We start from the raw sequence: 115343 nt of genomic DNA, 5'->3' as shown, positions 1-115343 counted from the left end.
GGTAGATCCAGTTGTTAGTTGGGCCGGCATCAGATTCATTTTCGCAAGCGATGTAGGTACGTCCTTCAACGCGCGCAACATCTGACGGGTCTGAACGGAAATGGAAGCAGTTTTCACGTGCTTTGAGGTCTGTGGCAAGACCTTCGTTAACCATTCCTGCCATAATTGTATCGTATTCGTTTTTTGAGCCGTCGCAGAGATATACATCATCAGGTGTACAAAGCTGTACGGAATCTGCGATGAACTCGTTTAATTTTGAGTTGTTCAAAGCCGCCAGCTTCTCATACTGCTCCGGCCTCATACAACCCTTAAGATATTCCAGGTCATTTCCCATAAATAGAAATCCTTCTGTAAAGAAATTGCTAAAGTGTTTTTCAAGACACACCGATACCGCATCGGATTCAACCGTTCAAAGATTGTAAGAAACCGAAAGAGGTTGTCAAACTATATATTTTCTCCAGCAAAAGATATCGAAAAATATAACTTGGAGGCTGCGGGAAAACAGCTCAGAACTGTGTCAATAATGTAAAAGGCGGAGGGATACGCTTAGCTAATCCTTGAAATAGGGGCTAGGCCTTCCTCCAAAAAGGTGGAATAGCAATATAAGCTTTTGACTCAGCTATTGCCCATCTTCAAGCAAATTCCACTTACTTGGCGAAGCAAAAAAAGGTTGAATAGAACAGCAGCACAAAATGCATACTGGTATAAAAGAAACTGTTCAGTAAAATAGAAAGCTTGCGATTATCCTATCTCTTTCTGATTTTTATATTGTCGAATTCAGCTTCACTGTCTATAACACGGACGCCTGCAAAGCCGCTTGAATAGTCGCTGTCTTTAACCTCAATCTGCTTTTCATTATTAACGAAAAACTTGATATCTTCACCCTTCGCCATAACTTTCAGGTGATAGTTTTCACCCTGCTTCAGGCTGATCTTTTTTCGAGCGAGCTCTTGCCAGTTTTTTCCGTCCATCCTGCCGAGAATTGCCATATTATTCTGGGGGATTATGCCGGCAAAATAACCTTTCATAGCATCGTAACCCACAGCGGGATGATTAACCCTGAAAATCAGGCCGGCATCTCTTCCGCCTTTCACCACCTTCACTTTTGCGTAATATACAAAATCATCCCAGAGCATATCCCGCATTACAGCCTTCTCTCCGCTTCGGTAGTTGTTGGCTATGCCCCAGCCCGGATTGATCCCGAGAACTAATTTTTCGCTTCGCACTGCGATAAACCGATTGTAGCCGTAGTAAACCCAGTTGTCCCAGCGGCCTGAGCTGAATGAATCTGTAAAATGGCTTGCCAATTCGGGCATTATCTCGCCTGAAGGCTTTCGGAGCACTGTGCCTGGGGGAGTGGGTTTGCCGAAGTCTGGAGAGCCGTCTGGATTCCAGCCGAATTTTTCAATCCGCACATTTCGCTGCCAGCCATGCCTCTTGGAAATCTTTGAATGATACATCATCCAGTCCTCGGTGTCGTCGGGGGATTTTGTAAAGCAGCAGTGTCCTGTTCCGTACACTTCATCAGTACCCTGAAAGACAGGCTTATCTTTCTTCTTCCAGTTGTCCGGATTCATCGGATCCTGCCCTTTTTTGATAGATAGCTGAGCGAGTTTGTATGTTGGCTCCCAAGAACCGCTGCAGGAATATATAACGTAAATCTTATCCTTATTTTTCAGGATTTGTGCGCCCTCGTTCAGGCCTTTTTTCTGCGGGTCATTCGACACCCTCTCCCAAACATAAGTGTCGTTTTCGGCCATCTTCACGCGATTTGTCGCTGCTGTCCACGGGTTTTTCATCTCCGCAATATAAAGAGACTGGATATCATCATCATATCCTTTCCAGCCTGACCATATCAAATACAGCTTTCCGTTCATTTCAAGCGGAGTGGCATCTATAGCCCAGCGGTTGTTTTTCTTTGTTTCTATCTCATCGCCGGTGTAAACAACTCCCATATCCTCATATTCGCCCTGCGGGTCTTGAGTTTTGCTTCTGAGAACTCCGGTTCGATGGTCGATGTTTTTCCCGCTGTCCGCGGCATAATAGATATACCATTTACCCTGCAGGTAATGCAGCTCCGGCGCCCATACTTCGCTTGTGTTCCAGCCGGTGTCCGGTGCCTTCCAGACTACCCTTTTAACCCCTTTGTCTGTAAGCTTGCGGGATTTCCAAATTGCGATTCCCTTATCTCCCTCAGACTGACAGAAATAATAAAACCCATCGGTATGCTTATAAACAAAAGGGTCTGCCCCTTCATAAATCGGATTCACAAAGGTTTTGCGGAAGTCATCTGCGAAGATATTAAATGATATGAATAAAGTAAATGCGAAAACTGCAAACTTGTGTAAGAAATTGTGTTTCATAAAAGTCCTAAATACTTGCTGGTTTATTGTTTTTATTAGTACATTAAAAAGCCCCGTCTGTTCAAATGGCGGGGCTTTATATGTTAGTTTTGTGAAAATTATATACTCTTGAATTTGCCCCTCGCAGAGGCCTTGATGATCCTGTTTTGAGTCCAGTGTTCCCTATACCACGATGATGCCGGGAAGTCGTCGTTGAGCTCAATCATTTTAGCTCTCATCATTTCCCTGAATCTCTGAACTTCATTCTTATGAGCAGGGTCGTTTACAAGATTGTTCTGTTGATAAGGGTCTTTCTTATTGTCGTAGAACACTTCCTTTCTCGGAAGATTGTCTCTTCCTCCGCCCCTGAATACACCGTAAGTGTATTTAGGGCTTCTCATTGCACGCCATTCGTGCCCGTTTTCCCATACTGCGCAGGCACCAGTGTTCATAAGGAATGCAGCTTCCGGTTCTTCGGGGCATTTTTTCCCGAGTGCGGCATTGGCAAGGCTCACACCCTCCACCTCGTCGGGGATCTCGGTTTTGAGCCCGGCAAGGTCGAGAACGGTAGGCATAATGTCAACTGTATTCATACAAACATCAGTATCAACAGGCTTTGTTTGGCATTTCCAGTAAACCAGGAACGGAACGCGTGCAGCCTCTTCGTAGAATATATTCTTCTTCATACGTCCGTGTCCGCCGAACATCTCGCCGTGGTCGCTTGTGAATACAACAATGGTATTTTCAAGCAGCCCCTGATCTTTCAGAGAGCTCATAATCCTGCCGATGTTCCAGTCGAGGTTGGCTGTCATAGCATAATAGCAGCGCATCCAGTTCTGCAGCTTTTCGGGGTTTTGGTCAACATTAGACCAGCCGTCTCCGTATGGGTCTTTCTTCTGAGAATAGTTCTTTGGCGGGTCAAACTCGACATCCTTATACATATCCATATATTCATCCGGAACGTTGTTTGGCCGCCATGGGTCGTGAGGAGTTCCGTAGGATACGGTGAGGTAGAATGGCTTTCTGCTGCCGGACTGCTTTTTGATGTAGTCGATAGCCATATCCGTTTGAGCGTCCGGCTCGAATTTATTATTCTCGTAATGAATCTTTTCCTTGGATTCAGTATGGTAATATGCGGCGCCGCCGTAGTAGTCGTGGTGGAAGTTGTAGGCAGCCCAATAGCCGTCGAAGCCGAGCCTGTGTTTGCCGCGGGGGACAAATGAATTGTCAGGATTGTAATGGTCTCCAAGCTCGTTGGCATACAAGTGCCATTTGCCGATATATCCTGTGTTGTAGCCGGCGTCTGTGGCTGCGTGGCCAATACATCTGTGGTTTGGGTTCATCCGGAGCTCATTTATCACCATACCGGTTGAGGAGGTGTATTTGCCTGTGAAAAGGGAAGCCCTGTAAGCCGAGCAAACCGGCATACTTGAGACAGCCTGACGGTAATTAGCTCCTTCTCTTGCAATTTTATCTATATTTGGGGTATGCGCTTTATCATCGCCGGCATATCCGCAGGAAGCGTATCGCAGCTGGTCTGCGAAAAGAAAAACAATATTCGGCCTGTTCTCCGGCATTGCATATCCGAAGTTAGCAGCAGCTGCTGCTGCAACAGTCGCAGAGGTTCGCTGAAGAAATTTTCTCCTCGATATCTTATTCATCTATATTCCTTTCAGTTTTGACAGATTCTTGTTTAACAAGTAAATACCGCCAGCAATGAAATTTTTACAAATTTTTCATCATAATTTTTTATTGAATGAATCTGTCAATCGTTGAAAGCTAATTTATCTATGAATATGAACTTTTAAAGGAGTTTTTACTCTCTGTTTGAGGTTAGAAATTTCTTCCTCCCACTGCTTCTGGTTTTCAATGCCCTGATTCTGCCAGCCGAAGCCGGTGTAGTAAACTATCGGTTCACTGGTCGGCTCGGTGATTATAAATGCATGGCTCTTGTCCGGCTGGTCAACCCTGATTTCCATAGCTTTTTCAGGCTCAGGTTTTGCAAGCACAGCTCCGGTGCCAAGATAATTGCCGTCTATAATTTCCGAGCATATTATGCTTTTATCGCCAAGTTCAGCTGAGGCCTTTCCGTCGTGGGTGGTAATCCCTACAGCATACTGATGAGAGCCTGCATCCTCGCCTGAGAAGGAGCTTTCAACCTTGGTAAACCAAGAATTCAAATCAATTGTAAACCTTTTAACTTCCTTCAGTTCTTTTCCGTTCCTCTTCCACGATTCATCGTAGGTAAGCTCGAAAATTGTGCGTATCGGCCCGTTTGCAATTCGTTTGTATTCGTCGTAAACGCTTGAATGAACCCTGCTATCGTTTTCCCAGAGCGAGAGCCCGCCGCAGCCGGCTGATGAGCCCACGTGGTAGGGGTCGTACCCTTCGCCGAAATATGAGTGGTATGTTCGTCCGTGCCGGGCGGTGAAATAGCGATTGTTTGTTGTTGGATATTCAACGCCTTTGAGCCAGCAGTCGAAGCCGCTGTTTGCGCCTTCTTTAGCGAGCTTCAGCCCATAAGCCCGAAAACCGATCAGATCATTCTCCCACATATAATCATCTTTCCTCTCAGGGACGTATCTGGAGTAGGTTCTCCGGTTTGGAAGGGTGATTTTGGCGTCTTCAATGATGAAGTATTTTTTGGTTTCACCGGCTTCAAGACTCGCCTGAAAGAGGAATTCATCCATATCCCCGTCGAGGTCATTATCCACGAGCTGAGTTTGAGAGATTTTATAGTTTTCCGCTGAAATAACGCCCGCTTCGCTGAGGTCTATTCCGCTTAATTTATCCGGATCGATAGAAACAGTTCCATAGCTCACATCAACATTGGCATAATTGGAAACCCGAAGCTCTTTAGCATCAGAAAGCTTATCCTCAATTGCAAGCTTATAAACCTCAGAGCCGGCAAGCAGGAATGCGCCAACTCCATAAACTTCAGTCTGCTCTTCGGTGATGTTTCTCGGGTCTGCCCCTATCGGCTGGGTGTATCCGAGCATACCGTCTGAGTGAACATTGCTGGCGAGAGAATTCCAGCCTTTCATTACATGCGGGAGGTACTCTTCTCTCTCGAGAAGTCCGCGGTTAATGCCCCAAGCAAGGGCGTAGATATAGAAGCCTGAGCCGCTGGATTCGGGCTTGCTGTATGTTTCAGGGTCTAGAAGGCTTGAGTGCCAGAGGCCGTCGGGCTGCTGGATTGATGCAATTTTCCCTGCCATACGTTTGTATATTTTCTGGAAATAGCCTATCTGAGGGTGGTCTTTGCCGAGGTATTCCATGGTGCGCACAAGGCCGCCCATTACCCAGCCGTTACCGCGAGACCAGAAAACCTTCTCGCCGTTTTTCTCCCTCTTGTCGAAGTAGCGTGCGTCTCGGTAGTAAAGATTTTCCTTCTCATCAAAGAGCTTTTCGGTGGTATATTTCCACTCCTCAATCATAAAATCTGCGTACTTCTTATCGCCTGTAATATCCGCCATCTTCGCCCACACGGGCGGAGCCATAAACAGCGCATCGCACCAGCTCCATCTCTCCTGAGTTTTCCCGCTGAACGGAACTATTTCAACATCTGAGCGATTCTCGAGGATCCAGTCCAGCCTTTGACGGGTTTTCTCAACCATCTTCTTCTCACGGTATTTCTCGTAAAGCTTGAGATACATCTGGCATACGGTAAAATCATCTGCGTGATACTTTCTCCGGTGAGGAGCCCAGTTGTTATTCTCGCCCATTTTCATCAGGTAGTCGAAATATTTGTCAGCAGCAGCCATTTCCGCCCATTCGGCCATCCCGGCGAAAAGAGCTCCGTGAGTCCAGTCGGCGGTGTGATGGCGGGATGGGTTTTTAATCTGCCAGTCTGCAACGCGTTTCATATAGTTTCGAACGGACCTGGCAGAGGGCTTTTCAGCCGAGAGGTTTCTTTCGTCTCTTAAAACATCAATCTTTACAGCTGCATCATACTTAGTGTAATGTTGATAGTAATGTATCTGCTCCCACATAACGGTCGGCCCGTCTTCGGGGTGATTTCGAATAACGTACGGGCGAACATTTCCGTAAACTGAATCCTCAGTAATCGCTTCAGCCTTCCAGGTCTCGCCCATATCCTTAGTTTGGTAACGGAATATCTCGAGATTTCCATCCGCCGGCTTTGAGAGATATACTGCATTGGGGTTTGAATGGTCGAGAACTATGCCCGGCGAATAATGCGGCTCTCTCTCTTTCTTTCCCTTAGGCGTCTGGGGGAACCACTTTCCTGCATCGCAGATTTTATTGTCAATCCATTTGCTCCCGTCCCAGCGGGCATAATGGTATCTGTGGTCTGTCTCCTTGGGCATACGGGTATAAACAATTACGGGATTCCCTCTGCTGTCCAGAGCTATATCCCAATCCCAGGCTCTGCCGTTTTGTTTATCGGCCTTGTAAACAACGCTCGCCTTCGATTTTTCAATCGGAAGGTTATCCATAGAGCCGATTTCCTCATCCTTGGCGTTGTAGAAATCCCCCGCCCTGTAATACATATAATAAATGCTGTTCTCCGGCCACTGCCTTGGATGGCCGTCGGTAAAAACGAAGTGGATTTCGTCTTTACCGTTTGAGGCTATTTTAGTGTACGGACGGACATTGCGTCCGCTTTCCGGATGGGGGCCGCTTTTGAAGAGCTGCTCGGGGCTGCTCCATGTTTTTACGTTATAAACATCATCATTGTAAGAAACTGTAGGCTCGTAGTTTATGCCCCGCCAGAACATATACACCCTGTTATCCTCCTCTGAGAGCATATAGGGGTTCGGGTATGTTATTCCTCTGTTATCAGGGTGGTTGAAGTTTTTGATCTCCTGCTCAACATCCCAAACGCTAATATCCTCAGGCCTGTGAGTTACCCGCATATACATGGGGCCGCCGCCGTGCTTTGTGTAGAACATGGCAATCTTCCCGGAAGGAGTAATAAGCACTGAGGGGTTGTTGTGGTCGTCTTTCTGAAATTTCGGGTGCAGATTGTAAGTGTCGGTAATTCCGGATTCAATGTTGTATTTGCCGGCAAATATCGAGCCGTCTCCAGACACCCAGCCTGTATAGACATTGCCGTTATAACTTACTCCGCGGGGATCGCCGAACCAGCACCAGCTGCCGCTGCCGCTTACGCTTACATAATCCTGAGAGCTTGCTGCAGCACACAGCCCTGAAAAAATAACAAACAAAAAGATAGTTAGCTGTCTCATTTATTGCACCCTTAAAAAATGTAATTTATTAACTGCCTCGGAAGCATTCCGCTCCCGAGTTTCATCCTCTCTGAAATGCACTGACTTTATGATACAGATTTATACCTGCGGCATAGCAAATCGGCAATTTATCCATATATGAACTTTGTTGTTACATATTGAATATTTTAGCAGGTGATTTTTATTTGTCAAAAGAGAAAAACGCAGAAAAAAAAGCAGCCGCCTGTTAAAGCAGCTGCCTTTGTATCTAACTGTTATTAAGACTCAGCCTTTATGCCGAGGGTTTGGCATGGGCATCTTTGCATCCACCTCTTTTCGCCAGTCAACGAGCATTTTATGGAGCTCTTTAACTTTGCCGGGCATCTTATCAGCGAGGTCATTTTTCTCGCCGATATCTTCTTTTAGATTGAAAAGCTCGAGCTTGCCGCTCTCGAACCATTCGATGAGTTTGTAGTCGCCGCAGCGAACCGCTGAGGAAGGCGAGCCGCCCTGATTTCCGTAATGGGGGTAATGCCAGAAGATAGCTTTGCGGTCGAGCTTTTTCTCCCCCTTGAGAAGAGGCGCAAAGCTAACTCCGTCAACGTGCTGCCGGGGCTGAAGCGGCAGGCCTGCTATATCGAGAAGCGTGGGGTAGAAGTCTGTGCTGGTAACAGGATAATCGCATACGCTTCCGGGCTTTGTAACTCCCGGCCATACCACAAACATCGGCTCTCTGATTCCGCCTTCATACATCCATCCCTTTCCGCATTTGAGCGGGAGATTGCAGGTTGGGCGTCCTTCGGAGGTGGAGAGCCCGCCGTTATCGCTCATAAACACGAAAACGGTATCTTCGTAGAGCCCTTCTTGCTTGAGAGCCTCCACAACCTTGCCCACAGAATTATCCATCGCCTCAATCATGCCTGCATATACTTCGTGTTCCTGAACGCCTCTGACTCTTCTACCGCTCTGTGTAATCCATTCATTGGAAATGCCCATATTCTTCTTCTTTTCTTTGTATTTCTTCTTGAGCACCTGCTTTGTCTGAAGGGGCGTATGGACAGAATACATTGAAAAATAAAGGAGGAAGGGGTTGCCTTTCTGGTCTTTGTGAACGAGCTCTGCTGCCTCTTTTCTCAGCCTTTCAGGGAGGTATTCGCCCTTAGGAGCCGGAAGGTCGTTCACCTTTGTGTATGGAGCGAAATAGCTTCCCGGATTTCCTGAATGGCCTCCGCCGACGTTTACATCAAACCCTTGGTCTTCCGGCCAGAAGCCCTCAGGGCCGAGATGCCATTTACCGAGGAAGTATGTGTTGTAGCCGTTTTCATCAAACGCCTCTGCCATTGTCTTTTCTTCAAGCGGAAGACGCTCTTTGTACTGTGCGGGCAGAAGAGGCTTGTTTCTTGTCCAGTGCCTCTGAACGTTGTATGGCTGGGGAGCGCCGAACCAGTCTGTGGTATTGAGCCTTGCCGGATACTTCCCGGACATAATGCTCGCCCTTGTAGGTGAGCATACCGGGCAGGCGGCATAGGCATCAGTGAATTTCATTCCTCTTTTGCAGAGGGCATCTATGTGAGGTGTCTCGTAATACTCGCTTCCGAAACAGCTCAAGTCTGTCCAGCCGAGGTCGTCTATCAGGAAGAAAACAATATTAGGCTTTTTGGCAGGCTTTGCGAATAAGTGCCCGCTTCCAAGGCCGGCAAGTGAAACCGCTGCAAGGCCTGCAGATTTGAAAAACGTACGTCTTTCCATTGTGTTTATCCTTTATTTGAGCATTATTATTTTTGTTTATAACCCGGATTCAGCTGCGGCATCTCAGCATCAACTTCTTTGAACCAATTTAACAGCTTATTAAACAATCTGTCAGTGATTTCGGGCTTTTTATCTGCAATGTTGTTTTTTTCTCCAATATCTTCTCTGAGATTGAACAATTCCTTCCGGTTGTCTTCATACCACAAGATCAGCTTCCACTTGCCGTCTCGAATTACAGAGGAAGGCCTGCATCCCTGAGGGCTGTAATGCGGGTAGTGCCAGAACAGAGGACCTCGGTCCATTTTTTTGTCTTTCAAAAGCGGCACTAAAGATTTTCCGTCTTTATGCTGGTCGGGTTTCAGGGGCAGCCCGGCCATTTCCAGCATCGTCGGATAAAAATCATTGCTTATCACCGGTTCGCTGCATACACTTCCCTGTTTTGCAACGCCCGGCCATTTGATTATCATCGGTTCACGAATACCGCCTTCATACGTCCAGCCCTTGCCTCCTCGCAGAGGGATATTAGAGGTAGGATGCCATTTAGCTGTGGAAAGTCCTCCATTGTCCGACATAAAGAAGACGATGGTGTTATCCTCAATGTTCAGCTCTTTCAATTTGTTAAGCACTTTACCGCATGCCATATCCATCGCTTCAACCATTCCTGCGTACACAGCATGATCATGCGTTAGACGTACATGACGGTTGTTGTCGCGAACATATTCCGTTTTCAGGCCGAGTTCTTTGCGTTTCTTTTCATACTTCTCCTTCAAATCCTCACGAGCCATCAAGGGCGTATGAACGGAATAGAAAGACAGATATGCCAAAAACGGCTTATCTTTATTATCTTTGATAAATTGGACGGTTTCATCAGCAAGGCGGTTTGGCAGGTGCTCGCCTTCCGGCCCGTCTTCCAGTCTGGGATTGTCGTAAGGCGGGAAATATCCATCCCCTTTAGGAGCTCCAACTTCCCATCCGCCTTTATTGATGTCGAAACCCTGATTTTCCGGCCAGAATTTTTCCTTTGCCCCCAGATGCCATTTGCCGGCAAAAAACGTAGAATAGCCCCCCTGCTTCAAGGCTTCTGCAACTGTTACTTCATCTAAAGGTAGAAATTCCTTAAATGACGCTGTTCGCAGCGGCTTATTAACCGCCCATCTGTAATTCTCTATCGGCACTTCTCCGCCGGGCGCGGCAAACCATTCGGTAGTGTTGAGCCTTGCCGGATATTTTCCTGTCATTATGCTGGCTCTTGTGGGAGAACATACCGGAGCAGCGGCATAGGCATCAGTAAACTTCATCCCCTTTTCACAGAGAGCGTCTATGTTTGGGGTTTCGTAGAAATCGCTTCCAAAACAGTTTAAGTCTGTCCATCCAAGGTCGTCTGCGATTATGAATAGGATATTAGGCTTTTTGGCAGGTTCAGCGAATAATTGTCCGCTGCCAAAACCTGCAAGTGAAACTGCCGCTACGCTGGCAGATTTGAAAAATTCGCGTCTTTTCATTGTGATGCTCCTTACAAAAACATTAATTTTAGCAAAATCTTCGCAATTTAAAACGCACATTTGGATAAAAAAACCGTAAATTCTTGCAAAATAAGCCGTTTATTTGATTTAATTTTAAAAAAAATCAATGGATTTTCAGGCAAATCCATATTTCATTCTGAAACCTCAAAAAAATAATTCTTTCGATAGTTCTAATTATATATCCTGAGAGCACCAAAAAAAATGGCAAATTACGTAAAATAGTTGGTTATATACGACACGCCTTTGCTGTGCTGCTCCATTTTTCTCATTAGGCTGAAAATATTAAGACGTGTGCGACAATTTTTTATTCGAAATTCGCTAAAACCACCACGCCGGTGTTTTTATATTTTGTATTAGCGTAAATTTTAAGTAAAATACAAGTCGTTAATTTTATGCCATTGAATTTATGATAGATATATCAAAACAAATCACCTATTGGAAAGACAGCAGTCTTGAAGATATGGATGCTGCAAAAACTTTAGTTCAACAAAAAAAATAAGGCAGGGTTTGTTTTTTGCTCATTTATCGGTTGAAAAAATACTAAGAGCTCATTACTGCAAACTTTATAATGATATTCCTCCAAGAATTCATAATTTAGTGAGGCTGGTAAATTTATTAGATATAACTGTGCAGAATGAAACGCTTGAGCTTCTATCTGAAATAAATTCTTTTCATAGAAGGAAGATACCCAAATTTTCATTTACCCGCTTACTCAGAGCAGCAGGCAATTAATTATTTAACTAAAATTGAAAGAGTCCTGCAATGCTGGACAGAAGAATTATAGACAGCATAAAAAAGTATCTCAGAGCCCTTTCAGAGGCTGGAATTGAGGCAGACTTTGCAGTTTTGTACGGCTCGCAGGCAAGGGGCGATTCAGGGAAATGGAGCGATATTGATCTTCTGGTTGTTTCGGAAGAATTCGACAATAATCTCACTCGCGAAAAAGTGAACAAATTATGGCATATCGCAGCCTTCACCGACTGCAGAATAGAACCTCTGCCCTGCGGGAGGGAACAATGGGAAATGGACGATTCAAACCTTATAATAGAAATAGCCCGTAACGAAGGAATGAAAGTAGCGGTTTAAATCGTTCAAAACAGAACCAGAGCAGTAAACAGAATCTCGGCAAACTTTTTAATTTCATTTAAATTTGATTAAATTCTAAAATCGGCCGAATAAGTATTGACTTTTCACAATAATATCACTTTAATACCACGGGATTTAAAATGCGTGAAATGTGCGTTTGCGCATTTTTTTTATTATATTAAGCTCGAGATTAAATAAGGAGAATTCTGTGAATCTCATAGGCGAAGGATTTATCTTTATGCTCGTCGGGATGGGGATGGTATTCATCTTCCTTGTCCTGATGATTTTAGTGATGAACGTATCAGCAGGTATAATCAGCCGATTCTTCCCGGAAAAGGCTGCTGAAGAGAGCTCTGCTGGAAGCGGCAGCGAAAAATCGAAACTGGCAGCTGTAATTGCTATAGCAAAGTCAAGGCAATAACTTAAGAAAGGTACAGGAAAGCAATAAAATGGCGAAAAAAAACATTGAAGTTATGATCACGGCATTCCGCGACGGCTTCCAGAGCTGTTACGGAGCGCGAGTATTAACAGAGGATTTCCTGCCGGCAGTCGCCGCTGCAAAAGAGGCAGGAATCACGCACTTTGAGGCAGGCGGGGGAGCACGCTTTCAGTCTCTTTTCTTTTACTGCAACGAAAGTGCTTTTGATATGATGGACAGGTTCCGCGAAACAGCAGGACCTGATGCAAACCTTCAAACTCTCGCTAGAGGGGTAAACGTTGTGGGGCTTGAATCACAGAGCAGGGATGTAATCAATGCCCATGCAAAGCTCTTCAAGAAACACGGGATTACAACAATCAGAAACTTTGATGCTCTGAATGATGTAAACAATCTGACCTATTCCGGCCAGTGCATTCACGACGCGGGGCTCAAGCACGAAGTGGTTGTTAGTATGATGGAACTGCCCCCGGGATGCAGCGGCGCTCATACGCCGGAATTCTACGAGGGAGTTTTGAAGAAGATTCTCGATGCAGGCATTCCGTTTGATTCTGTATGCTTCAAGGATGCATCCGGAACTTCAACGCCTGCAAAGGTGTATGACACGATGAAACTTGCAAGGAAGATGCTTCCCGAGGAGATATCTCTTCGCATGCACACCCACGAAACGGCCGGCAACGGCGTAATGTGCTACAGGGCAGCCCTCGACGGGGGTGCAGATGCTCTGGATCTGTCAATGTCTCCGGTATCCGGCGGAACAGCTCAGACAGATGCCCTTGTAATGTGGCATGCACTTCGCGGAACAGATTACGAGCTCGGCTTTGATGCAGAAAAGGTTCGCGAGGCTGAAAGAGTATTCAAAGACTGCATGAAAGACTACTTCTTCCCGCCTGAGGCAGGCAGGGTTGAGCCGGTTATCCCTTGGTCCCCAATGCCTGGCGGAGCGCTTACGGCAAACACCCAGATGCTTCGTGATAACGGTCTTATGGACAGGTATCCCGAGATCATCGAGGCCATGAGCGAGACAGTTCGCAAAGGCGGCTTCGGAACATCAGTTACGCCGGTATCACAGTTCTACTTCCAGCAGGCATTCAACAATGTAATGTTCGGGCCTTGGGAGAAGATAGCAGACGGCTACGGCAAGATGGTTCTGGGCTACTTCGGGAAAACCCCCTGCGAGCCTGATCCAGAGGTAATCAAGAAGGCCTCAGAGCAGCTCAATCTGGAGCCAACTGAAGAATTGCCCGTTGACATTAACGACCGCGATTCGAGCAAGGGACTTGAGCAGGCGCGCAAAACCTGCGAGGCAGAAGGCATCGAGCCGACAGAAGAAAACGTGTTTATCGTTGCTACATGCAAAGACAAAGGCGTTACCTTCCTAAAGGGCGAGGCAAAGCTGAATATCAGAAAGAATGAGCCCAAAAAAGATGCCGGCGCAGAAGATAAAGACGGAGCAAAGGCATACTGCGTAAACCTCGAGGGCAAGCAGTACAACGTTACTGTGAAAGGCTCTCAGGCAGTGGTAAACGGCAAGACATACAATTTCGACTGCTCAGAAGGCGAGGTTGATCAGGAAAACTTCAAACGCTCCTCGAATGCAACCGCCCAGACGGACAATGTAAATGCGAAGCTTCCGGGCAACGTTGTGAAGATTCTCGTTTCCGAGGGCGACGATGTTGATGAGGGGCAGACCCTTATGATTCTCGAAGCAATGAAGATGGAAACGGAAGTTAAATCCCACGTCGTCGGAACTGTTGAAGAGATTGCTGTATCGGTAGGCGACAGCGTTAAGGCAGACCAGTTACTCGTGAAGATAAGTATGTAAGGGGTGGTCCGTGAATAAATTACTTAACGAAAATAAAAAGACCGGCCTCAGGGCTTTTATATTTGTGATTGCAGCGGGGCTTATCACCGCCGGCTTTGCTTTCGCAGATAACGCCCTTAAACAGGCCGAAGATACGGCTCAGAAAGAAGCTGGGAATGTGCTGAAGGCAGCTGAAGCAGAAAACGAACCAGCAGAGCCGGCGGAAAATCAGCAGTCCGGCGGCTTCGGCGAGAAACTCGGGCTTCTCTGGAAGCAGACAGGGATCTACAGATTCTTCAACCCTGCAACAGATGAAGAAAAGGCTCAGGAAAGAGCGGCCGCAATGGAGAGAAAGTCTCAGGCAGAAAGCGCAGAACAGCAGGGAAGCTTCTGCGGAGAAGGCCTGGGCAGATTCCTTATGATTATCGTTGGGCTGGTTCTTATATTCCTTGCGATAAACAAGGGCTTTGAGCCCCTGCTTCTTCTGCCGATAGGCTTCGGGTGCATACTTGCCAACATTCCCGTTGCGGGGATTGCAGAGCCCGGACTTCCCGGGAATCCGGACGGCTTTCTGTACATAATTTACAGCATGGGCGTTAAGAACGGTCTGTTCCCGCTTATCATCTTTATGGGAGTGGGCGCGATGACTGATTTCGGCCCGCTGATAGCGAATCCGAAAATGGCAATACTCGGCGCAGCAGCTCAGTTCGGCATTTTCTCTACCCTTCTGATGGCGCTTGCGATTACACCTCTTGGCTTCAGCCTCTCGGATGCTTCTGCTATCGGAATTATAGGCGGTGCAGACGGGCCTACTGCGATATTCCTCTCCGGCCGGCTGGCACCTGACCTTCTCGGGGCGATTGCCGTGGCGGCGTATTCATATATGGCGCTTGTGCCGGTGATTCAGCCTCCGATTATGCGGGCTCTTACGAGCAAATCAGAACGTATGATCGAGATGAAGCAGCTAAGACACGTTACAAAGCTTGAGAAGATAGTTTTCCCGATTTTGGTTCTGGCTCTGTGCGTACTGCTTCTGCCTTCGGCGTGCCCGCTGATTGGTGCTCTTATGTTCGGTAATCTGTGCAAGGAATCAGGCGTTGTAAACAGGCTGTCTGATACGATGCAGAATTCTCTTATCAATATTGTAACGATAATGCTCGGTCTCGCTGTAGGCTCAAAGCTTGCATACGACAAATTCCTTACCATCCAGACGGTGGGAATCCTCGTGCTGGGCGTTGTTGCCTTCTGCATCGGAACAGCTTCAGGTCTGCTTATCGCAAGGCTTTACAACAAATTCGCAAAAGACAAAATCAATCCTCTCATCGGTGCTGCGGGCGTTTCTGCTGTACCGATGGCTGCGAGAGTTGCCAACAAGGTTGGTGTGGAAGAGAATCCGCACAACTTCCTGCTTATGCACGCTATGGGGCCAAACGTATCAGGCGTTATCGGCTCGGCTGTAGCAGCGGGTGTGCTTCTGGCTCTCTGCGGCGGATAATCACACTGCTTTGCAGAAAAAATAACGGGCGGCTGTCTTATGGCAGCCGCTTTTTTTATCTCATATTTGCAGAGCTTAAGCATCGGGCGAATTTGCTCTGCAGATAAACTAAAGACTTTAAAATTGTTTTAATTACAGAAATGTATTGCAGATTGAGCGAATGATTTTACCATACAGGTGTTTGGAGAAAAATTTTCCGGCAGAAATCACCCGCCGGCAAACTAAAGCTTCATAATATAGTAGAAAATAATATAATGAATGCAGCACGAAATTTCGTGAGCAATTTTAGATTTAGAAAACGTTTGGAGAATTTATGAGTGAAGAAAAAAACATTCACGTTGACTCAGACTGGAAAGAACAAGTAAAGCAAGAGAAAGAAAAGCTTCAGCAGGAAGAAGAAAATCAAGAGCAGGGCGAGCAGGATCAAAACCAGATGCCTGAAGCGAGCTTCGAGGTGCTTGTAAACCTTTTGGCCACTCAGGCGGCCTACGGACTTGGTCTTGTGCCTGATGAGAAGGGCAATCCTGTAATGAATCTTCCGGTATCAAAGCTGCATATAGACCTTATCAGCGTACTTGAAGAGAAATGCGGAGAGAACCTCAGCGAAGAGGAAAAGAAGCATATCGACGAAACTCTCAGCCAGCTGCGGATGTCTTATGTTTATATGACAAACGCTCAGCAGCAGGGACAAGGCGAACAGGGCGAGGGCGAAAGCAATATTCAAACTGAATAGCCCGCAAGGTTCAAACTGAGAAAATAAAAGGCAGGGAACTGAAAACCCTGCCTTTTTTGATTTCGCTTATTTCGTGTGCTGATGAACGCAGAACTAATAGCTTATATCAGCGGGTACTCTCTCGGCCACGATGTTTTGCATATATTTCTCTGCCTCAGCTTTTATATCGCTGTAATAATGGCTTGCGGCATTTGCTGTATCATCAACATCTGAACACTGCCATTTGCCTGTAAGCTTAATCTCTTGGTCTATAGTGTACAGAGACGGGATTTCTTCGAGCCCGCCTGCACCTTCGTTATTTGCGATTCTGATGCTTACCTTATTCCATTTAGCTGAAAGCAGAGCACCTTCGGGCACGGAATAAACCCTTCTGATGTCCCAAGCCTGCTGTCCTCGTCCGATGCTGCCCACCTTCAGCCCGTTGATGTAAGTATCATCGACATCATCAATTTTTCCTGCGAAAATCCAAACCTTCCTGCCCTGCCAGTCTGCCGGCACTTTAACATAGGTTGTTATCCAGAGCGCCTCTCCTGAGGGCACATCGATATTTGTTATGTTTTTCAGGGTTTTCCGCGGCGGCTTGGCCGGCTTTTCCGGAGCTGGCAGATTAGGCCATTTCTGCCAGTCTTTTCCGTCCCAAGCATATTCTCCCGGGCGCGCACCATCAGCAGAATCTTCCATTTCAAGCTCTCTGAAATCCTCGAATCTGTGGAAAGTGAGATAATTTGCATTATGCTGATTGTCCGCTCCGCTGTAGGCATCCTCGAAGGCCGTCCTTGAAACAGCAAGAATATCCTCATCCTCAATCAGCCAGTCTATATACTGGAAACCGTGCTTTTTATCGTCTTTGTGATACAGCAGAACGCACCTCATCTGCCAATCTCTTAAATTTTCAGACTTTAGCAGAGCAGCTGCATTTCGCACCCTCTCATTGTTCTTTGATTTATGGGTGTTGGCAGGAAGGACAGCATTTGAAATGGTCCAGTAGCTGTCGGTTTCTCTGTCGTAGCGGATGGTGAATTTCTTCCCGCCTCCCGGCATATTTATAAATCCGCTTTCGGGGTTGAAGGTGAGTTTTCTGCCGTTCCAGCCGCATTCGGTTATTGCGGCCCTGCCGAGCCTGCGGTCGTCGGTATCCACGCGGAGGATGTTGTAGATTTCGTTATCCGGCCCGGCTACTGCATTGCCTTCCAGCCAGCCGTGAAAATTTCCCCCAAGCCAGTCCTTATCAGCTCCGATACGATTGCTCACTCTCCAATTTGAGGCATCGAGCAGGTCAGAGCCGTTTGGAGCCGAGAGCATAAACGCCCTGAAATGGTCGCCCCAGCCGCCGATTCCCATAGCGTCCTCAAAACCGCGCCAGATCCGGCCGTGAGAATATATTATAGGCACAGGGGCAGTATGATACTTGCCGCCGGTGAGGATCAGGCCGGATTTTTCGTCTTCGGGAGTAGTCCAGCTTTCGCCTCCGTCATCTGAACGGAGGATAACTGCATCCCCGTGAGGCCGGCTTGTGCCCATCATATAGAGCGAGCCGCTGTGGAGAAAGATATTCGCCCAATAGCAAGGCGCCTCTGATATCTTCTGCCATGTTTTGCCCTGATTTTCTGAGCGAAAAACCAGAGTATTCGGGTTCGCCTTCGGGCCGAAATTATCGCATTTAGCCACATAATCGCCGTTTTCAAGGACAGCTATCCCTGGCGAGCCTACATAAACGCCGGACTCGGCCTTCTTATGGTGCACTGCTGTGCCGGGAACTGCCAAGACTGCTGCGGATACAGCAGAGTATATCAATAACAATGCTGTTTTTTTCATTTTTTAACCTTTCTGTGAATTAGCCTCACTACCATCCCATAGGTAGCTGATTTTTTGTTAAATTTCTTCAAAAATAAGGTTCATAAGCTATACTCCTGTGAAAAAAATAAAACACAGAAGATAGCCTATGAAAACAACTAAACATAATTTTACCGTATTAAACCAAATTTGCAACCTGATTCCGTCGTTTTTGGTAACAAAATTAGCCAAAAAACACGGAATTGACAAGCAGGCTCGTTCATTTTCACCATGGTCGCATATTGTATCGATGCTGCATCTGCATCTTGCTCATAGTCTTTCACTTAATGATGTTGCCGATACTTTGCGAAATCACTGTGGGGTATTGACAACCATTCGTAAAGCCTCGCCGCCAAGCAGAAACGGACTTTCTCATGCTAATAGAACTCGCGACCCTGCCATGGCAGAAGATTTATTCTGGCAAGTGCTGTCCCATATCAAAAGCAAGTTTCCAAGTTTCGGATACGGTCATAGATATTCTGGACTGCCAAGACGATTCAAAAGAGCCATTTTCGCAGTTGATTCTACCACCATTCAACTGGTGGCTAATTGTATTGACTGGGCAAAGCATAGAAGGCGTAAGGCAGCGGCTAAGTGTCATATGCAATTGAATTTGCAGACCTTCCTTCCTAATTTTGCCATAGTAAAAGAGGCTTCAACACACGATTCAACCGAAGCCTACAATCTATGCTCCAACCTTAAAGATGGCGAGATTGCCGTCTTTGACAAGGCTTATGTGGATTTTGAGCACCTCTATGAGCTTGATAATAGAGGCGTTTTCTGGGTTACAAGAGCCAAAGAGAATATGAGATATAATGTAATCTGCAATAACACGTCGTCTAAGGGCAATATCATCGCAGATTATATAATTGAGCTTGAAACGCCCAAGAGCAAAGAAGCGTACCCGCAGCAATTGCGCCTTGTCGTAGCCGATGTAGAGATAGACGGTAAGATAAGAACGATGTCTTTTATAACCAACAATACCGTTTGGGCGCCAAGCAGTATCTGTGATTTATATAAATCTCGCTGGGGTATCGAGGTGTTTTTTAAGCAAATCAAGCAGACATTGCAGTTATCAGACTTTCTCGGTCATAGTCAAAACGCCATTTTATGGCAGGTATGGATGGCGCTATTGGCTTATATTCTGATACGGTTTATAAGTTATATCGGAGAATGGAAAGGTAGTTTTAGCCGTTTGTTCACATTACTTCGGGGCGTATTATTCAGCCGACTTGATGCATTTAGCGTAATGGAAGCCTGTGGGACAGCACGCGGCTCACCCCGTATGATAAGCAGCCCGCAAAGGGCTTATTTGCCCGGTTTTGAGCCTTGATAATGATTTACACAGGACGATGTAAAGAGAACAAACGGCAGAAAATAGCTACAAAAGCGGCAAACAGAAACATAGCCAAAAAAGTTGCAAACTGGGGGTAAGAAAAAACTCAACAAAAACCCCATTTTAAGAGCAATAAAGAGCTTGCTATGGGAATTCTATGCGCCTATGGGATTGCTGTGAATTAGCCTCTAATATTCTAATCAAGCCTGTTTCACTGTTAAGCAAAACCTCGCTTAGGATTTTTTAGTAATTTTCGCCCATATGAGGAGTTAGCTGGTCAACCACTTTACCCCTTTTCCTCTCTGTCCGTCGGCAGGCCTGAAGATAAAGCTGCTCCTGACTCCTGATGCGTTTTTCGCCTTTTTTAGGCCTGTTTTTCTTATAGCTTCCGTCCGGCAGGAGAGTCCAGCTGCTTACGTTATCGGCAAGATGAGTATTAAGGAAGCTTTTCAAACGCTTTTTGCAGTTTGCCGAGTCTATCGGGACAAGCAGTTCCACGCGCTTATCGAGATTCCTTGTCATCCAGTCTGCGCTTGAGATGAAAATATTCTCGTTTCCTCCATGGTAGAAGCAGTAAATCCTTGCGTGCTCGAGAAATCTGTCAACGATACTGGTAACTGTGATATTCTCGCTTAGCCCTTCCACCCCTGGCTTGAGGCAGCAAATGCCTCGAACATTAAGTTTAATTTCCACGCCCGCCTGAGAGGCTGCGTAGAGCTTTTCAATGAGATTTTTATCAACCAGAGAGTTCATCTTTGCTGTAATCTCAGCCTTCTGGCTGTTTTTAGCCCGCTCTGTTTCGGCCTCTATCATTTGAGTGATTTTTTTTCTGAGAGTAATTGGAGACATATAGAGCCTTCTCAGATTCTGGGGCTGGGAATAGCCGCTCACTGAGTTGAAAAAGGCTGTGGCATCAAAGCCTAGGGCTTCATTGCAGGTCATATAGCTTATATCGCTATACAGCTTTGCTGTTTTGTCGTTGTAGTTGCCTGTGCCGTAATGAACGTATCGAACTACGCCAGCTTCCTCCCTTCGAACCACAACGCAAACCTTAGAATGCGTTTTCAGCCCCTTCACCCCGTAAATCACCTGCACTCCGGAGTTCTCGAGCATCCTCGCCCATTCAATATTCGAGCGTTCATCGAATCTCGCCTTCAGCTCGAGAAGCGCAGTAACATATTTGCCGTTTTCCGCTGCCCTTTTAAGCGCAGCTACCATCGGGCTTTTTGAGCTTGTTCTGTATATCACGAGCTTTATTGAAAGAACTGAAGGATCGCCGGCAGCCTCTTCAACAAAGCGGATTACAGGATCGAAAGATTCGTACGGATGATACAGAAGTATGTCTTTTTTCTGTATCTGTTCGAATATTCCTGCCGACGGGTCTATCTGGTCTGATGGCTGGGGCTGCCAAGGCTCGTTTTTGAGCGATTCGAAACCCTCGATTGAAGTCATATCCATAAACGCCTTAAGGTTTAGAGGCCCGTCCAGACGGAAAGTCCATCTCTTACCGCATTCGAGCAGCTCTCGCAGAAATTCACCCCCCTTCTCGGACATACCGCTTTCTATTTCGAGCCTGATGCAGTCGCTGCTTTTTCTCTCTTCAAGCACTTCCTCCATGCCCGTAAGCAGGTCCGGGGCTTCGTCCTCCTGCAGCTCGATATCAGCGTTTCTCGTTGGTCGGAAAGAGCAGCATTCTAGAACTCTGCATCCCTCAAACCAATTTGAGATATGCGCTTTTACAGCATCCTCGAGGAGGATAAACTCGCATCTGCCCGCCTCTGAAGGAAGGATAATAAAGCGTTTGGTTTCAAACCCCAGCGGCATCACAGCATATTTGTCCCTGTCCTTTTTGTCTCCCTGTATGCGGGCTAAAATATGCAGCTCGAGGTTATGGATTAAGGGCTTAACAGCTCCCAGCTCTACAGCAGAAGGAGTAAGCACTGGGGCGAGCTCTCTGGAAACATAATCACTCAGGAAGCTTTTCTGTTCAGGACTGAGTTCATTGTATCTTTTGCGATTAAAGCCCTTTTCCGCAAGAGCAGGCTCAAGGGTTTTGCTGTAATGGGTGTACTGCTCTCTGTACATTTGATTAACCCGCTTGTTAATCGCTTTGAGCTGGGCGTAAGGTGTCATGCCTGAGGGGTCTTTTCTGCGTTTGCCCTTTTTCCGCATATACATAAGCCCGCCCACGCGAACCATAATAAACTCATCAAGATTTGATGCTGTAATCGCAATGAATTTCAGCCTCTCCAGAAGAGGATTATTCTTGTCGAATGCCTGATAAAGCACCCTGAAATTAAATTCTATCCAGCTCAGCTCTCTGTTAGTGCAGGCAATGTCTTTTCTCATAAATCAGCTCCTTCAGCCTTTGCTTAATTCAGCAGGCAGTGAATTTCACTTTATGGCCGTAAACCCTTTCAAACCATTCAGACTTCTCGCTGACCACGACTTTCTCAGCGGCTATATCTCTATTAGTTGAAATCTTGAATAAAAGTTCGCTGTTTGTTCGTTCTATAGATATATCTTCAGCCTTGAACTGCCTGCTGTAGTCCAGAGAATCAGCCACGCGAAGTATAGAGCCGAGTTTTTTTACAGTGAGTCTTGTATCCTTATCCAGCGAAACATACTTCTCATGTGAGGCCTTCGGCAAAGACCGGCGGTGATACCTTGCAACAAGGGCAGCGATTGAGGTGTCTCTATCGCTCAGGCCGAATATGTCGCTGTTTTCAATTAGATACTGACTGTGTTTGTGATGGCTTCTGTTGCTGATATATTTGCCGATATCGTGCAGAAGAGCCGCCACCACAAGTATTCCTTCATAATGGCGGGAGAGTTTATGCTCAAATTTCATTTCTCTGAAAAGCCTCAGAGATATATCCTTCACAAAATCAGCGTGCTCACGGGTATAGCCGTATTTCTCGCCCACCGTTCTGACTGAATATTCCACCTGCTCCATAAAGCTTCTTGTCCAGGCCCCTCCGTTAGCAAGCTCATACAAAAGCCCGTCGCGCAGGGTGGAAGTGCCCACGAGGATCGAACGTATATGCAGTTCGCCTGCGAGGCAGGCAAGTATCTTCAGGGCCGGGGCGAGTGTTTCGGCATCTGCAAAAGACATATTGTACTTTTGAACGAGGCTTTCTTCGTTTTGATTTATAACAGACTCAACAAGCCTGTTTAGAGATGAAAGATTTATCGAAGAGATAGACTCGCCATCCCATTTTTTATTGAGCATCGAGGCGGCGAACCTTGCATCACCGCCCAGAGCAAGCAGCTTCTGATTTGCAGTCCTGCCGAGATATTCGTGAATCTGGCGTACGGTTTTTGAAATCTCCGCTTCGTATATCTCGAGAGTTTCGTTGGGGCCGGCAGCAACATTTTCCACCCTCTCCCGGAGCCGGAATGACCCGAGCCGGTAGGTCTGGGAGAACGAAACCCGTCCTCTATCCATCCCTATAAGCTCAAGCGACCCGCCGCCAACCTCTACAACAAGCACTTTATTATCTGCAAGCACAGGTTCACTGCTAAAGGCCTTTTGAAGGCCGAAGAATGTAAGGCGGTTTACATCTGCCCCGTCTATTACATCAACCTTTATACCAACTGCCATATAAACGCGGTCAACGAATGTTTCGCTGTTTTTTGCCTCACGCACTGCGCTTGTAGCTACGGCCTTGATTCTCTCAGGGCTGTCGATGCCGTATTCTGCAAGCACCCGCTTGAATCCCCGGAGAACGGAAACGCAGATCTCTGCGGTTTCAATGCTGATCAGGCCTTTCTTGAAGGTGTCTCTGCCGAGGTTGGTATCTTTGCTGAGAGTTTCAATCTGGCGGATGCCGTCTGGTTTGATCTCCGCAATCACCATCCTGATGGAAGTTGAACCTATATCTATAACCGCCCTTGTTTCAGGCAGATTTTTTCCTTCAAAATCATTCATTTGGCTTACCTCTTTCAGCTGGTTGAATAATCAGAATTTCAGCTGCTTTATTATGCGCAATCTGTTTTTATAACATTAGCAAAGATGGTTTTCAAGTTAGGATTTTTCAATTACGCGCGTAACTGATTCAGTCTTCCCTGAAGCGGTGTCTATCACTGCAATCACTCCGGAGAGCCTCAAATCTTCTGATGCCACATCGAAGGGAAAATTCACCTGAGTGCGCATTGACTTTATAACGTTTTCAATATCACGGCCTATGATTGAATGAAACGGGCCTGTCATGCCGATATCAGTGATAAAGCCCGTCCCTTTAGGGAGAATTCTCTCATCAGCGGTTTGCACGTGCGTATGAGTTCCAAATACAAAGCTCACCTTTCCGTCGAGGTAATGGGCTAAGGCAGCCTTTTCGCTGGTCGCTTCCCCGTGCACTTCCGCTACTATGATATCCGCCTGTTTTCTGAGCCTTCCGAGGATATTATCGCAATGCTCAAACGGGCAGTTCGCAGGCTGCATAAAGACCCTTCCGATAAGGGAGATAACTCCCACTGATGCCCCCTTTGCTGTATTGAAAATCACCTCAGAACATCCCGGGGCAGACCGGCTCAGGTTTGCGGGCCTTATTATATCGCGGTTCTCTTCAAGTATGGGAACGATTTCCCGCCTTTTGTAGGCATGGTCTCCGAGGGTGATTATATCAACTCCGCAGGCCCTGACAGACTTGTAGAGTTTTGGAGTGATGCCGGAGCCGGCTGCGCTGTTTTCCGCATTCGCTATTACGCAGTCTATCCCGTGCGCACTTTTCAGCCCGGGGAGAACCTTTTCAAGAACCTCCCTGCCCGGCCTTCCGACAATATCCCCAATGCAAAGTATATTAAGCTTCAAACTGCTTTATCTCCAGAACTGACTTGGATTTATAAAATTATAAGGATACACATAAGCTTATTTTTTGCAACAAACTAATATTTCAGAGCAAATCATACCCCCTCCGTACAGCCGCTTTTATCACGGACAAATTGATTTCTCGGCTGTGCTGAGTATACTTCGAGGCTTATGAATAAAAATAAACTTTACATAGTCAGCTTCGGCTGCCAGATGAACAAACTGGACACAAGCCTTGTAGAAGCGGAATTCACGAAAGAGGGATTCGAGCTAACTAATAACCAAAATGAGGCGGACGTAATACTTATGAACACCTGTTCGGTGCGAGAGCATGCCGAACAGCGGGTTCTCTCCCGCCTCGGATATGCAAAACACCTCAAACGCAGCGGTCGCAAGGTTGTTGTGGGTGTAATCGGGTGCATGGCTCAGAGACTCGGCAGCTCCCTTCTCGAGAGGGACGAAGTGGATATTGTTTGCGGGCCCGGGCAGATTCCGGAGCTCAAAGCGATGGTGCTGAAAAAGCTGGAAGACCGAAAAGGCGGGATTCTTAACGTTTCGGCTCATATCAGAAAATCACCCTCTCCTCAAAACTCAAATATGCTTGATGAGTTTGAGCTTGAGAACTCGCCAAACCTGACTGAACACAAAAACAAGGCGTTTGTGCGGGTAATGAGGGGCTGCAACAACTTCTGCAGCTACTGCATCGTGCCTTTTGTACGCGGGCCGGAAATATCCAGAAGCCCCGAGAAAATCCTCCAGCAGATACGCAGGCTCGCAGATTCGGGCGTCAGGCAGATTACCCTGCTCGGGCAGACCGTAAACTCCTACAGGCATAAAGAAAACGGGACCGAATACCGCCTGCATAATCTGCTTGAGAAAACCGCCGAGATCGACGGGATTGAATGGATCAGCTTTGTTACCAACTATCCGTATATGGATTATACCGCCCCGCTTTTCAAGGCGGTCGCAGATATCGACAAGGTTTGCCCGTATCTGCATCTGCCCGCCCAGAGCGGGTCTGAGCGTATCCTGAAGGCTATGAATCGAAAATACTCTGCGGAAGATTACATCCGCCTGATAGATGAGGCCCGAGAATACGTTCCGGATATTGCTGTTGCGGGGGATTTTATCGTGGGCTTCCCCGGGGAAACCGATGAGGATTTCCGCGATACAGAGAAGCTCGTTGAGCGGATCCGATACAAGAACATCTTCGCGTTCAAATATTCACCGCGGCCCGGGACAAGCACCGAGAAGCGTCTTGAGGATAACGTGCCCGACAAGGTAAAGCGGGAGAGGAATATTAAACTGCTCGCCCTTCAGGAATCTATCAGCAGCGAGGACAACAAAAAATTCGAGGGCGAAGTATTTCGGGTATTCGTGGAAGGAAAGAGCAGCAAAGGCCATCTCAACAGCGCAGAAAATCAAATCCACCCCCAGCTTATCGGAAGAACTGCCGGGGATTATATAGTTGTGTTTAACGGCCCAGAAGAGCTTGCAGGAAAATTTGCAGACGTTAGTATAGAGAAAACCTCCGCACTCACGCTTTTCGGAACGCTCTTAGAGAGACGAAGCTAAATCCCAGCTTGGAGGGTTATTTTGAGAGCTCGAAGAATCCCTTGCCCACGGGGACAAGGGTAACATCGGCGCAGTTTCTGATTTTTATCGGCTCAAGAGCTGGCAGAGGCCTGTCTGAGGGATATATGATATTTCGCACAATACTAACATCCTTAATCCCGCTCACGGATACGCCGCAGTCTGAATCCATCGTAATCTGATTGCTGTCTATTGTTACCGCCCCGCCGGCGGGCTTGAGCTCGCCCTTTCCGAGCCGGCTTACAGAAATCGGACAGTATAGAATCTCGGAGAAGGTGTTGTTTCTTATTACAATATCTTCGGGTATCGGGCCTTCAGCGAATTTGAATGAATTGAAGCTGTGCACTCCCATAGCTGTTCTGCTGAAATCGCAGTTTCTTATGCGTGCCGGGGTTCTGGCCACAATCCCCACCTTCATCTGATTGCGGAAGGTGCAGTTTGTAACTATTGCAGGATCCTCAGTTTGAACAAAAAAGCTTGGTCTAAGCCCCTCATTCTTTATTGCTTCTATATCAATGTTCTCCGGCGGACGGGCAAGCGTTATAATCCGCTCTCTGTTTGCAGTGAATTTCACCTGCTCAATTTTTATGCGGTCTGTAATTTCGGCCTTGAGCGGATCGAAGAGAAGAGCTGTCTGCCCCTTTTTCACCGGCGCGTCGTACCAGATGATATTGCCGTATCGAACCTTATATACTGCCGGGGAAAGCTGCTTTAGAACTTCATAAGCCATAGACGAAATATTTACCGAATCATCCAGAAGGGCCTCAAAATGGCAGCTCTCAATACGAACTGCGTCGCAGTCTTTTATGTGCATACCGTCAGATAGTGAAGCGGCAAGCCTTTCTGTACGCGGCTTTTTGAGAATCTGAACCCGTTCCATCTGCACTTTCCGGCAGCCGGTGAGGCGGTATGTCATTGAAGGGCTTATATAATGGCGAATATTGCTAAACTTCAGGTTCTCGCATTCGGCCGCTTGAAACACACCTGAAGGGGTTGTCTGGAAAACCCTGCTTCCGCGAATCTTTTTTGTATCAAAACGCTTTTCTCTTTGCTTCTTGGAAAGCTCAGGTGCAGCGAAAACAAAATTCATCCCCTCCTGCACTTCTGATATTCTGCCCTTGTGTTCGGGCTTTGCCTTTAGTTTTATAATGGTATCTGAGAGCTTTTCCACCGAGCTGAGGTAGAACCATTTATGCGTATATTTTATCTCTTCCAGCAAAGCGCAGTGTCTAAGGTTTTCTTCAGCAGTTATCGGGCTGAAGCCTTCGGCGGTTTTCCCGAGCAGAACGCCGTCTTCGGGGAATGCCTTTACAATCCTTCCCTGAATAAAAGGCAGACGGGAATAGTCTATCTTGAGGTTTCGGATTTCGATGCTGCTGCAGCCTGCGAGATAAATAAAATTATTCCCCGGGCTGAGCATCACAGTGCTCTGGTTTCCCTCTATGATTAAATTAGAAATGTCCTTAAGCTTCAAACAGCACCAGCTGTCTTCCCTCGGCGGGAAAGCGTAGGTTTTTCCGGAGAGCTCAATAATCGATTCTCCGGGCAAATTCTGAGCCTCGGCAATCGCCTTTTCAAAGGAGGCATATATATCATTGTCATTTTCACTTAGAAAATCATCGATTCTCAGCGTGTGCCCTAAAGCGGTGCATACGAAAATCAGAGCAGACAAAAAGATTTTTATAAAGCCCGGTTTGTTATTCAATTAACACCTGTTAAAACAAAAATACTCGCAATAAAGCCCTGTCCGGCAGGAGATGCTCTTCTACGCTCTTTTTATACTCCCGAGGAGTGAATCCTGTTTCACGCTTGAAAAGACGTGATATATGGGCTTCGCTGGTGAAGCCAACGAGCTTTGCAATATCGGAGATGGGATAGCCGTCTTCTATCATATTTTTGATAAGCTCAACCCTCGACTTGCCGATCTGCTGATTAACAGAACAGCCCATATTACTTCTGAACCTGTTGGAAAGCGTCCAGCGGGAAACCCCAGCAAAACTCGCTACATCTGTAACCTGTATGCTCCTTGAGATGTTGGAGTGAATATACTGTAATGCCTTGGCTACAACATCATCCTCCACGTTTATTATATTAGTGGATTCTCTCGTGATAACCCTTAGCGGAGAATGGTATATCCGCTGGCCTTTCATAGGCTCGCCTCTGAGGAGTCTGTCGAGAAGAACTGCCATTTTCAGCCCTGCTTTAGTGAGATCAAGCTGAATGCTTGAGAGCTGCGGGCAGGCAAGCGAGCATAGAGTCATATCATTGCCTGTCCCGAGAACCGAAACCTGAGTGGGCACGTCTATGCCGTTTTTTCTGCATATCGAGAGAATCTGCTTTGCCCGGCAGTCGTTACAGGCATAAAAGGCTGCAGGTTTAGGAACAGAGACAACCCATTTTCGCAGATGTTCGAATCTCGCATCCCAGCTGTGATCGCAGCTTGAGGGATAATCATATATAAAAAGGTCATAACTTGTCTTGCGTATTTGCCTCAAAAAGCTTTCGCCCCTTTGTTCAGAAAAAGATTCTGCTTCGCAGCCGCTATAGGCGAAATTCCTGAAGCCCCTTGCAAGAAAATGCTCTGCGGCCATCTTGCCGGTGAGTTCAGTATTCGAAACAACTGCCGGTATTTCAGGCCGGTTTTTGTCTTCTCCGCCAAAAAGAATAATAGGCAGATTAATATATTGAAGTAATCTGTTATGGAGCGGATTTCTGGATATCACAGCATCAACTCTGTGCTTGAGGATATCAATTCTTAGTTTGTTCCAGTCTATACCATCATAACAAATGCTCGAAAGATCCTGTCTGCCTAAAAAGAACCAGTTTCCAAAAATCCTTGCAGCTCTGCCAAGCCCAAGCAGCAGCATTTTATCTTTTTGCTGGTGGGTCTTGAATAACAGGAGGATTCTTTTTTCATTTACATCATAATCCTTCATCTTTCCCCCTACAATTTCCGATGGACTTATATTATCCAGAAAAATTGCTTGCGGTCAAGCTAAATATGAGAATTAGAGCACTTTTTTAATTTCATTTTTCGAGACTACCTTTGCCCATTTATAAACGAAAATGCAGCACTTAGGCGCTTTTGAAAACCAAAACAGCATTTTCCGGCATTTATAAGAAAGTAATTTTACGAAAAAACCAAATAAATTTTTATGCGTAATACTAAGAAATAAAAAAAACTTACAGAATTGACAGATTACTGTTATAATTAGTTCAGGTATATATAATGCTTGAATGCATTAAAACCTGAAACATTAAAAGAAAGGGTATTAGCAATGGATGAAAACCAAAACTTAGACAATCAAAACAACGAAACTCAGCAAAGTGAGCAGGGTCAGGGTTCAGAAAACCAAAGCCGAGTTCACAAATTCTGGCCTCTTGCCTTGATTGTTATCATTGCAGGTGTTGCAATATTGATCCAGAAAACGCCCTGCTGCGGCATAGCAGGCCAAAACGGACAGTCAGGCGACGGAGCCGAGGGGATCAAACAGGCACAGGTAAGCAGTTCGCTGACAGGGATAATTCCCGAAAGCAGGCTGGCTATGAAGAGTTTTTACGGGGCTGAGGCTTCAGAGATGTCGGTCGAAAACCTTCAAGGGGAGAAAGTGGAGCTGGCAGAGATGAAGGATAAAGATGTAATGGTTGTGTTCTGGGCAACTTGGTGTCCGCCTTGCAGGGAGGAAATCCCTGAGCTGAAAAAGCTTAGAAACAAGTACAGCTCTGATGAGCTTGAAATCATCGCAATAAGCTTTGAAAACCAGAATAAAGTAAAAGAATTTGCTGAAGAGAAAGGCATTAACTATACGGTTGCAGCAAGCTCTCAGAGTGAGCTTCCATCTCCTTTCAAAGATATAAGGGCGTATCCAACAATTATGTTTATAGATAAGCAAGGCAAGTTTAAGGCTGTAGTTGAAGGCGGAATAGGCCTTGAAACTATGGAAAAAATTATTTCGCTGTAATATCACAAAAGCAAAAAGGAGAAAATTATGGACAGACATCTCATTCTCGGCGTTCACGTAACAGAGAGGCTCAAACACGCTCAGGCAATTCAGGAGGTTCTGACAAACTACGGAGACACAATCAAAACCAGAATAGGTTTGCACGATGTGAACGGAGAAATCAGCTCCCCTAACGGTGTGCTTCTGCTTGAATGCATCGATAAGCAGGACCGCTTCAGCTCGCTGAAGAACGACCTGAGCAGTATCGAAGGCGTTGAAATCAAAGAAATTGTTTTTGACCATTAATTTGAAATAACAATATATTTTTCGGCCGCAGGGAGCACGTTAAAGCGATTCTCTGCGGTCTTTTAATTTACCATGAGCTGTATATGAAAAAAGATCTTAAATCATACACCCTGCCCCATCTGCGTGAGCTTATTGTCGAACAAAACGGCAAAAAATTTCACGCGGACTATATATTCAATTTTGTGCACGAGAAACATCATTGTAAGCTTGAGGATATCACTCCTGTGCCGGCGAAGCTTAGAAATAAGCTTTTAGATGAGGGCTTTTTCATAAGTTCTTTGGAAATCCTCAAAAAACAGAAAGACCCGGACGGCACTGAAAAATTTCTTTTTTCCGCCCGAGACGGGAGCAAATTTGAATCAGTCGTGCTGGACGATAACGGCAGAAAAACAGTGTGCATATCCTCGCAGGCCGGCTGCCGAATGGGCTGCGATTTCTGCGCTACAGCAGGTATAGGCTTCAAGAGAAACCTTTCCTCCGGCGAAATAGCTGAGCAGGTTTACGCAGCAAAGCGAATCGCTGAGAAAATCAGCAATGTGGTGTTTATGGGTATGGGCGAGCCGTTCGATAATTACGAAAATGCGGTAAATGCCGCCTTTATACTCAACGAAAGCAAAGGGCTCGGCCTTGGGGCAAGACATATAACTTTAAGCACGTGCGGACTCATCAGCAAGATTGAAGATTTTTCTCAATTAGACAAACAGTTCAGGCTTGCTGTAAGCATACACGCAGGCTGCGATGAAACCAGAAACAAGCTTATGCCTATAAACCAAACCAATCCGCTTGATAAACTGTTTGAAACGATTGAGAACTACTGCCGGAAGACAGGGCGAAGGGTAACGCTTGAATACTGCCTTATCGACGGGCTCAATGACAGCAGAGAAGAAGCTGTTAAGTTTTTAAAATCAGCTCAGCGCCTTAAATGCAACGTTAATCTCATAGAATTCAATCCCGCTGGGAACTTGGGATTTGCTCCACCTAAAACGAAAAAGACCAACGCATTTGCAGATATCCTTCGAGAAAAAGGGATTGAAACCCACATTCGATATCGCAGAGGAAGAAATATCAAGGCCGCCTGCGGGGAGCTCGGAGCTGAATTGGAAAAAAATAAATAATCTGCTAAAAATTTTCTAATGGACTGCTAACACTTCTCTAACAAAATTCGAAATAATCTTAAATAAATCATTTTTTTAAGTTGCAAATAAGAAAGGATATTTATGAAAAATACAGCATTACTCGCTGCACTGCTGTTATCTGCTGCAGTTTTGCCGGCCAAAACTCTCCATATCGACGGTTCAACTACAGTAGGCCCGATTGGAGATTCATTTGCAGAATTTTTCCAGAACGTCCTCCATCCAGAGATGGAAATTACTGTTAAAAAGACCGGCTCTGGAGATGGAGCGGCCTCGCTTTCAGAAAATCGCTGCGATATAGCAATGACAAGCCGTTTTTTGAAGGAAAAAGAGTTCAAGAAGGCTATATCTAACGAAGTTTACCCGGTGGCTCACGTTATAGCAATGGATGGGGTTTGTTTGGTAGTGCATCCTTCCAATCCAGTAAGCAAGCTCAACAGCGATAAGATAAGGGATATCTATTCGGGCAAAATAACAAACTGGAGCGAACTTGGAGGCCCGAACAGAGAGATAATCGCTATCAGCCGCGACACATCTTCGGGCACCTACGAAACCTTCCACGGTATGGTAATGGAAGGGGAAAAAATGGCATCTACGGTAGAATACGTGAATTCCAACCCCCAGGCCCACGCAAGAGTTAAAACCACTCCCGGGGCTGTAGGATATGTAGGTTTGGGATTTGTTGACAAGTACGTTCGGGCTATTGATGTTGACGGCATAGAGCCCACAAGAAGGACAATCGCCAAGGGGATTTACCCAATCAGCCGGGCGCTTTTCTTCTTTACAAACAAGTATCCCCAGCCGGGGAGCCTTGTTCATGAATTCTGCACATTCTACCTGACAGAAGACGGACAGGAAATTATCGAATCCAAAGGCTTTGTACCTGTTACAGATTACTAAAAAATCGGTAATATTCGTTTTTCAAGGGGGCTGATTCAGCCTCCTTTTTTATGCGCTGATATTTAGTTTATTCAATTCGGTTGTAAGATTGTAACTGCATAGTATAATATCAGTTATGTTTACTGAAGGTTATATACATTCTATACAGTCTATGGGAACTCTCGACGGCCCGGGAACAAGATGCGTGGTGTTTTTTCAGGGCTGCAGCAAACGCTGCATTTACTGCCACAACCCCGATTCTTGGAAAATAAATGCCGGAGAGAAGACCAAAAGCACCGAGATAATCAAGCTCGTCGAGAGATACCGCCCATACTACGGCGAAAAAGGGGGGATCACCCTTTCCGGCGGTGAACCTCTGCTTCAGCCGGAATTTGCCGCTGAGATCTTCCAGATGTGCCGAGAAAAAGGCATTCATACAGCTTTGGACACCGCAGGTGCGAAACCGGAGGAGAAAACAAAAAAAGTGCTTCAGCTTACCGATCTTGTTCTTCTGGATATAAAACACTCCAGCAAAGAAAAATTCAGACAGATAACTGGCGAAGGGCCTGAAGAGATGTTTGAATTTCTCGATTACGTAACAAACGCAGGAATAGAGATGTGGGTAAGGCAGGTTATAGTCCCTGAAATTAACGATTCGAACGAAGATATGCATCAGCTTGCAGAACTGCTTAAGGGCAGGGCTAATCTCAAAAAGGTGGAATTGCTGCCTTATCACAGTATGGGCAGAGAAAAATGGGGGAAATTAGGCTTAGACTACCCTCTTGAAAACACAAAACCGCTTGAAAAATCTGAGATTAAAGGTTTAATTGAATTTTTGCGCAGTCGAAACCTGCCGGCCTGCTGAGGGGAAAAACTGCGATTAACTGTAAAAACGAAAAAAATCTTGGAACGCACAGCCATTAAAACTATACTGTAAACTGTTGCGTTAAACGCTTTAAAGGTAATTAATTAATATGCCGCATTTGTTTTGGCATAAAAACTTAGACTTCTGCCTTAATTTTGGGGATTTTCCCAATAATTGTTTTGGCGTATTGGGACTGTCTTTCGAAGAAGACTGGCTCTTAGTTTCTGCAATTGCGGGGATTATGCTTCTTGCAGGTTATTTTACTGCTCTTTTTTACTTTAGGAGTAAAATAAACAACAAACACAGGACATATCTCGAAGCCGTAAAAAAAAGTGATAATATTTTTATACTCTGGCGTCCCGTCCGCAATCACCTTGGAATCATAGAAGATTTTAAAGTTTCAGATCTCAACAAGTTTACGAGCAAACTCCTTACCGGCGAAGAGGATATTGCCGAGCTGCCTCTGGGCGAGCATAATGAGCTGCGTGAGCTGATATTTGAGAGCTTAGTTGAGACAGTGGAAAACAAACGGGAATTCAAAAGCTCTTACAGACTTGAGAATCTCAATAAGTTCCTCAGGCTCTGCACTTTCAAAACACAAGACGGAGCAGCCGTGAGCATCGGTTCAGACCAGACCGAAGCCTTTAACGCAAAGCGTGAGAAACTTAAAGACGTAAAGCAGATCGAATTTATATGCGAGCTCTCGCAGATGCTTGCAGCTGCGGGCACAGAGAACTACAGGGAAGTTATCCGCAGCGTGCTCAGAAAAATAACTGAGTACGCCGGATTCGAACGGGGAATGCTTTTCCTTATTGACAAATCTGGAGACAGCTTCAGCGCTGAATACCAATGGGCGGTCGAAAAGGCGGAAGTTGAGCTTGATGACTTCAGCAGCATACCTGCACAAAGCATTCCGATGTTCGTAGAGGTTTTGAAAGAAAAAGGCTCTATCTTCATAAGTTCACTGGATGATATATCTGAAGAATCCGGAGGGGAAAGGACATTCCTCAAGAAAAAGCTCGCTGAATCATCGCTGTTTACAGGCATATTTGAAAATGAAGAACTTACCGGCTTTATAACTCTGGACAGCATAAATTATCCTCCGAAATTCAATCAAAATCTCCTTCGTGTTCTCAGAGTTACCGGTGAGGTGCTCAACAATACTGTAAAACGAATCAGCGCAACGTTCAGACAGTTTTCCGAGGAGAACCGTTTCAAGAAGCTCTTCCAGAATATGCCCTCCGGTTTTGCCCTTTACCGTACAGAATATAATGACGGGGAGTTTGAAGACTTTTACCTTATTGAAGCAAACCAGCAGTTTGAAAATCTCTGCATTAAACCGGCTTACAGGGACAGCAGGATAGGCGTGCTCTGCCCCGAGGAACGGGATTGGATTGATAATTACAGGGTAGCCGCTGAAGAGGGGTCAAAGATTTTTTTTGAGGCATTCTCTGAAACTTCAGACAGATATTTTGAGATAACAGCGGCAAGCCCAGAAGAAGGCTTCCTTGCAACTATTGTTTCAGACAGAACTGAAAAGGTTCGGTCTAAGAAAGAATTAGAGATGAGGATAGACTTCGAGAAATCGCTCTCCGATTCGCTTGAAAATATCGCAAAGCTCAATAACGACAACATTGACTATATGCTCAAAGACCTCTTCCGCTCTTTATGCTCCTACACCGGAGCTGACCGCTGCACGCTCGAATACAGAAAATCTGACGAGCTCTTTTCAGACATTTACAGCTATGAACACGTTCACGGCCAGCTCACCCTGAGCTCTACAAACTTCGTGGAGATGCCCGAAAGCCTTACACCAAAGTTTGAAGATAATATTCTCAATCTTCAAAACGTTTCATTAAACGATCAGGAAAGAGAATATCTGAATAAATTCTGCGAAACAAAACCCGAAAACTCAATCTGCTTCAGGAGCTTTGTGGGCTCGGGCGTTTGCAGCGTGTTTCTCAGCAAAAATGACAGCTCGGACTGGGGCGAAAACTGCGAAAGTATGCTGAAGATATGTTCCGAGCCTCTTGTTAATGCTTTAGTCCGGATATATGCAGAAAACAGCATCAAGGAAAATGAAGAATTTTTCCGTGAGATCTTCGAGCAGGCTCCTGCGGGTATCTTGATGCTAAACTTCGACAGGGAAATCCTCTCTGTAAACAGAAACTGCCTCTCGATTCTGGAGGTCAAAAACGAGTCAGAAATTACAGGAGATTTTTTTGAAAAATACATCGCCATACCTGAGGACAGACTCGAAGATATAAGAAATCATAAAGCAACCGATTTTATAACCAAAACACAACACTCGGAGGAAGCCGCAGAAAGCTCCGGGCAATCTGAAAAAACTCTTAAAGTAAGGGTAACTCCGCAAAAAAACGCCTCAGAAAGTATTTTAAAACGTGCGTATATCGTTATAATAGATGATATAACGGAATCTATTAAAGATCGGGAAAAGATTGAGCAGGCAAATATTGAACTTAGGCAGACCAATGAAGATTTGAAACAGTTTGCCTATGTAACCTCACACGACCTTCAGGAGCCTGTGAGAACAATCACCTGCTATCTTGACCTGCTTGATTCCGAACTGGAAGAAAAAGATGTAAACGGCGAGGCAAAAGAATACCTGAAATTTGCAAGAAACGGCAGCCTGAAGATATACAGCGTTATAAATGACCTTCTGCAGTTTTCAAAGGCGGGCTTCAAAGATCTCAATCTCGAACAGGCCAATCTCAAAGAGCTTGCTGAAGAGGCTGCTGGAGACCTTAAAGGCCTCATTGACGAAACTGAAGCAGAGATCAGCATTGATGATTTGCCGACGCTGAAATGCGACAGATTGCAGATATACAGGGTGTTTATGAACCTTATAAGCAATGCTGTACGTTTTAATAAAGCTGGTCAGAAGCCAAAAGTGGAAATTTATGCCGAATCTATTGACGGAATCTGGCGTATTTGCGTCAAGGATAACGGCATCGGCATAGAGGAAAGTATGCGTAAAGAGATCTTTACCATTTTCAAACGGCTGCACGAGAAACCCGAGGCTCGCGGAACGGGTGTTGGGCTGGCTATCTGCAAGAAAATTATTGATAGACATCGGGGCGCAATCTGGGTTGAATCTGAGTTAGGCAAGGGGTCAACGTTTTGTTTTACCTTCCCAAGCTGAAAATAACAGAAATAATCATAATCCTGATTTCTGTATTGTTTTTTGCCGACGGGCTTCGTGCTCAAGCAGAAAATGTTCTTGTGATTCAGTCCTATTCGCCTGAATACCCATGGACCAAACAAATCCAGAGCGGTATCACCGAAGAGGTCAGAAAAGTCTGTCCTGAGGCGCACATTTATTCTGAGTATCTGGATGCCAAGAGGGTTAGTTCGGAAAAATATTTTTCTGAATTCTTCGAAATGCTCAAAACAAAATATCAGAACGTAAGCGATGTTGACCTGATTATATCATGCGACAATGCCGCCTTCAGACTCCTGAAAAAGAACGATGAAACATTCTACCCTGCCACCCCGCTGATAGCCTGCGGAATAAACTGGAATCAAACCAATCTGCTGGAAAACTGGAACAGGCCGGTAAGGGTGTTTACAGAGCATCCGATGGTGATTGAAACCGTTGAAGTGGTTCAAAAGCTATTCCCAAAACGAAAGCTTGCCTTTGTATGCGAGGACAACACCATTTCCGGAAGGCTCTCTATAGAGCTTTTTGAAAATCACAGACCAGAATTTCCCGAAGGAATTGAAATAGAATACTTCACAAACGGAACTTTCAAGCAAATCTGCGGGAAGCTTAGAAAAAAAAGAGATCAGTACGCCATACTTCTTATGAACTATCAGAGAGATGATCAGGGCAGATACTACGACACAAAAAGTCTCGTGCAGATCATTTCAAAGCTGAATATGCCTGTATTCGTATTAAACTACACGTATATGGAAGGTGCAGTTATCGGCGGCTATCCCACAGAGCCTTTTCAAGAAGGAGCCATTGCGGGAGAATTTGCAGGAAGAGTGCTCAATGGGAAGGCCGCGCTGGCCGGGCAGTCAGTGGTTGACAAGCCGCACAACAGACTGCATATAAATCTTGACAACCTCCAGAAATTTGGGAAAGACTGCCAGCCAATAAAAAATCTCAACCCTGTTATTTCAAAGAAACCGCTTACTGCCGAGAGCCTGATAAATATTATAGGCTGGTATTCACTGATAACAGTGCTTCTTATTGTGATAATAGCAATCCTCGCAATAAACTTTACGAAAAGACGCAAAGCCGAAAAGAAACTGCACTCAGCAAACAGGTATCTTGATACGCTTGTAAGAAACGTTCCCGGTGCAATAATACGCTGCGACAAAGACTTCAGATGCATTGACTACAACGAATACGCAGCGGAACTTCTCGGCTTCAGCAAAAAAGAAAAGCTCAAAGGCAGAGACTTCTGCGATGTAACTGCGGCAATAAACTTAACCGACGCCTTCGATTCAATCAAAAGAGCAATCGATTCGGACAAGGAATTCCGTGAGATATTCCAATTCCCGGGAAGCAGCAGATACTACGATATCAGAGTAACTCAGCTCAGCAGCGAAAACAGCGCTCAAAATGAAATTTTATGCTTTATATACGACATCTCCCGGGAAGTTAAGATGCGTCTTGAAATCGAAGAGAAAAAACAGGAGCTCGAAAGATCCAACAGCGACCTCGAACAGTTTGCTTATATAGCTTCTCACGACCTTCAGGAGCCGGTGAGAATGGTTACCTGCTATTTAGACCTTCTCGAATCTGAGATGGAATCATCCAATCAGGAAATCTGGAAATACATAAAATATGCAAAGGATGGTTCTGAAAGGATAAATTCCCTTATAAAAGACCTTCTCAGCTATTCGCGTGCGGGGTCTAATGAATACGAATTCAAGGCTTGGAATCTCTCTGAGGTTGCAGAAGAATCTAAAAACAGCCTGAAACCGAGAATCGACGAGCTTGAGGCAAAAGTGAAAATTGAACAGCTGCCGATGGTCCGCTGCGACCGTACACAGATGTACAGGCTTTTCACTAATCTGCTCAGCAATGCCCTGAAATACCACAAAAAGGACACTGCACCTGAGGTGTTTGTAAGCTCAGAGATGAAAGACAACTACTGGCAGATTAATGTTGCAGATAACGGCTTAGGGATAAGCGAGGAGTACAGAAATAAAATATTCGAGACATTTAAGCGTCTCAACTCCCGGTCAGAATACGAAGGTACTGGCATCGGTCTGGCTATATGCAAGAAAATTGTTCAGAAACACAGCGGGAATATCTGGGTTGAACCCAACGACCGAGGCGGGTCAACATTCTGCTTTACCATACCAATAATTTAATGCAGTGTTTTTATGTCTGAGAGCAAAACACTTTTTGATTGTTCAGATGGCAGCAGAGAAGAGGCGATTACCTCTGAGATAGTATTCGACCACAATCTCGACCGCTCGTTCAGCTATATCGTCCCTGAAGAGCTTGGAGAAATCAAGCCAGGCCAGCGAGTAAAGGCGCCTTTCGGCAAGGGCAATAAGAAGCTTAATGGCTTCTGCATCAGCTCAGAAAAGACTTCAAACACAAAGGGGCTCAAAAGGCTCAGCAAAATAATCGACAGCTCCCCCCTGCTTACTCCCGAGCTCCTTGAACTCGCCAATTGGCTGAGTTTGTATTACGTATGCCCTTTGGGGCAGGTGCTCTCAGCAATGCTTCCGGCAGGAGTTAAGAAGGGGCAGGGCTTCGTTCAAAAACGATTTATAAAACTAAACTGCAGCAATATTCACGAAGCGAGAAAAATATATGAAAAACTGAGAGAAGGGTCTAAGCAGAAAAGTTTAGTAAGGATTTTAATTATTGAACATGCCTTTGTTGCCAGCGGCGGGATAGAGAGCTCAGAGCTGGTAAAACAGGCAGAAACAACCTCGCAAACGCTTAAGAATCTTATTAATACCGGTGCAGCGGTATCCGAGAAGAGAGCGGTTTTGAAATCAGTTCAAGAACAGACTGTTGTGGAAGAGCCGGATATCACCCTCAACAGCTCTCAGGAAAAATCGATCGAGCAAATCAATCAAAAAATTGATGAATCAGCCTTCGGCGTCTTTGTACTGCACGGTGTAACGGGCAGCGGGAAAACTGAGGTTTACATAAGGGCTCTTGCGAATGCCGTGGAGCAGGGGAAAAAGGGGATTATACTTCTTCCAGAGATAGCCCTTACAAGCCAGACTATACTGAGATTTCAGAAGAGATTCAAACGGCTCGCTGTACTGCATTCAGGGCTCACTGAAGCCCAGCGGGCAAGTCAGTGGCATAAGATCAAGCTGGGCAGAGCGGATGTAATTATCGGGGCGAGGTCTGCTGTTTTTGCTCCCTGCAGTAACCTCGGGGTTGTGATCGTTGATGAAGAGCATGAATCTTCATACAAGCAGGATACCGCCCCGCGATACAATGCACGTGATACTGCTGTAAAGCGCGCTCAGATAGAAAACGCAGCCTGCATACTCGGCTCTGCTACGCCCTCGTTTGAATCATACTTCAACTGCAAGAGAAAAGAACATTTCAAACTGCTAAACCTCCCGGAAAGGGTTGAGAAAAGGCCAATGCCGCAGATGCAGGAAGTTGATATGTCCGGCAGACGCAGCTTTATGTCTGAGTTTATGATTGGCGAGAAGCTCAAAGAAGCCCTTGAAAGCTCCCTCGGCTCGGGCGAGCAGGCTATTCTGCTCTTAAACCGCAGGGGCTACAGCAATTTTATATACTGCCCTGAGTGCGGACATACAATCCACTGCAGAAACTGCGATGCGAGCCTGAAATTCCACCTTTCAGAAGTGCTTAATCAAAACAGCACGGAAGGGCTCTACAACACCAGCGGTCTTGCTTTGTGCCATTACTGCGGCAGCAGGACGCTCGTTCCGAAGAGATGCCCAATTTGCACCAGACAGCTTACAATGCGGGGCTCGGGCTCGCAGAAACTTCAAATGGAGCTTGCCGATAAATTCCCCAAGGCTAAAATCGCAAGAATAGACACCGACTCAATGAAAGGCAAAGACTACAGGGAACTCATAGAGGCGTTTTCAAAACACGAGTACGACATCCTCGCGGGCACTCAAATGCTCGCTAAGGGACTGCACTTCCCCAACGTTACGCTTGTGGGCATTGTGAATGCAGATACATCCACCAGTTCCTCAGATTTCCGCTCTGCCGAGAAAACCTTCCAGCTTATAAGCCAAGTAGCAGGGAGAACCGGCAGAGGCAGCAAACCAGGGAAGGTGATAATCCAAACCGCTAAACCAGACAGTCCGGCAGTGAAGTTCGCAAAACTGCACGATTATGACGGCTTTTACAAGAATCAGATCCCCATGCGGGAAATGCTGGGGCTTCCCCCCTTCCGGAAACAGGCGCTGGTTCAGGTGCGAAATGAAAAAAAGACAAGAGCGGAAGAAGATGCCGAAGAGGCAGCAGAAATCCTCAGCTCGATTATCAAAACAAACGGGATTGACATAAGGCTCAAAGGCCCTTTCGAGCCTGCTATTGGCAGAATTGGACGAGAATTCAGGATGAACATACTGCTCAACGCAGCAAGCCCCTTTGTTATGATGAGCTTTCTGACCAAGGCACGATTCTCAGAGATTAGGAGGGTGAGGTCTAAATTATTTTTCGACATAGACCCGCTTTTCTAAATTATTTTTCACAAAATCATATTTTCTCTCATACAAGTATAAAACTGACAAAAGAGGTAATTCAAGCAATTTAGGAGCTTTTTATGACTGCAAAATTCAGTATCCGCAAAGTTTTTTATACACTTATTATGCTAGCACCTGCCATTCCCGCAGAGGCTCTGGATGCCTCAACTTTTTTCAAATCTAATGATTTGATTTTTCCTGACCAAATCCAGAATACCGGTGAGCTCACGGCCGCTGTTAACTGCGGGAATAATGCCGATTCAGCAGTCATAGCAGGAATCAGCTTCTCCACCGAAACAGGAAATATATCCTCAGGCGGCGGGGATTTTGAAAATTTCAGCAAATACACAGCCAGTCTTTCAGACCCTTCGGATTCAGATGCCTTGAATTTCATCTCTACAGGCATCAGATCCGGCTGGAACGGATTTATAGAGATAGCACTCACCGATTTGGAGCCCGGAGAGAGCTACAGGCTTCAGGCGATAACAGGGCCTTCATGGAGCTGGTGCGGACAGGAGATGATATTCCCCGTGGATGAGGACCTCAGCGGTGAGCTGGACAGCACATTTCTCAACGGAAACACCGGCGCAACAGCAGATTTGATCGGCGGGATATGGCGATGCAGAAAGGAAAAGGAAACCCTGCGCATTAACTTTGGCGATCACGACGGGTCCAGCGGGCAGCTTCTCGGCTACGTTCTGCATAAGGTTAGCTCTGCGGATACAGGCCTTCCGCTTACGATGTATTCTCAGCAGGGCCTTTACGGGGATTCCTGCGAAATCGGCACATTCGATATCTTCAGCGGGTCAGATATCCCCAACGGCTTAGATAATCAGGCCGCTTCAATACTTCTGAAGCAGGGATATCAGGCCGTTCTCGGTGTAAACGTAAACGGAACGGGCGGGAGCCGCTGCTACAGCGCCTACGACAGAGATCTGATTGTAAACCTTCCTCCAGAACTTGCAGGAGATGTTTCGTTTGTGCGTGTGCTGGCGTTGAATTTCCTCGGGAAAAAAGGGGTATGCACCGGACGGGATTCACCGGTAAACCAGCAGTGGTTCTACAACTGGGGCTCGGGAAGCAGCTCCTCGCCTGAGTATGAATTCGTTCCGATGAGCTGGGGGAAAAACGGGGCGGATGAGATGTCTGATATTGACTATTATATATCAAAACCTTATGTAACTCATCTTCTGGGCTTTAATGAAGTGGACAACTGCGAAGACCAGTCCGGACAGTGGTATAATATGTGCGACCAGACAGTGTCTATTCAGTATTTCAGCAACCTCCAGATGGCAGGGCTCAGGCTCGGGTCTCCTTCTTGCAGGGAGAATGCCGTTTTTACGTGGCTGCCTTACTTTGCTGATCTGGCAGAACAGCAGGATATCCGGATGGATTTTATCGGCGTGCACTGGTACGACTGGGGCAGCAATCCCGAAAATAACACAAACCCGAATCCGGCGAATGTTTTCCGTCGGTTCAAGAATTATTTAAACCGCGTTCATACATTATACAAAAAACCAATATGGATAACAGAATTCAACGCCAACAAATTCAGGCAGAGGCCGATTCAGGATGGTTTTCTGGAGCTTGCACTTCCTTATCTCGAAAAGATAGGTTATGTTGAAAGGTACTCGTATTTCGAGCCGAACGGTGGGTTCGGCACCTTTATGGAGGACGGGGAGCTCACCTCCACCGGCCTTATCTACCGCAATCAGCCTACAAGACCCAATCAGGCAGACAACAGCCTGCCTCTTGGCTGGGATGCCCGCGATATAGGCTCTCCTTCAGAAAACGGGAAATGCTATTATTCAGAAGGCATATACACCGTTTGCGGAGGCGGAGATGATATATGGGGCTCATCAGACAATTTCCATTACGCAAGCTTTGTCGGCGAGGCAGACGGATTTATAACCGCAAAGGTTGAGAGTATGGTAAATACAAGCGACTGGGCAAAGGCAGGACTGATGGTTCGCCAGAGCCTCAGCAGCGATTCCAAACACGCAATGATAGCGTGCACTGCCGGTCAGGGAGCGAGCTTCCAGTATCGAGAGCAGCAGGCCGGTGAGAGCGACAGCGTTAAAGACGCCTCAGGCGGCTCTTCAGGATGGCTGAGGCTGGAAAAAGCAGGCAGCCTTCTAACCGGATACTACTCCTCCAACGGCTCAGACTGGCGAGAGGTGGGCTCGAGAACCATAGATATTACAGGCGGGTTCAGGGCAGGACTGTGCGTTACAGCACATAACGACAGCAAACTCTCAGACGTAATCTTCTCCAATGTTCACAGCAGCTGGAACAAAACTGTTTGCGATATAAACAGCGATCTGGAGATCAGCCTTGCGGATTTATCGCTGTTTATCTCAGAATGGCTCGCCGGCTCAAGCAGCGAAACGAAAACAAGGTGCGATTTCAATATGGACTCATCAGTAGATATGATGGATTTATCTGTATTCGCTGAGAACTGGAAATAAGAAGCTTGCGAAAAGCAGAGGGCTGCCTGCCCGGAGATATTTGCGAGGCTCAGAAAAATGAAAATGAACAATCATCAGGGGCTGGGTGTAAAGCTTTTTAAAATGATAATTGTTATTGAAAGGGTACTGAAATGAGAAAAAAGATTTTATTCGTACTTCCGGCCTTGGCTGCGGCGCTTATGTTTTATTCGCCAGCAGGTGCGCACTGCCAAATTCCCTGCGGGATCTACGATGATGATATGCGTATGAAAATGATGGCAGAGCATATCACAACAATCGAAAAATCGATGCGGCTGATTAAAGAGCTGTCTGAGGAAGAAGAAAAGAATTACAACCAGATTGTAAGATGGGTGAATAACAAGGAACAGCACGCCCAGCAGCTCTCGGAAATTATCACCTACTACTATATGGCGCAGCGCATTAAGCCAGCAGAAAAGAGCGATGAAAAGGCGTTCGATAAATATCAGACCCAGCTCACCCTCCTGCACAAGATGCTTGTGGAAGCGATGAAAACAAAGCAGACTACAGACTTCGAGCATATTGAAAACTTAAGAGAGCTGCTTCACGATTTCGGCCACGCCTACGGCGGCCAAAACGGCCACGCTCACGGGGGACATAACGGGCACGAAGGACATGAGCACTGAAAAAGACTCCTCTTTTCTGATGAGTAATAATATCGAGACTGTTCTCCTGCAAGCTGCAGGACAAAGGTATTTCGTGGGTGTTATAATATAATGTGAAGCTTATTTTAAGGATTTACTTTTAAAGACTTTTGAGTAAAATTTGTTTCTACTAACAATAACACTTTTAAGAAAAAGTTTAACCCCGATTTCTCACTTAGGGGGTAAAAAGTGCGTTTTTACCCCCGTCAGAGGGGTTGGTCTGTCGCCAAAGATGTGTTATTTTTTCAGTTTCCCGCTGTATATTTTCGGAGGTTTTTGCGGCGGCAGTTCTATCTTCAATTTCTGCAGCAGCAGCTTGTGTTCGTCTTCCGGTTCTGTATATCTCTGCATAAGCAGAGTTCTGCTGTCTTGCGTTTCAAATGAAACATCCAGCATCTGGATCCGAGACATTGCTGCTAATGCCGCCTGAGCAGTCATCCCGCAGGCGCTTGCCCTGAGCTTATGCCTCAGTGTTACTTGCAAACAATAGCTCATAAACGCTACAAACACATGAGCCTCAACCCTGTCTTGCTTATGGTGATAGACAGGACGAATTCCCAGATCGCTCTTGAGCTCCCTGAATGCCTGCTCAACGTTGCACTGAAGCATATATTCCTTCCACAGGGCTGCACCATCCTTGCCAGACTGGTTTGTACGCAAAAAGTATGTGCCGTCGCGGTATATCATTTCTTTATATTTGCTCGCTTCAAACTTATAATCAAACTCGCCCTTCTCAATCCTTTCCTTATTTCGGGGAATCGTAAGAGTTACACACTTACGGCAGCTGCCCGCCTGATGTTTGAGTTTGCCGAGCCTTTGCATAAAAACATCTCGGCTGCGGCATTTCTTTAACTTCTCCAGTCCTTCTAAGTAATTACGGAGCTTTCTTTTACGCATAGCCCGTTCTTTAGCCATTCTCTCTTTGCTTCGAGCAAGAATATAGCATTCGTCATCTTTGGCTATATGCTTTATGCGAACGCTTCCATTTACATCAAACCAGCTTTTCACAGAAAGCTCTTCTTGGAATTCATCCAGCAGCTTACGGGGCGTTCCGACAAGATAATCAATCCCGTTATCACGCATATACTCCAGCACAGCTTCTGTTGGAATACCTCTGTCCATCAGCCATAACCTGCCTGCCTTGCCGTATTTCGACTCTATCTTGTTTAACAAGGGTTTAAGCGTTGTTCTCTCTGAGGTGTTGCCGGCGAGTATCTCATAATTGATCGGAAATCCCTCAGGGGTAACTACCAAAGCGATAAGAATCTGCCTGCAATCGCCTCTGCGGTCTTTGCTGTGGCCGAATTTTGCCTTGGGATTGCTTTTGCATAATCCCTCAAAATAAGTACTGGTTATATCGTAAAGCAGAATGTCATATTCCAGATTGAACATCATCTGCCATGTGTCTTTCAAATAAGAACAAAGCTCTTCTTTATACGGCAATATCCTGTCCAGACAACGGTAAAGCCGGTTTTTTTCGGCAACATCAAATTCACAGCCCAGCAATACATCCATTGCGGTCTGAGTGAACCAGTGCCGGTGGACATAAAACTCCGCTCCGGGCTTGATAAGACGGTTTACTGTCAGCAATTTTACAACTTTTGAATAGTCAACCGGCGATTTGGCAGTGTCTATCCTCTCCGACCAGAAGGTGTCTAATCCCAGCATATCCCATATCTCGCAGCCGAGCCAGCAGTCCCCGAATGTTCTGGGGTTGTTAAGCTTCATCTTTGAGAGCTTTACCGGAATCGTATCTATGTCGTGATGTGTGTGATTGTCCTGATCAAAAGCGAATAATGACTTGCGGACAGGCTTGTTGTCCTCGTTGATTATCTCAATGGATCTCTGCCAAGACTTCTTCTGAGAATCAGAGATTTCACCAAGATACAGCACCATCTTCTCAACATAACGCCCGCGAGAAACCTTACGCTTCTCCGCTATGCTGTAATAGGAATTGATCTTACCATTCTTCTTTCGCTTGTGCTTCTTCAAGTACATAACAATATTATTGCTGATGAAAAATCACTTGCAATAGGGCAGGTCTGTACCAGAGACTAAAGAGACTTTAAAACGCCGATTACAACGCAGAATCAAAGAAAAAATTTTGATTTTTCACGATTTTGAACGCTAAGTGAGAAATCGGGGTTAACTCTCTTTTTCTTAAACAAAAAAACGGCTGCTTATTTAAAAAAGGCTCTCATAAGAGAGCCTTTTTGTTATTTGGAATAATACTAAAAAATCACTTCTAATTTCGAAGAACGCAATATCTTAAGCATCCAAAGAAATTTTAAAAAGCAATGAACTCTTATTCGCCCGGTACGCCCCAGACTTCCAATTCGGTTATGAAGATAAAGTCCGAATCGTAGCCTGCTGTTCTGTCGTAGTTATCACGGAAAACAAGCTTTACGTATCTAACATCCTTACTGCCGGCATTCACTGTACGTTTTGAGGCTTTTTTGAACTCGAATGTTTTGGAGGCAAGCTTTTTGAGATTGCCTTTGTCCTTACCTGCATACACATCCACATCTTTGGTTGACCCGAAATTCGGAACGCCGAAAACGATCTTGTCAACTTTACACACATCTTCAAGGTCGAGCAGGATATGCTTTGGAAATTCTTCTGATCTTCCCGAAGCCATACAAGAGCCCCTTTTGCCTTCCCAGCTTCCGTCTGTAAGGCCGGAATCCCAGTTCCAGGGATTTCTGTCAGAGCATTTCCAGCTTCCGTAAGGGGCAAGATTTACTCCCTCAGGGGGGATAAGCTCGTCGAGATTGGTAGTAAACGGCCCGGCAGGCAATCCAGCAGCGTTTTCGAGATTGGGCTCGGCGGTTTTGTGCCAAGCAAAACGCACCGCATCCGGTTTTGAAACCTCCCCGCTTGATACAACCACCTTATCACCTCTTATAACAGCCTTTGCCTTGTAAAATTTGCCGTCTTCCCAGGCAATTTCGAAATGAGTAAGCGGTTTGCCGTTTCGGGATTTGAGGCTGCCGTAGGTATGGGTGAAGCTCAAAACCGCTTTGCCGTTTTCAACTTCCATTGATTCAAACTGCGGGCTGTATGCCTTCAAATCTTCAAAACCGTAGTCTCTGCTGAGAGCGAGCCCTGCGAGCCTCTCGCCTACAGGTCTTTTTTGCGGGGGATGAATATCGTTTATTGTTGCAAAATCATTCACTATCACCATCGCAGTGTTTTTTGTAATTTTCTGTGCATACTCCTGCCCCGCCTGCAGGCGAGGGAGCATTGAAGGGTCTTCATCTCCATACTGATACGGCGCTATCTGAACATAATAGAACGGGAGGGTATAATCGTCCCATACCTTACGCCATCCTTCTACAAGGGCCTTCTTTTTCCAAGCATAGAGCATACCGTCAGCCCTGTTTGCCTCGCCCTGATACCATATAAAGCCCTTTATCGCAAGGCCTTCGATGGGGTGAATCATTGCGTTGTATATTCCGACATCGCCTTTATTGCCCATTCCCGGCATTTCAGGGAATTCCGGCCCGGGAGAAACGAAGCCGCCTTCTGCAAGCGTTTCTTCAGCTCTATCGAGCCATTTTTTACGGCTTGCGAAATAATTTTTCATTCTCTTTTTATACTCCGGCGTTCCGGGTGTACCTTCTATTATGCTCTTTTTGAGCATAGAGAGCCTTTGGATTCCTTCATACCCGCAAAGCGGTGTCCACGGCTCTATGCGAGAACCGCCCCAAGCGGTATGTATCAGACCAATAGGGACATTCAGCTCATCGTAAAGTTTTTTGCCGAAGTAATATCCGGTTGCGCTGAACTCAGAGGTTCTGGGATCAGAAGAAACTGCCTTGAACCATTCAGCATCTACATCTTTTTCAGGTGTCCGTGAGAGGGTGTGGGGGATGTGGAACATCTTCACCTTTGGTAGGTCTATCTTTTCGGCAAGATTGTACTTATCGGGATAACTGCTGGAGCTGGTATCCATATTGGACTGCCCAGAGCACACCCAAACCTCGCCGCAGGAGACATCGTTGATAATATGCTGGTCTTTCTGGGTTTTTATGGTTATTGAATAGCCCTGCCCCGCCTTCGGCGGGAGAAACCTGAATTCCCATCTGCCGCTGTTATCCGGTTTGTGGACCATTTTGCCGGGAATCCAGCTTGAGCTGAATTCAACCTTCTGCCCTTCTTCGCAGGTTCCCCAGATAACATTTTCCTTTCCCCGCTGAAGAATCATACCGTCTGAGAAAATTGCAGGCATCCAAATATCAGAAAACGCCGCTGAAACGCCAACAAAGAAAAGTATTAAACAAACTTTGAAAGTCTTCATAAAAACCTCCGGATATTAATAAATTTCAGTTTCTTTTAGATTAATATAATAACCGGCTGATGAATAATGAAAAGTTAAATTTCAGAAAAAGAAGAAATGTTTTAATACCTTTTAACAGTTTTTCTAACATTATGCTAATTTTTCGCTCACCGTGTTTTAACATTTTCTCAGTAAAATTTAATTTTATATATGTATCTTTTGCATAAAATAGCTTTGAGGAAAAATACAAGCAGGAAAATCCTCCTGCATATAGGATAGAGATTCGCTTGCAGAGGATGCAAGCTAAAAACCTGTTTTTTATGAATCTTTTGGGATGAACGTGCAGAATAACAAGAAAAACAAAAACGAATTCGACCTGCCGCTGCTGCTTACCCCCGGGCAGGACATTGCCGGCTATGCGGGAAGGCATATAGGCAGAGCCGTTCTTTTCAGCATCACTGCTTTTTCTGTGGTTGCTGTACTTCTGATTCTGTTTTTCGTGATGAAGCAGGCTTGGCCTTTTATAGTCAGCGGCAAGTGGACAGAGTTTCTTTCGAGCGATCAATGGTATCCTCAGGCTGAAGATGCAGAGTTTGGAGCCCTTGCGATAGTAACCGGCTCTTTCTACGTAACGCTGATTGCGATGCTCATAGCTTCTCCAATTGGTCTTCTGAGTGCGGTTTTTTTAAGCGATATAGCACCTTTCCGGCTTCGGCAGATTGTTAAGCCTGTTATTGAAATTTTAGCTGCAATCCCTTCAGTTGCATACGGCTTCTTTGCTGTGCTTGTGCTTGCACCTTGGCTTCAGGATCATTTCGGCTTTTCCACTGGCACAAACGCTCTGAACGCAGGCATCATACTGGCTGTTATGGCTCTTCCTACGATAATCAGCGTTGCAGAAGACGCCCTGTCTTCTATAGGCAGAGATATCCGAGAGGCATCTTACGGGCTTGGAGCAACAAGAGCTGAAACTATGATGAAAGTTGTTCTTCCAGCTGCACACAGCGGGATAATAGCCGCATTTATACTGGGAGTGATGAGGGCTGTAGGCGAGACAATGGTAGTATGGATGGCATCGGGGAATGCCAATCAGTTCCCGAGCCCTTGGTGGGATGTATCTGCAAGCGTTAGAACGATGACCGCAACAATCGCTGGAGAAATGGGGGAAACACCTGAAGGCTCAGAACACAGATTCGCTCTGTTTGCCCTCGGCGTTCTTCTGCTGATATTCACTATGCTGCTCAATCTGCTCAGCGAGATATTCACCTCGAGCTTCAAGAGAACTATGGGAGGTAAACGCTGATGAGAGAGAAATTAAGGCATATCAAGGATAAGCTTTTTACATTATCAGCGAACGTTTCTGTAATTCTGCTTGTCCTGGCTTTGATTGTTGTTTTGGGGCCAATGCTCGCCAAAGGCTTTACGGCAGTTGTATTTGAAGGCACAAGCGAATTCCGAAGGCTTCAGCTTGAAGAGCATTCAAGAGGCAGCAAAGAAGAGGTGCTTGCTGAGATAAATCAGGGGCAGAAGGAAAGACGGAAGCTCCATCAGATGATTGAAGATTTCAATGTTGGCATAGACACTTCTGAGATGTATGACAGTGCCAGAGATGTCTATCGAAAATACAGCAGAAATCTTAGAAGCCTGGATTTGCCTTACGATGAATACAGCGGCAAGAGAAGAAAGGCAAGAGAAGTTCGGGATCTGTTTCTCGATGCGATTGAGAGCGAAGATTCAGAAAAGGTGAACAGCTTTTTAGAAAAGGTTTTTGCTGAGCAGGATAATAAAGACTTTCAAGGCACTGCGTTTGAGAAAATATTCACACTTGCTGAGCGTTTTCAGCAAACAAGCAAAAAAATAGACTTCTCCAAGAGAGACCAGTACAAGGAAGATCTTGTGCGTATTAAGGAGCTTATAAAAGAGCTCTTCGGACCTGCCCCGGGCGCAGAAAAACCTGCCCTTATTATGGAACAGTATGGGGCTACTCGCTGGGATATGGCTCAAAAAGTTATTGATGAGATAATTCACAAAACCAAGTGGGTGGAACAGGAAGGCACAGCAGCCCTTGCGAAGAAGAAGGTTGATCGCAGAAAGACATTCGAAGGAACAGAATTCGAGGCATTCTTTGATGTACTTCCTGGAAAGGCAAAAGAAATCCTGAAGCCCAAAACAACCTTCTACTGGCAGTATTTCATAGACGACAGCACACCCGGACATTATTTCGGCGGCGTCGGTCCGGAGATAATCGGTACTCTAACGCTTACTCTTCTTGCTATGGCGATGTCTATCCCGCTTGGAATCACAGCAGCAGCGTATCTTGTGGAATGTGCAGGCGAGAATATAGTTGTTAAGATCATAAGGGGCTTTATCAACACCCTTGCAGGCGTTCCCAGTATTGTTTTCGGTCTTTTCGGCATGGCGTTTTTTGTGATGTACCTTCTGCCTTTATTCGGCAAACAACCTCAGGCCTGCATTTTAACGGCATCAATGACTCTTGCTGTACTTGTGCTTCCAGTGATAATCAGGGCGAGCGAAGAGGCAATAAGGGCAGTGCCCAGGACATACAAAGAGGCTTCGCTGGCTTTAGGAGCGGGCAACTTTTCTACATTTATCTTTGTTACCATGCCTGCGGCAATGCCCGGCATTCTCACCGGAATTATTCTTAGTTTATCGAGGGCTGCCGGCGAAACAGCCCCAATACTTTTCACAGGTGCTGTAGCTCTCGGGCCTATTCCAGACAGCATATTCTCGCCCACAAGAACTCTATCATACGGCAGCTACGATATAGCAGTGGGAGACAGGCTTGCAATGCAGGTGCCACACAAGCAGTACGGGATGGTGGCAACGCTTATCCTGCTTGTACTGATACTAAACATCATAGCAATATGCATTCGTTCAAGGATGAGTGCGAAGCTAAAAGGACAAAAATAGCAGGTTATATATGGCAAATAAAAAGGAAAGCATAATACGGGCGAAAAACTTCTACTTCTACTACGGCAGTCACGCTGGCGTGAGGGATATCACACTGGATATATTCCCGAGGAAAGTAACAGCGATAATCGGCCCGAGCGGTTGCGGGAAAAGCACCTTCCTGCGGAGCATCAACCGTATGAACGATCTGATACCGAACTGCTCAACGAAGGGCGAGCTCACGGTAAACGGTCAGCAAATCTACGACAACAAGATCAATCTCGTAAACCTGCGAAGACAGATAGGGATGGTTTTCCAAACGCCCAATCCGTTTGCCAAGAGCATATATGACAACATCGCATACGGGCCGAGACTCAAGGGCGTCCAGAAGAAAAGCAGCCTTGATGAGATAGTGGAAACTTCTCTCAAGCAGGCTGCGCTTTGGGGCGAGGTTAAAGATGATCTTGCCAAAAGCGCACTTGCCCTTTCAGGCGGTCAGCAGCAGAGGCTCTGCATTGCAAGGACAATTGCAAATAAGCCGAAGGTGATTCTGATGGACGAGCCCTGCTCGGCGCTGGATCCGATCGCCACAGGCAAAATAGAAGACCTTGTTGAGGAGCTCAAAGACTACTACACGATAATAATGGTAACCCACAGTATGCAGCAGGCGGCAAGAGTTAGCCAGCTTACTGCTTTTTTCTGCATGGGGGATTTGATAGAGTACGACAATACCAACAAGATATTCACAAACCCGCAGGAAAAATCCACAGAGGATTATATAACCGGCCGGTTTGGATAATTATTGAACCAAAGCTTATTAGAGAGTATAATAGACTCGGAAGTTCAGTATTAGGTAAAAGGATTTGAAAATGAACGCCAAAGAATGCGTATGGAAAGTTCGTTCTGTAAAAAGCTACCCTGAAGCGAAGAATCATATATTCGTCGGAAAGCCCTCAGAGATTAACAGCACTTATGTTCTGCTTAAATGCAAAACCTTTCATTTCGGGAAAAATGTAAATACCGTAAGGGACATTCAAGTCGGCAAAGTTGAGTATCGCATAATGCCGTGGAGCAGGATAGAGATAGTAAACGTGCTTGATAAAGACTTCGAATACAAATCCGCCCAGCTTTCCATGGGGGAAAAAGGGCAGATAAACCTCACAGACGGCTCGAAAGAAGTTCTAATTTACACATCCAACGACAGCAGGGTATTTTGATTTATCGCCTCAGCGTTTAGGCAGCAGGACAGGAGTGTAAGATGTCTTTACATCTGAAAAGAGAAATAGAAAAATTAAAAACCAAGGTTTTGAAGCTTGGGTCTCTGGTAGAAGAAGCTGTACAGCAGGCTACTATAGCAATGAAAAACAGGGACTTAAAGCTTGCAAAGATGGTTATCAGAAAAGATATAATGATCGATGAGATGGAGGTTGATTTTGAAGAGGAATGTTTGAAGGTTCTTGCACTTCATCAGCCTGTAGCGATAGATCTCAGGTTCATTGTATCAGTTTTGAAGATAAACAACGACCTTGAAAGAATTGGCGATCTTGCTGTTAAAATCGCCGAGCGGGTTCCCTGCATTGCCGAGAATTTTCAGGTAAGCGTTGAGCCGGATTATGTGGATATGGCTCAGAAAGTGCAGCTAATGCTGCAAAAAAGCCTCGATGCCCTCGTTGAGATGGATCAGACCCTCGCAAAGCAGGTGAGGGGTATGGACGATGAGATCGACCGGCTTAATATCGAAATCTCAGAACAAATTCGAAAAGGGATTACCGAAATAGACAGCGATTTTGAGAATTATATGCAGCTGCTGAACATACCAAAGAGCCTCGAGAGGATTGCAGACCATGCAGCCAACATCGCAGAAGATGTTATATATATGATTGAAGGCAAGATAGTTCGCCATACTACGGAGCAGGAAGAAGAATAAGGCAATAGAGTAAAACTGGGGAGCATCTTACGCCTTTTTCAGCGGTTTTGCCGGCCTTCCGCCGCGATGTTCGCTCAGCTGCCAAGCATAATCTTAGAGATCAGGCGGGATTTCCTGATGATCTGCCCAAACACAAACGAACCGATTCCCGAAACGGCATAGATAATAATCAGCATAAGCCAGCTGTATTCTTCAGAGATGCCCGCTCTGGAGAGGATTACGCCGCAGAACATCCCTGCGATAAGGTGATAGAGGTAAACGTCGTAAGAGAATCTGCCCAGCTTTGAAAAAAATGCCTTAATCATACCGGCTCTGTTTGCTATGCAGGAGGACAGATAGAACATTCCGAGCATACCTGCAAAGCAGAATACAAGTTTAATCAGCCTCAATGCTGAACGTATAAACCACGACTGCCCCAAGCTTTCCCACTCAATCACCTGCATCGAGCCGCCAGCAGCAATAGCCAAAAAACTCAGCGCCCCAAGCATATTTCCGTGCCTTGTGATATTCAGCCTTCCGAAAACATAGTATCCGAATAAAACAAACAGCAGATACCATCTTGTACGCTCGAGTTCAAGGAAATAGGCATAATCGTGCTTTGGCAGAGATGCAGGCATAATGCAAACTGCAAATACAGCAATCAATACAAGCTTAGACTTATCGAAGAGGCTTATGACGAGAGGAAAAATTAGAAATATATTCATAAGCGTTATCAGAAACCAACCGTGGCCGGCGGGACTGCTCAACGGATAAAATATCATTTTGTAAAACACTGAACCGGTTTCTTTCAGAGAAGACTGCCCTATTGCCAGCTCCCCTGCGAAAGTGATTGCTGTTATTACAAACAGCGGAACAATAAGACGCAGGAATTTTTTCTTCTCGAATGAAAGATAGTTATCCAGAGAAAACTTTTCCCGGCCGCCCAAAGCAAGCATAAAACCGGCTGCCGTAAAAAAAACAGGCATATGGAAGGCTGCAAAGCCTTTGCTTGTGATCATTAAAGGCCAGCCAAAATACTCGGTTACCCCAATTGCATGCTCAAGCATAACCAGCAGTATCGCAAGGGCTCTTGCGCAGTCTATATATTTCAGTCTTCCCAAAGAATCGCTCTCTTACACATAAATCATAAAGAGCTAATATAAATTCTCTCAAGAAATAATCAAGACTTTTAAACTGCTATTCCGCTGATACGCAGAATTGATTTTGCATTGAGGATTGCCAAATAATCGGATTTCGTTAGAATCTTGAAAAACCCTCAAAGAAAAAGGAAAGAGTTTTGAAAGTAATATCGCTTCAGTCCGGCAGCAGAGGCAACTGCATATATGTTGAAACTAACAAGACAAAACTGCTTTTTGACGCAGGCATAAGCGGCAAGGCCGCTAAGGCAAGGCTCGCAGCCTTCGGGAAAGACATCAGGGATGTGGACGGGCTTTTCATCTCACACGACCACAGCGACCATATCAAAAATGCCGGCGTATTCAGCAGAAAATTCGGGCATAAGCTCTTAGTATCAGAAAAGACCTACCAGTCCAGAAGCGGAGGGCTTGGAGATGTTGAAATCCTTCACCACTTCCAGAGATGCGAGAGAATCGAGCTTGGTGATGTTTGCGTGGAAACCCATCCAACACCCCACGACGGGGCAGACCCCTGCGCATTTGTGATAGAGGCAGAAGGCAAACGCCTCGGGATACTCACCGACCTTGGCTATGCATTTGCTGAGCTCTCGGGGATTATAAGGGGGCTTGATGCTGTGATGCTCGAAAGCAACTTCGACCCCTATATGCTTGAAAACGGGCCATATCCCTACAGCGTCCAAAGCAGGATCAAGGGAGACGGAGGGCATATATCGAATCAGCAGGCAGCAGAGCTGCTCATTGAAAACGCAAACGACAGGCTCAGCTGGGCGTGTCTTTCGCATATATCAGAGAACAACAATACCCCCGAAACCGCCCTTTCAGTGTTTCAAAAGGCCTTAAAACCCTCAGGTAAAAAGATTCAGCTGTTTGCTGCAAGCCAGAGGGAGGCTGCATGTATGCCGGAAATCTAACGGCCTGCGTTAGTCGTTCAGGGTTCTCCCGCCGTCAATATTGATTATCTGGCCGGTTATGTAGCTGTTTTTAACGAGAAAAATAATAGCATTTGAAACATCTCTCCCGCTTCCTGTGCGTTTCAGAGGTATCTTGCCAATAAGCCAATCAACCTCCTCTTCCGTAAGCCCTTCGGTATTTATCAGCCCCGGGGAAACTGCATTAACACGTGCCTTCGGTGCAAATTTCCTTGCAAGGATTAAGGTGGAATTATTCAGCTCGGCCTTTGAACGACAATACAAGCTGTATGAAGGCCAGCTTAACCCTGCTGCGGCATCAGAAATATTCACAACACTTTCAAGCCCCACCTTCTCATCCTCGAAAAGGCATTCAGCAAGCTTCTCAGGAACTTCTGCATTGAGTTTGAAAATATCCTCGCTTTCATCAAGCTCGCTGTCTTTCTTGAATATGCTTGCGGAGTTAATAAGTACTGTTTTTTCAGTATTCAGGCTCGCAAGGCTCTGCTTTATCTTTTCACACACCAGCTCTGTGTCCTCTGATGCAAGGTCTGCCTGAACGGCTGCTGCTGAGACGTTCCAGCCCTTCCTGATGTGCTCTGAAACAGAAAACGCCTTGAGCTCACTGCGATTGTAGAGGCAGATGCAGTTAAAGCCGTTTCTCGCAAGCGATGATGTGATATCTACTCCGAGCTTGCCGGCAGCACCGGTGATTACTGCTGTTTTTCTCATCGATTATTATTTCGCAATAAGGTAGTAAAGTTTTCCTTCTTCATAGGTCTTCCCGGCGACCTCGCCGGCCTTAGCACCCTGCCCCATATAAACATCGCATCTGCCGGGGGCTCGAATGGCTCCGCCTGTATCCTGATCAAGCATAAAGCCCTGATACGGGTATATAACCACGTTCTGCCCTACAAGACGCGGCAGAGAAGTATCAAGGAAGGTGAGGGCTGCTCGCGGGAAAATGCTCTTGTCAGTTGCGATAGTGCGCATTCGTGTTACGGGCTCATTGATGCTGCCATGCGGAGGGCCTTCGGATTTGCGGAAGAAAACGAACCTCGGATTCTGAGCGACGATATCCTCCACCTGCCCCGTGTTGGCGCTGAAATAATCAATCATCGCCCGAAGGCTCATCTCGTCCATTGGTATTCCAGAAACACTGCTGACCTTCTCGGAGATGGATTTATACTCATGCCCGTTAGTGGCATCGTAGCCAACGGTAATAAGTCTTCCGCCGGGAAGCCTTATCTTCGCTGAGCCCTGCACATGTGCAATATAAACCTCGAACGGGTCTTCAAGGTAAATCAGCTCGAGCCCGTTGAGCATACCCGAATTAACAAGCTCTCTTCTGGGCGGATAAGGAACAATCTCACCCGACTGATTCTCTCTTCCGAGGATTTGGCCGTTATCGGCCTTAACCAGATCCTCTGGAGCCTTATAAAGCGGATACTTAAACCTTTCGGTTTTTTCGAATGAGCCGTTGAATATCGGGGTGTAGTAGCCGGTAAAAAGAACCGTCCCCCTCTTATCGCAGCCCACGGACATATAAACATCAAACTCGCTTCTTATTCTGTCGGACATCTGAGCGGGGTTCAGCCCGGAATGAATAATATCCTTGAAAAGATTCAGGCTTTCTTTAACGTCGCTGTGGGTGATTCCCTGCATCGGAAAATGATTCTCAGATGAGGGCTTGGCAAGGTAGTTGAGACTCTTGTCTATGGCCTTCTCAAGACTGTATAGATTTCTGCAAGCCCTTCTAAAGTCCGGAAGTTTGGCCGGGTCAGTTATCTTTATAAGCGCATCTTCTCCAGGTAGAAGAGGGGTGCTGTAGTCTAATTCTTCTTTTTCTACTGTCTTACAGCCCGTGAATAAAAACATTATTCCTGCTGCACAGGCGAGTATGCTTAGTCTTTTCATCAATTATTCTCCGATATTAGAAACAATTATAAAAATGTTACTGAAATTTGCCTTTATAGCAAGACAATGAACAATAAAATAAATCAGAAGATAATATAATAAAGGAAGCAGTAATGGAAAAAAACAATAAAAATCAGAAATGCAGCACAGAAGAAGATCTTCAGCGGCTCGCATACGCTGTATCTCACGATATGCGCGAGCCGCTGAGGATGATTGCAAGCTACCTTCAGCTTATCGAGATGGAGATTGGGGATAAATTCACCGAAGAAAGCAGAACCTATATGGACAACGCCCTCAAAGGGGCAAGAGATTTGAACGGATTTATCGACGGTCTCGTGGAATATTCGAGGGTTACAACGGACGGCCATAAATTTGAGCTTACCGATTTGAACGAATTAATCGAAGATGTGAAGCTGGATATGCGAAATGAGATCAAGGCGAGCGGAGCGGAGATAACTTACTCTCAGCTGCCTGCAATTCTGGTGGACGAAAGGCAGTTTCTCCAGCTGTTCCGGCATATTATCGACAATTCGATCAAGTTTCAAGGCGAGTCAGCGCCTAAAATAAGAATATACGCTGAAGCAAAAAAGGGGACGGTTGAATTTACCGTAAGCGATAACGGCATTGGTATGCACCCTGAAAATGCGCAGAAGGCAGCAGGCTTTTTTACAAAGCTCAATCCCCGCGAGGATCATCCCGGCTGCGGCATGGGGCTGGCAGTGGTAAAGAGAATAGTTCAAAGGCACGGCGGGGAGCTGAAAATCCAATCTCTGCCTGGGCACGGGACAAATATAATTTTTACAATTAGGCCGTGAACAGCAAACTGGAATTGAAACCAAACTTTTCGAGAGTATAATTATCTTATGATTCAGGAAAGACTTTTAGAAATTTACGAGATCCTTCTTTGCGAATTCGGCAGACAGAACTGGTGGCCCGGGGACAGCCGCTTTGAGATAGCAGTTGGGGCGATTCTAACTCAGAACACAAACTGGAATAACGTTGAGAAAGCTATAAACAATATAAAGGCTGAAAATATGCTCAGCCCCGAAAGCCTTTACAAATGCCCAGAGGAGAAACTCACCGAGCTTATCCGACCTGCAGGGTATTTCAACGTAAAGGCAAAAAGGCTGAAAGCCTTCCTGAAATGGCTTATTGAAAATCACGGCGCAGATATAGATTCGCTCGAAAGTATCTATGCTGGCGATCTGCGTGAAGAGCTTTTGAGCATTAAAGGCATCGGGAGGGAAACGGCAGATTCTATAATCCTTTACTGCCTTGACAAGCCGTCTTTTGTTGTTGATGCATACACAGCAAGGATATTTATCCGGCATCAGTTTATAGACCAGACAGCAGATTATGAACAAATTAAAGAGCTTTTCGAAGGCGCTCTTCCAGAAGAGAGCAAACTTTACAACGAGTATCACGCTTTGATAGTGCAGCTGGGTAAAAATTACTGTAAAAAGCGAAAGCCGCTATGCGATGAATGCCCGCTTGGGCACCTGCCCCGCAGTTTGGAAGAAGAATACTGAAGCCCGGTGGGGCTTTAGAGAAAGACAGATATGGCAAAGAAGCTGAAGAAAAAAGAAATACACGAAGAGATATACAATATCACCACCCTTGCAGCGGGCGCATTCAGTTTGCAGGAGGTGCTGGATAAGCTCGCCAAGGCAGCGGTTGAGATCTCCGGTGCAAAGGCCTGCTCTATGAGGCTTCTCTCTTCTGAAACGATGGACCTTGAAATGCGAAGCACCTATGGGCTCAGCGAGGCTTACAAGAATAAGGGTGTGGTAACAAAGGACGACCCGGTAATCAAAGAGACCTTCAGGGGAAAAGCGGTTGTGATAAACGATATGCAGAACGACAAAAGGGTTCAGTATCCCATTGCCAGCCAGAAGGAAGGTCTTGTGAGCCAGCTTACTGTATCTATGGAATTCCGCCAGAGGCCGGTAGGGGTGCTGAGGCTTTACGCCTCAAGGAAACACTTCTTCGGCGAGAACGATATCTCCATAGCAAGGCTGGTGGGCTCGCAGTGCGCCGTGGCGATAACCAATGCCCGCCTGTACGGAACAGCTATAAAAATGAATCAGATGCAGGGGCAAATGGACCTTGCAGGGATTATCCAGCGAAGGATGATGCCCAAAACACTCCCCGCTATAGAAGGGCTCGATATCGCTGCATCATACCGGCCGTGCTACAGCGTGGGCGGGGATTTCTACGACTTCACCCTAATCGACGATAAGACGCTCGTTTTCCTCATGGCAGACGTAATCGGCAAGGGGATTCCCGCTGCCATGATTATGTCTATGTTTCACGGGGGATTCAAAGCGCTTATCGAATGCGGCAGAGGCTGCCGGCGATACAGCATATTCAATTTTGCAGACGTTTTGAACAATTTCGCCTGCAAACACTGCAATAAGGGCGAATTCATAACGACATTTATCGGGGTGTTCGAATTCAGGAAGGGGCTTCTGCACTACACCAACTGCGGCCACGAACCCGGACTGCTTCTGAGAAACAGCGAGATTATCGAGCTGGATAAGGGCGGGCCGGTTCTCGGGCTTGATATTAAGTCCCAGTTTGAAAGCGGAACAATAGACCTCAAGGAAAACGATATCTATATGTTCTACACAGACGGGCTTGTGGATGCGGTGAATTTCGACGGCCATTTCTGGGGCAAAAACAACCTCTATCAAACTGCAAAGAGATGTACCCACAAAATGGATGCTGAAACAATAACTAAAACTGTGCTGAATTACCGCCGCAGATTTACCGGACTATCACAGCAGCAGGACGACACAAGTTTGGTAACGTTTAAGGTGAATAAACTCAACACCGAAACAGCACAGCCGGAATACAATATCTGATTAGATCGCTAACCTGCGAATTATTTGGGGAAAATCTTAGCAGCTTTGCAAGATTCCCACTAAGACAAAGCATTGAATCAGATTTATCATGAATATCACTGCATAACTATAACGCCAATCAGAGTGAGCACGAGCTTGTTCACAGTTTCCCAATGCAATAACTTCTTGGCTTAACCTATCTTTTCCTTTCGCCAAATTCTCAAAGTCTGGGGTGGATTTTTGCATTGTAGTTGCAAAAGTGGTAAAGTAAAATATCATACATTATGAATTTATCAGCAATAAGGGATTCATTATGAAATTTAAAGCAGTAATATTCGATTTTGACGGGGTGATAGCAGATACAGAGCTGCTTCACTATATGGCTTTCTGCCGAGTCCTCGAGAAGGAAGCGGGTAAAATAGAGAAAGACACATATTGGGATAAATACCTTGGCTTCACGGACAAAGAGGCTCTTGAGGCGATGAGCCGAGATTACGGCTTCGAGCTCACCGAAGAGAAGCTGGGCTGGCTTATTGATGAGAAGGCGGCAGTTTTTGATGAGCTTGCAAGCACAGAAAGCTGCATACTTGACGGCTTCAGCAGGCTTACAAGTTCGCTTTCGAGAGCCGGGATTAAGATGGCAATCTGTTCTGGTGCACTTTTTTCTGATATCGAGGGTATATTTTCCGCTGAAGCGGAGAGAAGCGGGCAAAACTTCTTTAAATATTTCGATGCTGTAGTAACAGCGGATGATGTAAACCGTGGCAAGCCCCATCCGGAAGGCTATCTAAAAGCCGTTGAGAAGCTTGGACGCACTGCCTCAGGCGTGCTAAGCCCAGCAGAGTGCACAGTAATAGAAGATTCGCACTGGGGACTGGAGGCCGGAGCAGCAGCGGGAGCGAAAACTGTCGGCGTTACCGGTACATACAGCCGCAGCGAGCTCGAGGCTAAGGCGGATATGGTTGTTGATTCGCTTGCTGAACTAAGCGCAGAAAAGATCAGCGGAATTTTTCAATAGCTATCAGAAACGCCTCCAATAATACGGCTTGTCATAATCGTTTAAATGTTTATCATAGAAAAGAGAACAACATCAATAACCTCTTGGAGCTTTAATGCATCTGCCTGAACCCGGAACAATAGAAATAGCCCCCAGCCTGCTCAGTGCGGATTTCTCCTGCCTTGCAGAGGAAGTTTCAGACGTTGAGAACAGCGGGGTGAAGATCATACATCTGGACATTATGGACGGCCATTTTGTTCCGAATATAACGATAGGCCCGCCTGTAGTTTCATCATTGAGGAAAACCAGCGATTTGTGCTTTGATGCGCATCTGATGATTTCCCAGCCGCAAAGATACATAAAGGATTTTGCAAATGCAGGTGCAGACCATATAACTTTCCACATTGAAGCAGAGGGAGACCCCCGAGATACAATTGCAATGATTGAAGAGGCCGGCTGCAGTGCAGGGATTTGCATTAAACCTGCCACGAGCCCTGAAGAGGTTCTTGAGATTGCATCCTTATGCAGGATGATTCTCGTTATGACAGTAGAGCCGGGTTTCGGCGGGCAGGTTTTCCGCGAGAAGTGCGCTGAGAAATGCGCTTTTCTCCGAGAAACTCTGGGCAAGGATTTGAGAATTGAGGTTGACGGCGGAATAAACGAACAGACCGCAGGCAAAGCCGGGCAGCTCGGGGCAGATACATTAGTTGCCGGCTCGGCTGTTTTCGGCAGCAGAAACCGCAGAGAAGCGATTGAGAAAATCGCCGATTCAGCAATCAAAAGCTGATTCAGTTCTCGGCGGCTTCAGATATCTTTATTAAAATGGAGGTAATATTATGCTCAGGCATATCATTATTTTGATTACCCTCTCCGGGCTTGTTATGGGTTATTCAGGCGGGGACGGCTCTGCTGGGGATCCATACCAGCTCAGCTCTTCAGCGGATATTCTCCAGCTCAGCTCTTCCAGCAGCGACTGGTTTTCCAACTTCGTTCTCACTTCCGATATTGAGCTGACAGGGGAGGATTTCACCCCGATAGGCACAGCCTCACAGCCCTTTTACGGGAATTTCAACGGCTCAGGCTACTCTGTGAGCGGGCTCAGCATAAACCGAAGCGATCTCTCAGTGCTCGGTCTTTTCGGAATGATTGGCGATGATGCAATAGTGGAAAATCTAACGCTGACTGGAACTGTTGTTTGCTCAGATGGCGGCTGGGTTTACGGCGGCCTGCTTGCAGGCGCCAACAGAGGCTTCATTCTCAACTGCACGACTAACGGGACAGTGAGCATAGACTCATCTACCGCTTATTCAGGCGGGATAGCAGGCTCTAATGAAAATCTCGGGGTTATCTCCGAGAGCAGCTTTTCGGGCACAGTTTTCTCCAACAGCACCTCAGGCGGAATCTCTGGAATAAGCGAAGGCCTCATAGACGAATGCACTGTTTCAGCAACGGTAATCGCAAGAGACAATCCAGCGGGCTTTGTGTATGCCGGAGGAATTGCAGGGATAAACGGAATCGACGGAGCGATTAAGCTGTGCTCCTCAACGGGCGTTGTGGATGCATCCGTAAACCTCGATTCGAAAAACACAACCTCCTGCGCCGGCGGATTCGCAGGCTACTGCGACCAGTATTCCAGCATACGCAAATCCGGCACAGACTGCGAGGTTAATTCATTCTCCTCCGGCCTGACAGCAAGCGCATTTGCAGGCGGCGGAGTTGGCCAGAGCAATACCGAAACCGCAGCTGAGAAAAGCTTTGCGTCTTATACTGCCTCAGCGGATGCCCAGGGGCAAAGCGCATACAGCTATTCTGGAGGCTTCTTCGGTCAGTCCGGGAGCAATGTAAGCAGCTGTTTCGCCTTGGGCTCGGCCGAATCTCTCGCTTCCGGCAGTCCGGACATAGCTCTTTCAGGCGGTTTTATAGGAAACTGCACTGGAGGTGAAATATCAAACTGCTATTCAGCAGGTTCGGCTTCAGGAAAAACAGACAGCTCAGCAGGATTCATCGGAAAAACTTCCGACGGCCAAGGCACGGCCTGCTTCTGGGACACAGAGGCAAGCGGGCTGGATAATGCAATAGCACGAAACAGCGGGTTAAGCTTTGATATTACCGGGCTAACCACTGCCCAGATGCAGAGCTCTTCATCATTCATTGATGCAGGCTGGGATTTTGCTTCTGTATGGCAGATGCCTGCAGATGGAGGATACCCAGAGCTTCAGGAGGCAGCGGCTCCGCAGAATGAGCTCGCAGAGCTTTCAATAACCTCCCCGGGGAGCCTGCCGGAAAATATTTCTTCAGGCCAGATTATCACCTTAGACGTTAGCATTTTGAATTCCGGAGCAGCCTCCACCAACGGAAGTTTCCGGATGAGGATATACTATGCAGGCCAGGAGCCGGTAAACTGCGAAACCGCATCTTCTGCGGGTTTCCAGCAAATAGGCGAGCTGGAGGCGGGCGAATCCCGCGTGGAGCAGGTGAGCTTTGAGGTACCCGAACTCTCAGGGGATATATACTTCGTGCTTATGATAGACAGCGGACGCAGCGTTGAAGAAAGCGATGAAACAAACAACTGCTCAGATGTTTTGTCCTCGCAGATATATGCCTTCTCCGGCGGTTCCGGAACACCCGAAGACCCGTTCTGGATATCGGACAAATCCGAACTTATCTATCTCGGAGAAAACCCCTCTCTATACAACAAGAGCTACATACTGACTGATGATATAGATATGGGCGGTGAGTTTTTTGACAATTCGGTAATCAGCCCGAACGACCCTATGCAGAGCAGCTTTACAGGTGCAAAATTCACGGGCACATTCGACGGAGCTGGCAGGGTGCTTAGAAATTTCACGATCAATGCCCCATATACCAACTATGCAGGCCTTTTCGGGGCGGTAGCAGAGGGCGGCGAGATAAAAAATCTGCACATATCCGAAGCGGAAGTAAGGATATCAAGAGCCAACTATGCAGGCGGATTTGCAGGCCTTCTGGAAGGAAAAATCACAGGCTGTTCAATCAAAAATTCAACAGTGGATGCAGAATACATATCCAAATATGCAGGGGGGATTGCAGGTTCGGCCGATGGCAGCTCTGCTGAAATCAGCGACTGCTCAAGCTTTGCAATGGAAACGATAATCGCCTCTCTGTATGCCGGCGGAATTGCTGGAGAGGTGAGCTCGGGGGCAGATCTTACGCTGTGCTTCTCTGCAACAGATGGTCTTGAAGCTTCGTACTATGCGGGGCCTTTGGCAGGGGCTGTGAGGAACGCTCAGATCAGCTCTTCATACTGGGACAGCTCCATTATGGCTCCCGGCAGCGCTGAAGAGCCCTCTGCAGGGCTGGCTGAGAATGCCGGAATCACTGCTTACCCGAGAACTACCGAGCAGATGAAAACCCGCTCAAATTACGCCGACTGGCCTTGGCGGACGCTCTGGCATCTAAGCCCGGGCAGGTATCCGGTTCAGATATCACGAGTGGATATAAATCTCGATAACTACGTAGATGGAGACGACCTTATACATATTGCCTATAACTGGCTGAGCCAAACCCCAGCGGAGGCCGATTTCAACCGAGACGGGACAGTGGATATCACAGACTTCTCAATCGGTGCGAATTGGTGGCTTAGTGAATATTAGAGGGCTTTAGATAGCAGCACCGGCCCTGCGATAGGCATTTTCGATAGATTCAAGCATCTTTCCAGGACTGAAAAGCTTAACTGCAAGCTCTCTTCCTGCTGCGCCGAGCTGTTCGCGAAGCTGCGGGGATTCTGCAAGCTCACTGCACGCGCGGGTGAGCCCTTCAATATCCATCGGAGCAATGAGCCTTCCGGTATTCTCATTCACCACTTCCGCTGCTCCGTCGATATCAAAGCTCACCACAGGTTTCCCGCAGAGCATTGCCTGAGGCAGAACCCTAGCGAGCCCTTCTCGCAGGGAGCAGTGAACGAGGAAATCGCTGCAATGGATGGCAAGAGGTATCTCTGAGGGCTGAAGCAGGCCTGTAAAACGGAAATTATCGCTCAGCCCTGCCCTTTCGATATCGGCCTTAATCTTTTCGGTGAGGCTGCCGTTTCCAACCAAGAGCCAGATGAGATCGGGATATTCGCTGACGAGCCTTTCAGCGGCCTCAATGATATAGTTATGCCCTTTTAGCTCTGTAATCCTTGCTATGCAGGCGGCAACGGTGCTGGATTTGCCTAAAGAATATTTTTCGCAGAATTCTTCGCTCTGCTCGCGTGAAGGAGGGTTTTGAAAATCCTCAACATCAACAGCAGAATATGCCGTGCTGAAAAGCTCGGGGCTTCCTATTCCATTGGCAAGGCATTTTCGCGTCATAGTGTCTGCAACAGAGATAATCGCATCGCATTTTTTTGCGGCAAATTTTTCAATCTCGATATACATCCGGCTTAAGAGCGGATTCTGGTATTCGTGAAAGGCAAGTCCGTGAATGGTATGCACAACTGCGGGGCGGGAGCTTTCATCTTTTATATTCCAGCCCGCAAGCCTTCCAAGTATGCCTGCCTTTGCCGAATGAGTATGCACGATATCAGGTTTGAGGCTTTTGAGCAGTTCTTTCAGGCCGGTATAAGCACGCATATCGGTTAGGGGGAGAATCGGGCGGAGGATATCAGGCTGAAGAATCAAGTCAAATTCTTCCTTCTCGGCCTGCTCCATTAAATCGCCCTCCGGGCCTGGGCTCGGGCCTGTTATCAGCGTAACATTGTGCCCTCGTTTTACCTGCTCACGGCAGGTTATGATAGTATTTTCCTGAGCGCCACCTACAATCAGACGCGTTATAACGTGGACAATATTCATTCTACTCAACAGAAATAAGCTTGAATGTAACTCTCGGCTCTACTCCCGATTCCACAGGCGAGATAAGGTCTTCCTTCCGGTATTCTTCCGGGAAGAAGTAGTGCACTTTTCGTTCTATCGGCTCGCTTTCGGTTTTATCCGAACCGGGAAGGTCTTCAGGATACACATACACTATCATCTGATACTGCTTGGCCTTATAGGCCTCGTAGGCCTCACGGGTAGAATTAATCTGTATTGTAGTAAGCGCTTCGCTTCGTGAGATGATCTTAACGCTGTACTGCTCTGCTATATTTTCATTCATAAGCACCCCGATTCTCGGCCCGTTCAGGAGGAATGTTTCCAGCTTGCCCTTTTCTGTTTGAATAGAGACTTCGACGGGATTTTCGTAGTACGTTCTTCTGCCGGGTTCTATTTCAACATAGGCCTTTGCCTGAGCTGCGTCTTCGGAGGCCTCGCTTATCTGCTGCTGAGAAAGGCTGACAACGGCCTTCAGGTCATCTCCGCTCCAGTGCGGCGGGACATACATCTCAACGGAAGCAGGCTCTGTTACTGCGTTCAGAATTAAGTTGTTGTTCTTGTCTATGCAGGTTAGCCCGAGCTGTTTTTTCTGGAGCTGCTGAGTTGTTACCTCAATCGAGGATGGCTGGCAGTTCTCTACAGTAAGCCCGAGCCTTCGAACCCTCGGTGAATCCTGGATAAGCCCTCGTACGGGATACTTAAAGCTCTCAGACCTGCCTTCAAGAACGCTCGGGTCGAAATATACCTCAAGTGCTGAAAGCTCCCTTTTCAGCTCGTCTATACGTGCAGAAGGCCCCTTGAAATCTGCCCGAACGGTTGTGGAATCTGAATCCCCGAGGCTCACCCAAAGATTCTCCGGCTGGGAAGTGGCAAGCTTTATCTCCACCTTCTTATCTTTGAGTATAGTATCGTTAGACAGATCCGCCCACACCCATATAAGCAGCGTAAGAAATGATACAATTACTATCTTGCTTGCACTTTTCTCTACTGTTTTTTTATCTGGATACTTCACTGGCGTTTGCCCCTTTTAACGGAACCGCCTTTTCCCGTGAACGGCTTGTTGAGTTCGGCAATCTGTTTTTTAATTTCGGTTTTCTTGACATTCCTCTCGAGCTTCCCGTCCACAGCGAGAGATATTGTGCCTGTTTCCTCGCTCACTACAAGAGCTGTGGCATCTGAGGCCTGGCTGATACCAACAGCGGCGCGGTGGCGCGAGCCAAGCTGTGAATCATCAAGAGAGCCGATCTCGGCGAGCGGGAGCTGAATACTTCCGGCGACGATTCTGTCACCTCGGATTATCACAGCCAAATCGTGAAGGGGTGTGCCTTCGTAGAAGATCGTTTCAAGGAGCTGACTGGAGACTGCGGCATCCATACGCACGCCGGTTTCTATGTAATCACGAAGACCTACTCTGCCCTCAAAAACTATTATAGCACCTGTTTTCTGCTCTGAAAGATTGTTCACTGCAATGAGCACCTCTTCAAGCGCTCTTTCTACATCGGGACGGGCTGAGGGAGATATGCCTGCCTGGCCTATGCGTATCAGCGCACGGCGCAGCTCGGGCTGAAAGGCCGCTACAGCAGTAACGAGAATTGCAAGCAGAAAGCCATTGTAAAGGAATTCAACCCTCTCAAGGGAAAAACGCTCTACAAACAGCTTGAGGATTATAGCGCCGGCAAGCAGGATGAAGAATACGCCCCTGAAGAGCCTCTCGCCCCTTGTGCCCTCCAGAAAATTGACAACCCACCATATAATCGAGCCGATGAGTACGAACTCTATAACCACTACAAGAGGATCATAAGAGCCGACTCTCTGCAAATAATATATGATAGGAGCCAGATCCATCTAAAGTCCTGTTCTGAGTGAAATACTCTTAAAACGCATCCATTCCCTTGGAGTGCGATTTCTTCGGCGAATTATGAAATTATCTTATGTATTTGTCGGTAAGTCTTGACGGACGGTCGGAATGCAGAAGAACGTTTATGTCGTCGTTAAGCTGCTTGGCTCCAACGTCCTGAATATTCATATATTCTCTTTGCCGCTCAGCAGCAGTCATACCGAGGCCTTTGCCGCAGCCGGACAAAACCGTAATCGCCGAAGCGAGAAAAATAACAATGATTGCTTTTTTCATTTTTTCCCTTTTCAGATTGTGGTTTAAGCTTTATTAAAACCGCTTTTTCAATAACAGGTAAGTCTAACAGCGGAATTGGTCTGTGTCAATCAAAAAGAGGCCATATTTTTCCAATTTTATCAGTCGAAATAGGTCGGCTCAGTTTTCATCGGTGCTGCCCATTATTTTATCATCGCAAACGCTTTCCTGAATCACTTCTCCCGGCGGAACGATGAGGAACTCATCCTCATCCCAGTGGGCATCGAGCATTTTCTGGAAAAGTTTGCTGCTGCCCTCGATCTTTCGATACTCCCATTCGAGGTATTCGGCGCATTTCTGGGTATAGATTTCGTATTCCTTCGTATCAAACTCCGGCCACTTCACAAAAAACGCCTTCGAATACTCCTTTATCCAGCTCTGCTCCATCTCCATGAGGTATTCAGCGTTGTCCTCGCCGAATTTCTCGACATACTCCTGCCTCATCTTCTCGTGCTTTTCCTGCCCCGGCATAAGGCAGGTTTCAATCCAGCCGGGTGAATACCAGAATATCCCCTTCTCCGAATCGAAAAGTTCCTGATACCGGTGCCTGCTGCCGAGCAGTATAGCGGCGCAGTCGTGGGCGCGAGTGATAACGAGCGGGAGCTCAGATCTGATACCCAGTACGCTGTTGCTGCAGAGCCCGTAGCCCAGCAGGATTGCATCATATTGATTGCCCTCGCTGTCCTTTGTGCCGGCCAAGGCTTCGGCGAGAGTTTCGTTCAGCTTTTCCGGTGTATCATGGAGGCTTCTCCGCAGAAACTGAATATCCACAATGTTCCTGCTTCTTGCTGCACATAGATAAGCCTCGCGTCTGAGAGCTTCGCAGCACAGGAGTTTTAATCTTTTCTGCCCTTCCAGCGGGCATTTATCTGGGAGTAATTCCGGCATCATTATTCTCTCTTTCTAACGGCAGCTGTTTTAGTAATTCTTCCTTCAGGGATGTACTTACGCTCAAAATTTGTTCCTGTTTTCTCGCCTTCTGCAGCTCCAGCGGGCTTTATAAAATCAATCTCCTCCAGCTCACCCTGCCCGCTCTGGAAAAGCACTTGGCATATCTGCTGGTAATAGTCGCTGTGGTCTGTAGCGACGTTTATAATCCCGCCGGGCTTGAGCGTTCTGAGAAGCTCGGGGAGGTTCTTGTCGCTGATAAACCTGCGTTTATTGTGCTTTGCCTTGGGCCAGGGGTCGGGGAAGTAGATATGGTAGCAGTCAATGCTCCGGTCTGCTACGTGCGCCCGGATAAAAACAGCGGCATCGGTACGAAGCATACGAACGTTGGCGAGCCCCCATCTGCGCATCCTGTCTGCGGCATACCGGTAGTATTTTCTCGCCCATTCGATGCCGATAAAATTCACCTCCGGCTCAGCAGATGCCTGATGGACGAGAAAAGTGCCTTTCCCAGAGCCGATTTCAATATGCAGAGGGGCTTGGCGGGCGAAAACATCGCCGCTGAAATCTATGAAGCCCTCATAATCTTCCGGTTTTATTATATAATTCTCGCTTAACTGATTTACAGTTCTCATTGATTGTCCTGTGATAATAAAATATTGAAATTGGAGCAGAGCAATTATATTGAACTTTGAGATTAAGACAAATCGCGCCTGCGCTGGGGGAAAAATGTCTGTTAATGCCCTGCTCAATACATTAACATAACAAAGCAGTATAGACGATGGTTTTAATGCGCTGATTTGCCAGTTTTTTGTAAAAATGTTATGATAATATTTTATTGAAACGAATTTTAAGGAGATTATCGTGCAAAGCCGAAGAAGTTTTCTCAAGAATGCAGTTGGTTTGGGTATTGCGGGGCTCGCGGGGAATGTTTTCTCGGCACGCAGCGAACAGGATATGCCGAATTTCCTCTGGCTTACAATAGAAGATACAAGCGCCTATGAATTTGGCTGTTACGGCAATAAAACCGTTAAAACCCCAAACATCGATTCTCTCGCAAAAAAAGGAATAAGGTTTACCAATGCTTGGTCTAACGGTCCGCAGTGCACGCCGGCAAGATCAACCCTTATAACCGGCTGCTACGCTACCAAATACGGAATGGATTATCACGGAAGGGAGTACAAAACGCCGGGCGATATATTCTATCCAGACTATCTTCGTAAAATCGGGTACTACTGCACCAACAACCATAAGACACACTACAACACCCAGGAAAACCATAAGCAAATGTGGGATGAATGCAATAATAAGGCCTCTTACAGCAGCAAAAAAAGACCGAAAGGCAAACCTTTCTTTTCTATATTCAACACTTTTCTTACCCATATGGGGCGCGTGCGTTCTTTCACTCTTGAAGGACGCAGAGATTTCTCCAAAGATGGAATTGAAATGCAAGAGCTCGATCTGCCTGAGCACGTTCCGGACATCGATGAAACCCGCTCCGATTACGCATTTCATCTCGAGGGAGTGCAGGATGTTGATAAATGGGTTGGCTTATTCCTAAAAGACCTGCGAGAGAAAGATCTTGCTGATGACACAATAATCTTCTTCTACAGCGACCACGGCGGCTCCCTGCCCCGCGGAAAGGCATTTGTTTACAATACAGGCCTGCAGGTACCGCTGATAATATATGTCCCGCCGAAATGGCAGCATCTGGTAGATTTCAAACCTGGAACTGTATCAGACAGGCTCGTAAGCTTTGTTGACTTTCCCGCCACGGTTTTCAGCATCGCAGGCAAAAGAAAGCCCAGCTATATGCAGGGCAAGGCGTTTATGGGCAAATACTCAGAGCCGCCCCGGAAGTATCAGTTTGGCTTCCGCTGCAATCAAGGTGCTCACTACGATCCTGCAAGAACTGTTTCCGACGGAAAATACAAATACATACGCAGTTATATCCCCCATAAGCCCCGCTGCCTTAGAAACTTCTACCAGTGGGGGATGCCGGCGAATCTGGGCTGGGATGAATACGTTTTATCAGGCGGGAAGAAAGACGAGTGGCTGCAGCCTTACAGGCCCGGGCAGCCTGAGATGCTTTTTGATATTGAAAAAGACCCTCAAGAGATCAATAATATTGCCGAAGATGAAAAATACAAGCAGAAGCTCAAGGAGCTGCGCGGGGCGATTTCAAATCATATAAGAGAAGCAGGCGATTTAGGATTTTTCCCGGAATCAACCCGCCATAAAAACATCGATTTATACAGCTGGGTTCGTGAAAAAGACTTCCCGCTTGAAGAGCTTCACAAGGCCGCAGAACAGACATCTGAAGGCAAAAAGTCCTACAAAACAAGCTTTTTAGAAAGGCTTAAGAGCAAATATACATCCATTAGATTCTGGGGAGCTGCGGGATTTGCTGAGATTGCCTCTAAGAATAAACTTTCAGCAGATATGTGCCCGAAAGAGCTAGAGAAGGCAATGGATGATGACAACGATCAGGTGGCTATGATGGCCGCTGAGGCCTGCTGCTATTACGGCAAATACGAAAATGCCCTTGATATGCTCTTAGATTCTCTGATAGAGAACAATAATGGATACGCATTCGCCTCTCTTGAAACGATGACCTGGCACGAAAAGACTAAGCAAAAACTTAGGGAAAAGGTTGACTTGCTTGAAAAAAATAAAAACAGCAACATGGTTCGTGCGCTTCTTGTAAATCTGGGCAAGCTCCCTGCTTCCGAGCTTTACAAAGATAAATATAAGAAAAAGGGCATCAAAGTGAATGAAAAGCGAAGAGCAATTTGGCCTACTCCATAGAAAATTATTCAAGGACTCAAAGCTTTTAGCCTCGAAATGTCTGCTGAATCATTTTTTAACGCATAAAAGTATAAAATGAATACAGCAGTATTAAGCAGAAAAAATTAAAACTGCTGATTTGTCAGAATCTTGTAAAAATGTTATGATAATATTTTATTGAAACGAATATTAAGGAGATTATCGTGCAAAGCCGAAGAAGTTTTCTCAAGAATGCAGTTGGTTTGGGTATTGCGGGGCTCGCTGGAAATGTTTTCTCTGCTCAAGGCGGGCAGGATATGCCGAATTTCCTATGGCTTACAATAGAAGACACAAGCTACTACCAGTTTGGCTGCTACGGCAACGAAACCGTTGAAACCCCGAATATTGATTCACTCGCAGAGAGGGGGATAAAGTTTACTAATGCCTGGTCAACAGGGCCTCAGTGCTCTCCGGCACGCTCGAGCCTTATTACCGGCTGCTACGCAACGAAATACGGAATGGATTTTCACAGAAGACGGTTCAAAACGCCGGACGGTATCTTCTATCCGAACTACCTTCGCGAAATCGGCTACTACTGCACCAACAACAAAAAGACCGACTACAACACCAAACAGAACCACTGGGAGATGTGGGATGAGTGCTGGAAGAAGGCCTCCTACGACAGCGGAAAAAGGCCTAAAGGCAAGCCATTTTTCTCGATATTCAATACAATGGCAACTCACATGGGGCGCGTGCGTTCGTTCACCCTAGAAGGACGGCGAGACTTTTCCAAAGACGGGATTATGCCCAGAAAGCTCGACCTGCCCGAACACGTTCCGGACATTGAAGAAACCCGCTCTGATTATGCGTTCCATCTTGAGGGCGTTCAGGATATTGACAAGTGGGTTGGAATATTCCTCAAGCACCTCCGCGAGAAAGATCTCGCTGAGGACACGATAATCTTCTTCTACAGCGACCACGGCGGCTGCCTGCCACGCGGCAAGGGCTTTGTTTACGATACAGGCCTTCATATTCCGCTGATAATATACGTTCCGCCGAAGTGGCAGCATCTTGTGGAATTCGAGCCCGGAACGGTTTCAGACAGGCTTGTAGGATTCGTAGATTTCGCACCGACTATATTCAGCATCATAGGCGAGAGGAAACCGAGCCATATGCAGGGCAAGGCGTTTATGGGCAAATATGCAGAGCCTCCACGGGAGTATCAGTTTGGCTTCCGCTGCAATCAGTCTGCCCACTACGACCCGGCGAGAACCGTTACCGACGGGAAATACAAATACATCCGAAGCTATATCCCGCATAAGCCCCGCTGCCTTAGAAACTTCTACCAGTGGGGGATGCCTGCAAATCTGGGCTGGGATGAATACGTCCTTTCAGGCGGGAAGAACGACGAATGGCTCCAGCCCTACAGGCCCGGACCTTACGAGATGCTTTTTGATGTCGAGAAAGACCCCAAAGAGCTCAACAACCTTGCTGAAGACAGCAAGCACAAGCAGAAGCTGATAGAGCTTAGGGGTAAGATTTCAGAGCACATAAGAGAATCCGGGGATTTAGGTTTCTTCCCTGAATCAACCCGAGACAAAAGCATTGATTTATACAGCTGGGTTCGCAAAACAGACTACCCCCTCGATGAACTGCACAAAGCGGCAGAACAAGCATCAGAAGCCAAAACATACTACAAATCAAGCTTCTCAGAAAGGCTGAAGAGCAAGTACCCGTCAGTAAAATTCTGGGGGGCAGTGGGCTTTGCTGAGATTGCATCGAAAAATGAGCTCTCAGCGGAGATGTGCCCGACAGAGCTGCAGAAGGCAATGGATGATGAAAATGAGCAGGTGGCTATGATGGCTGCTGAGGCCTGCTGCTATTACGGGAAATACGAGAAGGCTCTCGACAAACTTGTTGATTCGCTTATTGAAGATAAAAGTAATTATGCATTCGCCTCGCTTGAAACTATGACATGGCACGAAAAGACCAAACAGAAGCTGATGGAAAAGGCTGAACTGTTTGAGAAGCATAAAAATGACACAAAGGTTCGGGCTATCCTGATAAATCTGGGAAAACTGCCTGTTTCCGAGCTTTACACAGAGAAAAACAAGGAAAAGGGCATTGAAGTAAATAAAGACCGCAGGGAGCTCAAGCCTACGCCCTAATCTCAGAGAGAAAGTATTAGAACTTCATTCGCTCGGTCTCGTAGCGGATTGTGTAATATTCGGTCAAAACGGGGAAAATATGAAAATAGCATTATTCAGCAACAAAAGCTACACGCAGAATTTTATGCAGAAGCTAAATGAGAGCTACGGGCATGAGATTGAATTTTTCGAAGATCGGCTGAACCCCGAAACAGCCCATCTGGCAGAGGGCTGCGGGGCCGTATGTGCTTTCGTAAACGACGAGCTCGGAGAAGAGACTATTAATAAGCTCGCTGCGGGGGGAGTGAAAGCCATCGCCCTTCGCTGCGCAGGCTACAATAACGTTGACCTTTGCGCTGCTAAAAAGCATGATATAAAGGTTGTGCGCGTGCCGGCGTATTCCCCGAACGCGGTAGCAGAGCACACAATTGCTATGATTCTCGCCCTCAACAGGAATCTATGCCGGGCGAGAACGAGGGTTCGAGAAGGCAACTTCGAGCTCAAGGGGCTGCTGGGATTCGACTTGAGCAAGTCTAAGGTAGGGATAATAGGCACTGGGAAGATAGGCGAGATTGTGCTGAAGATCCTCAAGGGCTTTGAATGCGAGCTCTACGCATACGACCCGTATATAAACGAGGAATGCGAGAAGATGGGGGTGAAGTATCTCCCGCTTTATGAGCTTTTGCAAACCTGCAACATCATCAGCCTTCACTGTCCGCTTGTAAAGCAGACTCATCATATGATCAACAAAGATGCAATAGATAAGATGTGCGATAATGTTATGCTTATAAACACAAGCCGCGGGGCACTGATTGATACCAAGGCTGCAATTGAAGGGCTAAAAAGCGGAAAGATACGATACCTCGGGCTCGATGTTTACGAAGAGGAAGAAGAGCTTTTCTTTGAAGACCTCTCTGATGAGATTATTACAGACGACACCTTCGCAAGGCTTCTTATGTTCCCTAATGTGCTGGTAACAGGGCATCAGGCATTCTTTACGAAAAACGCTCTCGAACAGATCGCAGATACCACTCTGAGCAACGTTGCGATGGTGGAAAGAGGCGAGCAATGCCCGAACCAGATATGCCCCAAGTGCGTATAAATTAATGAAAATGAATCTCCTTCGTGCATCAAACACGGCAATGTAACAAGGCAAGGGCTCCGGACGGATTCGGAGCCCTTTTTTTGTGTCTTCAGGGAAATATAATTTTCAGATAAGGCATCTGCGTGTTATAATCTGAAAAAACTTCGAGAGGAAATTATGAAGAAATTATCATTTCTTGTTTTGGCTTTTGCTGCAGGCGTCTGCTCGGCCAAAACAAGCGAAGGGTATCTGCCGGGCGGGCTTGAAATAAAGGCTGTGCGATGGCTTTCCGAGAAATCCGCAATCTCCCCTATGAACGAGTCTCCGGATAATCCTTACCTTATAGATTCACCTTCGGTTATCGGGTTTGTGCCTTATGCTGCCATAACGCTTACAAACCAAAGGAAGCAGGATCTGGAGTATGAGGCGGTTAAGGAACATTATGTTAGAGGAGGCCCGCTGATTTCGGATCCAAATCAGAATTATGAGGTGGGCGTGTTTGATACCGGAGCATCTTCAATGGTTTTCGGATATGAAAAACGTATGAATCTCGGCCTCGACTACTACTATATGACAAGCAATTACATGACAATAGGCGGTATTGCAGGATTCGTGGACACCCTTGTTTCCAAGCCCATAGGCGTTTATATCGCAGGTCTTGGCTCTATAGACGAACAAACAGGCGAATTATCGCTGGATGATATGGTTGGGCTTTCAAATTTTGCCGTACTGGCAGGCGAACCCCCTGCTGAAGACGAACCCGATCTGCCTACTGTTATAGGCTGCCCGATGGCGGCAAGCTGGAGTGTTACTATAAATATGGACACGCAGATTTCATTGGACAAGAATTCACTCAGCTACTCCGGGCCTAAGCTGGAGGTGTTCGATTACGACGACCCGGAGATACCGGATTATCCAAACAGCATACCGCTTGAGCTCCGGCCGCTGGGGGCTGCGATGATATCCTACACCCCGAGTCTTGACGGGCTCGGCGGAGATTTCAGCCCTACTTCGCCTTCGGTAATCACAGGTATGAGCTCTCAGAGCCTTATGTTTGTTTCTGCTGTTGATATGGAACACAGCGGCAACCTCGCCTATGATAAAGACAGATTTATGTTCGATACCGGAGCTCAGGCTACAATAGTCGGCAGCAGGGTTGCAGCGAGGCTCGGGCTAGACCCGATGAATCCGGATTTCGAGCTGTACGCATCCGGCGTTACCGGCGAGATAATAATGCTGCCGGGCTTTGTGATAGATAAAGTTACGATTCCGGCTCTTGGCAACTGGCTCGAATTTACAAACGTTCCTGTGGTAGTGCATGATGTGCCCTCGCCCGAGGGGGGGACGCTGGACGGGATAATCGGGACGAATCTGTTCAACGATTTCAATTTGGTATTAAACGGAGGCGGAATAGGATTTGAAGACGATCCTTCAATCGATTTTATCCCGCGTAACGTTCCTTTCGTGCCTGCTGATTTCGCCCCCGAAAATCCTGACGGAATGGTTGATATGGCGGATTTCGATTTCTTCCGCAATTACTGGCTCACTGAATACGGCCAGCCCGGTTATGTGCAGAAGGCTGATCTCGCTCCGTATCCTGTGCCTGATGATATAGTAAACATTATTGATTTTGCAGAATTCGCTTCGCAGTGGAAAGAGTTTTAATATTAACTTGATTAAAACAGATGCTTTGCTAAGATTACCCGCAGTTTTCGGTCTAAACGTGAGGTTTCTATGACTCTTGAAATAAAGTACAGTTCGTATCGAGTGGGCAATTGGGGAATTGCTGCAATAGTATTTCTGATTCTTACTGGCTGGTTCACCTATGATGGTTATATGAATCAGGGATTCATCGATGAGCATACAGTTGACGGCAGCCCCGACCATACCCTGATCTTCAATCAGCAGTTCTGGATATTCGGTTTGCCGGCAGCAATCGCCTCGGCAGCAGGATATATGCTCTTCAGGAAAAAACGCCTCTATGCGGACGATGAAAAGATCACAATAGACAAAGACCGTCAGATAGCATTCGATCAGATCGAAGCGGTGGACTACACCAAGTTTAAGTCTGACGGGAAGTTCACTGTTGAATACACCAGCGAGGGGCAAACTAAAACCTTCACCTTCAGCAAAAAGGCATGGGACGGGCTCGATAAGCTCCTCGAGCTTGTGATAAGCAAAGTTGACAGCGCAGAATCATAAGAATCGAAGTGATCGAGCTTTTTCATCTGCGCTGAAAATATTTTTCTTTGAAAGCCTTTGAGCTTTGGGATTAATAGTCTTTGTTAAGCTCTAACACTGCATTTGCTGAGAAGCTTTTCTTATTTTTTATAAATTCTGCATAGTTGCCCCACTGCAAGTCGGGGTAGTCCCAGATGCTGTTTATAATAAGCGAATCTTTGCCGGCCTGTCTTTCATAGCGGCAGCCCAGCTCGGCATCACTCAGCACATCCAAACGTCCCCCCCTGTTATAAAAGACACTGTAGCGGAAGATATTTTCTTTGAGCCCGCGTGCGAGCATGCTGAGCGGGAGGGTTTTATCAAGACCGAAATAGAAATAATCCTCTGAATCGTATATCCAGCAGTGTTCAGGCTTTTGTCTATATTTCATCTCAGGGGTGTATGAAAGGTCTGCCGAGCCTTTTTCAGGTGAAAGATCGTTAGCAGGGTATGCAGTGAAATAGCCTTTTCTCTCCCAGCTGATTTTTTCAGCGGCAGCAGTTATAAACTTGAAGCCTGCCTCTTTTATGTGTTTGCCTCCAGGGATTCCTGATGCTTTGCAATCAATCTCTGCTGTGCCTACGCCGTTAATCCGAATATTGAATTCTGCTGAGACCTTGCCAAAACTGCCCTTCATCTGTACGTGAAGAACGCCCTGCTTCAGTGAACTGCTCGAAGACTTGAGCTCCCATTCCCCGGCTGCAAGGTTTTTGATCGGGCTGTTCCAGCCGAGCTTTTCAAATATGGTAAGGTGCAGATGAGGCCCGGATTTTATAACCAGCTCCCCGCCGAGTTTGAGGTTTTTTATAAGGCCGTCATTTTTATCTATAACGAACTCAAAATTTTCGCCTTCAGCTGCAGTTTTCGAAGAGCTGTTCTTGAGAGTTATTCTGCCCTGCTTTTTGATTTGAGGCAGCTCATTGCCCTGTTTTCCAATTCGGATGTTGTACTTATCGAGGAGTCTGCGGTCTTTGAAAAACTCGATTGAAAGCTTTGTTCCCTCCTGCCAGTTCAATTCGGGCATTAAGAGATGACCTTTCGCTCCGGGGGCTATATCTGCAAAAGCCAAGCCTGATTTGCCCATATAATTCCATTCTATAGACGTCCTGCTGAGGTTGGTATGATTGAATCTGTTATGAATTTTGAGCTTAAGCTTTTCGCCCGGGGAAAACTGATCAACCTGCTTATCAAGGATCTTGACAGGCGAGTATGCCTTTTTCGTTCTCCAGAATTCCGGCTTCTTTCTTCTCCACGAATCCACAATGCCCCACTGCCCATAGCCTATTGCGGGGCCGAGGGCTTCGGTGCTGCCGTTTTCACCCTGATTATCCCAGATATCTCCCCTGCCGGGAAGGTCTTCAGGCAGGAAGAAAGTTTCGTCTATCATTCCCCAAATCGCTCCGCCTGCCCCGCTTTTTGATTTGAGCAGATTGGCATACATCTTATCAAGGCTTCTCTCCCAGAACGCCCTTATGTTCGGCTCTTCTTTGATGCTGTCGGTGCAGTAGCAGGGTACATGAGCCCATTCATCGTATATCACCGGCATCCCGCTGCGGTCGAAATTTTTGATTTGAAAACCATGCACCTTATCATTGCCATGCCACTTTGGATAATGCAGGCTTAGGATATCGTACACCTTCTTATTTTTCGGTACAGTATTCGGGAAGCTGAACATCACCGGCCTTGTTTTATCGTTGGCCTTGATCCAGTCGTAGGATTTCTGGAAATTCTTTCCGTAGCTGCTTTCATTGCCCACAGACCAAATTATAACGCTCGGATGGTTTCGATGATTGTTTACCATTTCTCTGACCTGCGAAAGATAGCGGTCTGTAAACTTATCCTTATTCGACGAGATGCCCTCGTACTGGAAGCAAACGGCCGATTCATCCTCCACATAAATCCCGTAACGGTCGCAGTAGTCGAGAAATCTCTCTGTTGGGGGATAATGGGATGTTCTGATGTAATTCATATTAGCCTGCTTTGTGAGCTGAGCATCGAGCTTATCGTATTTTGCAGTTGCGCATCTGCCAAGCTTTGGGTGTATATCGTGCCGATTGGCACCTCTAAGCCTTACCTCTACGCCATTTACATAAAGCTTCTCGCCTCTAACTTTCACTTCCCTGAAGCCCACCTTCTCTGGAACGCTGCAAAGAACCTTACCGTCCTTTGAAATCTCTGCCGAGAGGGTGTAGAGGTATGGATGTTCGCTGTTCCATTTCTCTGGCGATTCGATATCCATACTTACGCTGCCCTGCTTTTCTGCCTGAGGGATTTCTGCCTTTTTAATCATTCTGCCTTGGGCATCAAAGAGTCTGAATAAAATATCTGAGGGCTTCGAGGAAGAAAGGCTGTAGTCTATATTGAGCTGAGCGTTTTGATATTCTTCGTCCAGCTCTGTATCTATGTGCAGTTTTTCAAAATGCTGAACGGGAAGAGCAGAAAGCTCAACATCCCTGAGGATCCCGCCGATATTATGCTTTGCATAATCGCTTGCTCCGGAGATATCATCGCTTCTGTCAACCACTTCTACTGCAAGCTGGGCTGTTTCGCCGGGCTCTGCGAATTCGGTAATATCACAGCTCCATTTGGTGAACCCGCCGAAATGCTCGCGTACAAACTCACCATTCACCCAAACGCGGGCATAACTGTAAACCCCGTGAAAATTCAGCATTATCTTCCTGCCTGCATAATCCTCGGGGACGTCAAATCTTGTCCTGTATGCAAAGGGAATGTCTGCTTTTATCGGAAACCCCTGCATCTGGCACTCGCCCGGAACATTAATATCAGACCATTCGGAGCTGTCCAGTTCTTTCTGCCAGAATTTTTCGGGAGGGTCTATGGAGAATTTCCATACGCCGTTTAGCGATATTACAGGCTTCTCTACGCCCGTCACTGTAAACTTCTGGTTCTGCTTGCCTGTCATACATCCACTGAGTAAGAGAGCTGAAAAGATTAAAAAAACAATTTCCCTGATTTTCATTTTGAGTAATCCTAAATAAATTTCTATTTGTATTCCCTGCAACCCTCAACATAGGCTTCAATATTCTCCCAAGGCACCTCCGGCTCGATAACATGCGATGGGCAGCAGAAAAGCCCGCCCTTTTCGCCTGCTATATCCAAATTGTGTTTTACCTGATCTTTTATCTGCTTCGGCGAACCAAAGGGCATAAGCTGCTGGGTTCCTATTGTTCCATTGAACGAAATTTTATCGCCGAAATCTCTGTGAACCTTTTCAAAATCCATCGATTCAGGCTGCACAGGGTTCAGGATATCTATACCGGCTTCAATGAGCTCAGGAACAAGGCCGGCAGCATCCCCGCAGGAATGATAACTTATCAGGATTTCAGGATTTACCGATTTTGCTGCATCAATCACCTTCTTCAGCCGCGGCTGAAGCCATTCACGATACATCTGTGAAGACATAATAGTTGTATTCTGCATCCCGATATCATCGCCGAGACCTAAGATATCTGTTTCCATGGCCGCAAATTTCTCTGCTCTCCAGCACGCCTTTTCAGTGATAATATCGAGCAGCTTAGAGGCTTTAGGATCGCCCAATGTCATATCGACCATCAGATTATCCATTCCCCTTATGTACCAGGCTGTTTCCCAAATCGTGCACTCCATCCATACAAAGACAGCAAGCCCCCTGCTTCTTATATTTCTGCAAGAATCCGAAAACTGACCAAAATCAACACCCGTGAAATCCGGCCAAGGATAATTTTCAATCTGCTCAACAGAATCAAAATCTTTCATTGGATGATGCATCTCAGTCATATGCATTGAATTCGGGTTTTCCTCATGGGCAACTCCCCAGATGTCAAAATCAACGCGATGACTGAAACCCTCAGGATAAAATTTATTCCAGTCAACATTCCTTTCCGGCAGGAGACCGTTATTTTCAAATGCCCACCCGAAGCCCGGGTCAACAACGATTCTGTAAGGAAATTCAAAAAAATCCTGATAACTTTTTTCTTCCGGGTATCGCTTGCGAAACTCTTCAATCTTGCTCGGACACAGGCTAAACCCTGCTGGAGCTTTCTGGAATCCTTTTCGCCGATAAAGGCTGAGAAGATTTTCTCTGGAATTCATAATTTTAAATTCTCCTTTAAATGATAATTTTATATTATTATCTCACGGCAAAACTTGATTTAAAGCCCAGAATGCGGTAAAATACCGCCAAATTACGACAAAAGGTTTTCAGTGAAAAAGATTCTTATAGAAATAGACACTTCGAGAGCCTCTGGAAGAAAATTTCTTGCCGGTGTTGAGCGGTATTGCTCGAACTACTCAGACTGGCAAGTACTGGCTAACCCGCCTGCTTATGTCAATTCGCCTGCTAAAGGTTTAGGTCGATCCAGCGAGCTGATAGATTTTGACGGCCTGCTTATTTATGACCCTTCCCGATTATCTGAATTATTAGAATTCAGCCTTCCTAAGGTAATCTTAGATACTCAAATTGAATACGCAAAGGGAGAATCTACAATTGCGGTAAATTCATTCGAGGTTGGCCGAATTGCTGCAGAATATTTCATTGGCAAAGGGTTTCACAATTTCGCATACTGCGGCTTCCCCAATCTGCCTTGGTCAGGCAAGCGTTTTGAAGGCTTCTGCAAAATCTTAGCTGATAAGGGAATTGCTCAGACCAGTGTCGGACTAAAAGAATTTCATCACTTTCAGATTTTTTACGAAGAAATAAAAGAAACAGCAAAGTGGCTTGCTGATATACCAAAACCTGTTGGGATATTCACCTGCAACGACGACAGAGCAGTGTATATTCTTGAGGCATGCAAGATTGCGGGTATTGAAGTCCCTGAACAGGCAGCTGTTCTCGGTGTGGATAATGACGAGCTTGTATGCAGGCTGTCTTCACCATCTCTTTCAAGCATTGAGCTGAATTTTGAAAATGCCGGCTTTAAGGCTGCCGAGCATCTTGAAGAGCTTATAGAAAACAAGGTCAATCCGAGAATTATAAATATTAATCCCGTGCAGATAATCGAGAGGCAGTCAACAAATGTTTTTGCTGTTGAGAATCCAATTGTCCAGAAGGCACTGATCTACATCAGACATATTTTTAAGAAACCTATAACCGTTCAGGACGTTGCTGAACATTGCTGCACCTCAAGGAGAACAATCGAAAGGCTCTTCCGAAAACACATCAGTAAATCTGTTAAAAGCGAAATCCGTAAACTTAGAATCGAGCTGATTAAGAATAAACTGCTGAATACAGATTTGCCTGCATACCAGATAGCGAACGATTTAGAGTTCTGCGAGCCGGATCATTTGTCGAGATATTTCAAGAAGGCGACAGGAGAAACTCCTGCACAGTTTCGAAAAAACAATAAAAAATTGAGCTGAAAATTTAAAAAAATGCTTTTTTTCTTGGAATCCTGCCTAAAAATTCGGTATGATTAAATTATAACTGCTGTTATTTGAAAGGTTTTTGGTTATGAAAAGTTTACTATTTACAGCATTACTGCTCCTTGCCGCAGCTCAGTGTTTTTCAGAAATCGTTGGCGGGTCGGTTACAGTGATAAGCCCGCCGCTGAATACAGGCGAGGACAATCATCAGGTTGATGAGCTTCTCGGCTTCAACGAACGCCAGCATGCTACACTGCAAAGCGACCTTGAGCTGGACTTTCCCGCCTCTGTAATTCCGTCCGGAGCAACTGTGAGCAGCCATTACATCATCTACGACCCTGAAGACCAATCCAGGATAGCGGGCACTGTTGTAACTGATGAGCTGGTGGCCGGGCTGATTTACGATACGGAGAAGCTCAACGCAAGCGATTTTCTCGGCCTCCCCGGAACAAACTACCTTAACCCGTATATGCGGGGGCTTGAAAGCGGGGATTCAGCAGTGATTGATGAGAGCTATACAGTATCATTCGACCTTGGGGCAAGTACGCCGGGAGATTATGCAAGGATTATCACAGCCTCAGAGCCAGCAGTTTTGGGGCCTCAGCTTCTTATGAGAAATCCTAAGGCGGCAGTTAACGGCGTACACACAAACGAAAGCGGCGTGGGCTCTGTTCGTCTGCTCTTCAACGAACCGATTATCTTTGGGGCTGATGAGGCATCTGTTGAAAACGAAGACGAGGTCAGTATTTCCTCGCAAACCACCGGCAGCGGGAGCAGATTTATGATAATCACATTTTCCGAGGCGCTGCTTGGTGATGAGTACACAATTACTGTACCAGATACAGTAACAAGCAAGCAGACCGGCAACCCAATGGATGGAGATAATGACGGGTCTGCCGGCGGGGATCTGGTGTTTACAATTGAGCACAGAAAACGGCAGGATTTCAATAACGATAATGAAGTTGGGATAAAGGATCTAGCGAAATTCGCAGATGAATGGCTTTGGGCTGATTAGATGTAGAGCGATTCAGCTATTCGATGCATTCATGAGCAGGCAGAAGGGTGCATTCCATCCAGCTGAAGCAGAGGCTGGCAAAGTCGTATAAGTTAACGACACAATCCGGCTCCCCGTTGGGGCCGGATGTATCGAAGCTTAATGAACCTGGATTGCATACGGTCTTGCCGCAGGACTGGTAGTAAATCGTCGTTATATCCTCTTCGTCTAAAACAGCATCATAAACCCTAACATCATCGAGCCAGCCGTTAAAGCTTGAAGAGGCCTTCACAGAGCCCACTCCAAAAGCAGCGTCTGTTTTTTCGCCGAGCGAAGTTTCAGAATAGCTCTTCCTGAGCCCTTCATCTTCAGTTATCATATAAATTGAACCTGTGGACTGAGAAGTTGTCGAGTCTATAGAGAATGCCGCAAACACCCATTCTCCCTCAGGCAGAGGCCCGGGCGCAAACACCTTAGCCCCGCTGGATTTTCCGAGATTGAGAAGAGATTCATCGGGCTTGATTGAAAGCCTGAAGAGCTCGCCGTCGGTATCCTTCTTCCCTGTTACCACCTGCCAGTTGCCGAGGTTCTGCTTCCACTTGAGCCATAGTGTCATTGTAAATTTGCCGGTTGTCTCAAGCGGGTTCCAGCCGCCGGCATAAGCGTATCCATCGTTTCTCTGGATTAAAGCGCTCTGGCCGAGCTGTGGGCATGCACCATCTGCAAATTCAGAACTGCCTTCTACAAGGGCGTCTCTTTTTTCGCCGTATGAGCTGATATCCAGATAACTGCTGCCATCGAAGCCGGCAGAATCATTATCGAGAGTCCAGTGAGCCATTTTATGCGTCAGCCGCACGCTTACTGTATTCGTGTAAGCTGTGCCTTCGGGATTTTGAAGTTTGCAGTAGTAATAGCCTTCAGTCTGTTCATTCAAGCTAAGCTCAAGAGCGCTGCCTGAGCCTTTCGCTGTATCATCCTGCGAGGGAGTGCTGTCTTGCGTATGGAACCACTGATATTCAATCGGCTCAGCACCAGAAGCTGAAACGCTTAGAGAAATCTCTTTGCCCTCAATTCCGGCTGTGTTTTCAGGCTGCTGGAGGATTGTAATCATATCAGTAATCTCGCCCAAAACACCGTTGCCCTGCTGGTCGAAAACGAATGCAGGCTCGCCGCTGCTGGTTACAAGTTCGCCCGGTGCACCTGAAAGACCGGATACGCACTGCCACCTTCTGCCTTTGATAAATACCGAACCGGATTTTCTGTTGAACAAATCGAAAAGCTTTTCCATCTGGGAAGCATTGTAGCCGAGGGTTTCGCTTTCGCCTGCATGCGATAGAGATTTAATCTTTGCATCGCTCAGCTGAGAGCCCCATATCGCAAAATCATCTATACTGCCTTCGAAATTTGGCCCGTGATCTCTTGCAGCTCTGCCTACGTAAAGCCTATTAGATCCCGGATCAGTTACCAGAAGATCATCAGAGTTAGACTCTGCGGGATACCTCTGGCCGTCAACGAAGAATATAAGGTCTTTGAGTTTTTCCTTGCCTGCGCTTCGCCCGGGGAAAGCAACTGCTGCATGATGCCATTTGCCGTCTGCAAGGTTTGGCGAACCTGCTGCTCGAGTTTGGGAATTTTCTCCGGAAAGCCCGATTTCCCCGTTGACTAAATCAAAATTGAACTTCCCTTGAACTCCGCCTTTAGCTCCGCCCCAGCCGGCAATTGTCATTTGCTCGGAATTTACAGTTTTAATCCAAGCTGATACAGTTCTTGCTTCAGAGCAGGTAATGGGAGATATCCCGTTTTTGGTAGTAAGGTATCCTTCACCGTCGAATGTTCCCGCTTTCCCCAAAACTCCTTCGCCGAAGCCTGAGCCCATTTTAACCCCGCCGTAGAATTCTGTTTTGAGCGAGCCGTGGTTTATTATTCGTGATGAAAATTCATCTTCAAAGCTGTAATGAACAACAAGGCCTTTCCGATCGACCAGTTCTAATATACCTGAATCATTGAATTCCGGATAAACGCCTGAATAGTCGGCAATTAATGAACCATTCATCACTTCGGGAGATGCAACCTTATTGAAAGAGGCTATAGAATTTCTGCTCCAGTACTTTTCAGTATAGCCTGCGCCGGTGTTTTGGAATCTGTAGTTTGTGAACTCAACCTTATCTTCATAAACATCAGCCTTGAGATAGCCCTTATGTACGATTTGAAGGATACCGCTCTGGGCATCTATAGAGGCGGTTTCCGTATGCACCTCGCCGGCAAAATAAGCGCGCACCTTGCTTGAGCTGCGCATAGCTGCCCAGAAATCTGAATCTTCTCTGTTATCGAACATCATCCCGCTGGAAGCATGCTTTCTCACAGGCTCAAGTATTGGCGTATGACCGAAAACAAACACGTGATCTATTGTGCTGTCGTTCTGTGCAGCATTAAGAACATTCTGAAACCAGTTCAAATGAGCCCCGCTTACATCCGCTGTTACCGAGCCGGAGAGAATACTGAGCTGCTTATCCGGTGAGTCCTGCCTGAATACATCTACTGAGATAAACAGGGCATTGCGAACCTGCTTGGCGTACGAAGTGTTCTGGTATGGCGTGCCTATTGGGCGTGAGTTTACCGAGCCAATCGGGTCGTCAAAGCGGAAAATTCCCGAATCATCTATATTGAATGCCTGAGCGAAAGAGAGCCTGAAATCATCTACCAGATAGGATATCGACTTTCCAACACCCCAATTGTTATCACCTATTTCATGATCGCCCACAGCTGCAAGCACAAGCGGGATCTGCGAGGCAAAGCGGTAATACCACTGATTATTGTAAATCTCGCCAGCATTTATTATAGTATCTTCATAAGTACCGTTCGGAGCAAACGCATTTCTCGCCCAGTCTGCATCAAAGCGGTAGCTAGCGAGGTCTCCCGCAACAATTAACAGCTCGGGGTTTTGAGCTGCCATCTGAGAGATCCTGTCTGCGATATGCTGCTCCACTAAATCAGTTGTTCCGTTGTAGCCCTCAGTGGCATCTGGGTAGCCTTCTGCTGCGGGCGTGCCCGCGGGATTATTGCCAGTAAGGTCTGCGGCCTCATAATGCGGGTCTGCCCAGCCTACGAATGTCCAAGAATCTGCAGCTGATGCTGATAAACAAAATGTAAACATTAAAATTAAAAAACCGAAATTTTTTTTCATTTTATCTTCCGTGTAAAATCTCAAAGTTTGCTGGATTAGCGTTCTCCGAAAGGGGATAGCTATAAATTACAGACCCAAGACGCCTCTGCCCTGCTGATTGAAAATCAATGCCGGCGAGCCGTTATGGATTACCAAATCGCCCTGGGCACCTGAAAGACCGGAGATGCACTGCCACCTTCTGCCTTTAATAACTGCTGAGCCTGATTGCTTATTGTACAAATCAAACAGCTTTTCCATCTGGGAGGCATTGTAATTGAGTTTTTCATTTTTCGCAGCTGCAAAAAGTGATTTAATCTTGCCGTCACTGAGCTGAGAGCCCCAAATAGCAAACTCGTCTATACTGCCTTTGAAATTTGGGCCGCGATTTCGAGCTCCCCTGCCCACATATAAATTATTAACGCTCGAATTAGTCATTATCACATCTTCGGAGCTGGTTTCTGGCTTATATTTCTGCCCGTCAGCGAAAAATATCAAATCCTTCAATTTGTCTTTTCCCGCGGGTCTTCCGGGGAAAGCCGCAGCAACATGATGCCACTTCCCGTCTGCAAGATTAGGGCAGCCTTCTGCCCGTGTCTGAGTGCCTTCTGCAGAGAGCCCGATTTTACCGTCAATTAAATCGAAATTGAACTTTCCGAGAATTCCCCATTTAGCTCCGCCCCAGCCGGCTATTGTCATTTTCTCAGAGCTTTTTGTTTTTATCCAAGCTGAGACAGTTCTAGGCTCAGAGCCTGTTACAGGAGAAATGCCTCTTTTGCTGGTAATGTAATCATCTTTACCGTCGAATGTTCCTGCTTTGCCCATAGCTCCTTCGCCGAAGCCCGAACCCATTCTTACTCCGCCGTAAAATTCTGTTTTCATTGAGCCGTGGTTTGTTATTTTTGATTCAGAGTCATCATCAAAGCTGTAATGAACCAACAGGCCTTTCTGATCCATCAATTCAAATATTCCTGAAGAACTGAAGCTTGCTTTGTCTCTTGAATAATCAGCAGTGATAGAGCCGTTCTTAATTTCCGGTGCGGCCTTTTTACTGAAAGACGCTACTTTATTCTTAGACCAATACTTCTCAGTATAGCCGGCGTCCTTACTTTGGAATCTGTAGTTTGTGAACTCTATCTTATCTTCGTAAACATCCGCCTTGATATATCCTGAATGAACAATTTGGAGTATGTCGCTTTTGGTATCTTTGGAGGCTGTTACCGTATGAACTTCGCCGGCAAAATACGCACGCACCTTGCTTGAGCTGCGAAGAGCTGCCCAGAAGTCGGAATCATCCCTGTTATCAAACATCATACCGCTTGAAGCCCATTTTCTCACCGGCTCAAGAACGGGGATATGCGCAAAAACAAACACATGATCAATTGTGCGTTCTTTATCAGCGGCAACTAACACATTTTGCAGCCAATTCAAATGAGCCCCGCTTACATCTGCTGTTACCGAGCCGGTAATTACGTTCAGCTTCTTATCCGGGGAGTCCTGCCTGAATACATCCACAGAAATAAACAGTGCATTGCGAACTTGTTTGGCGAATGATGTGTTCTCGTATGGCGTGCCTAAAGGTCGTGAGCTTACTGAGCCAATCGGGTCGTCAAAGCGGAAACTTCCCGAATTATCCATATTGAAAGCCTGAGCTAAGGACAGCCTGAACTCATCAACAAGATGAGAAATCGGCTTTCCGACATCCCAATTGTTATCGCCAACCTCATGGTCGCCTACAGCCATAAGCACCATGGGCATCTGGGAGGCAAAGCGGTAGTACCATTGGCCGTTGTAGATATCCGCAGCGTTTTGAACAGTCTCTTCATAAGTTCCGCCCGGAGCAAAGGCCGCCTTCGCCCAGTCTGCATCGAAACGGTAGCTTCCTAAATCGCCCGGGATAATCACGGCTTCCGGATTGTGAGCTGCCATCTGGGAGATCCTGTCTGAGATATCCTTCTCCACTAAATCAGTTGTTCCGTTTAAGCCCTCAGTGGCTTCGGGATAGCCTTTTGCTGCGGGCGTGCCCGCGGGATTATTGCCCGTAAGGTCTGCGGCCTCATAATGCGGGTCTGCCCAGCCTACGAATGTCCAAGAATCGTCAGCTGCAAATGCTGCTGCACAAAATATAAACGTAAAGATATAGAAAGCGAAAGTTTTGCTCATTTTTTTCTCCATTAAAATTATTCTCAAAGTTTGCCGTCAAAATATTTTCAAAAACTATTCAGCAATCAGAACAGGCTCTTCAAATATGCACCTGTCATTTCCGTTGCCGTTGCCGCCGCCGGTTGTTACGAGAGTGAGAAAGTCAGTGTCTGAATCGATATGTATCTGTTCATTTTCAACGCCCATTTCAGCTGTAGCTTTTAACCTCTTGTATCGAAGCTCGCCGTCTGTAAGCACCCAAAAATCCGCTTTGCCGTTATCTGTTTTGTCGGAGCTTGAGATAAGCGTGCTGAATTTGAAAGTGAATTTTTCGGCTTCGGTTATTTCCCTGAATTTATTCAAGTCGAAAGTTATGCCGGCGTTTGGATGGATAAAAATTCCGGCATGTCTGGAAGCCCTTCTGAAATTATTCAGCTCCCGTTGTTTTTTCCATCCCTGAAAATCTAAATTATAAGATTGTATATTGCAAATGTAAGTCCAGTATCTGCCGTCTGTAGGCGGGCATTCTTGGAAGATATGCCCCTTGCTGTTTACAGTACAGGTTTCTTCGCCGCCTTTAGGCACAAAAACGCCATCCACAAAAGGATTAGACTCTACCGGATGAAAAGCGAAATGGGTTTTTTTTAGTTCAATGCTTTCCTTGACGTAGTTCCGCAAAAGCAGACTCTGAGAAACCTTGCCAGTACCCGGGCTGATGGCTTCTCTTTTAACGTTCAGATTATTCATTCCGTTCCCGCCTGCAACGATATCAGCGAGCTTTATAGGCCCGCCCCTCCATACAATTCGCTTATCGGTATCAAATTCCCTAACAAATTTGTTTTCCCGGAAATTAACCTCCAGGATTTTTTTTGTTGAAACATCAAAACAATACGCTGTTTTTTCGTTAATATTAATGTGGTTTGTACTTACAAATTTCCTTGTTACAAAACTCGTTTTCCCCTTTGTTACATGCACCTCTGTATCGCCGGAAATCTCCTGAGATACACCGAATTCAGTGCCCAGATCAATAATTTTGGAGTTCTCCGTTGTTACCTGAAACCCCACAGCCTGATTAGGAACAGTAACATATAACTCGCCGTAGCTAAGCTCAATCTGGTCGTCAGAAATCACTTCAAACGAAGCCGGGCCTTCTGCTGTAAAGCTTACTCCGCTGTTCAATTCTATCTCAATAAAGCCTTCATCCAGCGCGATTGCAGCAGAGTTTGTAAAGACATCATCACCAACATTTAACACTTCAGCTTTCTCTGCCCAGCTTGTGTCCATAGCCTCGCTCAACACACCCACCTGCTCGGAGGGCAATCTTCCCGGGGCGAGGTTTGCCCATAGAAGAAGGAAGATAAGGGCTGCTGCTGAGCTTGCCGCTAAAATAAGATTGGGCATACTCACTTTTCTCTTCTGCTCGGCACACTCGCAAATATCCGGCTCGGTTTCTTCGGGCTTATCCTGCTCTTTTTTTCCAAGCCTTAAAAGCTCGGGGCTGCCTATTGAATTATCGAGTATAAATCTCTGCGTAAAATCTTCCGGGCTCTCTCTTTGGCTGAAGGCTTCAGCAGCCTTGGCTGATTTTTTAAGTCCTGCTGATATCCTGTATATCTCAAGTGCATAGCTCCTTGATTCTTGGGTTCTCTCTAAAAGCTCATTGAGTCTGCTTCGCTGCTCATCAGTAAGCCCGCCTTCCATGCCGCCGGCAAGCAGGAAATTTAATTCTATTGAAGTTTTCTTATCCATCTATCCTGCCCCTCGCCTTCAATCTCCTCTTAACGCAGTCTCTCAGAAAAGCATGAAGCCTCGAAAGTCTTTTGTAAACCGCTGTTTTGCCGAGCCCGACTCTTGATCCTATCTCTCTTACGGAAAGACCGTAAAAGTATTTCATTTTCAGTATATTGAAATGGTTTTCTTTTAAATTCGCCACGCATTCGCCCAAACATTCCATTTTTTCATTATCGCAGCTTTCAGTTTCGGCCTGCTCTGCAATTAATTCGAAAACATTGTCGGCAAATAGATTCTCAGAGTGGCGAGCCTTTGTTCTCCTGAAATTGAGCACCTGATACTTAGATATCGTAAATGCCCATGCGATAAAGCTAGTTCCTTTCTCGAAGCTGTCGAACTTCTGCCACATTACAGAAACTGCATCCTGCATTATATCCTCAGCATCGTCGTGATTTCCGACAAGGCTGAGGATATACGCATAAATCCTACCCTGTGAATTGAGCAGCAGATTAACGAAGTCTTCTGTTTGAGAATCTTTATTCATAAAGATAATTTTCCGGTAAATCTTTTAAAATGAAAGTTAATTTTGCAGTAAAAGAAGAGGCGGGCAGGTGCCCGCCCCTGTAGTTTTAAAGATTACATATCGCCTGCTTGAGACGGAAGAATCGTGGAATCAAGCCAGCTTTGCGCCATTGATGCAAAATCATACATATCCACTCGGCAGTCCGGTCCGGTTCCATCAGGCCCAGCAACATCGCCCGGGCTTGCATTTGCTGTAATGCAAATTGGAACTTCCGATGCGTCGTAGAACTGCTCGGCAATCTCTTCTTCGCTGAGAGCATAATTGAACACCCTCATATCATCTATTCTGCCGAACATATTTGATGGGTCTGCCGGCTGAGAATTTCTTCCGATAGAGAAGATCGGCTGTTCTGCTATATCGCCAAGTCCGGCACTGCCTGTATCAGCAGTGATATCCGAACCATCAGTCGGGATTACATAAGCAGAGCACTCAAGACCGCTTTCTGTGCTGTCGTAAACAGCTGCTATAAAGCACCAGTCCTCAAGCGGCAATACCCCGCTTCCATAAACAGAGCCGTTGTCTCCGCCGACAACCAAGATTCTGTCGTCTGGCTGAACAGCGATTCTCCAGTAGTTCTTGTCTTCATTATTCTCTTTCTGAGCTGCAATAACACCCCAGCCGTTGGTTTTTCCTTCGTAGTAAACCCACGCTGTGATAGTCATATCGCCTTCTTCTGAAAGCGGATTAAGACCGGGTACATCAGCACCGCCTACAGCGCCGTCCCACGTAACGCTCTGATTAGTCTTGCTCGGGATTGCCCCGTCAACAAAGCTGAAATAGTCGTTCGGGTCTGCATTGTATGCGAACGGGTCTTCGGTGCCCACATCGAGCAGGTAAGTTCCGTCCCAGTTTGCAGGGTCGCTGTCCATCTTCCAGTGTGCGAGCATCCTCTTGATATTGAGCGCTTTGCTTATCTGAGAGAATCCTGTAATTGAACAGGTGTATTCGCCTGCATCAGCAGAAGAAAAATCTTCAACTGTTATTGAAGTAGTGTATGTTCCGTCCTGATTGTCTGTAAACGTAGATTCTGAAATCGGCATCCCGCCAAAGCTCCAGTTTATATCAGAAGCCAGCACAGAAGACGCGCTTTCAATAACCGCCGATACAGTAACATCATCTCCCGCTGCAGGGAAGTCTGGGCTGGAAGAAATTGATTCAAATACAGGCTCATCGCTCATAGTAACAAAGCTCCACTTTTCGCTCGGGATGTAAGCCTCCGGTACAGAAGCGTTCTGCAGCTCGTTTACCCCGTCGCCTATCTCAGGCAGCGGGTCAACCGCGGTATCGAGAACCTCAACAATCTGCCACTCATATTCAGTGTCATAGCCGAGGCCTGCAGCCTGATAGGTGCTTTCAGCAACCTGTCCCGGGGCTGCACCGACAGCGCCTACAAAATTCGGCTCTGCGCCTGGCGCATTTGATACATAAACGTACTGATCGACGATTGCCGGATTTACATCATTGCCTGAGCCAGGATTCATATAATCCGTGCCGGCCATCCAGTTCAGGTCAACATCGATGCCGGTTGCGCCCGGCTGCTGAGTAGATGAACCGCCGTAGGCCGCGCCTGTTAGAGACAATGAAAAATTATCAACCTGACAAATACCGCCGATTGCCTGCAGTCTCAGAGTAAGCTCTCCGCCTTCATATTCCTGAGGGAACTGGGTGGTGTCAATCTTGTAGGAGAAAGTCTGCTTATCAAGCCAGTCCGGTGCATTGGAGACTTTATCATTTGCGCCGTCAAGGTTCATTCTCTGGCTCCATAGAGTTCCGTCTCCTGTTACCAGATCGTAGTTTTCTGTGTCCACGATAAGCGCATCGAACTCATTGCCAAGACTGCCAGCTTTCCAGCGGGCTTCAATCCCGTTAAAGCTCAGCACAAGCTGATCTCCGTACTGCCAGGATGCGCCTGTGTCTTGGGATGTAAAGAAATTAGGCTTAAGCCTAAGCACCTGATTGTCGTACTCGGCGCCTGGGATCTTGTCATCGTTAAGCTTGGAGTCAAGCGGGCCTGTGCCGTTTTTATCATCCCAGCCTACGATATCTACCCATACACCGCCGCCATCGACGAATGGCTCCTCAAAACCGTTGTGTGTTATGAGTTCATTATTTGGTGCAAAGGCAAAAACTGCTGCGGGCAATGCAGTTAAAATTAATATTAAAAATAATCGTTTCATAGTTAAACCTCGTGTAAAAATTAAAAAAGTAATCTCAAATTATGCTCTTTTGAGCCAAGTAATTACATATCGCAGACTTCTGCAGGGACAAGCGAGCAGTTCAGCCAGCTTTCAGCCATTGCTGCGAAATCATACATATCCACGCTGCAGTCTGGGCCGAGCCCATCAGGGCCGGCAACATCATTTGGATTTGCGCTGTCAGGATCGCAGATGATATTATTTGAAGCATCGTAGAACTGCTGTGCAATCTCTTCTTCGCTGAGAGCATAATTGAACACCCTCATATCATCTATCTTGCCGAACATATTAGCAGGCGTTTCATAAGCATTGGAAGTTCTTCCAATAGAGAAAACAGGAGTTTCTTCAACATCGCCTACACCGCCACTGTCTGTATCTACGCTCATTTCAGACCCGTCAGTGGGGATAATATAAGCTGAACACTCTATACCGCTTTCGGTGCTGTCGTAAACAGCAGCTATAAAGCACCAATCATCCAGCGGCAATGTTCCGCTGCTGACTGCAGACCCGCCAGGTCCTCCAACACTCAGTTCTCTTGTTGGCTGTACAGCGATTCTCCAGTAGTCTCCTACATCATTACTTATTTTCTGAGCTGCAACTACGCCCCAGCCGTTAGTGTTTCCTTCGTAGTAAACCCATCCGGTAATAGTCATATCGCCTTCTTCTGAAAGCGGATTAAGCCCGGGCACATCAGCACCGCCAACTTGTCCGTTCCATGTAATGCCCTGATTAGTCTGGGCCGGGATGGCTCCGTCAACAAAGCTGAAATAGTCGTTCGGGTCTGCATTGTATGCGACCGGGTCTTCCATACATACGTCGAGCAGGTAAGTTCCGTCCCAGTTGGCAGGGTCATTGTCCATTTTCCAGTGTGCGAGCATCCTCTTGATATTAAGCGCTTTGCTTATCTGTGAGAATCCTGTTATTGAGCAAGTGTATTCACCTGAATCAGCAAGAGAAACATCTTCAACTGTTATAGAAGTGGTGTATGTCCCGTCCTGATTGTCTGTAAATGTAGATTCTGAAATCGGCACCCCGCCAAAGCTCCAGTTTATATCAGAAGCCAGCACAGAAGACGCGCTTTCAATAACCGCCGATACAGTAACATCATCTCCCGCTGCAGGGAAGTCTGGGCTGGAAGAAATTGATTCAAATACAGGCTCATCGCTCATAGTAACAAAGCTCCACTTTTCGCTCGGGATGTAAGCCTCCGGTACAGAAGCGTTCTGCAGCTCGTTTACCCCGTCGCCTATGTCAGGCAGCGGGTCAACCGCGGTATCGAGAACCTCAACAATCTGCCACTGGTATTCAGTGTCGTATCCCAGACCTGTAACCTGATAGGTGCTTTCGGGAACCTGCCCCGGGTCTGCACCAACAGCGCCTACAAAATTCGGCTCTGCGTCTGGCGCGTTTGATACATAAACGTACTGATCGACTATTGCCGGATTTACATCATTTCCCGAACCCGGGTTCATATAATCCGTGCCGGCCATCCAGCTAAGGTCAACATCAATGCCGGTTGTTCCCGGCTGCTGCTGGTAAGAACCGCCGTAGGCTTGGCCTGTGAAACCTAATGAAAAATTGTCAACCTGACAAATGCCGCCAATTGCCTCTAACCTTAGGGTAAGCTCTCCCCCCTCATATTCCTGCGGGAACTGGGTGGTGTCAATCTTATAAGAGAAAGTCTGCTTATCAAGCCAGTCCGGTGCATTGGATACTTTATCATTTGCGCCGTCAAGGTTTACTCGCTCACTCCACAAAATTCCATTACCAGTTACCTGATCGAAGTTTGCCGTATCCACAATAAGCGCATCGAACTCATTGCCAAGACTGCCAGCTTTCCAGCGGGCTTCAATACCGTTAAAGCTCAGCAGAAGCTGGTCTCCAGCTTTCCAGCTGGCGCCAGTGGCTTGAGAGGTGTAGAAATTAGGCTTAAGCCTAAGCACCTGATTGTCGAACTCGGCTCCCGGAATCGTGTCATCGTTAAGCTTGGAATCAAGCGGGCCATTAACATTTTTGTCTTCCCAGCCCACGATATCTACCCATACACCGCCGCCCTCAATGTAGGGCTCTTCAAAGCCGTTGTGAGTAATTAGCTCATTTATGCCTGCAAAGGCAAAAGCTGCCGCCGGCAAGGCAGCTAACGCTAAAACAAATAATAATTTTCTCATAATAAACCTCTTTAAAAGTAATACAATTTACACAACCAAGCGATAACTTCTCGCAGGGTCTTATAGTAAGGTAATGTTTAGACAGGCCGGCACTTTGACATTTTTTTAAAAATCAAAAGCATGCACACCTTTTTTTGTTCAGAATATTATTAAAAAAGGTATTTTCAAAGAACTGAGATGCTCTTCAGCGTCTTGCAGGGAACAGCGTTTCCCCCAATTAATCTTTTCTGACATATTAAATGTTTTATTATCGCTCGTCAGAAATTAACAAGTTTTCAGCTCATTAAAAATGTTAATATATTAACGGCTCTTTATTTAAAATTTTTCGTAAATTTACATTTTCTCTTTGACTCCGAAAAAATAAGTTTATAATGAGGAAAGCTACTTAGCTGTAAGTTTTCTGTCAGCGTCAGATATTGGCCGGCAGCATTGTTATTCAAAGGTTGAGAATTCTTTGAGTTTTTTACATGGCTTTCCTTAACCTCATTCAGCAAGACCCGATGCAAAGCAGGAACATTAGCGTTCGTGCGTTGCGGATGCTTTTAAGTGTTACTTTTTGTTGAAAGGTGTAAGTATGAAGAAAGCACTATTTTCACTAATCTTGTTCACTTTAGTTGGGGCGGTGGCGGCGGCACCCTCGTTCCTGATCACCAAGCCCCCTGTTGAGCCGTACCCGAGCTATACCGGCCCATCAGAAGACCCACACGCCCAGCAGGGGCAGTGGTTCAAAGACAGCAGCACACAGGTTGAAGAGGCCCGAACGCATGAGTTCTACGATAACGTTACGAACTTCGGCGGCGGAAACGAAAGCTATCTGGCTATCGAAGGCTACGCTGAAAATCTCCAGTATGATGGGGATAACATCACAAGCTTTGACATCCGTGCTACTATCACAAACGATACGCCCGGAATAGGCACATGGAGAGACGGTGCCAACAGCCATGGCGAGTCTCTCACTGCAACCGAGCCGTATTCAGGCAAGCTCTACGACACCAAACTCACAGCGGAATTTGCGGTTGACCTAACTGCATACAACGCATGGCTTGACGGCGGCTCTGCAAGCGGGGTTTATGAAGACAGGATGCCGCATATCGTGGCAGTGAATCACGACCAGCTCGCTTGGTACTGCTGGACGCCGGACAATCCTGATCAGGACAAAGTGCCTTGGGGGGATTATCTTGTACCAACGTTCGACTTTGGCGACATTGCACAGGGGGAGTCTGTAACTAAAGTGCTGCAGTTTACGGTTGAAGGAGCGGGCCTTGCCCCCAGCGACGCCAGGGCTATAGCTCTGGAAACCTCAAGCGATCTTCTTCTTAATCGAACCACTTCGCTGAAAATAAGCGACTGGATGGATACTATTGGAGAAGACGACGGAACAGCTTACCCGAACGATGATGGCGGCACCGCCCTTACCGACAGCGATGTATCAGTGTTCCATAATGTGCCCGAGCCGGCAACAATAGCTCTAATCGGCTTAGGTGCAATCGCTCTGAGAAGAAAACTCTGATATTCACTGCAAATCTTCACTAAACGAGCCTTTCGGATTTATTGCCGGAAGGCTCATTTTTTTTTGTAAAAAAATAACGGTTGGAGTTATATATAGTATGTAAGAATAAGTTAGTTCACTTATTGATTCTTGACTTGAAAAATTGCGGATTTAATTTGAGGTTTTGATGAAAAGAAGGACATTTTTAGCAGGCTGCGCATTATCTTCAATCAGCTTGACTGCAGGCTTGTCATTAGCCGAGAAGAGAAAGAAAAAACCAAACATCCTTCTGATTATGGCGGATGATATGGGCTACAGCGATATCGGCTGCTACGGGGGCGAGATCGAAACACCCAATCTCGACAGGCTCGCAGGAAATGGGCTGAGATTTACGCAGTTTTACAATGCCGCCCGCTGCTGTCCCACCAGAGCAAGCCTTCTTACAGGCCTCTATCCGCATCAGGCCGATGTGGGGCATATGGTTTACAGAGACCAGGGCAAAGGCTATCACGGCAAGCTCAACAAGCAGTGCGTAACCCTGGGCGAGGTAATGAAGAATTCGGGCTATCAAACTATGATGTCAGGCAAATGGCACGTTGGCCATTCCGAAGACGTTTGGCCTTCAAACAGAGGATTCGATAAGTTCTACGGGATACATCTGCATGTTGACAGCTACTTCAAGGTGCTCAAGGGCTGCGATGTTTATAAAAACGGCCGGAAGGTTATTAAGGCCGCAGACACCCCTGCCAACAGGCTTCATCCCGATCAGGAATGGTACACCACAAACGTATTTACCGACCACGCTATCAAATTCTTAGACGAGGCGGAAAAGGACAAACCCTTCTTTCTGTATGCAGCCTACAATGCACCGCATTGGCCTCTTGAAGCGCCGGATAAAACTATTCAAAAATACCGCGGAAAATATATGCATGGCTGGGAAGCACTTCGCAAAGATAAAATTGAGAGGATGAAGAAGCTGGGGATAATAAAAGAAAACTGGCAGCTCTCAAAAAGCGATGCACCCGAATGGGAAAGTCTCTCAGAAGACGACCGCAAGAACCTTGATTTCAGGCGTGCGATATATGCCGCCCAGATTGATAATATGGACCAGAATATCGGAAGGCTTATAAAGAAGCTCGAAGAGAAGGGTGAACTCGAAAACACGCTTGTGCTTTTCCTCTCAGATAACGGCTGCAGCGCAGAGCCGGAAAGAAAGATGTTCGGGTACCGCTTCAGAGAGAACCGAATTGAAAATTTCAGGCAGTGGAGGAAGGATTCCGGGCGTTCGTCAAGCCAGGGGATGGCTTGGGCGAACGTTTCAAATACGCCGTTCAGGAAATACAAGAAATGGACTCACGAAGGGGGCATCGCAACCCCGCTGATAGCCCACTGGCCTGAGGTAATTAAAAATGGAGGACAGCTCAACCATACACCAGGGCACGTTGCTGATATAATGGCAACTGCAGTTGATGTTGGAAGGGGTTTCTATCCGAAAAAATTCGGCGGGAACGAAATAAAACCTATGGAAGGAACGAGCCTGAAGCCGGCATTTGACGGCAGCGAGATAAAACGGGAAAATCCAATTTTCTGGGAGCATGAAGGCAACTGGGCAATACGTGAGGACAAGTGGAAGCTCGTTTGCGACGGGCCGAAGGGCAAAGTCGAACTTTACGACTTGGAAAATGACAGAACAGAGCTCAGTAACCTTGCTGAAGCAAAACCAGACAAGGTAAAAGAGCTTACTGAAAAATGGCACAAATGGGCAAAAAGAGCAGATGTTCTTCCTTGGCCTTATAAGCCGCAGTGGCAGGCAGATATTTAATAAATTACGAAAGACAGAAAATGAAACTTAGAGCAGCAGTATTTCTTTCAGCGGTTCTGTTATGCACACTTGTGAATGCTCAGATGGTTATAGATACCGTAAATTCAGCAGACACAAAAGCAAAAAACAGCAGTTATAAACACAACCTTCCCCCTCTTGAGCAGAGCCCTATGATTAGGCTTCCGCTCGGCAGCATAAAGCCCGAGGGCTGGCTTAAAACCCAGGTTGATCTTATGGCAGAAGGTCAGGTGGGCAAGCTTGATGAAATAAGCCGATTCCTCCAGTCCAACAGCGGCTGGCTCGGCGGCAAAGAACGCGGCTGGGAAGAAGCAACATACTGGTTCAGGGGTTATTACGACCTCGCCCGGCTCACGCAGGATAAAAGGCTTTTAAAGACAGCTAATAAATGGTTAGAAGCAATCATCTCATCACAAACAGAACAGGGATATTACGGCAGTTCATACAACCGTCTCGTTAAAGGCAAGAACGGGCAAAAAATTGTTGATCTCTGGCCGCATATGGTAATGAACGATGCGCTTATAAGCCACTATGAAGCCACTGGAGACAAGCGAATACTCCCGATGCTCTCAAAATTCTTCGAATTCTGCATTCAGCTCCCAGATGAGCTTTTCCTGCCGAAAATGTCTTGGGATTATTATGAAAACTACGGCGAACATTTCGGAAATTGGAAACCCAGGATTCAGTTTAAGCGAGCGGGGGACTTTGTTCCGCAGCTTATCTGGCTTTACAACCGTACCGGGAATAAAACACTGCTGGATTTTGCTGTGCGGGTTTATCATAAAACCCAGCCAGCACTGAATCAGTGGCTCGATAATCATACAGTTCATTTTGCCCAGCGTTTCCGGTATCCGGCTCAGATGTTTACAATTACCGGCGATGAGAGATACCTCAAAAAAACAGAGCTTTTCTATGATTCATTTATGTCTGCTTGGGGGCAGATGCCCCGCGGTGCTTATGCAGCTGATGAGAGAATACGGATGGGCAAGATTGACCCGCGGCAGGCAATTGAAACATGCGCTATTGTAGAAATGAATAAAAGCCACTATATACTTTCACGGATTACCGGCAGCGGAGAGTATGCAGATAAGGCGGAAGATATGACATTTAACCATCTCCCGGCCTCTCACCGGCCAGACCATAAAAGCCTTAGATACCTTACTGCTTGCAATATGCCGTACTCTGTTCCGAAGCTGGACTACCACAACAGAGGCTCACATGCGGTATTTATGGCAGACGGCCACCGCTGCTGCCAGCATAATACAGCAATGGGATGGCCACGATTTGTGCGTAATCTTTGGCAGGCCTCGCCTGATAACGGGCTTATAGCGTGGCTTTACAGCCCGTGCAAGGTAGATGCAAAGGCCGGAAGGAATGGAACGGACGTGAAGATTGACTGCGAAACTAATTATCCCTTCAGCGGGGATATACATCTGGCAATAAAGCCCGAGAAGCCCGCTTTCTTCCCGCTTTATATGAGAATCCCCGGATGGTGCAAAAGCCTTGAGCTTGACGTAAACGGAAAAGCTCGAACTCTGAATGATTTTGACGGGCAGTTTGTGAGGATTCTCAGACAGTGGCAGAAAGACGACACAGTAAAGGTCAAATTCAGAATGGATATTACTGTAAAAGAATGGCCGAGGAATGCAGGGGGCACAGTAAACCGCGGCCCGCTGAGCTATTCAGTTCGAATAAAAGAAAATTGGCAGAAGCACAAATCAAAGTCTAAAGGCTGGCCGAGATGGAGCGCTGAACCGGCATCTGCTTGGAATTACGGGTTAGCAGCAGATCCTGCCAATCCGGAAGATAGCATCAAGTTGAAAGAAGTTAAACAGGTAAACGGACAGCCTTGGAAAGAATCCGAAGCACCGGTTGTGCTTGAGGCAAAGGCAAAAAGGGTACCTGCATGGAAGGTTGATCCGGAAAATAATACTGTAGATCCGGTAAGGGAAGGGCCTGTGCGCAGTGATGCTGAGCTGGAAAAGATCGAGATGATTCCGATGGGCTGCGCTCATCTGAGAATGACAGTACTCCCGCTGATAAGCGAGAGAAAGGATGCAAGATACTGGCAGAACATCCCCGACCCGGAGGTATTTATGCTCGAGAGGCTGAAATAAATTAAACTGTTCAGTCTTGAACTGACAAATTGAAAGAGCCGGCTTGGGAAGTTTTTCCAAACCGGCTTTTCTTTGCGCTAATGCATTATGGGCTAATTGCAAAAAGTGTTATTCCGAAGTCCAGATAGATTTCAGGGTGTAAACATCCATCGATTCAACAAATGCATTTCCTCCTTCGCTGCAAAGTTCTAACGACTTCGGGTTTTCAGTGAGGTCAGCTCCTATCGGCATATAATATCGTCCGTTTTGGGCAAAGATCTCAATGCTCATACGGTCAGCAAGGATTTCCAGCGTTAGTTTGCCGTTTTTCAGGCTGACCGGTGCGGAACTGCCGAGGCATGTTAGCTGTTCACTGGAAACATCATAGGTAACAGGAGTGCCGCGGATTACAAATTCAACTTTATCCGCACCTCGCGGCTCTAAAACTGCTTTAATCCGGAAAAGCTCGCCGCTTACATCCGAGAGCGGATTTTCACCCGTACTCACCTCTTGGCTCTGCCAGTCCCAATGACGGTTGTGAAGTTTTGAGATTTCCTTCACGGGATTCTTGAACATTCGAACGCCCTGCTCGGTTGTATGAAGAGTTAGCGATACAGGGAAAAGGATCATCTGATTGAAGGGCATATCGGGCATATCTATTCCTCTGCCCCAGCCCATCTGTATCCGTCTTCCATCGGAGTCTGGAATATTATTGAATGTCTGTGAGGCGTAGAAGTTTTTCCCGTGCTGGAATTTGATTTTTCCTGTCTCGGGTGTAAATTCAGTACCGTTGAAATCGCCGAGCTTATAATCTCCTGCTGCCCCGTAAACCACCCATTTAGTATTTGAAGGGTCTCCATCAACTGGCAGTTCGAACATCTCCGGACATTCAAAGAAGCCTTTAATATCGCTTTGAATCCGCCAGTTTATCAAATTGTCGGATGTGAATATAGAAAATTTATCGTTCTCTATCCACAGAACCATAACCCATCTGCCAGTTGAGTCGTGCCAGAATACTTTCGGGTCGCGCGTTCCGCCTGCGATTTCGCCGATTATCGGATTCCCTTCATATTTTGTAAATGTCCTGCCGCCGTCATTGCTGTAGGCAATGGACTGGGTAAAAGGCACGCCCCGAGACCAAGGGCTGTTATTCCCTGCGGATGTATAGAAAGCTACAATAGGTTCTTCGCTTCCTGTACGAAATCCTGATGAATTTTTCTCATTAGCCAAAGAATTTATGCCCACAAAGCATTTGCTTTCGTCCTCGCTGCCTGCGGACGAGCTTTTATCGTGTTCTACAACAGCAGAGCCGGAAAAAATTGTGCCCATCTGGTCTGGGTGGATCGCATCGCCCCATTCCTCCCAGTGCACTAAATCTGTGCTCACGGCGTGTCCCCAAGTCATATTGCCCCAGTTCCAGCCGTACGGGTTGTGCTGGTAGAACAGGTGGTATTTGCCGTTGTGATATACCATCCCGTTAGTATCGTTCACCCAGCCTCTGCGTGAGGTGAAGTGGAACTGCGGGCGGCGTTTTTCCTGATACAAATTATCCTGCCCGGGGAATGTTTCAGCTTGGAAAACCGCATCGAATCCCGTCTGCCACTGAGTTGAATAGCGGTCTATCTCAAGAGTGCCTGTTTTGCCGGCAAACTCGCTTACATCGAGATAAACCCAGAAATCCGGGTCAGAGGGAGCGAGCCGGATATCAAATTCCCGCACCTTCTCACCATAAATATAAAGGCGTATCCAGCGCTTAGCTGCCCCGTTTTTTACGGGAAAATTCAAATATTTGCTGGTGAACTCAAACTCGCGCTGCTTATTATGCACAACCTTCCGCTCAATGCTGGTTTGGATGATATGATCTACATTGATATGCCCCCAGCCTCCGGTGCGGCTGTCAACAATTTGAATCTTCACCATCTCCCCCTGCAGATCTCTTACGTTCCAGGAATCCCACATCAGCTGCTCAGACCCGCCGGCCTGAGTGTTTGTGCCTTCGGCAGTTCTGACAACCTCGCCTCCGGAAAGAAGATTGATGCAGGTTTTGCCTTCATAGCCGCCTCCGCCAATCAGAAAGCTGATATACGGGCGTTTCACTTCAAATTGAGGAGAGGTTAGAGAGCCGGTGGCTTCGTCTCCGCCATTGAAGCTGTTCACAAGTCTCTGGCCTTGGAAGCCTGTTACTTCCATCTGGCCGGGAAGCGTCCCTTCTGCAGGGCCTTCGCCGAAAGCATCACCTTCTGACTGCCAAGCGCCGTAGTCTTCGCTTTCAAAATCGGCTATTATTATCGGCTCTTCCGCGAAACATAAAGGCGAAAACAAGAAGTAAATGAGAATCAGCATAAAAGAGAATATCTTAACACTGCTGAATTTTGTTAAAGATGCCGGCACCATAGCATTCTCCATAAAGTTAAATTACATTTATTTTACATAATGACTATACCATATAACATTTAGAATACTTCCATCTTAGGACGTGTCAAGAAGATTGTTCGCCAATAGGCGGCAATTGCCTAAAAAAGTAGTAATAATTTGTTTTTGCAGGAGTTTTAATTTGACATTTACTTTACTTAAAATAACATTACAGTTGCAGCTACTAAAAAAGCAAAGGTACGAAAAATGGCAAAGAACTTGAAACGATTTAAAGTAGCCGGGATTGGTGAAATATTATTCGACAATCTCCCGGGAGGTCGCCGCCTGGGCGGAGCGCCGGCAAATTTCGCCATTCACTGCTCACTTATGGGCGCAGAAAGCTCAGTTGTAAGCTCTGTCGGCGAAGATCAGGCAGGTAAAGATATACTCAGCGAGCTGGAAACTAAGGGCATTGACACAAGCTGCATCTCAGTGAACAGCCGCCCTACAGGCAGCGTGGACGTAAAGCTTTGCCCTGAAGGGCAGCCTGAATATATAATAAACGAAAATTCTGCTTGGGATTATATCACGATCTCTCCGGAAGCTCTGAAGCTTGCGGCAAACTGCGATGCGGTCTGCTTCGGCAGCCTCGCCCAGAGAAACGAAACTTCAAGGAAGTCTATTCTTTATTTTTTAGAATCTGCCGGAGACCAGTGCATCAAGGTGTTTGATGTAAATATCCGTCAGCAATACTACAGCAGGGAGATTATCGAAAACTCCCTGATGATCTCGGACATACTCAAGCTCAATGATGAAGAACTGGAGATTTTCAGGGTTATGCTTGGGATTGAAGGCTTAAACGACAGGCAAACGCTGGGGCATATACTGAATCACTACAACCTAAAGCTTATCGCTCTAACCCTCGGGGCGGAAGGGAGCATTATGGCAGACAGGGAGGAATACTCTCATGCTTCAGCAAAGGCGGCAAAGGTTAGAGACACAGTTGGGGCGGGAGACTGCTTCACCGCTGCAATGGTTTACAGCTTTCTATGCGGGGTAAGCATTGAAGAAACCAACGAATTCGCCTCGAAGGCGGCCAGTTTCGTATGCACTAAGGACGGGGCAACGCCCAGCCTGCCGGCGGAGATTCTGGATGAAATAAAAAATCGGCAAATTAATACTCTACAAAATTAAATTCACATATATAATAAAACTGCAATTTATGAAATGATCACTGGCAAGGAGTTTTATGCAGCACAAACGTTTATTTCTCTGGTCTGTAACGGCCTCGCTGGCCGGTTTTTTGTTCGGGTTCGATACGATTGTTATCTCCGGCGCCGAGCAGAAAATCGAAGAGGTATGGAATTTAAGCTCTGGGATGCACGGGATATGTATGAGCGCAGCATTATGGGGAACTGTGCTCGGAGCTCTTATAGGCGGCATGCCCGCTGAGAAATTCGGGCGGAGAAAAACGCTGATATGGATAGGCGTGCTTTATCTTCTCTCGGCAATCGGATCGGGTATGGCTCCGGATAAATACTTCTTTATTATCTCACGTTTTATCGGCGGAATCGGCGTTGGAATTGCAACGATTGCCTCGCCTATGTATATTTCTGAAATTGCCCCTGCAGGGCTTCGAGGACGTCTTGCGGGGATGTTCCAGTTTAATATTGTATTCGGTATATTAGTGGCATTTCTCTCCAACTACCTTATCGGCAGATATATGGATGAATCCATTGCATGGAGATGGATGCTGGGCATAGAAGCTCTGCCCGCCCTTATATACAGTCTGATGTGTATTATGATTTGCGAGAGCCCTCGCTGGCTCATCGTTCACGGAGGCAAACGCGAAGAGGGCGTCAGAGTTTTCAGCGAGATAAACCCCGATATGTCTGAACAAGAGCTCCAGTCGCTTGCGGATTCAGTGGAAGAAAGCTCTGAGATTGAAACAAAGCCTACTATAGGCGGAGTGAAGGCTCAAAAGGCAAAATTTTTCACTTCGAAGCTAAAGATTCCGATTATGCTTGCCTTTCTCGTTGCGTTTTTTAATCAGCTCTCAGGAATCAACGCAATACTCTACTTTGCCCCGAGAATCTTTGAATGGACAGGGCTCGGCGAGAGCGCCGCACTTCTGAAGTCGGTAGGAATTGGGATAACAAATCTGGTATTTACGTATGTAGGGCTGTATCTGATAGACAAGTTCGGCAGAAGAACGCTTCTGTATATCGGCTCATTCGGCTATATAGCCTCGCTCGGCTTATGCTCTTGGGCGTTCGCTGTTGAGAATTATGCTATAGTTCCCGCCTGCATATTTGCCTTCATCGCTGCTCATGCGGTAGGCCAGGGTGCTGTGATATGGGTTCTGATAAGCGAGATCTTCCCGAACCGCTTCAGGTCTGCTGGGCAGTCTCTGGGCAGCTTTACCCACTGGTTCTTCGCAGCCTCGCTTACACTGGTATTCCCAAAGATGGCCGAAACACTTCAGCCGGCAGCTATATTCGGTTTCTTCTGCTTTATGATGATACTGCAGCTTGTCTGGGTTAAGACAATGGTTCCCGAGACAAAGAATGTTTCGCTTGAAGAAATGCAGAAAAAATTAGGGATTCAGTAGGATTTGAACGGACTGCTTAATGGAAATTGATAAAGAAGCTGATATTCACATAAACTCAAGGCAGAAGTTTTACAGGGTTTACAAATCATTAAAAGATAAGATTGAAAGCAACGCCTTCGGCAAAACAAACAAGCTGCCAACTGAGGTTGAGCTTGCGGAGATATACGAGGTTTCAAGGCCTACTGTAGCAAAAGCGCTGGATCTTCTCAGGTCTTCAGGTTATATAGAGCGCGTGAGCGGGACGGGCACGTTTGTTCGTTACAACTCGAAAGAGGGTACTAAAAACTTTGCGCTGCTGATACCCGGGCTTGGCGAGACAGAGATTTTCGAATCGATATGCGGGCATATGTCTCATCTTGCGGAATTGGAGAATTTCAATTTGATCTGGACAGGCTCAATGCAGGAAGATGCCCGGGTGCGGCGTGAGCATATCAAATCTCTCGCCCAGAGATACATTACGCAGCAGCATATTGACGGCGTATTTTTCTGTCCGCTTGAGCTTATCAGCGAGAAGGATCTGGTAAATCAGGAAATAGCTGAAATGTTTGAGAGCGCGAATATACCGATAGTACTGATGGACAGGGACATCTCTGCCTTCCCCGAGAGAAGCAGTTACGACCTTGTGAGCGTTGATAACTTCCGTCTGGCTTTTGTACTTGCCAAGCATATGCTTAATCAGGGCTGCAAAACACTGAGATTTCTCGCACGGCCTTACTCTGCTCCTTCTGTGAAGATGCGAATCTACGGCTTCAAGCAGGCTCTGCTGGAGGAGGGCATCAACGCAGGCGATGAGAATGTTATAATTGATGATATGAACAGCGAAGGGTTTGCCGAAAGACTTCTTGGAGGTGCTGAAAAGCCCGGCGTTTTGTGCGCAAACGATACGACCGCCTCGGAACTGATGCATGTATTAGAAAGGGGCGGCTGGAAAATCCCGCAGGATGTAAAGGCGGCCGGGGTGGACGATGTGCGGTATGCCAAGTTTTTGAGAGTGCCGCTTACTACTTACCGCCAGCCTGTAAAGGAGATTGCGAAAGAGGCAGTGCAACTGATGCTCAGTCGGGTTCAAAAACCTCATCAGCCTGCCAGAAAGGTAGTTTTAAGCGGAGAGCTTGTAGTGCGTGAATCAACATACTAACTGCTTCGCTTTCCGGCCGAGCTTTAGATAAGAAAGCTTCACCCGGTGTGAGGCAATTTTTTTGGCAAAATGCAAATCACCATTCTGCAATGCTTTGCCAAAAAATATTATTGCTCGCCAAGTAAAAAAGGGACAGAAAGCAGTTGAATTTCAGATAAATCCTGATACACTGATTGCTGATTCGTGTTTGTTTTAGCTAAAGGAGTTTATATGAAATACGTTGTCCTGATTGTTTGCGCAGCTGGAGTTGCTTTCGGTTTTCAAGCCGGAAGCGGCACGCTGGAAGACCCTTATATCATCTCTAATGAGCAAGAGCTTAGCGATGTAAACGCTGACCTCTCTGCCTGCTATGTGCTCGGCACTGATTTATACCTCTCCGAAAGCGAGCCTGCAATAATAGCTCCCGACTCAACGCCTGAAGACCCCTCTTTCACAGGCGAGGCGTTCACAGGCAGATTCTTCGGGAAAGGCCGCAGTATAAGAGGGGTGAACATATCAGCAGAAAACCAATACTACTGCGGGCTTTTCGGCTTTATCGAAGATGGGGGCGAAGTTCATAACTTGAAAGTAAGCGGCAGCTTAAACACTTCTGGTACAACCGGTTACGCAGGGCTGGTGGCAGGCAGAAACAAAGGTATGATTACGGGTTGTTCTGTGAATGCAGACTTGAGCCTCTCATCTCAAACGATATACACCGGGTTTATAACAGGCTCTAATGAAGGCGGGATTTTACGCAGCAGCAGCAACGGGAACCTCACAGGCGCAAAACAGTATATCGGCGGTCTCGCCGGCTACTCCACCTCGCAGGCTTATTTTTCAGACTGCCTGAGCAAGGCGGTTATCGATCTTTCAGACAACCCGGATTACGTGGGCGGGATTTGCGGTTACTGCTCTTCGAGAATTGAAAATTCATTCTTCAACGGAAGCTTTCTAAGCTCTGCACATGCAGATAAATTCGGCAGCATAACCGGCAAGGCTAAAGATGCTTCTATAGAAGGCTGCAGGTGGAGCGAATCGGCAGGCTGCCAAAGCTATACGGGCGAATCGCAAAATACGATCCCCCAGAACACCTTTATGCTCGAAGAATCTCAGCTCGCAAGTGCGGAAAGCTATTCAGGCTGGGATATGCTCGGAGAAAGCGAAAACGGTGAAAGCGAGATTTGGCGCATTGCCCAGCAGGGCGCGGAGCTCTATCATTCGGGGATATTCGAGGATTACAACAAAGACGGGATCGTGGACGCGATAGACTTCTCTATACTTGCGCAATACTTCCCGATAAACCAGCAGAGCCAAACTGCCCTGCCGCTGCCATGCGACGGGAACTTCGACGGCCTGCTGAGCTTATCCGATCTTGCGTTTTTCTGCGAAAGCTGGCTTCAGGGCGAATAATCAGCTCGATTGGCCGAGAACCTCCAGTACGGCTTCGGAAAATTCTGATATATCTACAGTGAAATTGTATTCGGTCATATTATCGGGATACACCTGCTCACGGTTTATCACAAACACATCCGCCCCGCCCTGCATAGCAATTAGCGGCAGGTTGGATGCAGGCATAACACAGAGCGAAGAGCCGATCGCAGCAAAAGCCCCGCACTCAGAGGCAAGGCGGTATGAATAAGTGAGGGCTTTCTCGGGGATTGGATCGCCGAAGAACACCACGCCCGGACGTATCATCCTGCCGCATTCTCTGCATTCAGGCAGCTTGCCTTCCAGCAAAAACTCCTCTACCTCATTCCGGGTGTACTGCTTTGCGCAGCCGGTACAGAAGAAGCTCTTTATATTACCATGGAACTCGACTACATTCTTCGAGCCGGCCTTCTGATGGAGATTGTCTATGTTCTGCGTTATCACGGCCTCAATAAGCCCCCTGCTCTCAAGCTCTGCAAGCATTTTATGGGCAGCGTTCGGCTCGGCATCTGCAAGAGGGTGTATATATTCTAGGGCGGTTTTGTAATACTCCAAAGGCTTGGCGAGAAAGTTGTCAAGATCGAAGGTATCTTCAGAGATCTTGGAATAGAGCCCGTTTTTCGAACGAAAATCCGGGATGCCAGAACTCGTTGAAACACCTGCTCCTGTAAGCACTACTGCTTTGCCGGCCTTTTCGAGCCGTTCAATAAATATTTCTGCTTTTTCTCTTAGCATACTTCTTTGCTCCTTTCGACAGCTCTATTATCAAGCGATTTTTCCTGAGGCCTTCATATACACCTGCAAAACTGTTATGTCAGCCGGCGTGATTCCGCCTATTCTGCTTGCCTGTCCGAGATTGTGGGGTTTTATTTCCGTGAGCCTTTCCTTCGCTTCGCTTCGAAGGTGGGGAACGCTGAAATAATCAATATCCGAAGGCAAACGAACCTTCTCAAGATTGCTCAGCCCCTTCACGAGCTTCTCCTGCCTGCTGAGGTATCCTTCGTATTTGGCATCAATCATCACCGCCTCCAAAACCTCCAGCGAGGGATCCATACTCGCTATCACTTCATCGGTCTTGAGGTTTTGCCTTAGCGGATTATCGGGCTGCTGAAGCTGCTGCCAAAGGGAACGGCCAGCTGACCTTGCGGTTTTTAGATACTTCTCAACAGCCTGAATCTCAGCAGTCTTTTTCTGATACCTCTGCCATCTCTGCTCGCTGATAAGCCCTGCATCTCGTGCTAAGGGCGTAAGCCGGCGGTCTGCATTGTCTGCACGCAGGGTAAGCCGATATTCAGCTCGGGAGGTGAACATCCTGTAGGGCTCGGTGATGTGTTTTGTGAGAAGGTCGTCCACCATCACCCCGATATAGGCCTGGTCCCGCCTTATTATAAAGGGCTCCTCGCCCCGCAGCTTCCTGACGGCATTAACGCCTGCATAAAGCCCCTGAGCAGCGGCCTCCTCGTAGCCGGATGTCCCGCATACCTGACCTGCAAGATAAAGCCATGAGAGGTTCTTAGTTTCGAAGGTGATTTTGAGCTGAGTTGCAGGGCAGTAGTCGTATTCTATTGCATATCCGTAATGAACTACCTTTGCATTCTCAAAACCCGGAATGAGCCTTAGCATACTCTCCTGCACATCTCTGGGCACAGAAGTGCTTATCCCGTTCGGATACATCGTAAGCTCATCGGCTGTTTCCGGCTCGATGAATATCTGATGATTCTGCTTATCAGGGAAACGCATAATCTTGGTTTCTATGCTCGGGCAGTAGCGCGGGCCGGTGGAATTTATCTGGCCTGAATACAGCGGGGCACGTTCCATATTTTCCCGAAGCAGCTCGTGCACTTCCGGATTGGTGTAGGTTATCCAGCAGCAGATCTGCTTTTGCTCTATGCGGTCGTTCATAAACGAAAACGGCCTTGGATTTTCATCGCCGTTTTGCCGCTCTGTTTTGCTGTAGTCTATTGTTGAGGCGTCGAGGCGAACGGGAGTGCCTGTTTTGAGCCGCTCGATTTTCAGCCCGAGACTGCGGAGACTGTCGCTGAGCTCGTTGGCCGGTTCTTCGCCGCGCCTTCCGCCAGGGATGCGTTCTTCACCTATGTGCATTAGGCCTCGAAGGAAGGTTCCTGCTGTAACTATTACCGCCTTACCCCTGAAAATGCGGCCGTCTGCGGTGCGAATGCCGGAGGCGGTTGCGTTTTCGGTTAGAATCTCTGCGGCATTGCCTTCTGCTATATCGAGATTATCCAGCGAAGAGAGATATTCCTGCGTGAACTTTTTATATGCGTTTTTGTCTGCCTGAGCCCTTGGGGACTGCACAGCAGGTCCTTTGGAGCGGTTCAAAAGACGGAACTGTATCCCCGCGATGTCTATTGCTAAAGCCATCACCCCGCCAAGGGCGTCTATCTCTCGGGTAAGCTGTCCCTTGCCGATGCCGCCTATTGAAGGGTTGCAGCTCATCTCTCCTATTGAATCCAAACGAATCGTTACAAGAAGGGTAGAAGCTCCCATATTTGCGCAGACGGCTGCCGCCTCGATTCCGGCATGCCCGCCGCCGATTATTATGCAGTCATATTTTTTGTCTTTTGCCATATATTGCAGTTTTCCAGTTTTCTAAAAATGAATTTATAATTTTAACACAGAAGCAAAATAATTTCTACAAGCCTTAAAGACCCGCTTTTCTTTATAGACCTGCCGTATGGCAAATGAATCCTTTTACGTCTGCAAAATTGTCCATAACGCAATTGGCGGGTGATATTTATTGAACGCTCAATGTTTGAGCAGAAACAATTAAAATGGTCTGTAAAAGCGGGCGAAAATGAGTATAATTCCGCTAACAGAATTTAGGATTAAGTAGGAAATGTTTTTCTTAGGAATTCAGGGATGACCGATAAAACATCTAATACACTTTTAGATCAGCCAAAAAACAGAAATTCAGCGTCAGGGAAGAAAAAAACCGGTGCAACAGCCGAAACAATGGCCGGCAAGCAGCGGGATATAAGCATAAGTGAATTTTTTGCAAAGAACCGCCATCTTCTCGGGTTTGACAACCCCAAAAAGGCGTTGCTTACTACAATCAAGGAGGCCGTTGACAACGCTTTGGATGCTTGCGAAGAGGCGCATATCCTGCCTGAGATTTATATATCCATCAAGCAGATTACCGAAAACAAATATCAGGTTGTAATACGTGATAACGGCCCGGGTATTGTGAAAAGGCAGGTTCCGAATATCTTTGCCCGCCTTCTCTACGGCAGTAAATTCCACTCGCTCAAGATGAGCCGCGGTCAGCAGGGGATCGGGATAAGCGCGGCTGGCATGTACGGGCTTATCACAACCGGCGAGCCTGTGGAGGTGGTATCGAGAACGAGTTCGAAGCACCACGGCTACTACTGCAAGCTGAAGATCGACACGGCCAAAAACAGGCCTGTGATTGTGGAGGAGGGGCAGGAAGAAGACTTCCCCCATTCCACGGGCACAGCGGTTACGATTATCCTTGAGGGGAGATACAACAAAGGCAAGCAGTCTGTGGATGAGTATATCGTGCAGACGGCAATGGCCAACCCGCACGCAATAATAACCTATGACTCCCCCGACGGCGAACATTACGAATACCAGAGGCAGAGCAGCGAGATGCCTTTTATCCCGATCGAGATAAAGCCCCACCCTTACGGAGTGGAAGTTGGTATGCTTTATCAGATGGCGCAGGACAGCAAAACAAAAAAACTGCCTGAATTTTTGAATAAGGAATTCTCGCGTGTAAGCGTTAATCTTGCCAAAAAGATAACCAAAGATGCAGGTCTCAGCCTTTCGCTCAAGCCCTCGAAAGCGAGCCTTCCTGAGATAGACCAGCTGCATAAAGTGGTAAATGAGACAAAGATTATGGCGCCCTCTACCAGCTGTATCGGTCCGATTGGAGAAGAACGTCTCGAAGAGGGCATAAGGCGCGTTGTGGAGGCGGATTTCTACGCAACCTGCACCCGCAGACCCAGCGTGTACAGGGGAAATCCTTTCCTTGTGGAAGCGGCTCTTGCTTACGGATTCCAGAACGGCAGCGATAAAGAAAACAGAGATGACGACACAAAGCAGCTTATGCAGCTAAAGCGAATCGCAAACCGAGTGCCCCTGCTGTATCAGCAGTCTGCCGGTGCGATTCACAAGGCAGTGCTGGATATTAACTGGCGAAACTACGCCCTGAGCCAGAGCAAAGGGGCTCTTCCCGCGGGTCCGCTGATTCTTATGGTTCATGTGGCTTCGGTATGGGTGCCTTTTACAAGCGAGAGCAAGGAGGCGATTGCCCATTATCCCGAGATAATCAAGGAGATTAAGCTCGCTGTTCAGGAATGCGGCAGAAAGCTGGGGGTTTACCTAAGGCGGCAGAAAAAAATCAAACAGGAGCTCGCAAAACGCAGCTATATAAAAACATACCTCCCGCACATCGGCGATGCCCTGAAGGACATTTTGGAACTTTCAGAACCCCAAACCGAGGATGTAATAGCAAAGCTGGCCGACACGCTCGAGAGATCAAGAAAATTTTAATGCATTGCTGCAAGCTTAAAAATAATTTTGAGCCTGTAAATCCTCGAGTAATCCTGCACAGAAATGGCTTTTAAGCAGGCCGGTCTAACAGTCAACGGCCGCTTATGCCTGCCTGCTTTTGATGCTGTTAGCTAAATCCCTCAGCGTCCCTACAAGCAGGACTGCCATCAGGATTACCGCTGATGAATTCCTCAGCCATGCGGGCGGCATAGACATAGCCGCCTCGGCAACATTCATCCCCACCTCAAAGGTGAAGTAGTCTAAAATAATGCCTGCACCGAGCGCACATACCACAACTGAGCCAAAATACAGCAGAGCGCACCGGCCTCCGAAATGCTTCCACAAAACTGCATAAGATGCAGCGTTTGTCGCGGGGCCTGTCATCAAAAATACCAGAGCTGCCCCTGGAGAAAGCCCTTTCATTATCAGAGCCGCAGCAATCGGCACGGACGCCGAGGAGCATACGTAAATGGGTATCCCCAATACAACCATCAAAGCCAACGTCCAGAAACCGGGCTGAATCTGCTCAATAAAGAAATCATCAGGCACCAAAACTGTAATCAGAGCGGCTATTATCAGTCCTATAAGCATAGCCCGCCCCGTTTTCAGGGGCAGATGCAGGAAGCCGAAAGAGAACGTCTCCTTAAGCACGCCTCCGGCTCCGAGCCTTTTGAGCTGCTGACGGTAGGTTTCAGTGTTTTCATTTTCGCTTTGTTTTTTCAGATTTTCGGGCTGCTGGTCGGCAGAAGTTGCAAGCTCCTTATCGAATACGCTAACCGCCATTCCGCCAAAGATGCCGGAAAGGAAGGCTGCAATCGGCCTAACTATTGCAAATACAGGGCCTAAGAGAGAATATGTAACCGCTACGCTGTCTATACCTGTCTGCGGAGTAGATATAAGGAATGAAACTGCAGAGCCCTTGCCCGCTCCGGCCTCCTTTAGCGAAAGCGTTACCGGCATAACCCCGCACGAACACAGCGGCAGAGGCACTCCGAAAAGAGAAGCCTTAAAAACTGCCGGCAAACTTCCCCCGCCTAAATGCTGCCTAACAAAGGAAGCAGAGAGAAATACAGATACTAAACCCGCTATAAAAAAACCGAGAATAAGAAACGGCGACATCTCGCCGAGAATATCCCAGAAGTCTTTCATAAATGTTTTTAAAAAATCCATAGCTGTACCCCTTTTTGTTTTGTCATATCGATACTCTAAACTTTTTCCGAGGATTTAATACGAAAATGAGTGTTGTTTGTGCAATTACTATTTGCCCGGCGGGCAGCATAGAGCAGGCTAGTCAGCGAGTTTTACGGGATTTTCTAAAAATTCAGAGAATTTTGCGAGATATTTTGCCGCATAAAACGGCGAAACTGTTTTTGCGTTTACAGAAAGGCAGAAATTCATCCTTTTCTCGCCAATCGGCTTGCCTTCCTTCAGCACCAGCTCAGACTCAGGCCTTCCCACAGAGATAATCGCGTTGGAATCGGCTGGCGGGATTGCGACGAAAGAATTAATCCCATACATCCCGAGACTGCTAAGGGCAATTGATGCATTATTCATTTCCTCAGGCGAGAGTTTATCCTCACGACCACGGCGGGTCAGGTCTTCACTGATCTCAGCAATCTGGGCAAGGGAAAGCAGTTCAACAGCCCGTATAACAGGCACAAACAAAATTCCCGACCTGCTTGCAACAGCAAAGCTTATGTCTATCGTATCGGCAATTCTGATTTTTTCGCCCTCTACTCGTGAGAGCATAAACGGGAAAGCCTCGGCAGCTCGGGCAGCAGCAGCAAAGAAAATATCATTCGTTGAAATCCGCACCCCTGAGGACTTTGCATAATCACGCCGGAAGCGATTCAGAGCATTTGTGCGCACGGTTTTATTGATGTAATGCGAGGGGATAGTGCGTTTTGAATGCAGCATTCGCTGGCCTATAAGATTCTGTATTCTCGTTAAAGGTGCCCTTTTCTCCATAAGCTTTCCGTGTAAACCAAAGAATTGAACAATTAAGGAGGATTTTACATAAAGGCTGAAATATTGCAAACTGATTAAAAGGTTCGCAAATACATTTCCTTAATCACTCATTTAAAATGTGTGAGGAATAAATATAATAGTTTCTATTCTTGAGAAATGTATAAGGGGAAATATGATTTACAAAACATTCGGCAAGACAGGTTACAAAGTTTCAGCAGTAGGCTTCGGGGGGATGCGGTTCGATTTGAACCACAGCAACTTGAATAATTCCTACCTTCTCGACCATGCTTGGGATAAAGGAATCAACTTTTTCGACACAGCTCCGGCATATTGCGAAGACAACAGTCTTGATATATTCGGGCATTTCTGCGAAAGGACAAAATCAATACGCGATCAGTATTATGTGTCTTCAAAGATTATGCCTCAGATGGTTACATCCGCCAAAGACACCATCGAGCAGGTTGACAAAGCACTCAAGCGGCTCAACACCGACTATATAGATTTCTTCTATGTATGGTGCATACGGAATCTAAATCAGTATGATGAGGCTGCAAAGCCCGACGGACTGATTGAAGGGCTTGAAAAATGCCGTGAGCAGGGAAAAATAAGACATATCAACGTTTCCTCGCACCTCAGGGGCAAAAGGCTGAATAAAGTTTTGGAGAAGCGAGATTTTGCCGGTATTCTTGTGGGCGTAAACATACTGAACTTT

The 115343-nt window shown here is 46.7% G+C and carries 82 protein-coding genes (2 of these 82 running past the window's edge); 46 read left to right on the top strand and 36 right to left on the bottom strand.

Annotated features, from left to right (window positions below):
* The 6 genes from L21SP3_RS11230 to L21SP3_RS11205 all read right to left on the bottom strand — a co-directional run.
* A protein-coding gene (locus L21SP3_RS11230; RefSeq protein ID WP_077541953.1) for a phosphoenolpyruvate carboxykinase (GTP) crosses the window boundary here: on the bottom strand, nucleotides 1-301 show its beginning. It extends 1508 nt beyond the left edge of the window; only the first 301 of its 1809 coding nucleotides appear in the window; the start codon lies at nucleotides 299-301; its stop codon lies off the left edge, out of view.
* A gap of 445 nt (nucleotides 302-746) precedes the next feature.
* Nucleotides 747-2363: a family 43 glycosylhydrolase gene (locus L21SP3_RS11225; protein WP_077541563.1), complete on the bottom strand. Its 1617-nt coding sequence runs from the start codon at nucleotides 2361-2363 to the stop codon at nucleotides 747-749.
* A gap of 98 nt (nucleotides 2364-2461) precedes the next feature.
* Entirely contained in the window at nucleotides 2462-4003 is a 1542-nt protein-coding gene (locus L21SP3_RS11220; protein WP_077541561.1) for a sulfatase family protein, read from the bottom strand.
* A 123-nt stretch (nucleotides 4004-4126) separates the two neighbouring features.
* Nucleotides 4127-7552 carry a glycoside hydrolase family 88 protein gene (locus L21SP3_RS11215; protein WP_077541559.1) on the bottom strand — a complete coding sequence of 1142 codons (3426 nt, stop codon included), beginning with the start codon at nucleotides 7550-7552 and terminating at the stop codon, nucleotides 4127-4129.
* 264 nt (nucleotides 7553-7816) lie between these two features.
* A complete protein-coding gene (locus tag L21SP3_RS11210) occupies nucleotides 7817-9280 on the bottom strand; it encodes a sulfatase (RefSeq protein ID WP_077541557.1) in 1464 nt (487 codons plus the stop codon).
* A gap of 26 nt (nucleotides 9281-9306) precedes the next feature.
* Entirely contained in the window at nucleotides 9307-10782 is a 1476-nt protein-coding gene (locus L21SP3_RS11205; RefSeq protein WP_077541555.1) for a sulfatase, read from the bottom strand.
* A gap of 516 nt (nucleotides 10783-11298) precedes the next feature.
* Here L21SP3_RS11205 and L21SP3_RS12400 point away from each other — a divergent pair.
* The 6 genes from L21SP3_RS12400 (at nucleotide 11299) to L21SP3_RS11175 (ending at nucleotide 16357) form a co-directional block, all read left to right on the top strand.
* Entirely contained in the window at nucleotides 11299-11535 is a 237-nt protein-coding gene (locus L21SP3_RS12400) for a HEPN domain-containing protein (RefSeq protein WP_077541553.1), read from the top strand.
* A 30-nt stretch (nucleotides 11536-11565) separates the two neighbouring features.
* Nucleotides 11566-11889 carry a nucleotidyltransferase domain-containing protein gene (locus L21SP3_RS11195; RefSeq protein ID WP_077541551.1) on the top strand — a complete coding sequence of 108 codons (324 nt, stop codon included), beginning with the start codon at nucleotides 11566-11568 and terminating at the stop codon, nucleotides 11887-11889.
* Nucleotides 11890-12097: 208 nt separating this feature from the next.
* On the top strand, nucleotides 12098-12310 hold the full coding sequence (locus tag L21SP3_RS11190) for an OadG family protein (RefSeq protein ID WP_227806772.1): 213 nt from the start codon (nucleotides 12098-12100) through the stop codon (nucleotides 12308-12310).
* A gap of 28 nt (nucleotides 12311-12338) precedes the next feature.
* Nucleotides 12339-14150 carry a biotin/lipoyl-containing protein gene (locus L21SP3_RS11185; protein ID WP_077541549.1) on the top strand — a complete coding sequence of 604 codons (1812 nt, stop codon included), beginning with the start codon at nucleotides 12339-12341 and terminating at the stop codon, nucleotides 14148-14150.
* A 322-nt stretch (nucleotides 14151-14472) separates the two neighbouring features.
* Nucleotides 14473-15624, top strand: coding sequence for a sodium ion-translocating decarboxylase subunit beta (locus L21SP3_RS11180; RefSeq protein ID WP_077541949.1), 1152 nt, complete (start codon nucleotides 14473-14475; stop codon nucleotides 15622-15624).
* A 313-nt stretch (nucleotides 15625-15937) separates the two neighbouring features.
* Nucleotides 15938-16357 (top strand): DUF1844 domain-containing protein, encoded by a 420-nt coding sequence (locus L21SP3_RS11175; protein ID WP_077541547.1) that lies wholly within the window; start codon nucleotides 15938-15940, stop codon nucleotides 16355-16357.
* A 93-nt stretch (nucleotides 16358-16450) separates the two neighbouring features.
* Here L21SP3_RS11175 and L21SP3_RS12065 read toward each other — a convergent pair whose 3' ends face one another.
* Nucleotides 16451-18172, bottom strand: coding sequence for a sialidase family protein (locus tag L21SP3_RS12065; RefSeq protein WP_193791085.1), 1722 nt, complete (start codon nucleotides 18170-18172; stop codon nucleotides 16451-16453).
* Between the two features lie 127 nt (nucleotides 18173-18299).
* Here L21SP3_RS12065 and L21SP3_RS11165 point away from each other — a divergent pair, with 127 nt between their 5' ends.
* Nucleotides 18300-19523 (top strand): IS4 family transposase, encoded by a 1224-nt coding sequence (locus L21SP3_RS11165; protein ID WP_077541545.1) that lies wholly within the window; start codon nucleotides 18300-18302, stop codon nucleotides 19521-19523.
* Between the two features lie 246 nt (nucleotides 19524-19769).
* Here L21SP3_RS11165 and ppk1 read toward each other — a convergent pair whose 3' ends face one another.
* The 3 genes from ppk1 to L21SP3_RS11150 all read right to left on the bottom strand — a co-directional run bounded on the left by ppk1 (nucleotide 19770) and on the right by L21SP3_RS11150 (nucleotide 24339).
* Nucleotides 19770-21875 (bottom strand): polyphosphate kinase 1, encoded by a 2106-nt coding sequence (ppk1, locus tag L21SP3_RS11160; protein ID WP_077541543.1) that lies wholly within the window; start codon nucleotides 21873-21875, stop codon nucleotides 19770-19772.
* 28 nt (nucleotides 21876-21903) lie between these two features.
* Nucleotides 21904-23457 carry a Ppx/GppA phosphatase family protein gene (locus L21SP3_RS11155; RefSeq protein WP_077541541.1) on the bottom strand — a complete coding sequence of 518 codons (1554 nt, stop codon included), beginning with the start codon at nucleotides 23455-23457 and terminating at the stop codon, nucleotides 21904-21906.
* Between the two features lie 96 nt (nucleotides 23458-23553).
* On the bottom strand, nucleotides 23554-24339 hold the full coding sequence (locus tag L21SP3_RS11150; protein WP_077541539.1) for a TIGR00282 family metallophosphoesterase: 786 nt from the start codon (nucleotides 24337-24339) through the stop codon (nucleotides 23554-23556).
* Between the two features lie 168 nt (nucleotides 24340-24507).
* On the opposite strand from L21SP3_RS11150, the gene miaB reads away from it, so the two are divergent.
* A complete protein-coding gene (gene miaB / locus L21SP3_RS11145) occupies nucleotides 24508-25911 on the top strand; it encodes a tRNA (N6-isopentenyl adenosine(37)-C2)-methylthiotransferase MiaB (protein WP_077541537.1) in 1404 nt (467 codons plus the stop codon).
* A 16-nt stretch (nucleotides 25912-25927) separates the two neighbouring features.
* Here miaB and L21SP3_RS11140 read toward each other — a convergent pair whose 3' ends face one another.
* Entirely contained in the window at nucleotides 25928-27634 is a 1707-nt protein-coding gene (locus L21SP3_RS11140) for a right-handed parallel beta-helix repeat-containing protein (protein ID WP_077541535.1), read from the bottom strand.
* A gap of 10 nt (nucleotides 27635-27644) precedes the next feature.
* The gene (locus L21SP3_RS11135) at nucleotides 27645-28865 is read right to left on the bottom strand and encodes an AraC family transcriptional regulator (RefSeq protein WP_077541533.1); all 1221 of its coding nucleotides are present in this window, start codon (nucleotides 28863-28865) and stop codon (nucleotides 27645-27647) included.
* A 342-nt stretch (nucleotides 28866-29207) separates the two neighbouring features.
* Between L21SP3_RS11135 and L21SP3_RS11130 the strand changes: the two genes are divergently transcribed.
* The 10 genes from L21SP3_RS11130 (at nucleotide 29208) to L21SP3_RS11085 (ending at nucleotide 43845) form a co-directional block, all read left to right on the top strand.
* The gene (locus tag L21SP3_RS11130; RefSeq protein WP_077541531.1) at nucleotides 29208-29891 is read left to right on the top strand and encodes a TlpA family protein disulfide reductase; all 684 of its coding nucleotides are present in this window, start codon (nucleotides 29208-29210) and stop codon (nucleotides 29889-29891) included.
* A gap of 27 nt (nucleotides 29892-29918) precedes the next feature.
* Complete coding sequence (locus L21SP3_RS11125; protein WP_077541529.1) at nucleotides 29919-30176, top strand: hypothetical protein; 258 nt, start codon at nucleotides 29919-29921, stop codon at nucleotides 30174-30176.
* A gap of 83 nt (nucleotides 30177-30259) precedes the next feature.
* Entirely contained in the window at nucleotides 30260-31291 is a 1032-nt protein-coding gene (rlmN, locus tag L21SP3_RS11120; RefSeq protein WP_077541527.1) for a 23S rRNA (adenine(2503)-C(2))-methyltransferase RlmN, read from the top strand.
* A gap of 102 nt (nucleotides 31292-31393) precedes the next feature.
* The gene (locus L21SP3_RS11115; protein WP_077541525.1) at nucleotides 31394-32209 is read left to right on the top strand and encodes a phosphate ABC transporter substrate-binding protein; all 816 of its coding nucleotides are present in this window, start codon (nucleotides 31394-31396) and stop codon (nucleotides 32207-32209) included.
* A 115-nt stretch (nucleotides 32210-32324) separates the two neighbouring features.
* Nucleotides 32325-33053, top strand: coding sequence for a pyruvate formate-lyase-activating protein (gene pflA / locus L21SP3_RS11110; protein ID WP_077541523.1), 729 nt, complete (start codon nucleotides 32325-32327; stop codon nucleotides 33051-33053).
* Between the two features lie 109 nt (nucleotides 33054-33162).
* Nucleotides 33163-36216 carry a GAF domain-containing sensor histidine kinase gene (locus L21SP3_RS11105; protein ID WP_077541521.1) on the top strand — a complete coding sequence of 1018 codons (3054 nt, stop codon included), beginning with the start codon at nucleotides 33163-33165 and terminating at the stop codon, nucleotides 36214-36216.
* Nucleotides 36195-38402, top strand: coding sequence for an ATP-binding protein (locus tag L21SP3_RS11100; RefSeq protein WP_077541519.1), 2208 nt, complete (start codon nucleotides 36195-36197; stop codon nucleotides 38400-38402). Before L21SP3_RS11105 ends, L21SP3_RS11100 begins: the two co-directional genes overlap by 22 nt.
* A gap of 12 nt (nucleotides 38403-38414) precedes the next feature.
* Nucleotides 38415-40730, top strand: a complete 2316-nt coding sequence (gene priA / locus L21SP3_RS11095; protein WP_077541517.1) for a replication restart helicase PriA — start codon at nucleotides 38415-38417, stop codon at nucleotides 40728-40730.
* Between the two features lie 83 nt (nucleotides 40731-40813).
* Entirely contained in the window at nucleotides 40814-43201 is a 2388-nt protein-coding gene (locus L21SP3_RS11090) for a glycosyl hydrolase (protein WP_077541516.1), read from the top strand.
* Nucleotides 43202-43332: 131 nt separating this feature from the next.
* Nucleotides 43333-43845, top strand: coding sequence for a superoxide dismutase [Ni] (locus tag L21SP3_RS11085; protein ID WP_077541514.1), 513 nt, complete (start codon nucleotides 43333-43335; stop codon nucleotides 43843-43845).
* A 255-nt stretch (nucleotides 43846-44100) separates the two neighbouring features.
* Here L21SP3_RS11085 and L21SP3_RS11080 read toward each other — a convergent pair whose 3' ends face one another.
* Entirely contained in the window at nucleotides 44101-45861 is a 1761-nt protein-coding gene (locus tag L21SP3_RS11080) for an IS1634 family transposase (RefSeq protein ID WP_077541279.1), read from the bottom strand.
* Between the two features lie 307 nt (nucleotides 45862-46168).
* Entirely contained in the window at nucleotides 46169-48163 is a 1995-nt protein-coding gene (locus L21SP3_RS11075) for a sialate O-acetylesterase (protein ID WP_077541512.1), read from the bottom strand.
* A gap of 313 nt (nucleotides 48164-48476) precedes the next feature.
* On the opposite strand from L21SP3_RS11075, the gene pstC reads away from it, so the two are divergent.
* The 5 genes from pstC (at nucleotide 48477) to phoU (ending at nucleotide 52979) form a co-directional block, all read left to right on the top strand.
* Nucleotides 48477-49445, top strand: a complete 969-nt coding sequence (pstC, locus tag L21SP3_RS11065) for a phosphate ABC transporter permease subunit PstC (protein ID WP_077541508.1) — start codon at nucleotides 48477-48479, stop codon at nucleotides 49443-49445.
* Nucleotides 49445-51073 (top strand): phosphate ABC transporter permease PstA, encoded by a 1629-nt coding sequence (pstA, locus tag L21SP3_RS11060; RefSeq protein WP_077541506.1) that lies wholly within the window; start codon nucleotides 49445-49447, stop codon nucleotides 51071-51073. Before pstC ends, pstA begins: the two co-directional genes overlap by 1 nt.
* Nucleotides 51074-51083: 10 nt before the next feature.
* Nucleotides 51084-51851, top strand: a complete 768-nt coding sequence (pstB, locus tag L21SP3_RS11055; protein WP_077541505.1) for a phosphate ABC transporter ATP-binding protein PstB — start codon at nucleotides 51084-51086, stop codon at nucleotides 51849-51851.
* Nucleotides 51852-51921: 70 nt separating this feature from the next.
* Nucleotides 51922-52269, top strand: a complete 348-nt coding sequence (locus L21SP3_RS11050) for a hypothetical protein (protein WP_077541503.1) — start codon at nucleotides 51922-51924, stop codon at nucleotides 52267-52269.
* A gap of 41 nt (nucleotides 52270-52310) precedes the next feature.
* On the top strand, nucleotides 52311-52979 hold the full coding sequence (phoU, locus tag L21SP3_RS11045) for a phosphate signaling complex protein PhoU (RefSeq protein ID WP_077541501.1): 669 nt from the start codon (nucleotides 52311-52313) through the stop codon (nucleotides 52977-52979).
* Between the two features lie 74 nt (nucleotides 52980-53053).
* Here phoU and L21SP3_RS11040 read toward each other — a convergent pair whose 3' ends face one another.
* Nucleotides 53054-54079 (bottom strand): acyltransferase family protein, encoded by a 1026-nt coding sequence (locus L21SP3_RS11040; RefSeq protein ID WP_077541499.1) that lies wholly within the window; start codon nucleotides 54077-54079, stop codon nucleotides 53054-53056.
* Between the two features lie 176 nt (nucleotides 54080-54255).
* On the opposite strand from L21SP3_RS11040, the gene L21SP3_RS11035 reads away from it, so the two are divergent.
* Nucleotides 54256-55026 carry an MBL fold metallo-hydrolase gene (locus L21SP3_RS11035; protein ID WP_077541497.1) on the top strand — a complete coding sequence of 257 codons (771 nt, stop codon included), beginning with the start codon at nucleotides 54256-54258 and terminating at the stop codon, nucleotides 55024-55026.
* Between the two features lie 9 nt (nucleotides 55027-55035).
* Here the strand turns inward: L21SP3_RS11035 and L21SP3_RS11030 are convergent, their stop codons facing one another.
* Entirely contained in the window at nucleotides 55036-55755 is a 720-nt protein-coding gene (locus L21SP3_RS11030; RefSeq protein WP_077541495.1) for an SDR family oxidoreductase, read from the bottom strand.
* A 6-nt stretch (nucleotides 55756-55761) separates the two neighbouring features.
* Nucleotides 55762-56940 (bottom strand): MltA domain-containing protein, encoded by a 1179-nt coding sequence (locus tag L21SP3_RS11025; protein ID WP_077541493.1) that lies wholly within the window; start codon nucleotides 56938-56940, stop codon nucleotides 55762-55764.
* 113 nt (nucleotides 56941-57053) lie between these two features.
* On the opposite strand from L21SP3_RS11025, the gene L21SP3_RS11020 reads away from it, so the two are divergent.
* From L21SP3_RS11020 to L21SP3_RS10995, 6 genes are all read left to right on the top strand, one after another.
* Nucleotides 57054-57755, top strand: coding sequence for a sensor histidine kinase (locus L21SP3_RS11020; RefSeq protein WP_077541491.1), 702 nt, complete (start codon nucleotides 57054-57056; stop codon nucleotides 57753-57755).
* 48 nt (nucleotides 57756-57803) lie between these two features.
* Nucleotides 57804-58469: an endonuclease III domain-containing protein gene (locus L21SP3_RS11015; RefSeq protein ID WP_077541489.1), complete on the top strand. Its 666-nt coding sequence runs from the start codon at nucleotides 57804-57806 to the stop codon at nucleotides 58467-58469.
* Between the two features lie 30 nt (nucleotides 58470-58499).
* Nucleotides 58500-59804 carry a GAF domain-containing SpoIIE family protein phosphatase gene (locus L21SP3_RS11010; RefSeq protein WP_077541487.1) on the top strand — a complete coding sequence of 435 codons (1305 nt, stop codon included), beginning with the start codon at nucleotides 58500-58502 and terminating at the stop codon, nucleotides 59802-59804.
* 292 nt (nucleotides 59805-60096) lie between these two features.
* Nucleotides 60097-60801, top strand: coding sequence for an HAD family hydrolase (locus L21SP3_RS11005; RefSeq protein ID WP_077541485.1), 705 nt, complete (start codon nucleotides 60097-60099; stop codon nucleotides 60799-60801).
* Nucleotides 60802-60895: 94 nt separating this feature from the next.
* Nucleotides 60896-61567, top strand: coding sequence for a ribulose-phosphate 3-epimerase (gene rpe, locus L21SP3_RS11000; RefSeq protein WP_077541483.1), 672 nt, complete (start codon nucleotides 60896-60898; stop codon nucleotides 61565-61567).
* 49 nt (nucleotides 61568-61616) lie between these two features.
* Nucleotides 61617-64412 (top strand): CARDB domain-containing protein, encoded by a 2796-nt coding sequence (locus L21SP3_RS10995; RefSeq protein WP_077541481.1) that lies wholly within the window; start codon nucleotides 61617-61619, stop codon nucleotides 64410-64412.
* A 6-nt stretch (nucleotides 64413-64418) separates the two neighbouring features.
* On the opposite strand, the gene L21SP3_RS10990 is transcribed toward L21SP3_RS10995, so the two are convergent.
* The 6 genes from L21SP3_RS10990 to trmB form a co-directional block, all read right to left on the bottom strand.
* Nucleotides 64419-65591, bottom strand: coding sequence for a glycosyltransferase family 4 protein (locus L21SP3_RS10990; protein ID WP_077541479.1), 1173 nt, complete (start codon nucleotides 65589-65591; stop codon nucleotides 64419-64421).
* A gap of 1 nt (nucleotide 65592) precedes the next feature.
* The gene (locus L21SP3_RS10985; protein WP_077541477.1) at nucleotides 65593-66621 is read right to left on the bottom strand and encodes a hypothetical protein; all 1029 of its coding nucleotides are present in this window, start codon (nucleotides 66619-66621) and stop codon (nucleotides 65593-65595) included.
* Nucleotides 66618-67454: a diadenylate cyclase CdaA gene (cdaA, locus tag L21SP3_RS10980; RefSeq protein WP_077541475.1), complete on the bottom strand. Its 837-nt coding sequence runs from the start codon at nucleotides 67452-67454 to the stop codon at nucleotides 66618-66620. The genes L21SP3_RS10985 and cdaA overlap by 4 nt, the downstream gene beginning before the upstream one ends.
* Before the next feature lie 79 nt (nucleotides 67455-67533).
* The gene (locus tag L21SP3_RS10975; RefSeq protein ID WP_077541473.1) at nucleotides 67534-67740 is read right to left on the bottom strand and encodes a lipoprotein; all 207 of its coding nucleotides are present in this window, start codon (nucleotides 67738-67740) and stop codon (nucleotides 67534-67536) included.
* A gap of 138 nt (nucleotides 67741-67878) precedes the next feature.
* Nucleotides 67879-68649, bottom strand: a complete 771-nt coding sequence (locus L21SP3_RS10970) for a DUF1638 domain-containing protein (protein WP_077541471.1) — start codon at nucleotides 68647-68649, stop codon at nucleotides 67879-67881.
* The gene (trmB, locus tag L21SP3_RS10965) at nucleotides 68649-69281 is read right to left on the bottom strand and encodes a tRNA (guanosine(46)-N7)-methyltransferase TrmB (RefSeq protein WP_077541469.1); all 633 of its coding nucleotides are present in this window, start codon (nucleotides 69279-69281) and stop codon (nucleotides 68649-68651) included. Before trmB ends, L21SP3_RS10970 begins: the two co-directional genes overlap by 1 nt.
* A 229-nt stretch (nucleotides 69282-69510) precedes the next feature.
* Here trmB and L21SP3_RS10960 point away from each other — a divergent pair, with 229 nt between their 5' ends.
* From L21SP3_RS10960 to L21SP3_RS10940, 5 genes are all read left to right on the top strand, one after another.
* Nucleotides 69511-71454 (top strand): sulfatase family protein, encoded by a 1944-nt coding sequence (locus L21SP3_RS10960; protein WP_077541467.1) that lies wholly within the window; start codon nucleotides 69511-69513, stop codon nucleotides 71452-71454.
* Nucleotides 71455-71636: 182 nt separating this feature from the next.
* Nucleotides 71637-73580, top strand: coding sequence for a sulfatase family protein (locus tag L21SP3_RS10955; RefSeq protein WP_077541465.1), 1944 nt, complete (start codon nucleotides 71637-71639; stop codon nucleotides 73578-73580).
* A gap of 79 nt (nucleotides 73581-73659) precedes the next feature.
* On the top strand, nucleotides 73660-74661 hold the full coding sequence (locus tag L21SP3_RS10950; protein ID WP_077541463.1) for a 2-hydroxyacid dehydrogenase: 1002 nt from the start codon (nucleotides 73660-73662) through the stop codon (nucleotides 74659-74661).
* Between the two features lie 159 nt (nucleotides 74662-74820).
* Nucleotides 74821-76308, top strand: a complete 1488-nt coding sequence (locus L21SP3_RS10945; protein ID WP_077541461.1) for a retropepsin-like aspartic protease — start codon at nucleotides 74821-74823, stop codon at nucleotides 76306-76308.
* A 69-nt stretch (nucleotides 76309-76377) separates the two neighbouring features.
* Nucleotides 76378-76845, top strand: coding sequence for a hypothetical protein (locus tag L21SP3_RS10940; protein WP_077541459.1), 468 nt, complete (start codon nucleotides 76378-76380; stop codon nucleotides 76843-76845).
* 70 nt (nucleotides 76846-76915) lie between these two features.
* Here the strand turns inward: L21SP3_RS10940 and L21SP3_RS10935 are convergent, their stop codons facing one another.
* Nucleotides 76916-79843: a glycoside hydrolase family 2 protein gene (locus L21SP3_RS10935; RefSeq protein ID WP_077541457.1), complete on the bottom strand. Its 2928-nt coding sequence runs from the start codon at nucleotides 79841-79843 to the stop codon at nucleotides 76916-76918.
* A 23-nt stretch (nucleotides 79844-79866) separates the two neighbouring features.
* Nucleotides 79867-80955 carry a uroporphyrinogen decarboxylase family protein gene (locus L21SP3_RS10930; RefSeq protein WP_077541455.1) on the bottom strand — a complete coding sequence of 363 codons (1089 nt, stop codon included), beginning with the start codon at nucleotides 80953-80955 and terminating at the stop codon, nucleotides 79867-79869.
* 111 nt (nucleotides 80956-81066) lie between these two features.
* Here L21SP3_RS10930 and L21SP3_RS10925 point away from each other — a divergent pair, with 111 nt between their 5' ends.
* A complete protein-coding gene (locus L21SP3_RS10925) occupies nucleotides 81067-82221 on the top strand; it encodes a DNA-binding transcriptional regulator (RefSeq protein ID WP_077541453.1) in 1155 nt (384 codons plus the stop codon).
* Between the two features lie 91 nt (nucleotides 82222-82312).
* Complete coding sequence (locus tag L21SP3_RS10920; RefSeq protein ID WP_077541451.1) at nucleotides 82313-83239, top strand: hypothetical protein; 927 nt, start codon at nucleotides 82313-82315, stop codon at nucleotides 83237-83239.
* A 16-nt stretch (nucleotides 83240-83255) separates the two neighbouring features.
* Here L21SP3_RS10920 and L21SP3_RS10915 read toward each other — a convergent pair whose 3' ends face one another.
* The 6 genes from L21SP3_RS10915 to L21SP3_RS10890 form a co-directional block, all read right to left on the bottom strand.
* Nucleotides 83256-86402: a LamG-like jellyroll fold domain-containing protein gene (locus tag L21SP3_RS10915; protein ID WP_077541449.1), complete on the bottom strand. Its 3147-nt coding sequence runs from the start codon at nucleotides 86400-86402 to the stop codon at nucleotides 83256-83258.
* A 66-nt stretch (nucleotides 86403-86468) separates the two neighbouring features.
* The gene (locus tag L21SP3_RS10910) at nucleotides 86469-88541 is read right to left on the bottom strand and encodes a LamG-like jellyroll fold domain-containing protein (protein WP_161488192.1); all 2073 of its coding nucleotides are present in this window, start codon (nucleotides 88539-88541) and stop codon (nucleotides 86469-86471) included.
* Nucleotides 88542-88595: 54 nt separating this feature from the next.
* Nucleotides 88596-90269, bottom strand: coding sequence for an NPCBM/NEW2 domain-containing protein (locus L21SP3_RS10905; protein ID WP_077541447.1), 1674 nt, complete (start codon nucleotides 90267-90269; stop codon nucleotides 88596-88598).
* A complete protein-coding gene (locus L21SP3_RS10900; RefSeq protein ID WP_077541445.1) occupies nucleotides 90262-90795 on the bottom strand; it encodes a sigma-70 family RNA polymerase sigma factor in 534 nt (177 codons plus the stop codon). The genes L21SP3_RS10905 and L21SP3_RS10900 overlap by 8 nt, the downstream gene beginning before the upstream one ends.
* 92 nt (nucleotides 90796-90887) lie before the next feature.
* On the bottom strand, nucleotides 90888-93011 hold the full coding sequence (locus L21SP3_RS10895; RefSeq protein ID WP_077541443.1) for a LamG-like jellyroll fold domain-containing protein: 2124 nt from the start codon (nucleotides 93009-93011) through the stop codon (nucleotides 90888-90890).
* Between the two features lie 62 nt (nucleotides 93012-93073).
* Nucleotides 93074-95197: a LamG-like jellyroll fold domain-containing protein gene (locus L21SP3_RS10890; RefSeq protein WP_077541441.1), complete on the bottom strand. Its 2124-nt coding sequence runs from the start codon at nucleotides 95195-95197 to the stop codon at nucleotides 93074-93076.
* Between the two features lie 574 nt (nucleotides 95198-95771).
* On the opposite strand from L21SP3_RS10890, the gene L21SP3_RS10885 reads away from it, so the two are divergent.
* The 3 genes from L21SP3_RS10885 to L21SP3_RS10875 all read left to right on the top strand — a co-directional run bounded on the left by L21SP3_RS10885 (nucleotide 95772) and on the right by L21SP3_RS10875 (nucleotide 100643).
* On the top strand, nucleotides 95772-96707 hold the full coding sequence (locus L21SP3_RS10885) for a PEP-CTERM sorting domain-containing protein (RefSeq protein ID WP_077541439.1): 936 nt from the start codon (nucleotides 95772-95774) through the stop codon (nucleotides 96705-96707).
* Nucleotides 96708-96873: 166 nt separating this feature from the next.
* Entirely contained in the window at nucleotides 96874-98508 is a 1635-nt protein-coding gene (locus tag L21SP3_RS10880; protein ID WP_077541437.1) for an arylsulfatase, read from the top strand.
* Nucleotides 98509-98528: 20 nt separating this feature from the next.
* Nucleotides 98529-100643 (top strand): beta-L-arabinofuranosidase domain-containing protein, encoded by a 2115-nt coding sequence (locus tag L21SP3_RS10875; protein WP_123785190.1) that lies wholly within the window; start codon nucleotides 98529-98531, stop codon nucleotides 100641-100643.
* Between the two features lie 108 nt (nucleotides 100644-100751).
* On the opposite strand, the gene L21SP3_RS10870 is transcribed toward L21SP3_RS10875, so the two are convergent.
* Nucleotides 100752-103016 carry a GH32 C-terminal domain-containing protein gene (locus L21SP3_RS10870; RefSeq protein WP_161488191.1) on the bottom strand — a complete coding sequence of 755 codons (2265 nt, stop codon included), beginning with the start codon at nucleotides 103014-103016 and terminating at the stop codon, nucleotides 100752-100754.
* A 225-nt stretch (nucleotides 103017-103241) separates the two neighbouring features.
* On the opposite strand from L21SP3_RS10870, the gene L21SP3_RS10865 reads away from it, so the two are divergent.
* From L21SP3_RS10865 to L21SP3_RS10850, 4 genes are all read left to right on the top strand, one after another.
* Nucleotides 103242-104168: a carbohydrate kinase family protein gene (locus L21SP3_RS10865; protein ID WP_077541430.1), complete on the top strand. Its 927-nt coding sequence runs from the start codon at nucleotides 103242-103244 to the stop codon at nucleotides 104166-104168.
* A gap of 55 nt (nucleotides 104169-104223) precedes the next feature.
* Entirely contained in the window at nucleotides 104224-105585 is a 1362-nt protein-coding gene (locus L21SP3_RS10860; RefSeq protein ID WP_077541428.1) for a sugar porter family MFS transporter, read from the top strand.
* A gap of 19 nt (nucleotides 105586-105604) precedes the next feature.
* Nucleotides 105605-106723, top strand: coding sequence for a substrate-binding domain-containing protein (locus L21SP3_RS10855; RefSeq protein WP_077541426.1), 1119 nt, complete (start codon nucleotides 105605-105607; stop codon nucleotides 106721-106723).
* 210 nt (nucleotides 106724-106933) lie between these two features.
* The gene (locus L21SP3_RS10850; protein ID WP_077541424.1) at nucleotides 106934-108112 is read left to right on the top strand and encodes a dockerin type I domain-containing protein; all 1179 of its coding nucleotides are present in this window, start codon (nucleotides 106934-106936) and stop codon (nucleotides 108110-108112) included.
* On the opposite strand, the gene L21SP3_RS10845 is transcribed toward L21SP3_RS10850, so the two are convergent.
* The gene (locus L21SP3_RS10845; protein ID WP_077541422.1) at nucleotides 108113-108865 is read right to left on the bottom strand and encodes an SIR2 family NAD-dependent protein deacylase; all 753 of its coding nucleotides are present in this window, start codon (nucleotides 108863-108865) and stop codon (nucleotides 108113-108115) included. It lies immediately after the preceding gene.
* A gap of 30 nt (nucleotides 108866-108895) precedes the next feature.
* Entirely contained in the window at nucleotides 108896-110719 is a 1824-nt protein-coding gene (mnmG, locus tag L21SP3_RS10840; RefSeq protein WP_077541420.1) for a tRNA uridine-5-carboxymethylaminomethyl(34) synthesis enzyme MnmG, read from the bottom strand.
* Between the two features lie 291 nt (nucleotides 110720-111010).
* Between mnmG and L21SP3_RS10835 the strand changes: the two genes are divergently transcribed.
* Entirely contained in the window at nucleotides 111011-112663 is a 1653-nt protein-coding gene (locus tag L21SP3_RS10835) for a DNA topoisomerase VI subunit B (RefSeq protein ID WP_077541418.1), read from the top strand.
* A gap of 102 nt (nucleotides 112664-112765) precedes the next feature.
* On the opposite strand, the gene L21SP3_RS10830 is transcribed toward L21SP3_RS10835, so the two are convergent.
* Both L21SP3_RS10830 and L21SP3_RS10825 read right to left on the bottom strand, forming a co-directional pair.
* Nucleotides 112766-113833, bottom strand: coding sequence for an SO_0444 family Cu/Zn efflux transporter (locus L21SP3_RS10830; protein WP_077541416.1), 1068 nt, complete (start codon nucleotides 113831-113833; stop codon nucleotides 112766-112768).
* A gap of 117 nt (nucleotides 113834-113950) precedes the next feature.
* Complete coding sequence (locus L21SP3_RS10825; protein ID WP_077541414.1) at nucleotides 113951-114631, bottom strand: 2-oxo acid dehydrogenase subunit E2; 681 nt, start codon at nucleotides 114629-114631, stop codon at nucleotides 113951-113953.
* A gap of 172 nt (nucleotides 114632-114803) precedes the next feature.
* Here L21SP3_RS10825 and L21SP3_RS10820 point away from each other — a divergent pair, with 172 nt between their 5' ends.
* Nucleotides 114804-115343 carry the beginning of an aldo/keto reductase gene (locus tag L21SP3_RS10820; protein WP_077541412.1) on the top strand. Its footprint extends 606 nt past the window's final position, so 540 of the gene's 1146 nt are visible here — the first part of the coding sequence; the start codon lies at nucleotides 114804-114806; the stop codon falls past the right edge of the window.

The sequence above is a fragment of the Sedimentisphaera cyanobacteriorum genome, from assembly GCF_001997385.1.
GTDB classification, from domain to species: domain Bacteria; phylum Planctomycetota; class Phycisphaerae; order Sedimentisphaerales; family Sedimentisphaeraceae; genus Sedimentisphaera; species Sedimentisphaera cyanobacteriorum.
The sequence above is the reverse complement of the archived record's forward strand: the minus strand, read 5'-3'. Positions and strand labels throughout refer to the sequence as shown.

Excerpts from the sequence above, each read along its gene's own strand:
- L21SP3_RS11225 (WP_077541563.1), bottom strand. The coding sequence starts at position 2,363 with ATGAAACACAATTTCTTACACAAGTTTGCAGTTTTCGCATTTACTTTA.
- L21SP3_RS11130 (WP_077541531.1), top strand. The coding sequence starts at position 29,208 with ATGGATGAAAACCAAAACTTAGACAATCAAAACAACGAAACTCAGCAA.
- L21SP3_RS10870 (WP_161488191.1), bottom strand. The coding sequence starts at position 103,016 with ATGGTGCCGGCATCTTTAACAAAATTCAGCAGTGTTAAGATATTCTCT.
- mnmG (WP_077541420.1), bottom strand. The coding sequence starts at position 110,719 with ATGGCAAAAGACAAAAAATATGACTGCATAATAATCGGCGGCGGGCAT.
- L21SP3_RS11125 (WP_077541529.1), top strand. The coding sequence starts at position 29,919 with ATGGACAGACATCTCATTCTCGGCGTTCACGTAACAGAGAGGCTCAAA.
- L21SP3_RS11210 (WP_077541557.1), bottom strand. The coding sequence starts at position 9,280 with ATGGAAAGACGTACGTTTTTCAAATCTGCAGGCCTTGCAGCGGTTTCA.
- L21SP3_RS10890 (WP_077541441.1), bottom strand. The coding sequence starts at position 95,197 with ATGAGAAAATTATTATTTGTTTTAGCGTTAGCTGCCTTGCCGGCGGCA.
- L21SP3_RS11165 (WP_077541545.1), top strand. The coding sequence starts at position 18,300 with ATGAAAACAACTAAACATAATTTTACCGTATTAAACCAAATTTGCAAC.
- L21SP3_RS11030 (WP_077541495.1), bottom strand. The coding sequence starts at position 55,755 with ATGAGAAAAACAGCAGTAATCACCGGTGCTGCCGGCAAGCTCGGAGTA.
- L21SP3_RS10950 (WP_077541463.1), top strand. The coding sequence starts at position 73,660 with ATGAAAATAGCATTATTCAGCAACAAAAGCTACACGCAGAATTTTATG.
- L21SP3_RS11175 (WP_077541547.1), top strand. The coding sequence starts at position 15,938 with ATGAGTGAAGAAAAAAACATTCACGTTGACTCAGACTGGAAAGAACAA.
- L21SP3_RS10860 (WP_077541428.1), top strand. The coding sequence starts at position 104,224 with ATGCAGCACAAACGTTTATTTCTCTGGTCTGTAACGGCCTCGCTGGCC.
- L21SP3_RS10975 (WP_077541473.1), bottom strand. The coding sequence starts at position 67,740 with ATGAAAAAAGCAATCATTGTTATTTTTCTCGCTTCGGCGATTACGGTT.
- L21SP3_RS11075 (WP_077541512.1), bottom strand. The coding sequence starts at position 48,163 with ATGAAGACTTTCAAAGTTTGTTTAATACTTTTCTTTGTTGGCGTTTCA.
- L21SP3_RS11185 (WP_077541549.1), top strand. The coding sequence starts at position 12,339 with ATGGCGAAAAAAAACATTGAAGTTATGATCACGGCATTCCGCGACGGC.
- L21SP3_RS10845 (WP_077541422.1), bottom strand. The coding sequence starts at position 108,865 with ATGCTAAGAGAAAAAGCAGAAATATTTATTGAACGGCTCGAAAAGGCC.
- pstC (WP_077541508.1), top strand. The coding sequence starts at position 48,477 with ATGAACGTGCAGAATAACAAGAAAAACAAAAACGAATTCGACCTGCCG.
- L21SP3_RS11005 (WP_077541485.1), top strand. The coding sequence starts at position 60,097 with ATGAAATTTAAAGCAGTAATATTCGATTTTGACGGGGTGATAGCAGAT.
- ppk1 (WP_077541543.1), bottom strand. The coding sequence starts at position 21,875 with ATGAGAAAAGACATTGCCTGCACTAACAGAGAGCTGAGCTGGATAGAA.
- pstB (WP_077541505.1), top strand. The coding sequence starts at position 51,084 with ATGGCAAATAAAAAGGAAAGCATAATACGGGCGAAAAACTTCTACTTC.
- L21SP3_RS10905 (WP_077541447.1), bottom strand. The coding sequence starts at position 90,269 with ATGGATAAGAAAACTTCAATAGAATTAAATTTCCTGCTTGCCGGCGGC.
- L21SP3_RS11025 (WP_077541493.1), bottom strand. The coding sequence starts at position 56,940 with ATGAAAAGACTAAGCATACTCGCCTGTGCAGCAGGAATAATGTTTTTA.
- L21SP3_RS10990 (WP_077541479.1), bottom strand. The coding sequence starts at position 65,591 with ATGAATATTGTCCACGTTATAACGCGTCTGATTGTAGGTGGCGCTCAG.
- L21SP3_RS11105 (WP_077541521.1), top strand. The coding sequence starts at position 33,163 with ATGCCGCATTTGTTTTGGCATAAAAACTTAGACTTCTGCCTTAATTTT.
- L21SP3_RS10915 (WP_077541449.1), bottom strand. The coding sequence starts at position 86,402 with ATGAAAAAAAATTTCGGTTTTTTAATTTTAATGTTTACATTTTGTTTA.
- L21SP3_RS12065 (WP_193791085.1), bottom strand. The coding sequence starts at position 18,172 with ATGAAAAAAACAGCATTGTTATTGATATACTCTGCTGTATCCGCAGCA.
- L21SP3_RS11205 (WP_077541555.1), bottom strand. The coding sequence starts at position 10,782 with ATGAAAAGACGCGAATTTTTCAAATCTGCCAGCGTAGCGGCAGTTTCA.
- L21SP3_RS11010 (WP_077541487.1), top strand. The coding sequence starts at position 58,500 with ATGGCAAAGAAGCTGAAGAAAAAAGAAATACACGAAGAGATATACAAT.
- L21SP3_RS10830 (WP_077541416.1), bottom strand. The coding sequence starts at position 113,833 with ATGGATTTTTTAAAAACATTTATGAAAGACTTCTGGGATATTCTCGGC.
- L21SP3_RS10825 (WP_077541414.1), bottom strand. The coding sequence starts at position 114,631 with ATGGAGAAAAGGGCACCTTTAACGAGAATACAGAATCTTATAGGCCAG.
- L21SP3_RS11020 (WP_077541491.1), top strand. The coding sequence starts at position 57,054 with ATGGAAAAAAACAATAAAAATCAGAAATGCAGCACAGAAGAAGATCTT.
- L21SP3_RS10920 (WP_077541451.1), top strand. The coding sequence starts at position 82,313 with ATGAAAAGTTTACTATTTACAGCATTACTGCTCCTTGCCGCAGCTCAG.
- L21SP3_RS11090 (WP_077541516.1), top strand. The coding sequence starts at position 40,814 with ATGACTGCAAAATTCAGTATCCGCAAAGTTTTTTATACACTTATTATG.
- L21SP3_RS10940 (WP_077541459.1), top strand. The coding sequence starts at position 76,378 with ATGACTCTTGAAATAAAGTACAGTTCGTATCGAGTGGGCAATTGGGGA.
- L21SP3_RS10885 (WP_077541439.1), top strand. The coding sequence starts at position 95,772 with ATGAAGAAAGCACTATTTTCACTAATCTTGTTCACTTTAGTTGGGGCG.
- L21SP3_RS10900 (WP_077541445.1), bottom strand. The coding sequence starts at position 90,795 with ATGAATAAAGATTCTCAAACAGAAGACTTCGTTAATCTGCTGCTCAAT.
- L21SP3_RS10935 (WP_077541457.1), bottom strand. The coding sequence starts at position 79,843 with ATGAAAATCAGGGAAATTGTTTTTTTAATCTTTTCAGCTCTCTTACTC.
- priA (WP_077541517.1), top strand. The coding sequence starts at position 38,415 with ATGTCTGAGAGCAAAACACTTTTTGATTGTTCAGATGGCAGCAGAGAA.
- L21SP3_RS10970 (WP_077541471.1), bottom strand. The coding sequence starts at position 68,649 with ATGATGCCGGAATTACTCCCAGATAAATGCCCGCTGGAAGGGCAGAAA.
- L21SP3_RS11050 (WP_077541503.1), top strand. The coding sequence starts at position 51,922 with ATGAACGCCAAAGAATGCGTATGGAAAGTTCGTTCTGTAAAAAGCTAC.
- miaB (WP_077541537.1), top strand. The coding sequence starts at position 24,508 with ATGAATAAAAATAAACTTTACATAGTCAGCTTCGGCTGCCAGATGAAC.
- L21SP3_RS10835 (WP_077541418.1), top strand. The coding sequence starts at position 111,011 with ATGACCGATAAAACATCTAATACACTTTTAGATCAGCCAAAAAACAGA.
- L21SP3_RS11080 (WP_077541279.1), bottom strand. The coding sequence starts at position 45,861 with ATGTACTTGAAGAAGCACAAGCGAAAGAAGAATGGTAAGATCAATTCC.
- rlmN (WP_077541527.1), top strand. The coding sequence starts at position 30,260 with ATGAAAAAAGATCTTAAATCATACACCCTGCCCCATCTGCGTGAGCTT.
- L21SP3_RS11180 (WP_077541949.1), top strand. The coding sequence starts at position 14,473 with ATGGAGAGAAAGTCTCAGGCAGAAAGCGCAGAACAGCAGGGAAGCTTC.
- L21SP3_RS10895 (WP_077541443.1), bottom strand. The coding sequence starts at position 93,011 with ATGAAACGATTATTTTTAATATTAATTTTAACTGCATTGCCCGCAGCA.
- L21SP3_RS11115 (WP_077541525.1), top strand. The coding sequence starts at position 31,394 with ATGAAAAATACAGCATTACTCGCTGCACTGCTGTTATCTGCTGCAGTT.
- L21SP3_RS11215 (WP_077541559.1), bottom strand. The coding sequence starts at position 7,552 with ATGAGACAGCTAACTATCTTTTTGTTTGTTATTTTTTCAGGGCTGTGT.
- L21SP3_RS10945 (WP_077541461.1), top strand. The coding sequence starts at position 74,821 with ATGAAGAAATTATCATTTCTTGTTTTGGCTTTTGCTGCAGGCGTCTGC.
- L21SP3_RS10850 (WP_077541424.1), top strand. The coding sequence starts at position 106,934 with ATGAAATACGTTGTCCTGATTGTTTGCGCAGCTGGAGTTGCTTTCGGT.
- L21SP3_RS10880 (WP_077541437.1), top strand. The coding sequence starts at position 96,874 with ATGAAAAGAAGGACATTTTTAGCAGGCTGCGCATTATCTTCAATCAGC.
- L21SP3_RS10875 (WP_123785190.1), top strand. The coding sequence starts at position 98,529 with ATGAAACTTAGAGCAGCAGTATTTCTTTCAGCGGTTCTGTTATGCACA.
- L21SP3_RS10930 (WP_077541455.1), bottom strand. The coding sequence starts at position 80,955 with ATGAATTCCAGAGAAAATCTTCTCAGCCTTTATCGGCGAAAAGGATTC.
- L21SP3_RS11155 (WP_077541541.1), bottom strand. The coding sequence starts at position 23,457 with ATGAATGATTTTGAAGGAAAAAATCTGCCTGAAACAAGGGCGGTTATA.
- L21SP3_RS10865 (WP_077541430.1), top strand. The coding sequence starts at position 103,242 with ATGGCAAAGAACTTGAAACGATTTAAAGTAGCCGGGATTGGTGAAATA.
- L21SP3_RS11015 (WP_077541489.1), top strand. The coding sequence starts at position 57,804 with ATGATTCAGGAAAGACTTTTAGAAATTTACGAGATCCTTCTTTGCGAA.
- cdaA (WP_077541475.1), bottom strand. The coding sequence starts at position 67,454 with ATGGATCTGGCTCCTATCATATATTATTTGCAGAGAGTCGGCTCTTAT.
- pstA (WP_077541506.1), top strand. The coding sequence starts at position 49,445 with ATGAGAGAGAAATTAAGGCATATCAAGGATAAGCTTTTTACATTATCA.
- L21SP3_RS11195 (WP_077541551.1), top strand. The coding sequence starts at position 11,566 with ATGCTGGACAGAAGAATTATAGACAGCATAAAAAAGTATCTCAGAGCC.
- pflA (WP_077541523.1), top strand. The coding sequence starts at position 32,325 with ATGTTTACTGAAGGTTATATACATTCTATACAGTCTATGGGAACTCTC.
- rpe (WP_077541483.1), top strand. The coding sequence starts at position 60,896 with ATGCATCTGCCTGAACCCGGAACAATAGAAATAGCCCCCAGCCTGCTC.
- phoU (WP_077541501.1), top strand. The coding sequence starts at position 52,311 with ATGTCTTTACATCTGAAAAGAGAAATAGAAAAATTAAAAACCAAGGTT.
- L21SP3_RS10995 (WP_077541481.1), top strand. The coding sequence starts at position 61,617 with ATGCTCAGGCATATCATTATTTTGATTACCCTCTCCGGGCTTGTTATG.
- L21SP3_RS10855 (WP_077541426.1), top strand. The coding sequence starts at position 105,605 with ATGGAAATTGATAAAGAAGCTGATATTCACATAAACTCAAGGCAGAAG.
- L21SP3_RS11220 (WP_077541561.1), bottom strand. The coding sequence starts at position 4,003 with ATGAATAAGATATCGAGGAGAAAATTTCTTCAGCGAACCTCTGCGACT.
- L21SP3_RS10910 (WP_161488192.1), bottom strand. The coding sequence starts at position 88,541 with ATGAGCAAAACTTTCGCTTTCTATATCTTTACGTTTATATTTTGTGCA.
- L21SP3_RS11085 (WP_077541514.1), top strand. The coding sequence starts at position 43,333 with ATGAGAAAAAAGATTTTATTCGTACTTCCGGCCTTGGCTGCGGCGCTT.
- trmB (WP_077541469.1), bottom strand. The coding sequence starts at position 69,281 with ATGAGAACTGTAAATCAGTTAAGCGAGAATTATATAATAAAACCGGAA.
- L21SP3_RS11135 (WP_077541533.1), bottom strand. The coding sequence starts at position 28,865 with ATGAAGGATTATGATGTAAATGAAAAAAGAATCCTCCTGTTATTCAAG.